Origin of the sequence: Winogradskyella undariae (assembly GCF_013285155.1) — a bacterium.
In the GTDB taxonomy this organism is placed as follows: domain Bacteria; phylum Bacteroidota; class Bacteroidia; order Flavobacteriales; family Flavobacteriaceae; genus Winogradskyella; species Winogradskyella undariae.
Genome location: NZ_JABTEL010000010.1, coordinates 1 through 115,343, shown reverse-complemented (window position 1 = coordinate 115,343; position 115,343 = coordinate 1). Strand labels below are relative to the sequence as shown.

Here is a 115,343-nt window from a genome sequence, read left to right as displayed (position 1 = left end):
CAAATAAGTGGAATAATAACTTATGACGATGATAGTGATGGCTGTGATGCTGGAGATGTAAACTTACAATCTATTCAGGTCAATGCAGAAAGTAGTGATAGTTTATTTGGAACCTTTACTGACCAAGACGGAGCGTATTTGCTATATGTTTCAGAAGGAGAGTTTACATTAAATGCTGAGGTGAATTCTGAAATGTTTTCAACTTCACCTTCGAATCAAATTTTTGAGTTTAATAATTTGGGAAATCAAATAGAACAAAACTTATGTATAGCACCTATAGAGCTATTAAATAACCTTTCTGTAGCTATATACCCATCATTTGACGACCCAAGACCAGGTTTTAACACCAAGTACCAATTAGTTTACAACAACATTGGCTCAACACAATTAAGTGGTTTGGTATCGTTTGAGTTTGATAATTCAAAATTAAATTTTCTTAGCGCAAGTGAAACTATAGCATCACAAACAACAAACACATTAACATTCGATTTTACAGACCTAAATCCTTTTGAAACAAGAACCATAGATTTAGAGTTCAACGTTTTTGCTCCACCAACCACAAACATAGATGATGTGCTTGAAGCGATAGCAGTCATAAACCCAGTTTCAGGAGACGAAACAGAAGAAGATAATGTGTTCACTTTAGAGCAAACCGTTATAGGATCTTACGATCCAAACGACATTACAGTTTTAGAAGGAGAAGAAATTACGATTGAAGAATCAGATAAATATTTACATTATTTAATTCGTTTTCAAAATACAGGTACAGCAAGCGCTATTAATGTAAGAGTAGATAATGTTTTAGATAATAAATTAGATTGGACAACTATGCAGTTAGAAAGTTTAAGTCATTCTGGTCGCGTAGATATATCTAACGAAACAGACGTGAGTTTTATATTTGATAATATTAACTTAGCAGATAGCACTAATGATGAACCTAATTCTCATGGCTATATTGCTTATAAAATAAAGCCAATAAATAGTGTTGAGATTGGAGACGTTATCAGTGGAACTGCAGATATATTTTTCGATTTTAATCCTGCAATAATAACAAATACAGTAAATACAGTAATTGTAGAATCTTTAAGTATTGAAAACTATGAAATGCAAACCATTCAATTGTATCCAAACCCTACAAACAGTAAATTAGAAATTACATCCAATCAAATTATTGATAGACTATCTATTGTTGATGTTAATGGTAGAGTGTTGAGTGATATTGATATTTCAAATCTAGATTATAGCTTAGATGTTATAACTTTAGTTAAAGGTGTTTATTTCTTGGAAATACAATCTGGCGAATCAAAATCAATCAAAAAATTTATTAAGAATTAAGATGTGATGTAGTGTGTGTAGTGATACTTATTAGAGTGTAAAAAACTCATTTATAAAAAATAAAAAACCTTTCAAGATTCAGTTTTGAAAGGTTTTTCTGTTTTCCTCAGTTTGTAAAATTAATTACATTCTACTCTATAGACTTCTCTTGCTTCAATACCTACAAGAGGTACTGAATAATTAGTCTCTTCTTGGCAATCAACTGACTCTCGTTCAGTTTCTGTGTAATTGAGCAACCAGGTTCCTGTGTTCTCCTGTTGGTACTTAGCTTCAATGTAAGTGACTCGTTCACATCCACAGACTTCTTCATCTAAATCAGACTCAGTTGAGCATCCTAAAAAGAGTGCAAAACCTGATGTAAGACAGATAGTTAACATTGTTTTTAATTTTTTTTTCATCGTTCAGTAAATTTGGGATTACAAAAGTATATGATATTTAATATTTTCCTATGAAACGTATTAAAAATTCGATGAAATGCATAAAATAGTTTATTTATGAGTGTTTTTTCTTACATTTAATGTTGATAACTCTGCTTTTTAAACAGTTTATTTTTATTTTTTAATTATTTCATCTGAAAATAACACCTAATTTTATGATTTCTAAGGGAGTTAGGAGAGAAATAATGATGATTTTGATGCTTAATTTGAAAAATTGAATAAAAAAAACTTCAATAGAATAAATTAGTGCTTTCCAATTTAAATTTTGAAAAGCTTTTTTATTTCATTGATTTTCTTAATTTTAATAAAATGAGTCGTTTATGCTTAAAAAAGTTTTTGCAAGTGCTGTTTTTGGAGTAGAGGCTTCTACAATAACAGTTGAGGTTAATATTGATAAAGGAGTTGGTTATCATTTAGTAGGACTTCCAGATAATGCGATTAAAGAAAGTAATTATCGTATTGCGGCTGCGCTTCAGAATAATGGTTACCGAATTCCGGGTAAAAAGATCACCATTAATATGGCACCTGCTGATTTGCGTAAAGAAGGTTCTGCTTACGATTTAACCTTAGCTATCGGAATTTTAGCAGCATCTAATCAAATTAAGGCGGAAAACTTAGAGGATTACATCATTATGGGAGAACTATCCTTAGATGGAAGCTTACAGCCTTTCAAAGGTGCGCTGCCAATCGCGGTTAAGGCACGAGAGGAAGGATTTAAAGGAATTATATTACCAATTCAAAATTGCAAAGAAGCTGCTATAGTAGACAATATTAAAGTTTACGGTGTTGAGAATATCACTCAGGTGATTAATTACTTTGATAAAGGTGAGCCGCTAGAGCAAACTATAATTAACACACGAGAAGAGTTTTATAAAAATCTCGATTTTCCAGAATTTGATTTTGCAGATGTAAAGGGACAAGAATCTATAAAACGTTGTATGGAAATTGCAGCAGCAGGAGGTCATAATATTATTTTAATTGGTCCGCCAGGTTCTGGTAAAACCATGCTAGCAAAACGATTGCCTAGTATTTTGCCACCAATGACTTTGCATGAAGCTTTAGAAACAACTAAAATACATTCGGTTGTTGGTCGTGTTAAGTCACATGCCGGATTAATGGCTCAGCGTCCTTTTAGAAGTCCCCATCACACGATATCTAATGTCGCACTTGTTGGTGGCGGAAGTTACCCACAACCTGGTGAAATATCATTATCTCATAACGGAGTTTTGTTTTTAGATGAATTGCCTGAATTTAAACGTGAAGTTTTAGAGGTGATGCGTCAACCTTTAGAAGATCGAGAAGTGACGATCTCTAGAGCAAAGTTCACGGTGACTTATCCTTCATCTTTTATGTTGGTAGCGAGTATGAATCCAAGCCCGAGTGGTTATTTTAATGATCCTGACGCACCGGTAACATCATCACCTGCAGAAATGCAACGTTATTTAGGAAAGGTTTCTGGTCCGCTTTTAGATCGGATTGATATTCATATTGAGGTGACTCCTGTACCATTTGAAAAATTAGCTGATGAAAGAAATGGAGAGTCTTCGGTAGATATCCGTAAGCGTGTCACCAAAGCTAGAGAAAACCAAACGGAGCGTTTTAAAGAATTAGAAAACATCCATTACAATGCGCAAATGAACACAAAGCAAATCCGAAAATATTGTAAATTGGACGAAGCTTCAATGTTACTTTTGAAATCTGCCATGGAACGCTTAAATTTATCCGCTAGAGCTTACGATAGAATCTTGAAGGTTTCTAGGACAATAGCAGATTTAGAAGGCTCTGAAAATGTTTTAGGAGCACACATTAGTGAAGCTATTCAATATCGTAGTTTAGATCGCGAAGGTTGGTTAGGTTGATTTTAAATAACAACACTTAATAGGTTGTTATTTAGAATTATAATTAATTTTACTTAATCAAATAGTTTACGATAATAATTAAAAAATATAAATGAAAAAACAATACATTTTAATAGCTATAGTGCTAGCGTTTAGTTGTGGAAATAATGAAAAAGAGCAGGTAGTAGTTAAGGAGAGTTTTGCAGAAGTTGAGGTTGTTGATACGCCAGTTTTAAACCTTGAGCAAGCTAACCGATTAGCGCAATTACCATTACATTGTATGGATATAGAATATCCAAATAAGCTGAATCAGACGATTGGTAATGCTTCCGATTTAAAAACACCTAAGGAATTACATCCTGCTTTTTACGGGTGTTTCGATTGGCATTCTGCGGTTCATGGGCATTGGAGTTTGGTTTCGCTTTTAAAACAGTTTCCAGATTTAGAAAACAGAGCAGGAATCGAACAAAAATTACTTCAAAATATATCTAAAGAAAACATAGCGCAAGAGTTACTTTACTTTGATGGTGAATTTAATTCATCTTTTGAAAGAACTTACGGTTGGGCTTGGTTATTAAAATTAGCAGAAGAGTTACACACTTGGGATAATCAGGTAGGGCAGGAGTTGGAAGAGAATCTTCAGCCGTTAACAAATTTAATCGTAGCTAAATATTTAGAGTTTTTACCAAAGTTAAATTACCCAATTAGAGTTGGTGAGCACTCTAATACGGCATTTGGGTTAAGTTTTGCTTATGATTACGCTTTGATAGTTGAAAATTCAGAATTACAAATCTTAATTGAGAATAGAGCAAAGGATTTTTATGATGATGATCAAGACTGTCCGATAGAATGGGAGCCAAGCGGTTTTGATTTTTTATCGCCTTGTTTAGAGGAAGCTGCATTGATGAAACGTGTGTTATCTAATGAGGATTTTAAGGTTTGGATAAGTGATTTTATTCCAGAACTAATTCAAACTGATTTTGATATTGCTGTTGGTGAAGTTTCTGATCGGTCGGATGGAAAATTAGTGCACCTCGATGGTGTAAACTTTTCTAGAGCTTGGAGTCTTAATTACATTGCACAAGATTTACCAGAATACAAACATCTTCAAAATTTAGCCAATAAACATATCAATTATTCGCTGCCAAGCATCGTTGATGATAGTTACGAAGGTGGTCATTGGTTGGGGAGTTTTGCTATCTATGCTTTAAATTCTATAGAGAAATAATACTTTTATTTCTCTATGTTTTTTTTGTGTATTATTGTAGATGTTAGAAGTCAATTTTAAGTTCTACTTAAATACAGTTAGTATTAATCTTATAGTTTACATTGTTGTTGTAATATTTTGATAATTAAAACTTTAGTTAACCTCAATTGATTTTATTAATAGTGTATTTTTCAACTGTGATTTGTGTATTTTGTTTTAATATTAGATCCTATTTTATAAACGAGTATAATCGTTTTAATTGTGAGATTTTCAATTTGTTTTTTTGTTTAAAGTTGAGGCGATTTATAGAGTTGACTTTTTAATGATTTGAATGTTTGATATTGATAATTTATATAAAAATGATATTAATTTTAAATTTAGAAATTGAAGTTACTTAACTTAAATAGGAATTAATAAATTAGTAAAGAGTGAATATAAAAGAGTGAATATAAAAGAGTGAATACATTTTTTTATAAAATTAAATTAATACTTTTCAGCGACTTTAAATTGAAACAAACATTCTTATGAAGAATATTGGATTACTTATTATAGGTTTTGTTGTTGGTGCTTTGGTTGTATTTCTATACAACAGCAACAATCATAAGACAGAAAAACACACTGCTAGTAAGCCACCATCAGGTGTTATTTCACCAGATGAAATTAAGATGCTTAGTCAAGAATATAATGAACGTTACAAAATTATTAACGATTCCTTGTTTAAAGATTCTAAAACAGGAGATAACAGATCATCTTGGTATAAATTAGAAGACATAGAGAATTATTTAGCCTATGCAAAACAGCAGGCCATAGATAATGGAAATACACTAGATGGATTACGTTTGTATTTAGGTGCGCATCCAGATACGAATGAAGAAGAAGGTTTAACAACATTGTTTTTTGTGCCTACAGGCTACAATAACACTTCTGAAGGAGGTTTTATAGCTGTGCAAGGTGTAGGAAATGACTTAAGTGACTCTGATGGCTTAAATGCAGGTAAGAATGGGATGCCTCCAAAAGCAAATTATCCTCAATAATAAGTTTTATGGATGATTTTCTCAAAGAAAATTATGGTCTAATTACGTCTTTGGTAGAATTATTTGCCGTAATTGTAGGTGTAATTACTTATAAAGCATATAAATTCACACCAGTTAAATATATCATTTACTTTTTAGCATATGCATTTTTTGTAGATTTAATTGGCGGTTATCCAAGTTACCTAAAGGAGATAAATTATTTCCATCTCATTGAAGGTACTTTGATTGAAAGTAATTATTGGTGGTACACTTTATTTTGGTGGATTGGCTTAGCATTCATTATGGTTTTTGTTAATTATAAAGTTGTCAAAACAATTCGGTTTAAACTAATTCTGAAATATGGATTTTATATCTATTTGTTACAAGTTATATTATATATCATATTTAAATTTGAAAATTTATTTATTTCCGATAAATTTATAAGTATTGCTAGCTTATGGGTCGTGATTTTATCCATAATCATTTACTTTTTTGAGACCTTAGCGTCAGACAGGATTGTTTTGTTCTATAAATCCGTGTATTTTTACTTTAATGCTACTTTTTTTATTTGGATTCTAATAATTATCCCATTATTATTTTTTGAATTATATTTTATAGAAGACGATTGGGATTATGTACTTTTAAAATGGAAAATTCACTTATCATTAAACATTTTTCTTTATATGACGTTATCAGCTGCGTTACTATTTTGCAAGCCGAAGGCCCGATAATTAGTACTCAGGCAGAACGGAATTTAATAATATATATGATTATTGTACTAATCATTATATGCGCGTTAGTTATTCTCTTTTTTGTCTTTTACCAAAAACGGAAAAATCAGCTTTTATTAAGAAATGTAGAACAACAACAGCGGTTTGATGATGAGTTGTTAAAAACGCAACAAGAAATACAAGAAGAAACCTTAAAACATGTTGGTAGAGAATTGCATGATAACATTGGGCAAATGCTCGTTATGTCTACAATGCAAATGAATGCAGCTTTAACAGCTGTGAATAACGAAGCTAAGATTAAAGTTAATAATGCAGCAGACACTCTAAAAAGCACATTAGATGAAGTGAGAGCTTTGTCTAAGTCGTTAAATAGTGACATCATCTTTAATTTAGGTTTTGAAGCTACTTTGAAAAATGAAGTGGCGCGCTTAAATAAATCAGGGCTTATCGATTCTACTTTATCAATAACAGGTGAGAAGGTAAATTTTGAGAATAAAAAAGATGAAATTATCTTATTTAGGATTCTTCAAGAATTTTTTTCAAATACATTGAAATATGCTGAAGCTGAGCATCTAAACATTACTTTGTCTTACCAAGAACAATTATTAAGAATAAAAATAGAGGATGATGGTAATGGCTATGATATTGAATCTGTAGCAAAAAGCTCTGGATTAATTAATATGAAAAAAAGAGCAGAACTATTAAGTGCTAAATATAACTTAGAATCTCAAAAGCATAAAGGCACGACACTTACGTTGGAATATCCATACAGAACAACCTAAGTATTGCAGGCATTCCAAAGAGGGTCATTTGGTAATGGTGCGGTAATAAATACCTCTTCTTTTTTTACAGGATGTACAAAACGTAAGGTTCTAGCATGTAAACTTATACTAGCATCTCTATTGCTACGATCAAAACCGTACTTTAAATCTCCCTTTATTGAGCAACCAATTGATGCTAATTGCACACGGATTTGGTGATGCCTGCCAGTTTCTAAATCAACTTCTAAAAGATAAAAATTATCTAGAGTTTTGATGATTTTGTAATGAAGAATTGCTTTCTTACTGCCATCAACTTCTTTTATATATGCCGTAGATTTGTTGTTTTTCGGATTCTTTTTCAGCCAATGAATTAAGGTGTCGCTTGTTTTTGGCGGTTGTTCTTTAACTAAAGCCCAATAGGTCTTTTTCGCTGTTTTCTCCGCAAATAATTTATTAAGTCTAGGTAATGCTTTACTCGTTTTAGCAAACATTACAATACCTGTTGTTGGTCGGTCTAAACGGTGTACAACACCTAAATATACATTACCATCCTTATTATATTTATCTTTTAAATAAGACTTCACAACGTCGCTTAAAGGCTTGTCACCTGTTTTATCTCCTTGCACAATATCACCAGCTCGTTTGTTTACAATGATGATGTGGTTGTCTTCATGAAGAACTTGAAGATTATTTTTATTAGAAAGGATTTTAGACATATTAGATTTTTAGATTTTTAGATTACTCGATTTTTAGATTTAATTCAGGGTAGATTTAAATTTTGAAGTCATTTTTATAATAGAATTTAGCTCAAGTAAAAGTTTATCTAGTTCTTCTTTTGAAATAAAATTTAAATCAGAAGCAATTAATAATTGTGTTTCAACTTCATACGCAGAACCTAAAGTAATTTGAAGAAATCTGGAAAAATCTTTATTTGAATTTCTCGATGATCCTTCTGCTATATTAGAAGGGATAGATACAGATGCTCTTCTTAATTGATTGGTAAGACCGAATTTTTCAGATTCAGGAAATTTAGATGTTATACCATAAATAGAAGAACAAAATACTCTACTCTTTTTCCAAATTTCTAAGTCTTTAAAACGGTGCATAAAACTTTTTTTTGTTTTGAGAACTAGATATTTCAAATCATTAAATTTTTCAAGTTGTGATTAATCCAAGAATCTAGCAATCGAGTAATCTAACAATCTATAATTAGTATTGTTCATTATCATTAGGGAAATCTTCAGTTTTTACATCATCTGCATATTGAGAAATAGCCGTAGTCATTTCTTCATATAAATTTAAATAACGACGTAAAAAACGTGGCTGAAACTCATAAGTCATTCCTAACATGTCATGTAATACTAAAACTTGTCCGTCTACACCATTGCCAGCTCCGATACCGATAACAGGAATAGAAACACTTTCAGCTACTTCTTTAGCTAATGCAGCAGGGATTTTTTCTAATACAATAGCAAAACATCCTATTTTTTCTAGCATTAAAGCATCATGCTTTAATTGTTCAGCCTCTTGTTCTTCTTTTGCTCTAACTGTGTAAGTACCAAATTTGTATATAGATTGCGGTGTTAAACCTAAATGTCCCATTACCGGTATTCCAGCATGTAAAATACGCTTAATAGAGTCTTTTATTTCTTTACCACCTTCCATTTTAACAGCATGTCCTCCAGACTCTTTCATAATTCTAATAGCAGAGCGTAAAGCTTCTTTTGGATCACTTTGGTAACTACCAAAAGGTAAATCTACTACTACTAAACAACGATCAATAGCTCTAACAACAGATGACGCATGGTAAATCATTTGATCTAAAGTAATTGGTAAAGTCGTTTCGTGACCAGCCATAACATTACTTGCTGAGTCTCCAACTAAAATAACATCAATACCTGCACCATCAACAATTTTTGCCATGGTGTAATCGTAAGCAGTAAGCATAGATATTTTTTCACCTCTAGATTTCATATCTACAAGGCTTTTTACTGTAATTCTTTTGTATTCTTTTTTTGCTGTTGACATTGTGTTTTTATTAGTTTTTTGTAAAAGTAATAAAATAGTTAACTCAAGTCTATTTGCAGTAAAATTCATTTTATAAATTATTTTTTGGATTGTTAAAACTTTGTTAAATGCATACGTTTATATTAGTTAGTTAGTTTTAAAGAACTATTTCGTCTTCTTTATTAACCATTTAAAATCTAAATTATGAAAAAACTATTTTTGCATTAATTTGCGCATTAGGAGTCTTGTCATTTTCTTCTTCCAAAAATATAAATAATGACATTTTTGAATACGATTGTGATCAAAGTTACACGATAGATGGAGGTTTAAACTGCCCATTTAATGGTACATACCATGGTTGGTGTAGTGAAGCTGAGTTTGAACAATATGCTGAATCTGTTTACGATTCTGAAGGATGTGGAGATAGTATACCCAAGGAAAAGGTGGTTGTTATATCTACAGAGCCTTAATATATTTAATTAAAATAGCATAAATTTAAAAGACGAAATAGTTTAATTTTTAATACATTAAATAATCGTAACTATAATGAAGGGATTAACATTTTATTTCATTTTATTTTATTCATTTTGCTTCTCTCAAGAAACTATCAATTTAACTGAAGTATCTTATACTTTTGATGTTAATTTATCTAACTATACAGAAGGTATTCCATATAAATCTAGATTATACTATAATGATAGTACAAGCCTATTTATTTATAATAGAATAAATTTTGAAGGAACGGATAAATTTTTTAAAAAAGTAGGAGATAGAAAAGGTAGAGTTAATGGCATACATTTATTAAGAAATTATGATGAAGAAGGTTACAAATTTCATTTAAATTTTAATACTAAAGAGTTAACCTCACGTGAGGTATTAATGGAAAAATATGAAGTAACCGTTAAGGAGAAGAATATTGAATTTAATTGGGTAATTACAGAAGAATCAAAAAAAATAGGAGAATATGTTTGTTACAAGGCAACTACACAAAATTTTAGAGGTCGTAATTATGAAGTTTGGTTTACTTATGATATACCAGTGCCCACGGGTCCATGGAAGTTTCACGGATTACCAGGATTAATTTTAGAAGTACATGATGATAAAAACATAATAAATATTACTTTCAATAACATAAAGCAAAATAATAAAACAAAGGCATATTATGCTATACCAACCTCTAAAGAAGTTTATAATTTAAAGGAATATCTTAAAGAACGTTTTAGATTATACTTAGCTTATGTAAATAATAAAAAAGCGATGACTGCAACTGGGCAAATGAGAAATAGTGATCCTATTGCATATGTAAACATAGAATATAATGAAGAACAGATAAAACTATTAGATAAATACCAACAAATTGAATATCATATTTATGAGGAGTCACTTAAAAAAGATTGATGAGTTTGATATTGCATCTACAAGTCTTAAATTCTTTTTTTTCATAATAATTTCATTCAATATTTCTTATTCCCAAGAGTCAATTAAAATTTTTGGAGTTGTAAAAGATTCTATTTCTGAACCTTTAGATTTAATAACGGTAGTTTTATTAGATGAAAATAATAGGTATATCACTAATTTTAGAACTCAGAATGATGGAAAATATAACTTCGAAATTCCGGCTAAAAAGAATAGATACATTTTAAAATATAAATCCTTAGTTTATAAGGCAGATGATGTCATCGTTAATATTATAAAAGGGTTAAATGAATACCAAATTGATGTTACTATGTATGCTGACATCACAGAGTTAGACGCTGTGGTCGTAAAATCTCAACAGCCTGTAAAAATAGAAAAGGATACTATTACATTTAAAGTTTCTAGCTTTTTAACAAAGCAGAATGAAGTGCTTGAAGATTTACTTAAAAACCTACCTGGTATTGAAGTAGATGCCAATGGAGTTATTAAAGTCAATAACCAAGAGATTTCTAAAGTGTTAATTGGTGGTGATGATGTGTTTGACAAGAATTATAAAATAGGAACAAAAAATATTGATGCTAGTGATATAGAGGAAGTAGAGATTATTTATAATTTTGATGAAAATTCTGTATTGCGGGCATTGACTGATTCTGAGCATATAGCACTTAACATATCAATTAAAAAAGAAAGACAAGGAGCTATTTATGGTAAAACTAATATTGGATATGGTAATGATAAAAATTATCTCGCCGATTTAACACTATTTAATCTAAATAATAATTTAAAAACATTTTTGATTAGCAAAACTAATACTACTGGTAGAAAAGCAATTGAGAATCTTAATGGCTCAATGTTCAATAGGTCTGGTAATAATTATTTTGAAGATTATCGAGATTTTTCTGAGAATGTAATTAATACTGATGTAATAGCCTCTTCTGGTGAGTTAAATGAATCTTATATTAACGATAATACCTCGTATTTTAATTCATTACATCTTCTCACAAAACCAAAAAAAAATATTCATGTTAGAAGTATATTTTATTTTCTAAGTGATAATGTTAAACGACAAAATGCTTTTACTACTTCCTACTCAGCGCCAACAAACTTTATTGTATTACAATCAAAATTTCATAGAGAGAAATCTCGTGAATTCAATGCTGAATTAAATATAAAGAACGCAAACGGAAGTAAATCGTATATAGAATACAATGGCATACTAAACAATTCTAAAAATAGAACAAATATAGATTTAACTATAGATAACAATAGTTATTATGAAAATTTAGATATTGAAGATTACTATTTATCTCAACAGCTCAACACCACTTTTAGAGTTAACGAAAAAAGAGCTTTAAGTTTAAATTTCTTTTATTTACAAAATAAAAACCCACAAAACTACTCTACTAGTAATCCTATTTTTGATGATCAGGGCATTATAAATCAATCTTATGAAAATCCAATTAGACATTATGGTTTTAACTCAAAATTAGTTGGTGAAACAAGTGAATGGAATTTAGGATTTTTAAATAAGGATGAAAAAATAATTAGTAAAACTTTAAATGATGGCTTTGAGTTACAATTTGAGGATTTTACTTTTTCTAATAACTTAACTAATACGAGTAAAGATCTTTTCGTTTATAGGCGGTATTTGTTTTCGTTAGGGAAGAAATATAATTTAGCTATAAATGCAAAAGGAGGTTATAATAGCGTAAAATATAAAAATAATATAGAAGGACTGAGTTTTGCAGAAACAAACAGTCAATTATATGTTGAGCCTGAGTTGAAATTATCTAAAGAAACAAAAAAATATGGGAAGTATAATATTTCTTATAAATTTTCTATAAAACAACCTGAAATAAGCGATATATATAATGGACTTTTATTAACTTCAAATAGAGGATTTACTAAGGGAATAAATAAATTATTTAACCTATATAAACATAGTTCAGGAATATCATACTCAATATCAGATTTCAGGAAAAACATATTTATTAATGCATCATTAAGTTATAATTACAACCAAAATACATTTGGTTATGAATATATAAACACTTCAGATTTTGATGTTTTAATTAAAACTAGAGCAAAAAATAATAACATGACAATTGCATCTTTTAAGGTAAATAGAAATATTAGTTCCATCAGATCAGGTTTTTTTTTAGAGTATGGAGGCCTCTATCGGCGAAGTTATGTAGAGATTACAGGTAATGAAGAAATAGCTTCAAATTATGTAAATAATATAAGTTTAAGATATGGTAGCTATTTCAAAAGTAAAATAAATTTAAAGTCAGGTTTTAAAGCACAGTTTACCAATATAAAGACATCATTTATAAATAATAAAAATATACAATACACTAGTTTCCTTCAATTGTTTTACGAGATTAATGAAAATCTAATATTTTCCTTAGATACAAGGCAAATCTATCCTAGTAAATTTAATGAAATTGATAGGGTTTATAATTTTATTGATTTTGAGTTCAAATATTTAGCGATAAAGAATAAGTTAGATTTTAAACTAAGTGGTAAAAATCTAAGTAATATTGAAAATTTTCAGAATAGTTATACTTCTATAGTTTCTAATACTGTCACTAATATTTTTTTAAATAAATCTTTTGTAATACTTTCAGCGTCTTATCGTTTTTAATAATTAAATATAAATTAAAAAGTATAGCTAAGAATCCTTTCATAAGAGGAAAAGCTTCTTTCCTTAGAGAAGGCTAGGATGGACTTATTAACAATCCGTCAAATGAACTCCAACTGCCAATCCTCCTTCAGAGGTTTCCTTGTATTTAGAACTCATATCCTTAGCTGTTTCCCACATTGTTGCAACTACTTTGTCTAATGGTACTTTTACGTTTTTAGGATCTGTGTCTAATGCTAATTCGGCAGCATTAATTGCTTTTATAGCTCCCATAGAATTTCTTTCGATGCAAGGAATTTGTACCAAACCACCAATAGGATCGCAGGTTAAACCTAAATGATGCTCCATAGCAATTTCAGCAGCTATTAAAACTTGTTCTGGTGTTCCTCCAAGTAATTCACATAAAGCACCTGCAGCCATAGCTGAAGAGACTCCGATTTCTGCCTGACAGCCTCCCATTGCTGCAGATATGGTAGCTCCTTTTTTAAAGATACTTCCAATTTCGCCTGCCACTAAAAGGAATTTTTTAATATCTTCAAAATCGGCATCATGGTTTTCAATGACTAAATAATACATAAGTACAGCAGGAACCACACCTGCGCTTCCATTGGTAGGTGCTGTAACAACACGACCAAGTGCAGCATTTACCTCATTGACTGATAACGCAAAACAACTTACCCACTTTAAAATCTGACGGAATTTAACTTCTGTTTTTCGGATCGTTTCTAACCATTCTTGTGGATTATTATAAGTATCCTCTCCAATTAATTTCTTATGCATATCAAAAGCACGACGTCTTACATTTAATCCGCCTGGTAAATTACCTTCGGTATGACAGCCTGTGTACATACATTCTAACATGGTATCCCAAATGCGTTTTAATTCAAAATCGATAGAACTTTCATCTCTAATGGATTTTTCATTTTCAAACACAACACCAGAAATTGGTAATTGTAATTGTTCGCAATATTTTAAAAGTTCATTTCCTGTTGAAGTAGGATAGGGAAACGTACAATAGAAAATTATTTTATTAGCTTTAGATAGTTTTCGTTCTTCTTGTACAACAAATCCACCACCGATAGAGTAATAGGTAGATTTGTAATTACGGCCATTGATTCGCGCTGTAAATACCATGCCGTTAGAATGAAAGGGTAGAAATTTTCTGTTAAAGACAATATTGGTTTTAAAATCGAATGGAATGGCTTTTTCATTATTAAACATTAAAACATTGGTTGTTTTAACATCATTAATAATAGTATCAATATTTTCAATCGGCATACGTTCTGGATCCGCACCTGTTAAGCCTAAAATAACAGCGAAATCTGTAGCGTGTCCTTTTCCTGTTAAGGATAGAGAACCATAGAGGTCAATGGTAATGTTTTCAACTTTTTCAAAACGTTTTTTATCTTTTAATTCTTGAATCCAACGTTCGGCAGCTCGCCAAGGTCCTAAGGTGTGAGAACTTGATGGCCCTACACCAATTTTAAGCATGTCGAAAATTGAAATACACTCCATGAATAGAAACGGTTTTTATTTAACGCAAATATACATTTTGTTTAAATGAAGGACATAAAAAAACAGCTTTGGTTTTAACTCCGAAACTGTTTCTTGATTAGGTTTGTTTTATTAAGAAATTTATCGCTTTTGAAATTCCGTAATATTATAATGTGATATTACGGCATCTAAGTCGCTATAATCAACAGTACTGCTATTAGTTCCTCTACCAACATTGTCTGCAGGTACCACAACCACTCTAAAAATTTGATTTTGGGTCCAAACATCGTCTAACAGGCTTAGATTAGAACCTTCAATGAAAAAATCAACGTAAGTTTGTGTAAACTCGTAATTGTAGACTAAATCGTTTCCATCATCAAAAATTACAGTTTGTGGTACTAAACGCCAAATATTTTCGCCATTTTCTGTTAGCCATAAAACGTAAACTAATGTAACATCCGTAGGCCAAACATCAAAACCGTAATACTCTCTAACTCGATAGTTATTTTCAAAATCAACACTAGGGTTAAAGTCAATATTTTCAATTTCAAAGGCAGAAGAAGCAATAATTGCTCCATCTAATCCATCTCTTCCGTCTTCTCCGCTGCAGGAGGTTAAAATAAAAGTAAGAATAAGTAATGAGGAGGTTATTTTTTTCATGATGTAGTATTTTTTTAGAAAAGTACTAAAATATAATTATTCTATATCAAAAGGTATCGTTTTTAACTAAAATAGGAATTTATAATAGAAGTAATTATACCAAAAAAAACACCTTCATTTTGAAGGTGTTTAATTCTAAATACTATGTTTTTGAAATTCTTACTTGATTAAAAGCTTAATGCTCTCACCAGAATTTGTTTTCAAAATATAAGTTCCAGCATTTAAGCTAGGTAATTGTAAACTTATAGTACCTTCTTTAGACGTTATTTCACGACCTTGAATATCAAATAAAGCTACAGAAACAGTTTGGTTAAAATGAACCGTTTGGTTAGATTTAGTTGGGTTAGGATACATTTTAAAAGCATTAGATGCTAAAGTAAATTCATCCGTGTTTAAAGTGTCGTTATTAAGTGCATAGAAACTTAAGGTAGAACTTACTTCATTAGCCATAATAACTAAACCAGTGCCATTAGGACTGTTTTCTGCTGAGACATAGATAATACCTTCAGGACCTAAATCTCCACCTTCGTCATCTCCTAAGTCTCTGTTGTTAATGTATTTTTCAAAAACAGCATTGTTAGGATCTGTAATGTTGTATGCCATAAGACCACCAACACGTTCTAAAGTTATAAAAGCGTAAAACTCACCATTAATTTCTGCTACAGTTACACCTTCTGGCTCAGGACCTTTATTGTCACTTCTGTTTTTAAAGTTGTTATTACTGTTACTAGCGTTAAATAATTCGCCATAAATAGGATCGTTTGCAGTGATACGTTCAAAATCATCAGCGCTATCAAAAACTAAAGCACCAGTTACTGTATTCCAAATACTGAAAGAACGAGAACCAAATACGTGAATTTCGTCAATATCACCATCATTATCTAAATCACCAGTAGCTGTTGTAGCCGTTAATCGACCTAAGTTGCTATCTAATTGTAAAAATTCAGCATTAGGAAAAATAGTAGAGTCTAAGTTTAAATCACTAACACGCTCTTCTTCTGCATAAGTGTCATATTCTCTGGCATCACCTTCGTTGGCAGTTACTAAATAAGTAACACCATTAACTTCATAAGAAGCCATTGCATCTGGCATATACATTCCTTTTATTGGCCAATTTGCTAAGAAAATGAAACCGGTATCATCTGAAGCATCTAAAGTATTTCCTGCTAAAGCATGATCTTTTAAACCTAAAGGTAAAATATCAGTAATCGTATTTGTTGTTAAATCAATAACACCAACAGCATTGTTTTCTTGAAGCGTTACATAAGCGGTTTGAGAATCGTTAGAAAACGTAATGTATTCTGGTTCCATATCTTGAGAAACCGTAGCATTAGGTCCAAATACTCTAATACCTTCTGCTTGAAATGATGCTAATTGACTATCAAAACTATTAAAGTTGATGTTTAAAACATTGGTTTGAGAAATATTTCCTAATCCTCCAGTAACATCAATAACGGAAATACTTCCTTCAGGATCTACAGAGTAATCATCATTAGGTTGTCCTTCATTTGCTACTAAAAGTTTTGTACCATCCGGTGTAAAACCTACCATATCTGGAAGATTTCCAGCAGTAATCGTAGAAGAGATTACACCATCAATATCAGAAAATACTACAACACCATCTTCTAAAGGTCCTTTAGAAATACCAAGAGCTACTATATTATTCCTATAAGCAACACTTGTTGGGTCACCGTAAGTAGATAAATCAATAGAGCTGATTGTAGTAATGTTAGTGATGTTAGAGAAATCTAAAATCTCTAATTTTTGAGCTACTGAATTTAAAACGAATAAACGTTGAGAAACAGGATCGTGTGCTACAATTTCAGCAGAACCAGCATCATCTACTAAATAGCTAGTTACATATTCCATACCTAAAACATCTGTAGGAACAGGAACTATATTGTCTTCATCTAAAATATAAACTCCTGCAGTTTCATGAACACCAAGTGTTGCGTTAGTTGGATTAGAAAGTTCTAAGATAAAAAGCTCATCCATTTCAGCTAAAGCGTCATTTACAACAGGAATAGTAATTATAATTGCTTCTGTTGTGTTTGCTGGGAAAGTTAAAGTTTGGTTAGCAAAAGTGAAATCATCACCTTCAGTTGCTGTTAATAATTCAGTAACTAAACTAACATCTATAGAAACTGCATCATTAGGTGTTGCAGATAATTCTACAGTAATATCTATAGACGTACCGTCTTCACTAATTACATACGTATTTTCTGTAAAGCTCACTTGAGGCGTAACGTTGGTTACTGGTGTGTAACTTCCAGGTGAAGCAAAAACATCTTCACCTAAAGATTGACCTACTAAGTTTGTTGCAGGTGTCCAGTTGGTACCTTCATTAAAATTAGTATTAGGATTTAATAATTCTAAAGAAGGACCATCACCATCTGCCGTAGTTGGCCAAGGAGCATCATCACTATATTCAACTTGAGAAATTATAGTACCATCAGAATTTTTAATCTCTAATAATTCACCACCATTACCCATAGCGTTAGAAATTGCTTGTGGCATATCTAAAAAAGAAACACCATAAAAAGCATCTGCTGAAGCTTTGTCTGTTGCTAATAATACAATCTCACCAGCAGCAAGCGTCATTTCAGGGAAAGTAAAGTTGAAATTACCTTCGTCGTTTACTGTAATTCCACCTAAAGCGATAGAAGACGTTCCGTTATTATAAATTTCTAAAAATTCAAGCGCATCAGAATCATCAGAAGGTGCATTGTACATAATCTCCGTGATGATTAATCCAGACGTTAATCCATTGTAAAATAAATCGTCACTTTCGTAAGCGGTTGTCTGCATGTTAGATGATAAATCCTCTAAATTATTAACAGTTACTTTGTAAGCTATACCTTCAGTAAAACCTGAATGTGTAATAGTTGCTTTTAAAGAGCTATTATCATAAACAATAGTATTTATGGTTAACGCAGGATTAAAAACATAATTATTTAGCATTTCAGCAGAAGCAGTTGTTACGGCTTCTGTGAATGTAATTTCAACGGTGTTTTGATCTGTTGCTTCAACATTAGCAACATTAGGTGCATTGGTGTCAGAAGTAGAAATAACAAAAGCAGTAGTATTAAAAGGAATATCTGGTGCAATACCATCAATTCCCTGATCACCACTGCCATCTTGTAAGTCATAATTAGTCATGTCATTTAAAGCCACCAAATATCCGTTAGCTGTAAAACCAGTTCTTGGTCCATTATATTGAGCAATATCAGTTCCGTTAGTATAAGTGATAGCCGTTGTTCCTTCAGTTAATCCAGTTCCTATTAAACCTGTTCCGGCGCCATCATCATAAGCAGAAGAGGAATTAGAAGCAGCAGCAATAAAGGTTGTTGGTGTATCTACATCTGTACCTAGGTAAACAAAGATAGCTTCAGCGGAAGCTGACATTCCACCTGGAGAACCAATAATAGTTCCGTGAGATACATTTGGAGTTGAACTAATGGTATAAAATGTAATTATAGTTCCTGCAGTAATTACGTCAGTACCAGTTTGCCATTCGTAATTAGCTTCGCCAGAATTAAATTCAGTTTCTTCCCATTCTTTATCAGAAAAATAAATTGTTGTGTTTGCAGCAATATCAACAAAAGTGACCATTGAAAAATCATCATCACCATCGGCATTAAAAGCTGTAAAGGCCATATTTCCAGTCTCTAACTGTGCACTTATGGCACATGTAAAAAAAATAAAGAATAATTGTAAAATGTGTTTCATGTTTTGATTGTTTTAATTTTGCGTGAAATTATTAATCAAAAGTTTCGTGAGTATTCACAGTATGTTATAAAAGGATGAAGAAATTTTCAATAATGTTAAGTGAAGGTATAGTTAACGTTAGTAAATGAGATTATTACATAACAATTTATTAAAGTGACATCATGTCATATTTTTTGTCATGGCATAATCATTGACTAATACTAACCGAGCATAAAAAATTAATAACATTATAATTTTCGTGAGAGCGGAAAACTATTAACAAATAAATATTATGAGTAAGATTATTGGAATTGATTTAGGTACAACCAACTCTTGTGTTTCTGTAATGGAAGGTAATGAGCCAGTTGTAATCCCAAACGCTGAAGGTAAAAGAACAACACCTTCAGTTATCGCTTTCGTTGAAGGTGGTGAAATTAAAGTTGGAGATCCAGCAAAAAGACAAGCAGTTACTAACCCAACAAAAACAGTTTATTCTATTAAACGTTTTATGGGTAACAAGTATTCTGAGTCTACAAAAGAAGCAGAACGTGTACCATATAAAGTGGTAAAAGGTGATAATGATACACCACGTGTAGATATTGATGGTCGTTTATATACACCTCAAGAATTATCTGCTATGATTCTTCAAAAAATGAAGAAAACTGCTGAAGATTATTTAGGACAGTCTGTGTCTGAAGCTGTAATTACAGTTCCTGCATATTTTAACGATGCACAACGTCAGGCAACTAAAGAAGCTGGTGAGATTGCAGGTTTAAAAGTTCGTAGAATTATTAACGAACCTACAGCTGCAGCTTTAGCTTACGGAATGGACAAAAAAGGTACTGACCAAAAAATCGTAGTATTTGATTTTGGTGGTGGAACACATGATGTTTCTATCTTAGAATTAGGTGACGGTGTATTTGAAGTATTATCTACAGATGGTGATACACACTTAGGTGGTGATGATGTTGATCAACGTATTATCGATTGGTTAGCTGAAGAATTTATCGCTGACGAAAACATGGACTTACGTAAAGACCCAATGGCTTTACAACGTTTAAAAGAAGCTGCTGAAAAAGCGAAGATTGAATTATCTTCTTCTGCACAAACAGAAATTAACTTACCATACGTTACAGCTACAGCTAGTGGACCAAAACACTTAGTGCGTTCATTAACACGTTCTAAATTTGAGCAGTTAATTGACGATTTAATCAAACGTACTATTGATCCTTGTGCTTCTGCATTAAAAGCAGCAGGTTTATCTAAGTCTGATATTGACGAAGTTATTTTAGTAGGTGGTTCTACACGTATTCCTGCAGTTGTATCAGCAGTAGAGAAATTCTTCGGAAAAACACCAAGTAAAGGTGTAAACCCTGATGAAGTTGTTTCTTTAGGAGCAGGTATCCAAGGTGGTGTATTAACAGGTGATGTAAAAGACGTTCTTTTATTAGACGTAACACCATTATCTCTTGGTATTGAAACTATGGGTAACGTTAAAACAAACTTAATTGAGGCTAACACAACGATTCCTACTAAGAAATCGCAAGTATTCTCAACAGCTGCAGATAATCAGCCATCAGTAGAAATTCACGTTTTACAAGGTGAGCGTCCAATGGCAGCAGATAACAAAACAATTGGTCGTTTCCATTTAGATGGTCTTCCACCAGCAAGAAGAGGAACACCTCAAATTGAAGTAACGTTTGATATTGATGCCAATGGTATCATTAAAGTATCTGCTACAGATAAAGCAACAAACAAAACGCAAGATATCCGTATTGAAGCATCTTCAGGATTAACAGAAGAGGAAATTCAAAAGATGAAAGCTGAAGCTGAAGCAAATGCTGAATCAGATGCTAAAGCAGCAGATAACGCTAAGAAATTAAACGAAGCGGATTCTATGATTTTCCAAACCGAAAGTCAATTGACAGAATTTGGTGATAAATTATCTGATGATAAAAAAGCACCAATAGAAGCAGCACTTGAAGAATTGAAAGCAGCATACGAATCAAAAGATATCGCAGTTATTGAACCAGCTTTAGAGAAAATCAACGAAGCATGGAAAGTAGCAAGTGAAGAAATGTACAAAGCGCAAGCTGAAGGACAAGGAGCACCAGCAGGTGGACCAGAAGCAGGTGCAGAGCAACCAGCTGATGATTCTAGCGATGTTGAAGATGTAGATTTCGAAGAAGTGAAATAAGCATTAAGCTTAAAGTTGGAAACTTTAAAAAGTTAAAGACTAAATAATAAATAAAAAACGCAATCATTAATTTGATTGCGTTTTTTTTTACATTTATTTTAACTTTTTTTTAATTCTCATCCAACCATTGTTTATTTAAAAGCGTTTTTATTAATAGAAGGCCAACTTGAAAGTGTACTTCAATAAAAATTAATAACAAATTTAAAATACTTATTATAAGAAAAGTAAACTACATTTTAATTTTAGTCCTAACATTTAGTATCAATTTAGCTGCAGCTCAAGATAAAGATTCAGATACATCAAAATTTTCAATGGGTTTTGCATTAAATGAACAATTCGTAGGTAAAGATATTGGAGAAAATATTGAAGGATTTTTAGGTTACTCTATTAATTCTAATATGAGTATTTATTTGTCAGCTGCAAATGCAACGATGAGAAGTAAAGCTTTAGATACAAACTATGAATTAGATAAATATGCAATTCAAGTAACTTATGATTTTTTAAAATCTGAAAACACTAAACTTGAATCCTTATTTGGATTTTCATACGTTAATTTTGATGAAAAAATTCTTGAAGATGATAATAATGGACTTGGCATAGATTTAGGAATTCAAACAGTTTTTAATTTAAACAATAGACTTAACTATGGCTTAAGAGTCGTTTCAACTTATAGTAATTTTTCACCAGGTGGTATATTAAATGCAGGAATAATATTTAGATACAACATTTAAAATCAATAAAGATTATTGATATGCACACTAATTTTTAAAATTAAAAATTAAAGAAAATATATAAAAGACTAGCATATAAAAATGTCAAAATTAAGAACTATAAACCAAAGTGTCGATTTGCTTGTTGAACTCGCTAAGGCGTTCAATCAAAAAGCACAGTTGGCACTATATGATAAGTATTCAGAAAAGATGCTTGGGGTTTGTAGGCAATACATTAGGGATTTACAGTATGCAGAAGATGTTATGATTACAGCATTTCATAAAGCATTTCAAAATATAGAAAAATATGAACCCTATGGAAGTTTTGAAGGTTGGTTAAGGCGGATTATGGTTCGTGAATGTATTTCATATTTACGAATTCATAAAAATAAATTCAACGTTGTAGAAATAGGAGATTACCATTTTATACAGCCAGCTTCAAAAACTGAAGATTCAACTTCAGATGTTATTCAGAAAGCTGTAGACCAACTTCCTATAGGTTGTAAAACCATATTTAACCTTTATGTCATTGAAGGCTATAAACATCGAGAAATTGCAGTACTACTAAAAATTAGTATAGGAACTTCAAAATCGCAATTAGCACACGCTAAAAAGCTTTTAAAAAATAGTCTTATACAGTTAAATTTGAAAGAGAATGGAACTAAATAATATAGAAAACTTAATTAAAGAGAATTTTAAGGATCGAAGTATTGAACCGTCTTCTGAGGCTAGAAATCGTTTAATTGTAGCATTAAATACAAAACCTAAAAAGAAGAAAAGACTATGGTTAAACTATGCTGTAGCGGCATCCTTTATAATAGGATTGTTTTTAGGTGGTAGTCAATTCTTTTTGAAAAATCAAGATATAGAACAGCCAGTAAAAATAGGTTTCGAAAAAAACAAACCACAACTTAAACAAAACGATGCGCTAGATTTAAAGGATCAAAATAACGCTATTGTGTTAGAAGAGCAACAAGAATTGAAGTCCATAAAAACAAGAATTGAAAAAGAGAAATTAATTTCTAATTCAAAAGTTAAAACCTTAAAACAAGAGCTTGTTCAAGAAGAGTTTCCCTTTCAAAAAAAACAAGATTTTCTTGTTGAAAATAGAGTGAAACTATTTAAAGAAAAAGATTCAATAAAAGAGGAAGGGGTTGAGAGATTAGCAAACGATAGTAAAATAAAACCGTTTCAATATATTACGGCTGAAAAACTTTTGCAAGTTACAATGGCAGATAGTAGTTTAGAATTGCATAAAAATCACAATAAGCAAATAAAGACTTACCTAGAATCTGAAGAACTATTGGTTAAGATGGAAACAGAGTTATTTGATGAAAAAAATAAAAGTATTTTTAAAAAAGCAGGTAAGCAGCTTAAAGAACTAAAAGAAGCAGTTGCAAATAGAAATTACGAACACAACCATTAATCAATTAAAACTATTTTATTATGAAGCAGACAATTTTATGTATTGCCGTGTTATGTTGTACCTCATATTTAATGGCACAAACCAATACTTTTGAAGCGAAAGCAGCAATTATAGCCTCTAGAATTGATTCTATTACAAGTTCTGAAAAGCGTACTTTAAAAAAGGAAATCAAGAAGCTTGATAAAAAAGTAGAAAATAAAGAGATAACTTTAGAAAGTGCTGTGTTAGAAAAAAAGAAACTAGCAGCATATCATGCAGACCGAATTAATAGTGGTGTTTTTAGTCAGGAACAAAAATTACAAGCTTTAATTCAAGATAAAGTTGGTGGTAAACTAGAATTGAATGAGGATGATAATCAATGGGATACACCACTAATATCTGTTTTTGAAGAAGAAAACTTTTATAAGGATTCTATTAGTGGTTTAAAAGTAGAAAAACGCCTTACAACGCAATTTGTTTTAGCTTTTGGGATTAATAAAATATTAAACGATAATAGTGGTTATTACGGTAATGGATTCAAGTCAAATCTATTAGGAAATAGTGAGTTAGGTTTTACGTTTAAATATAGACTTAAGGAAGAAACAAACTTTTGGAACTTAAAATTTGGATTATCTATGATGGTTGATGATATAAGGCCAAAAAATGATAATGATATATTGGTAACCAATGGAGATGAAACAACGTATCAAGATATTGGCTATGACCTAAAAAGATCTAGATTAGATAACCTATCTATAGGTCTACCAGTACATTTAGAAATAGATTTCTCTAAGCCACAATATCATAAAAAAACAGGAAAAACTTATTTGCGTTCTCAACGTGGTTTTAGAGCAGGATTAGGTGGGTATTTCTCTGTAAGGTTACATACTTCACAATTTATTAGATATAAACAAGATGGAAGTAATTTTAGGTTAACCGAAACGGATGACTTTAATATGTATACCTTTAATTTTGGACCAAGTATTTATATGGGATATCGAGATGTAAGCCTTTATGTTAAATATAATGTGAACCCAATCTTTAAAAATAACCCTGAAGATATTAATATGCTTTCTATAGGTCTACGATTCGATATCAATTAAAAGGTTTTTATTAATGCAGTCTAGCTCTTGGTTTTTCTCTTTCCTTTGAATTCAAGAATTTACACGTAAAATGATAATATTCCTACCAACATAAGAATGCCAATATATTTAAGTTTCGTACTTTCGAAGCCTAAAATATAAGCATGTCTTTTTCAGATCATATTCACTCTAATTACACACCAAAACGACTAGCCGTAAAGCTTAATGCAAAAGGCGAACAATTCGTTGTTAAAGGACATCCATGGGTGTTTTCTAATAGTATTACTAAAATAAATGATGATGCCGCAACAGGTGATTTGGCTATTATCTTTAGTAAGAATAAAAACAAGGTGGTTGGTTTAGGATTTTACGATGCAGAATCACCAATCCGAATTAAAATGATTCATAATGCGGAAACAAAAGTTGAGATTAATGCTGATTTTTTTCAACATAAAATTGAATTAGCTTTTGAGAAACGTTCAGATTTACTTAAAACGAATACCAATAGTTACCGACTTTTATTTGGTGAGAATGATGGTTTTCCGGGCTTAATAGCAGATGTTTATGATTCTGTATTGGTTGTAAAAGTATATTCAGAAATATGGTTGCCGTATTTAAAACCCATTTTAGAAAGTTTACAACAAATATCTTCAGCCAAAACAGTTGTAATGCGTTTGAGTAGAGGTCTTCAAAATAGTGATAAACACAATTTAAAAGATGGAGAAGTTATATATGGTGTGTTAGAAAATGAAGTTGTGGAGTTTGTTGAGCATGATGTAAAATTTAGTGCAAACGTTATTAAAGGTCATAAAACAGGTTATTTCTTAGATCATAGAGCCAATAGAAAACGTGTTGGAGAAATGAGTAAAGGAAAAACAGTTTTAGATGTGTTTTCTTATGCAGGTGGATTTTCTGTACATGCTTTAGCAAATGGAGCAACGGAAGTAACAAGCTTAGATATTAGTAAGCAAGCCTTAGATATGGCACGCGAAAATGGAAAATTAAATACTTATTCTGGCAAGCATAAAACCATTTCTGGTGATGCCTTTGAAGAAATGAAGGCTTTAATCGCAAAAGGAAAAACTTTTGATGTAGTTGTTATTGATCCGCCAAGTTTTGCCAAACAACAATCTGAAATTGATTTAGCGAAGAAGAAATATGGGCAATTAGCAGAGTTAGGGGAGAAGCTTACCTCTAAAAATGGCCTTTTAGTTTTAGCATCTTGTTCTTCTCGAGTATTGGCACAAGCATTTTTCGATTTAAACGCTCAAGTTTTAAATTCTAAACACAGGCTTTTTGAGGTAGAACTTAAAACAAAACACGATAGTGATCACCCAATAGCATTTACAGAAGGCGCTTATTTAAAATGTGGTTATTATCGATTTTTAGAATAATACAGGCTCTTAGGTCTTATTCGTGTTAAATTTTAAATCATATCATTTTATGTGTATTTATTATTTATAAGGTGTAATATTGGTGTTATCTTATTTTTTTATGCGCTTAAGTTCTTAATTCGTAATATGATATTATGCGCGCATAATAAAATACAGTATATTTGTGACTATAAGCGATCTTAATATGCAAACTAAACTCACCCAGATTCTCAACTTAAAATTTCCAATTATACAAGCACCAATGTTTTTGGTGTCTAACGTAGCTATGGTTTCAGAAGCTATGAAATCTGGTATTGCAGGTTGTATTCCTGCATTAAATTACAGGACGTTAGACCAATTAAGGTCTGCTATTAAAGCGTTAAAAGCATCTAAAGTTGAAGGTGGTGCTTTTGGATTTAATTTAATTGTGAATAAATCTAATGTGAAGTATAAAGGACAATTAGAAGTGCTCTGTGAAGAAGGTTGTGATTTTATTATTACCTCATTAGGAAGTCCTGAAGCAACAATTAAACAAGCACATGCAGCAGGTATTAAAGTGTTTTGTGATGTTACCGATTTAAAATTTGCTAAAAAAGTAGAACAATTGGGTGCAGATGCAGCTATTGCTGTAAATAATGAAGCTGGTGGACACCGAGGAAACTTATCACCACAAGAATTAACCAATTTATTAAGTAAAGAATTAAGTATCCCTGTGATTTCTGCGGGAGGTGTTGGTTGCAAAGCTGATATAGATAGAATGTTGAGTTATGGTGCAGAAGGTGTTTCTGTTGGTAGTCCTTTTATAGCATCGGTTGAAGCAGGTGTTACAGACGATTATAAGAAAGCTTGCGTAGCATACGGAGCTAAAGATATTATAATGACTGAACGTATTTCTGGTACGCCTTGTACCGTTATTAATACGCCTTATGTTCAGAAAATTGGTACTAAAACCACTTGGATAGAAAGTTTATTAAACAAAAATAAAAGTTTAAAAAAATGGGTTAAAATGATTCGTTTTTCAATTGGTATGAAAGCTACAGAAAATGCGGCTAAAAAAGCAACCTACAAAACGGTTTGGGTAGCGGGACCAAGTATAGAACACACTACAGAAATTCTTCCTGTTAAAATGATTGTTTCAAAATTAACGACTTAAAATAATTATCATTTTTTAATATATAAAAAGTATCTCATTGATATTCAATGAAACGTATATTCATCTATCATTACACTATTAATTACAGTTTATTCTTCAAATTATATAGGTCTTTTTTATTTATTTAGAATTGGTCTTTATATAAATTAAGTACTTTTATTTTAATAAGGTATTGATGGATAAAATATTTTATTTGTCGTTCTTAATCTATTTGTAATAAATACTTTATAACTAATTTCAACTATTCGACCAAATGCATTTGTAATAAGATTTTTTTTGTATTTTAACATTTTATTACAATAAATAAAGTAAGCCCCCATGTCATATTTACATTTCTATATTTTAGATAATAGGCTTGAAAAAAATGTTTTATTATTAAATTATAGATAATCTTTTAATGAAGATATTACATCAATCAATCAAAAATAGATACATATTATTTGTATCCACTTTCATCATTATAATTCTAGCTCTGTTATTTCTTTTTCAACATAGCATTAATTCTCAAATTTCTGATGCACACTTAATTAATGTGTCAGGTAGGCAGAGAATGTTAAGTCAGAATATTACAAAGTTAACTTACGATATTGGTTACAATAATCTTTCAGGTTCAAATACTGAAAAAATTAAAATATTAGATTCACTTTTAGAGGAATGGGATAAACAACATAAATACCTTCATTTAAATAATACTCAAAATTGGAAAAATCACAAAATAGATTCATTATTAAATATTAATGAATCTTATCAAAATAAAATATTTACTGCAGGGAAAAACATTGTCAATAGCTATACCTTAAATAGTATAAAACCTAATATTTCTATTATTTCTTCATTAGAAAGGCTTTATCTAAATAACACTGATATTTTAGTATATGAATATCAGAAAGTGACAGAAGAACATCTAAAATTTTTAAGAAAAATAGTATATGTGTTCGCAATTATTGCCTTCATTATTATTTTAATAGAGCTTCTATATATTGTAATTCCAGGTTTAAAACAATTATTTCTAAGAAACCAGAAATTATTAGACTCAAATAAAAATTTAGCAATATCTGAGAATAAGTTAAAATCCAACTTGCTAGAACTAACAAAATTAAAATCAGAGTTAGAAAAAAGAGAAGTTTTTAACAAAGCTTTTATTGATCAAGCACCAACTGCTATTGCTATGTTTGATAATGATATGTGTTATATATCTGTATCAAAACGTTGGATAAAGGATTTTAAATTAGAAGGGAAAAGTATTATTGGGCGTTCTCATTATGAAGTTTTTCCGGAAATTGGAGAGGGATGGAAAAACAAGCATAAAGCATGTTTAAAAGGAGCTATTGATATTTGTAATGAAGCGCCTTTTATACGTGAAGATGGTTCAACACAATGGGTATATTGGGATACAAGACCATGGTATAATTCTGAAGGAAATATAGGGGGGATAATTATTCACACAGGAGATATTACTGAAGCTAAAGAAAAAGAAGACGCAAGAATTCGTGTTGAAAAAATATTAGATAAAACAAATGAGATTGCTAGAATAGGTGCTTGGGAAGTAGATTTAATAGAAAATAAAACTTTTTGGAGTGAGGTTGTATGTGAAATACATGGTGTAGCAGAAAACGATTTAGTAAATGTAGAAGAAGGTCTTAATTTTTATAAAGAAGGAGAAAGTCGAGATACGATTAAAAAAGTTTTTAATGAAGCAGTAACACATGGAACTCCTTATGATGTAGAATTAGAGCTTATTAATGCTAAAGGAGAGTCGGTTTGGGTACGTTCTATAGGACAAGCAGATTTTGTTGATGGTGTATGTGTACGTGTTTTTGGAGTGTTTCAGGATATAAATAAAATGAAGCTCTCTCAATTGGCTTTAAATAAGGCTCATACAGAGTTAGAAGCTTTATTTAATTCAGAATCTATAGCTATTGTAGCAACAAATACAGATGGTATTATTAATCAATTTAATAAAGGAGCAGAAATTTTAACGGGTTATTCTGCTTCTGAAGTAGTAGGATTAGAAAGACCTACACTTTACCATTTACAAGAAGAATTAGACAGGTTTAATGCAGATATTGCAAAATTACATAATAAAGACCCTAAAGGGTTTAGTGCACAATTTGGGTTATCAAAGACAAACGGCTATGATACTCGAGAATGGACTTACCGTAGAAAAGACGGTTCCCTTTTACCTGTGCAATTAACCTTAACTTCTATTAAAGACGAAAAAGGTGAGCTCATAGGTTTTTTAGGTATTTCTACGGATATTTCTGAAAAGAAGATTGCTCAAGATGAACTTTTAAGAAAAAATCACCTATTAAATTTTGCAGAAGAGATTACTTCAATGGGGAATTGGGAGTGGGACATTACTTCTGGTCAAATAGAAATCTCAAATAACCTTTATAATATTTATGGAATTGAGAAGGGGACAAATGTTGATGTCAATACTTATCTAAGTTATATTCATCCAGATGATAAAGAATATTTAATTAAATTTTATAATGATATAAAAAATAATGCAAGAGAAGGAAAGCGTATCAATAAGTTTACGCATAGAATTGTATTAAAAGACGGTACGGAAAAAACGATTAGAGTCTCTTGTGAAGCTATAACCAACGATCAAGGAGACATCATTGAATTAAGTGGTGCTAGCCAAGATGTTACTGCGGCTGTTGCAGCAGAAAAAGATTTGAATAATGCACATATACAATTAAAAGCTATTTTTAATTCTGGACCTATAGCTATCGTCTCCACAGATAATAACGGAATATTGAATCATTTTAATCACGGAGCGGAACTTTTATTAGGGTATTCAGCATCAGAGATGATAGGATTTAAAGAGCCAGAAATCTATCATTTAGAAGAAGAATTAGATAACTTTAGAATTGATATAGCTACAAAATATGGTATAGATCCTGAAGGATTTGATCCTTATTTAGAATTAGCAAAACGAAATGAGTATGATACTCGTGAGTGGACTTACAAAAGAAAAGACGGTTCTACTTTTCCTGTAGAATTAACCTTAACAGCTATTAGAAATGAAGAAGGTAATAAAATAGGATTTTTAGGTGTAGCATTTGATATTACAGAAAGAGTATCCTCAAGAAATGAAATTTTAAGAAAAAATCAAATTTTAAATTTTGCAGAAGAAATTACATTAATGGGGAATTGGCAAGTTGATGTCATTACAAATACCACAAAATGGTCAGCTAATCTTTACAGAATTTTTCAGCTTGAAGAAACTACAGCAACAACTCTTAAAACATATCTTCATTATACACACCCTGAAGATAAAGATAGGGTTTCAGATCATATGAACTTAACCCTTACAAAAGGTGTTTTTACAGATATTATACACAGAATTCAATTAACTGATGGCACCATTAAAAATGTACATCTCTTAGGGCAAGTAATAAAGGATAGTATAGGTAATGTTATAGAAGTCATTGGTACTTGCCAAGATGTTACAGCTCAAAAATTGACAGAAACAGAACTTTTAAGAAAAAATTATTTATTAAATTTTGCAGAAAGAATTACTCAGATTGGAAATTGGCAATGGGTTGTTGCCTCAGATACTTTAAAATGGTCATCTAATTTATATAGAATTTTTGAGTACGATGAAAACATAAAAGATTTAACTTATGATACTTTCTTTACCCATGTTCACCCAGAGGACAAAGAATATATTTCAGAGTTCATAAAAAAATCATTTGTAGAAAAAAAGTTTTCTAATAATTTTATACACCGTATAATTACAGGTAAAGGAACTATAAAAACTGTTCAATTTTTAGGTGAAGTAATCCTTAATGAGCAAGGAGAAATTATTGAAATGATGGGATCTTGCCAAGATATTACTGAACAGAAAATGGAAGAGAATAAGTTTAGAGGCTTATTAGAATCTGCGCCAGATGCTATGGTAATTGTAAATGAAGAAGGTAAAATACAGCTCATTAACAAACAATCTGAAAAATTATTTGGTTATACATCAGAAGAATTATTAGATCAATCTGTTGAAATACTTATTCCTTCAAGATTTATAGGTGATCATTCAACTTATCGTAATGAGTTTTTCTCTAGCCCTAGTATAAAAGAAATGGGGGTTGAAAACGCAAAAGAATTATTTGCTAAACATAAAGATGGTAAAGAAATCCCTATTCAAATAAGCTTAAGTCCACTTCAAACAGAAGAAGGGATTTTAGTCTCTGCTGCTATACGAGATATCACTGTACAGAGATTAGCACAAAAAAGGATTTTAGATGCTAAACAAGATTTAGAAGTTATAACAAAAAAGTTGATTATTCAAAATAGTCAGCTTGCAGATTTTGCTCAGATTACGTCTCATAATTTACGTGCGCCGGTAAGTAATCTAAATTCACTTTTAGGCTTATATGTTGCATCTGAAGATGAATATGACAAAAAGATTTTATTTCAAAAATTTGAAACAGTTATTAATCATCTAACATTTACCTTAAATACATTAGTTAAAGCTATTAAAATTAAAAGTGATAAGTCAAGGCATACAGAAGAAATTTTGTTTAATGATGTATTAAAAAAGACAACAGAGATACTAAGTGGAGAAATATTAAAAACGAATGCCGTAATTAAAGCTGACTTTTCAAAAGTTTCAAAAATTAATTACGATAAAATTTATTTAGAAAGTATTTTTCTTAACTTAGTCGGCAATGCTATTAAATACAAGTCAAAAGACAGAATACCTAATATTATTATAGAATCTGAAAATCTAGAAGGGAAAATAAGATTGAAGATTAGTGATAACGGACTAGGTATAAACTTAGATAGACATGGTGAAAAAATATTTGGTTTAAACAAAGTATTTCATCGCCACCCAGATGCTAGAGGTATCGGTTTGTTTATGACCAAAACTCAAGTAGAAGCTATGGGAGGTACTATTTTGGTGTCAAGTAAAGTTAATGAGGGAACAACGTTTACAATAATTTTTTAATAGATATGAATAACCACTACAATATCTGTGTAATTGATGATGATGACATCTACCAATTCACGATTACTAAAATATTAGAGTCTATAAAATTAAGTAAGAAAATACTTCTTTTTTCTGATGGTGAAGAGGCTCTAGATTTTATGGTAAATAATCTATATAATGACGACGTGCTACCTGATGTTATTTTTTTAGATATCAACATGCCCATAATGGATGGTTTTCAATTTATGGAAGAGTATGTAGAGATTAAACATAAATTGAATAAGAAGATTGTTATTTATATGGTATCATCTTCTGTAGATCCTGTGGATATTGCAAAAGCAAAAGAGATAAGTGATGTGTCAGATTACATTATAAAACCTATAAAAGCAGGACAGTTAAGGACTATTATGGCTGGACTTGAAAATAATGGTAGCTTACACTAAGCTATTAATGTAAGCAACATTAACAACGTGTTTGCCTTCAAAAGGAAGAAACTCAACTTGTTTTCCAAATAATTCAATAGCACGTTTAGATTCTATCTCTATACGAGCTTCGTTTAAGTATTCATCTTCGGTACCATAAATTAATTTTACTTTGGTTGCTTTAGATAAGTAAGTAAAATCATTAGCGGTTAATTCTACTGGTATGCCACCAGAATGTAGCACTAATTGATCACATTTTAATTGCCTTCTAACTAAATAACGCATAGCGACACTAACACCTTGTGAATATCCAAAAACGACAAGATTAATAGCTTTCGGGATTTGTTCTGCATCCAAAACAGCATCCATATAATTAAGAATATTATCAATACCTGTTTCGGTTTGGTCTCTTGTTAGCCAGTTGGCACCAACATGCATTCTTGGTTGAATATAAAATTTACTCGGTGCTTGTGGAGCAATGATGTAATTCTCTTTAGCGTCTAAGTTTTTAAAATACCTTAAAAAATAACGACTTAAGTAACCCATACCGTGACAAACAAGCCAAACGGTTTTAGTTTGTTCAGTAAGTGTATTTAAAGTAGAGTAGGAGTTACGTGTTGTATATGTGATTTCTTTCTCTTGCGAATTCATTATTCTAGGTGGTTTCTGTATCTTTGTAATAGATTCAAAAATACTGTTTTTATATGCAAATGACTAGAGAGGATATCTTAGCTAAAGCAAATGCAGCAAGCAAAAATACTTTAATGGAAACCTTAGAGATTGTTATGGTGGATTTTGGTGATGATTTCTTAGTTGCTAGAATGCCTGTAACCTCAAGAGTGCATCAACCCGATGGCGTTTTACATGGTGGAGCAACAGCAGCTTTAGCAGAAAGTGTAGGAAGTTTTGCCTCGCATATATTTATAGATACAGAAAAAATGTTTGTCCGTGGTTTAGAGATAACGGCAAACCACCTTAAAAGTGTAAAAGAGGGGTTTATCTATGCAAAAGCAACATTTTTGCACAAAGGTAGAACTACACAACTTTTAGATATTAGAGTTACAGACGAAGAAGATAATCTTATTTCTATTTGTCGTTTATCAACAATCTCACTTCCAAAAAAAAGTAAATAAATGATGAATGAAGATTCATTTTTTGAAGCATTAGAAACTCAGTATTCTAAACAATTACCTTTTGTCGTTTACAGTAGGCCAATCAATTCAGTTATAAAAAGTTGGTTACAAAACGATGCTACATTACATAAAACAGAAAACTTTACGGAAAGTGGATTTGTGTTTGCGCCTTTCGATTTTAAAGAACAAAGTATTTTACTACCAGAAGCAGATTGTAAATATTCTACTTTAGAAATAGAATATTTATATATTGAAGATAATTCTAAAAATGTTTCCATAGAAGCTTCCGAAAAAGAAGCTCATATAAATTTAGTTTCAAAAGGAATAGCTACAATAAATAGCGGAAGTCTTAAAAAAGTAGTTTTATCAAGATGTGAATCTAAGGATTTAGGTAATGAAAATCCTTTTTCAATTTTCAAAAAGCTTTTTAATACCTACAAAAATGCCATGGTGTATTGTTGGTATCACCCCAAGGTAGGTTTATGGTTGGGAGCAACGCCAGAGTTGTTACTAAAAGTAGAAGGCAAGCAATTAACAACTATTTCTTTAGCAGGTACACAGCCTTATAATTCAACTTCTAATGTAAATTGGACCACAAAAGAGTTTGAAGAACAACAAATTGTAACCGATTATATAGCGAACCAAATTCAGCCATATTCTAAACAAGTCAATATCTCTGAAGTAGAAACAGCAAGAGCGGGGAATTTACTTCATCTTAAATCTAAAATTACAGGTTTTATAGATGCTGCAGTTAATTTAAAATCTATAATTGAAGCTTTGCACCCAACACCTGCAGTTTGTGGTTTTCCAAAACAAGAAGCTAAAGATTTTATTCTTCAAAATGAAAATTATACCAGAGGATATTATACTGGTTTTTTAGGAGAATTAAATTTAAAGCAATCAAGGACACGAAATACAAACAGACGTAATGTTGAAAACAATGTGTATGCTGTAGTGAGAAAACATTCTAATTTTTACGTGAATTTGCGCTGTATGCAACTTAAAGATTCTAAAGCGTTAATTTATGTTGGCGGTGGAATTACAAAAGATTCTAATCCAGAAAACGAATGGGAAGAAACCGTTAATAAATCAAGAACTATCGGTGCTGTTTTAGATTAATTAAAACATTAAATGACTAAAAAAAAGTTTCTATTTGTTAAAAATAGGAAGATTGATTTTATGATATATTCAAAAATACCTTTATCACAATCCGTAGTTACTTTATGTAAAACGCATAATGTAAAACATATTGTTATTTCTCCAGGAAGTAGAAATGCTCCATTAACTATTGGCTTTACACACGATGATTTTTTTAATTGTTATAGTATTGTTGATGAGCGTTGTGCAGCTTTTTTTGCATTAGGAATAGCTCAGCAATTGCAAGAGCCAGTTGCAGTTGTTTGTACATCGGGTAGTGCATTATTAAATTATTATCCAGCAGTTGCAGAGGCTTATTATAGTAACATTCCGTTGGTTGTTATCTCTGCAGATCGTCCAAAACACTTATTAGATATTGGAGATGGACAAACCATAAAACAAAAAAATGTTTATGGTGAGCATGTTTTACATAACGCTAATTTAAAGCTAGATATTAAAGAAGGTGAACGTGAAAATATAGAAGAAGAACGTGCTATTTTAAAAAGTATAGAAAATAAATTAGAGCGTTTTTTAGGATTTCAAAAAGATATTCAATCTCATAATGAATCAGAAATTCATGATGCGCTAACAGTAGCCAAATTAAACTCAGGACCGGTTCATATTAATTGTCCTTTTGATGAACCTTTATACGAAAGAGTAGAAGAATTATCAATAAATCCGAAGCCTTTCAAAATTCAAAATAAAGATGAAAAAGTTGACGGTTTTGAAGTGAAAAGTTTATTAGATGTTTGGCACAATGCTAAACGAAAAATGATTTTAATAGGTGTTTTACAACCTAATTCTATAGAAGCGCAGTGGATACAAGAAATTGCTGATGATGATAGTGTTATTGTATTAACAGAAACGACTTCTAACGTACATCATCCAGATTTTTTTCCTGGTATAGATAAAATGATTGCTCCTCTAGAAGATGAGGATTTTAAAGCGCTTCAACCCGATGTTTTACTGACTTTTGGAGGTTTAATTGTTTCAAAAAAAATAAAAGCTTTTTTAAGAACTTATAAGCCAGAGTTTCATTGTCATGTTGATTTGTATAGTGCAAATGATACCTTTTTCTGTTTAGATAAGCATATAAAACTAAGTCCTAATACCTTTTTAAGTTCATTTTTACCACTGGTAACACATCATACAAAGAGTATTTATAAAAGTAGTTGGCTTGCAATACGCCAGAAACGAAGAAAATTGCAAGAAGAATATTTGCAGTCGCTTCCATTTTCTGATTTTACAGTATTTAATTCCATATTAAAAAACATACCAAAACAGAGTCAGCTTCAAGTAGGCAATAGTTCTGCAATTAGATATACACAATTGTTTCAATTTTCAAAAAGTATTGAGGTATTTTGCAATAGAGGAACTAGCGGAATAGATGGTTGTACAAGCACAGCAATAGGAGCTTCTATTGTATCAGAAAAACGGATTACCTTCATTACGGGTGATCTTAGTTTCTTCTACGATAGTAATGCATTATGGAATAATTATATACCTAATAATTTTAGAATTATAGTCGTTAATAATGAAGGTGGTGGGATATTTAGAATATTACCAGGACATAAGGATACCGAAAATTTTGACCGGTATTTTGAAACTAAACATCATTTAAGTGCAAAACAATTATGCAACATGTATGACTTTGAGTATGGTTTAGCTAAAGATCAAAAGGAGCTAGATGATCAATTAGATTCATTTTATAACGAAAGTAAACAACCTAAATTATTAGAAATATTTACGCCGTCTCAAACTAACGATAAGGCACTTATAGATTTTTTTAAATATATTAAATAATCAATCATAAAATATTAAGTTGTGACTCTTTCGTTTTTATTGTGTCTAAAAATTAGTACCTTTAAAGGGATAATTAATTAAAAACGACTTAAAATGAGCAAAAGAGATGATTTAATTGTGAAGTATGCCGCAGATTTAAAAGATAAATGTGGTGTAACTCCAGATATGGACTTACTAACTAAAGTAACCGTAGGTTTAGGCCCTTCAATATATAATGCAGATTCATCAACTGTTTCTGGTTCTGACCCTAAAGAAATAGCTACAGTTAAAAATAATTTTTTAATTAAGAAATTAGGATTAGCAGATAGTGAAGAATTAGATAAAGCGATTGATGCTGTGATTGAAAAATATGGTCGTTCTAACAGATCTAAATATAGAGTTGTTATTTATTATTTATTGACAACACACTTCAAAAAAGAATCAGTTTATTCTTAATTAGAATTAACTTTTTACATACACGCGTTATAAATTTATATTTATGACGCTTTTTTTTACTAAATTTATTCATTATCATATAAACTTCTTATTAAATCTCATAAAAATATATTTACCTTTGCTGCATGATATATTTAGGTGAATACAATACGTTAGAGATTTTAAGAGATACAGAACCAGGATTATTTTTGGGAGATGGAAATGAAGGGGAAGTTCTTTTACCAAATAGATATGTACCTAAAGTATTTGAAATTGGTGAAAAAATAGAAGTCTTTGTCTATTTAGATAATGAAGAACGTCCGGTTGCAACTACAGACCAACCTTATATTAAGAATGGAGACTTCGCTTTATTACGTTGTAATCAAGTTACTGAATATGGTGCTTTCTTAGATTGGGGACTAGTAAAAGAATTATTTTGCCCATTTAGAGAGCAAGCATTTAAAATGAAATCTGGTGGTTGGTATTTAGTACATTGTTACTTAGATGATGAAACACAACGTTTAGTAGCATCTAGTAAAACCAATCGTTTTTTAGATAATAAAGAATTAACAGTTGCTCAGTTTGACGAAGTTGATCTTATTGTTTCTCATCCTTCAGAATTAGGAATGAATGTTATTGTAAACAAAACACATTTAGGTTTAATTTTTAACGATGATATTTTTAAAGATATCAGTGTAGGTGACCGATTAAAAGGTTTAGTAAAGAAAGTAAGACCAGATAATAAATTAGATATTTCTTTAAATCAAATTGGTTATAGAAATATAGAACCAAATGCAGAGCACATCTTAAATGAATTGCATGATAATGGTGGTTTTTTACCTGTACATGATAAATCTAATCCCGAAACGATAAAAGATTTACTTCAAATGAGTAAAAAGAATTTTAAAAAAGCAGTTGGGTCATTATATAAAGAACGTCAAATAGAGATTAAAGAAGACGGTATTTATTTATTGTAAATAGCATTTTATTTTGATAGCGTATCTTCAATCCAAAGTATTGCACTTTCAAAATCATTAAATATTTTTCTGTTAAATTTAAAAAAGTGACTTTCTATTTCAATTATACGTTCCGTAAGTTCGCTATAAGTGATAATAGCATAACCTTTTAGTTGTGTGAATTTTTCATTAAATTTTTTTGCATCGTTTACATTAATTGAATACGAATTAAGTCTGTTTGCTATAAAACCAAAAGGCTCATCCTTATAGTTGTTTTTTATGATTAGAGAGAGTTCATCAAAATTTTTAAAATTAATATCAGCTCCTTCTTTAAACTCAGTTACCATAAAATTATTATAAACATACACTTTTCCTAATTTTATATTATAAATAGTATATGTTTTGTTAATTATATTAGGATTATAATTCATTGAAAATTAATAATTTGGCTGGCAAATATATTTCGTATAATTAATAAAATCAAATAAAAAAATGCACTAAAAGTATTATTATTAATTTCTTACTTTTGTTGCTTAAACATTGATAAATATGAGCCATATAGATTGGAAAGTTGCAAAGTCTTATGAAGATATAACTTACCACAAATGTGATGGAGTTGCTAGAATAGCGTTTAATAGACCAGATATTAGAAATGCATTCCGACCTAAAACCACATCAGAGCTTTATGATGCATTTTATGATGCTGGTGAAGATGTAAATATAGGGGTTGTACTTTTAAGTGCAGAGGGGCCTTCTTCTAAAGATGGTATATGGAGTTTTTGCTCTGGTGGAGATCAGAAAGTAAGAGGTCATCAAGGTTATGTTGGAGAAGATGGTTATCACCGTCTAAATATTTTAGAAGTACAACGTCTTATTCGTTTTATGCCAAAAGCTGTTATTGCTGTGGTACCAGGATGGGCTGTTGGTGGTGGTCATAGTCTACATGTGGTTTGCGATTTAACTTTAGCCAGTAAAGAACATGCAATTTTTAAGCAAACAGATGCTGATGTTACAAGTTTTGATGGTGGTTATGGATCAGCTTATTTAGCTAAAATGGTTGGACAGAAAAGAGCAAGAGAAATCTTTTTCTTGGGAAGAAACTATTCTGCACAAGAGGCTTTTGATATGGGGATGGTTAATGCCGTTATTCCTCATGAAGAATTAGAAGATACGGCCTATGAATGGGCTCAAGAAATATTAGCAAAATCACCGACTTCAATTAAAATGTTGAAATTTGCCATGAATCTTACTGATGACGGTATGGTTGGGCAACAAGTTTTTGCAGGTGAAGCTACACGATTGGCTTATATGACAGATGAAGCTAAAGAAGGTAGAGATGCATTCTTAGAAAAAAGAAAACCAAATTTTCCAAAAAAATGGATTCCTTAATTTAATCTAAATGAACAAAATTAAACCATGGCTTTCTGCCATGCGATTAAGAACCTTGCCACTTTCTGTGTCAGGGATAATTTTAGGAAGTTGTTTTGCTTATTATAATGGTCGTTTTAACATGCTAATTTTTATCTTGGCATTATTAACAACAATCAGCCTTCAGGTACTATCTAATTTAGCAAATGATTATGGCGATGGTGTTAAAGGGACAGACAATGACGAACGCTTAGGCCCACAAAGAGCTATTCAAAGTGGTGCTATTACTCCAGAACAAATGTTAGAGGGTATTAAGTTTAATATTCTCGTAGTTATTATAGCTGCAATGCTACTTATTTGGCTTGCTTTTGGTACCGATAGTTTACTTTATGCCATATTATTTATAGCATTAGGTGGTCTTTCTGTTTATGCAGCCTTAAATTACACCATGGGGGATTCACCTTACGGTTATCGTGCACTTGGTGATGTTTTTGTTTTTATATTTTTTGGTTTAGTAAGTACAATAGGAAGTTACTTTCTTTATATGCATACTTTAGATCATGTTGTGATATTACCAGCAATTGCTTTAGGTTTATTAAGTGTTGGTGTTTTAAACTTAAATAACATGAGAGATATTAAGTCAGACACTAATGCAGGGAAAATTACATTAGCAATTAAATTAGGAAAAGAAGGCGCTAAAAAATATCATTTTGCACTTATCATTGGGGCTATGTTATTGATTGTTATATTTTCAATTTTGTATTACGTAGAACCTTATAACTTTATATATATAATTGGTTTTATACCTCTGATTTTTCATCTTAAAAAGGTAAAAGCAGCACAAAATGCAGATGATTTTGATAGCCAACTTAAAGTAGTGGCATTGTCTACATTTCTTATCGCTATACTTTTAGGAGTTGGGTATATTTTATATTAATTTTAAGCTTAGTATCGCTTTTTAAATCATTATAACATGAAAATTACATTCTACGGACATGCTTCATTAGGTATTCAAATTAAAGATATTAACATTTTAGTTGATCCTTTTATTACAGGAAATGAAAATGCTTCTAGTATTGATATAGAAACACTAAAAGCAGATTATATATTAGTTACACATGCGCATCAAGATCATATTTTAGATGTTGAAGCTATTGCGAAACGTACAGGTGCAATCATCGTTTCTAATTTTGAAATCATTACCTATTATCAAAATAAAGGTTTAGAAGGTCACCCAATGAATCACGGAGGGTCTTGGGATTTTGAATTTGGAAACCTTAAATACGTAAATGCAATTCATACTTCTTCTTTTCCTGATGGTTCTTATGGAGGTCAACCAGGTGGATTTATCATTGAAGGAGAGCGTAAAACCATTTATATAGCTGGTGATACAGCTTTAACAATGGATATGAAATTGATTCCGATGCAGACCAAGCTCGACTTAGCTATTTTGCCTATTGGAGATAATTTTACAATGGGAATTAATGATGCTATTATTGCGAGCGATTTTATAGAATGTGATAAAATTTTAGGTTATCATTACGATACTTTTGGGTATATTGAAATTGATCATGAAGAAGCCAAACGCAAATTCTTTGATAAAGAAAAAGATTTAATGTTGCTAGAAATTGGCGAGTCTATGGAGTTGTAATTTAATTTATTACCTTTAGTTTTTAATGTTTTACTTTAACTCACAAACTAAAATAATGAATAAATTTATAGTTTTTATAATCTTGTCTATCGTATTACTTAGTTGTTCTAACGCACCTCAATATAACGATCCTATTCCTGCTCATGATAGTTTTGAGATAGTATCTAAATTATTAAAAGAAACAAGAACTATTAATGTTTGGACACCTCCAAATTATAATACTAGTAATGATTCTTTACCTGTCTTATATATGCCAGATGGGGGTATTGTTCAGGAGGATTTTCCACATATAGCAAATACAATTTCAAAATTGGTGGAAAATAAAAGTATACCTCCAATTATACTTGTCGGAATTGCTAATATCGATAGAAGAAAAGATTTATCTGGATTTTCAGAGGTTAAAGAAGATGAACAATATTGTCCATTAACTGATGGTGCTAAATATTTTAGGGCATTTATTTCAGACGAATTAATACCCGAAATAGATAAAAAATATAGAACAACGCGTAAAAAAGGTATTATTGGAGAATCTTTAGCAGGACTCTTTGTTGTTGAAACCTTATTATTACAACCAGAAACTTTCGATTTTTATATTGCCATGGATCCTTCTTTATGGTGGAATGATCATTATTTAGTCAAAAACACAGAGAATTATTTAGAACACCTCCCTAATAACACTAAAAGACTTTGGTTTGCAGGTTCTGATGTAGAAGATATTTCTATTCATACTAATAATCTCATTAAAATATTAGAGAAATTAAATCCAAAGCACTTAATTTGGAAGTATTCAGACGAACCAAATGAAAAACATAATACAATCTTTAGAGCAACAAAAGAAAAAGCTTTAATTTGGATTTTGAACACTAAATTATAATATAATTCTAAAATTTATTACCAAAACAATAAGGTATTATATTAAGAAAATTTAGTGTTATCAATTGCTTTTTGAGGTGAATTATACATAAATAATTGATATTTTTGATATCAATTATGAAAGCAACATATCAGAAGTATATTTTAGATTTTAAAAGACCTAGTGGAACATCGAGAGGTGTGATGACTACAAAAGAGACTTGGTTTATTCTCTTAGAAAATGAGAGTAAAAAAGGCGTAGGCGAGTGTGGTATATTAAGAGGTTTATCTATTGATGATAGACCCGATTATGAAGCCAAATTAAAGTGGACATGCAAAAATATTAGCTTAGGTTTAGAGCAACTTTTAATTGAACTTAAAGAGTTCCCTAGTATTCAATTCGGATTAGAAACAGCTTTTAAATCTTTAGAAAGTGTAGATCAATTTCAGTTATTTACATCAGATTTTAGTATAGGTCAAGCTAATATTCCGATTAATGGTTTGGTTTGGATGGGAAGTGAAGATTTTATGCGAACTCAGATTAAAGAAAAAATTAAGTTTGGTTTTAATTGTATTAAATTAAAAATTGGAGCTATAGATTTTCAAACTGAATTGAACATTTTAAAATCTATTCGTAAAGAGTTTTCTGTTTCAGATATAGAATTACGTGTAGATGCTAATGGCGCTTTTTCTCCTGAAGATGCTTTAGAGAAATTAAAACAATTATCAGAATATCAATTACATTCCATAGAACAACCCATAAAAGCGAAGCAATTTGAAATAATGGCACAGCTTTGTGAAACAACTCCTTTACCAATTGCGTTAGATGAAGAGTTAATTGGTGTATTTGAGCAAGAAGAGAAACTAAAACTACTTCAAACTATAAAGCCACAGTATATTATTTTAAAACCGAGTTTGGTTGGTGGTTTTTCAGGCAGTCAGCAATGGATTGAAATAGCAGAAAACTTAAATATTAAATGGTGGATTACAAGTGCTTTAGAAAGTAACATTGGGCTTAATGCCATTGCGCAATGGACGTTTAAACTAAATAGTAACATGCCACAAGGTTTAGGAACTGGAAGTTTATTTACTAATAACTTTTCTTCGCCATTAGTGGTAAAAAATGGTACTTTGCAATACGATTTAAAACAAAATTGGAAATTTAATTTATAGTATGAATTATATACAACAAGCCTTCTCTGTATTACATGATTGGTGGAGATATTTAATAGGTTTAATGATCATATTTATCTTTTGGCAAGTTATAGGAATGATTCCTTTGCTGATCTTTTTAGGAATAGAAATCATAAATGGAGCAGATGCATCAGCTGTAAGTGATATGACGCAAATGTCATCTTTATTAGGGAATAATCTATTTTTATTTTTAATGCTATTTTCATTTGCCGTCGGTTTAGCTGGTATTATTTTTACTTCAAAATTTCTTCATAAACAATCGTTTTTAAACTTAACAACGGCAAGACCTAAAATAGATTGGAAGCGTTTTTGGTTTGTATTTATCATCTGGGGAGTATTCTCAATAGGGACTACTTTTATATCTTATTATTTAGCACCCGAAGATTATATATTTAGTTTAAACCTAAAGCCGTTTATTATTCTTTGCGTTATTGTTATTCTCTTTATTCCATTACAAACTAGTTTTGAAGAGTATTTATTAAGAGGATATCTTATGCAAGGTTTTGGGGTTATATTAAAAAACAGATGGGCACCATTATTAATAACATCAGTTATTTTTGGTTTATTACACGGATTAAATCCTGAGGTAGATAAATTAGGACCAATTATGATGGTATTTTATATTGGTACAGGATTACTGTTAGGAATAATGACATTAATGGATGACGGATTAGAACTTGCATTAGGTTTCCATGCCGCAAACAATATTTTTACAGCATTGTTAGTGACTTCAGACTGGTCAGCATTACAAACAGACGCTTTGTTAACGTCTATTGCTGATCCAACAGAAATGGCTGTTTCAGAGATTGTAGCACCAGTATTAATTGTTTATCCAATATTGTTATTAATTCTTTCTAAGAAATATGGCTGGACCAATTGGAAAGAAAAATTAACAGGTAAAGTAATTGAGCCACCAAAAGAAGATTATAAAATAATAGAGTAGATATGACACCAACTTACGACAAAGTACATAATCGTTTTAAATTTAACGGACTCCATTTTAGTTATGATGAGTTAAAAGAAGTCGCTTATAGTCTTATAAAAGAAGGGGAACCTTATGAGAGGATTACTGGTGATTTTCTAATGGATTGGTTAGATCATAGAGATTATATGTATGTAAAAACTTCTGGGTCTACAGGGAAACCAAAAGAAGTTAAACTAATGAAACAAGCGATGGTAAACTCTTCCATTGCTACAGGTAATTTTTTCAAATTAGAACCAGGAGATAAAGCTTTGCATTGCTTACCTAGCCATTTTATAGCGGGTAAAATGATGTTTGTTCGTGCTTTAGTGTTAGGATTAGAAATTGACTTTGTAGAGCCGTTAGCACATCCTGTTTTTGATTATGATAAATGTTACGATTTTTGTGCCGTGATACCATTACAATTAAAGTATATTATTGGTCATGTTCATAATATGAAAAATATTATAGTGGGAGGCTCAAAAGTTACAAAGCCATTAATAGAAAAAATTAAAAATTGCGAGCCTAAGTTTTATGAAACTTATGGTATGACAGAGACTGTAACTCATATTGCTATTAGACAATTAAAATCTAAATCTGCAGAAAAAGAAGTGTATTTTAAAGCTTTAGAAAATGTAAGTTTTAATACAGATGAAAGAAATTGTTTAGTAATCCATGCTCCAAAATTGGTGGATGAAGATTTAATAACAAATGATATTGTTGAGTTAAAATCAGATACTAGCTTTCAATTATTAGGTCGTTTTGATAATGTTGTTAATTCTGGAGGTGTAAAATTATTTCCAGAACAGATTGAAGATAAACTTCAACCATTCATATCTCAGCGTTTTATTTTAGCAGGTGAAGATGATGCAGCTTTAGGTGAAAAACTAATTCTTATTATTGAAAATCCTATTGATCCTTTAAACGAAATTTTAGAAACTCTTAAAGGCTTAAAATCTTTAGATAAATTTGAAGTTCCTAAGAAAATCTATAGCATCGAAAAATTCGCTGAAACTGTAAATGGAAAAATTCAGCGTAAAAAAACTATAAAAACTGTTTTAGAGAGTTAACTCACTGAAATACGTACTTCACTCATTGTAGATTTTTCATAATAGTGTTTGTTTATAGGTTTACATAAACTTATAAATCAGCTATTATGAAAAATCTTACAATTATTTTATGCTTGTTACTGTCTTCTTCATGGCAGTTAATAGCACAAGGAAAAACAATTACCGGTACTGTTACAACAGTTTCTGATGGTTTACCACTACCAGGAGCAAATGTTATAATTAAAGGAAGTACTAATGGTACTCAAACAAACTTTGATGGTCAATATACTATTAAAGCACAAGTTGGAGATATATTAGTATTTAGTTATATAGGTCAAAAAAGTAAAAGCGTAATTGTAGCCGAAACTTCAATCATAGATGTTTCCTTAGAAGATGATATAACTTTAGATGAAGTTGTTGTTGTCGCATATAGTACTCAAAAAAAAGTATCTATTCTTGGTGCAGTTACTAGTGCTAGAGTAAGTAAAGCGCAGTTAAAAAAGAGAGAAAAACAAAGATTTCACAATCAAATTTCTAATCAATTAGCAGGAAAAGTTAACGGAATTATTACTATTAAGGGGACTAATACTTTAGGTGCAACTAATGTATTATATATCGTTGATGGTGTTCCTATTCAGAAAAACTACAATGGTTTAATAGATAAATTAGAACCAGATGTAATTGAGCATATCAATGTTTATAAATCAACTAAAGCAATTGATATGTTTGGAGAATCTGCAAAAGATGGTTGTATAGTTATAACAACTAAAAAGGGAAATTACCGCATTCAAAATGATGAAGATTACGCAAATATTACAGAAAACAATTTTGAAACTACAGAATTAGATCCTTTATCAACGTTTTCAATTGATGTAGATAAAGCAGGTTATAGTAATATAAGACGCATGATTAATAATGGAGAAAACATTCCTACAGATGCAGTAAAGATTGAAGAAATGGTTAATTACTTCAATTATAATTATCAACAACCAACAGATAAACATCCTTTTTCTATAAATACAGAAGTTGTACAAACTCCATGGCATAAAGAAACTCAGTTAGTAAGAATAGGTTTACAGGGTAAAAGTTATAAAAATGATTTGCTACCTGCTTCTAACTTAACATTTTTAATTGATGTTTCGGGTTCAATGGGCTCACAGAATAAATTACCATTGCTAAAAAGTGCTTTTAAATTATTAGTGAATCAACTTCGTAAAAAAGACAAAGTATCAATTGTTGTTTATGCTGGTGCTGCTGGTGTTATTTTAGAACCAACATCAGGTGATCAAAAAGAAACTATTTTAAAAGCTTTAGATTATTTAAACTCAGGCGGATCTACAGCAGGAGGAGCAGGTATAGAATTAGCTTATAAACTTGCTGAGAAGAATTTTAAAACGAATGGAAACAATCGTGTAATCTTGGCAACTGATGGTGATTTTAATGTAGGGGCTTCAAGTGATAGCGATATGCAAACACTTATAGAAGAGAAACGAAAATCGGGTGTATTTTTATCTGTTTTAGGTTTTGGATATGGTAATTATAAAGATTCGAAACTAGAGACTTTAGCAGATAAAGGAAACGGAAACCATGCCTATATAGATAATATGCAAGAAGCACAAAAGGTCTTTGGAAAAGAATTTGGTGGAACATTATATACTATTGCTAAAGATGTAAAAATTCAAGTAGAATTCAACCCTAAAAAAGTACAAGCTTACCGTTTAATAGGATATGAAAATAGATTACTTGCAGACGAAGATTTTATAGATGATGTTGTAGATGCTGGCGAATTAGGTAGCGGACATACTGTAACTGCTTTGTATGAAATTATTCCAACAGGTATCACAAGTGAATATATTAAAAAAGTACCTGATTTAAAATATACAAAACAAGAAGTAGCTTATAATTGTGAAGATGAGTTATTTACAGTAAAATTTAGATACAAAAAACCAAATGAAGATAAGAGTATTGAGATGGTTCATGTTCAAGATACCAAAATAGCATTAGCTTCAAACGATATGAAATTTGCTTCAGCAGTGGCTTTATTTGGAATGCAATTAAGAAACTCTAAGTATTTTAATGGTGCTTCTACAGATAAAGTCATTGAATTAGCACAAAACGGAAGAGGAGATGATGTTGACGGTTTTAGAGCAGAGTTTATTAGATTGGTTAAATCGTATAATAATTTACAGTAAAATATGTGTAAAAACAAAAAGCCCAATGCAAATGCATTGGGCTTTATTTATAATCTAATCTGTCAGAATTATTTTTCTTCAGATAAATTTTTCATTTCATTTTCAACCATTTCATAGAATTGGTCAATTTTAGGCATTACAACAATACGAGTACGTCTGTTTTTTGCTTTATTTTCAGCTGTATCATTTTCAACTAAAGGAACGTAAGAACTACGACCTGCAGCAATTAATTGTTGAGGGTTTACTTCTAAGCTCTCTAAAACTCTAACAACAGCAGTTGCACGTTTTACACTTAAATCCCAGTTATCTACTAATGGAGGCTTGTTGTATGGTACATTATCTGTATGAGATTCTACCATAGCTTCAAAATCAGGCTTGCTATTAATAACTTTAGCAACTTTAGCTAAAATTTCATTAGCTCTAGTTGTTACAGTATAACTTCCACTTTTAAATAATAATTTATCAGCAATAGAAATAAATACAACTCCTTTTTCTACATTAATTTCGATATCCGGATCGTTAATACCAACCGCTTTTTTAAGACTCGTTACAACAGCAAGTGTTACACTATCCTTTTTAGTTAAAGCGTCTTGTAAGCGTGTAATTTTTAAATCACGTTCTTTTAAGCTTTCTAAAGATTTTTCAAGATTTTCAGATCCTTTCTTAGTAAGGATAGTTAAATCACCTTTAGTGTCAATTAAATCTTGATTTGATTTACGTAAATCAGATAATTGATCTTTCATCGTTTCTACTCTTGCATTTGCTGCAGCGGCATCAGATAAGCAACTATTTAATTTTACAGTTGCTGTATTTAATAAATCTTGGGTTTCTTGTTGTTTTTCTTGAAGTGCTGTAAATTCCTTTTTAGACACACAAGATGCTAAAAATAATAGGGAACAAACACTTAATAACATTACTTTTCTCATAATTGAAATCTTGTTTAAATAGTTTATTTTAACTTAACAAAATTATGCAAAAGAATAGAGGTTACTATATGGATTAACAAAAACTTTAACAGTTTTAAATGCTTTTAAAATTGAACTTGCTTTTTTATAAAATAAGACCAAACAATAGATTTTTTTTGATAATATCCTGAACGTTTTGGTAGGTGTTTTCGTTGTTTTATAAGTCGAGGTAAATTGACATAAAAAGAGAAGTGTGCTTTTAAAATAGCGAAGAAAAATGCAAGTTTAAGTTGAAATAAAAATCTTATAGCAGCAATACCATCCAGTAACATTCTAACTAATATAATAGAGAGCACATTAGAATCTACATTTTTTAATAAAGTAAACAGATTATTTCTAAAGTTAAGGTATGTTTTTTGGGGATTTGTACTATTTAATGTTGCTCCACCAACGTGAAAAACAGTTGAAGTTCCAACATATTTTGTTTTATAATTTTTATTGAAGGCACGCCAGCACAAATCAATTTCTTCCATGTGAGCAAAATAAGAGTCATCAAAACCTTTTAAGTCTTTAAAGACCTCATTTTTTATAAAAAAACAAGCCCCAGAAGCCCAAAATACAGTTATCTCATCATTGTATTGTGCATGGTCTTCTTCAACGGTATCAAATATGCGACCACGACAATATGGAAATCCATACTTATCTATAAAACCACCTGCAGCACCTGCGTATTCAAACTTAGATTTGTTTTTATAATCTAAAATTTTAGGTTGAATTATAGCTGTAGTTTTATCAGAATTATATTCAGATATAATAGGTTGAAGCCAACGCTCAGTTACTTCAATATCACTATTTAATAAACAAAGTAGTGGAGCTTCAACATGTTTTAATGCATCGTTATAACCTTTTGCATAACCACCATTTGTGTCATTTTTAATAATTTTAATAGAAGGGTAGTTGGTTGCTATAAAATCAATAGAATGATCTGTTGATGCATTGTCTGCAATATAAATTAAAGCATCTTCAGAAAATTCTATTACAGAAGGCAAAAACTGTTCTAGCAAGGCTTTTCCGTTCCAGTTTAAAATAACAACGGCAATATCTTTAGTTTGAAACATTTATTTCTGGGTATAATCTGGTATATCTTTTAAAAACGAATATTGTTCTGCTTGCATATCCATTTCGCAATAATAATGATTTAAACCATTAGTAACCATTAAATAAGTGGCATTTAAAACAAGATTATAGCGTGCAATTTGATCAAAAGTAGTTTGGTCTATTTTTATGCTGTGCGATTTGCATTCTACAATCAAATAAATACTTCCATCAGGATTAAAGATAACAATATCATAGCGTTTTTTTAAGCCGTTAAGATTCAATTCTTTTTCAACATTAATCAACGATTTCGGATAGTTTTTTACGTTAATTAAATAATGAACACAATGCTGTCTTACCCATTCTTCAGGTTGAAGAATGATAAATTTTTTACGAATCACATCAAAAATAGAAACTTTATTTTCTGTACTTTTGAAGCGGTATTCAAACTTTGGAAAGTTGAGTTCTTGCAACACTTAGAATGGCTAATTTTCGTCAAAGTTAAAGCAGAATACTACAAATCACAATTTTCAATTCCCAAAATCTAATTTTTTAGGATTCATCTAAACGATTATAGTAAGAATTTGGAATTTTTAACTTGGAATTTTTTACAATTTGGACGAGATAAAACAATTAGTTGCTGCAATAAAAAAGGGAGACCTTAAACCTATTTATTTTTTAATGGGTGAGGAGTCTTACTATATTGATAAGATTTCAGATTATATAGAAGACAATGTTTTGGAGGAAACTGAAAAAGGTTTCAATCAAATGGTGCTTTATGGTCGCGATGTCACTATAGATGATATTGTGAGTAATGCTAAGCGCTACCCAATGATGGCAGAGCGTCAAGTTGTTATTGTAAAAGAGGCTCAAGATTTAAGTAGAACAATTGAGCAATTGGCTAAATATGCTGCAAATCCGCAACCTACAACAGTTTTAGTCTTTAACTATAAGTATAAAAAGCTAGACAAACGAAAAGCTTTATACAAAGCCATTAAGAAAATTGGTGTCGTTTACGAAAGTAAAAAGTTGTACGAAAACCAAGTGTCAGATTGGATTAGAAGGACTTTAGCAGGAAAAAATTATGAAATTTCTCCTAAAGCTGCTCAAATGCTAGTTGAATTTTTAGGAACTGATTTAAGTAAAATTGATAATGAGCTTAATAAACTTAAAATTGTTTTACCAGAAGGGACTCAAATTACACCAGAGCATATTGAAGAAAATATAGGAATAAGTAAGGATTATAATAATTTTGAATTACGAAAAGCTGTAGGACAGCGCAATATTATAAAAGCACATCAAATAGCGAAGTATTTTGCAGAGAACCCAAAAGATAATCCTATGGTGGTTACTGTAGCACTTTTGTTTGGATTCTTTTCTCAATTATTACAACTTCATGGTATGTCTGATAAAAATCCAAGAAGCTTAGCTACGGCATTAAAAGTCAACCCTTATTTTGTTAATGAATATATTGAGGCTGCCAGGAATTATCCTATGAAAAAAGTAAGTTTCATCATAGGTGTATTACGCGAGTTTGATGTAAAAAGCAAAGGAGTAGGATCTAATTCAGTTCCTCAAGGAGATTTACTTAAAGAATTATTAGTTAAAGTTTTAGGTTAATTTTCCGTATTTAATTTTAAAAATGTGACAAATGTTACATTCTGTTTAATTTACCTATCGTACATTTGCGATAAGAACTTAATAAGTTAATGTCAACTTATTAAATATTATAATTTTGAAAAGAAGTTTAGAAACCATAGTGTATAAGAAAGATACTGAAGCCTTAGCTAAATTTGCTAAAGTTTTAGGTCACCCGACACGTATTGCTATTTTAAAACATCTTGAGTCTGCAACTTGTTGTCATACTGGAGATTTAGTAGATGTTTTTCCTTTAGCACAATCTACAGTTTCTCAGCATCTTAAAGAATTAAAAAACGCAGGTCTTATTCAAGGAGAATTAAATCCTCCCAAAATAAAATATTGTATTAATCAGGAGAATTGGAATGTTGCAAAAAAATTGTTTCAAGATTTTTTTGATTAGCTTTTTTTTAAACAAATCAATCGTCTATTTGCGATTAACTAAATATTAATATTATGAGTAAAGTAATTAAAATTTTAGGGACAGGTTGTCCAAAATGTAAATCTATGACAGGGGTTGTTTCAGAAGTTGTTTCTGAAAACAATATTGAAGCTTCAATAGAAAAAGTTGAAGATATCGTGGAGATTATGAAGTTTAATGTAATGACTACACCGGCTTTAGTTATTGACGATGTTATTACGATTAAAGGACGTGTACCTTCTAAAGCCGAAGTTTTAGCATTGTTAAATTAAAAAGTAATGTTATGAATTACACTATAAAAGCGTCTTCTATCTTAAATGAAGACGCTGTTATTCATATTAAAAAATCTCATATAGATTTTGGTACAACTTCAATGTCTGCTGAAATTTTACCAAATCCGGCAGAAATATTCCTAGGTGCATTTTCGGCTTGTATGCTAAAAAATGTAGAACGTTTTTCGACTATGATGAAGTTTAGTTATACAAAAGCAACGGTTGATGTTAATGCAACACGTTTAGAAAATCCACCACGGATGGATCATCTAGAGTATAACTTAACGATTTACAGTAGCGATGATAAATTAAACCTAGACTTACTTAAAAAGAATATTGAAAAGTTTGGTACTATTTACAATACCGTAAAATTATCATGTACCATTTCGGGAACTATAAATAAGATTTAAAATGTTTGATTGGTTACAACATTTTGCCGATTGGCTCATATACAATGTCTTTAATGTTGGGGCAGAAACGCACTTAGGTATTGCTTTAAATTTCTTTATTTACGATACACTTAAAATTCTCATTTTATTATTTGTTATCGTATTTATAATGGGAATTGTAAATGCATATTTTCCTATAGAAAAATTAAAAGATTATTTAAATAAGAAAAAACTCTATGGTTTAGAATACTTTTTTTCTTCAATTTTTGGAGCCATTACACCTTTTTGTTCCTGCTCATCAGTTCCTTTATTTATTGGGTTTGTACAAGGCGGAATTCCATTAGGAGTCACTTTTTCATTTTTAATTACATCGCCTTTAGTTAATGAAGTTGCAGTAGCGATGTTTTTGGGGATGTTTGGAGTAGAAGCAACATTAATTTATGCCGCTTCAGGTATTTTATTAGGAACTATTGGTGGTTGGGTACTTGGTAAATTTAACCTTGAACCTTTACTTTCCGATTGGGTAAAAAAGATCCTTGAGAATAAAATTGAACAAGCCAAATTTGAAGAAAAAAAGAAAACATTTTACGACCGTTTACCCGAAATTACACAAGCTGCTTGGGATATTGTAAAAGGTGTTATCGTATATGTAATTATTGGGATTGCAATAGGGGCAGCCATGCATGGTTTTGTACCAGAAAACTTTTTTAATCAATATTTAGGAGGTGGCGAATGGTGGACAGTTCCACTTGCTGTAATTGTAGCCGTACCAATGTATGCAAATGCTGCTGGTATTGTCCCCGTAATTCAAGTTTTTGTAGCAAAAGGCGTTCCGCTTGGTACCGCTATTGCTTTTATGATGGGAACCGTAGGCTTATCTATACCCGAAGCAACTTTACTTAAAAAAGTAATGTCTTTAAAACTTATTGCTATCTTTTTTAGTGTCGTAACACTTTGCATCATCTTATCTGGATATCTGTTTAATATGCTTCTGTGAATCGAATAAATAATACAATTAAATATTCACGAAATCAATTTAAAATTAAAAACTATGCGTAAAACAATTAAATTTTTAGCCCTATTAACAATTAGCTTAATGCTAACGTCTTGTAACGGACAAAACAAAAGTGAAAAAGTATCTTTAGATCAATCAGTCTCTAAAATTGAGGTTTACGATTTTCATTCTACACACAGATGTATGACTTGTAATGCTATTGAAGCCAATACAAAATTTACACTAGATACTTATTTTTCAAATGAATTGAAAGACAATAAAATTACATTTCAAGTGATTAATGTAGATAAAAAAGAAAACAAATCTATTGCCGAAAAATTTGAAGCTGCTGGGACTGCTTTAATTTTAAATGTAATTAAAGATGGTAAAGAAACTAAAATAGATTTAACTGACTTTGCTTTTATGAATGGTACTGATCAAGACACTTTTTCTAAAGAATTAAAATCGAAACTAGATACTGAATTAAAAATGCTTTAGATGGATTTTTTACAATCTCTTATAGAGAACTATAATATTCCTATTTTATCAGCATTTATACTCGGATTAATGACAGCCATTAGTCCGTGTCCTTTAGCGACCAATATTACTGCAACAGCTTTTATCTCAAAAAACATATCGAGCAAACGAAAAGTGTTTTTAAGTGGTTTATTGTATTCTTTAGGACGCGGGTTTAGTTATACTGTAATCGGACTAATTTTATATTTTGGAGCAAGTAAGTTTCATATAGCCCGATTTTTTAATCAAAATGGAGAAAAATATTTAGGTCCTTTATTAATTATTATCGGATTAATAATGTTGAATGTTATTAAGCTAAATTTTTTAGAGAAATCTAATTTTCAAGAAAAATTATCTGATAAATTTAAAGATAAAGGCTTGTTAGGTTCTTTTTTAATTGGTGTTGTTTTTGCTTTAGCATTTTGTCCTTATAGTGGAGCTTTGTTTTTTGGAATGTTAGTTCCTATGACAATTGCATCTGCAGACGGACTTTATTTGCCTATAGTATTTGCTTTCGGAACAGGACTTCCAGTTATTCTTTTTACTTATTTACTGGCTTTTACTGCTGGTAAAGTAGGTGTCTTTTATAATAAAATAACAAAAATTGAAAAGGTAATGAGAACTGTTGCAGGTGTTGTTTTTATAGTAACAGGCTTGTATTATGTTTTAATTTTTACAGGACTTTTATAAAAAAAAGAAATAATAAGAATATAATTAACTTAAAGCTAGTGTAACCATATATTCTTTGCTTAGGTTTTTTACCTTTGTGGTCTATGAAGACTATAAATTTTTCATTTATTATTCCTGTTTATAATAGACCTGATGAAATCAAAGAACTCTTAAACAGTTTTTTGAATTTTGAAGGTGAGCATAATTATGAAATAGTAATTGTTGAAGATGGTTCTAAAGACACTTCAGAATTCGTTGTTAATCAATTTGCCAATCAACTTGTTATTTCATATTATTTTAAGCCAAATTCTGGTCCTGGAGATTCTAGGAATTACGGCATGGAAAAAGCGAAAGGTAATTATTATATCATTTTAGATTCTGATGTAATTTTACCTTCAAACTATTTAAATGAAGTAAAACAGTTTTTATCAGCATCTTATTATGATTGTTTTGGAGGTCCAGATGCAGCACATAGCTCATTTTCTAATCTTCAAAAAGCAATTAATTTTGCAATGACCTCTTTTATAACTACCGGTGGTATAAGAGGAGGAAAGCAGAAGGTTGATGATTTTCAACCCCGAAGTTTTAATATGGGCTTGTCTAAAAAAGCATTCTTGGCTTCTGGCGGATTTGGTAAAATTCATCCCGGTGAAGATCCTGATTTATCGTTGCGTTTACACGAGTTAGGGTTTAAAACTACTTTAATAAAAAGTGCTTTTGTGTATCATAAAAGACGTATTTCTTGGTCTAAATTTTATACCCAAGTTAATAAATTTGGTATGGTTAGACCGATACTTAACCAATGGCATCCAAATTCTAAAAGCATCGTTTATTGGTTTCCTACTTTATTTAGTTTAGGTTTTATAATTGCTGTAATAATGGCATTGTTTAAAATTAATTTACCACTATATTTATATGGATTTTATTTTGCTGTAGCTTTTGTATTGGCTTTAATTTCAAATAGAAGTTTAAGCGTTGCTACTCAAGCATTATTAGCAATTTGTATTCAATTTTTCGGATATGGTTTTGGGTTTTTAAAATCTACTTTTAATATGGTGATTTTAAAAAAGAATCCAGAAAAAGCATTTCCTCATCTATTTTTTCAAACGAACAAATGAACTCTAAAAACACGAATAACATAATTAATTATTTAAAAAAGAAAAACTTTCAAAGGTTCTGTCTCTTTTTTTTATTTGCGTTTGTGTTTCTAATTTTTTCAAAATTATCTAACGATTATAAGCAAACCATAAAGTTAAATGTGCATTTAACACATGTTGATGATGAAGTTTTAATTAAAAATGATACTTCAAATTATATTCAGGTTTATGTAGAAGCTAAAGGATTTTCATTGATGCCTTTCGCTTTTGATAATTCTAAAGAATTAACGGTTAATGCTAAAACTGATGTTGCACTAAACTCACGTTATTTTGTTTTTGATGTTATAAAACACCAATATCTTATAGAAAGTCAATTGGGGAGTTCTTATGATTTAATTTCTGTAATACCAGACACCTTATTAATTCCGTATGCAAAAAGAGCTTCAAAAAAAGTACCTATAAAATTTAAAAAGGATATTGCTTATGCTGTGGGTTATGATTTAAAAGGAGAATTTAGCTTAGATATAGACAGCGTAAAAATTGTTGGGTCTTTAGATGAAGTCAATAAAATTAATGCAATAAGTACAGAAACATTAATATTAACAGATACAAAAAGTGATATTAAGAGCACTGTAAATCTAGATATTTCAGACTATAGTAATATTGAAATATTTCCCAAATCTATAGAGGTTACAGGTAAAATAGGTCGATTTACAGAAGGTATTATTGAAGTCCCTATTACAGTTACAAACCAACCCGAAAATGTAACCATTAATTACTTTCCTAAAACGGTTACACTTTCATATTATGTAGATTTAGATAATTACAATGCTATAAAAGCATTAGATTTTAAGGTTGAATGTAATTATTCAGAATTAGAAGACAATCAAACATTCTTAATTCCTAAAGTAGTTAAATCATCAGAATTTGTTAAACATGTTAATATTAGACAAAAACAAATAGATTTTATTCAATTGTAATATGATTGTAGGATTAACCGGTGGAATAGGAAGTGGGAAAACAACGATTTTAAAATACTTTAAATCATTAGGTGTTCCTGTTTATATTGCAGATGATGAAGCCAAGGCTTTAATGCATCGTTCTAAGATTATAAAACGAAAATTAATAGAACTATTTGGAGAAGAAGCATATATTGATAATACAATAAATAGACCTTATTTAGCTTCAAAAATATTTAATGATAAGGCTTTATTAGCCAAAATGAATGCGATTGTACATCCTAAAGTTGCTGAGCATTTTAAAAAATGGCATAAAAAACAAAACTCACCATATGTTATTAAGGAAGCTGCTATAATTTTCGAAAACAATCAGCAGCAATACTACGACTTAATAATAACTGTCATTGCAGATGAGTCTTTACGAATAGAAAGAGTAATACAACGTGATGGATCTTCAGAAGAAAAAATAAAATCAATTATTAAAAATCAATGGTCTGATATAGATAAGATTAAAGCATCTGACTTCATTATTTATAATAATAATTTATCAGAAGCAAAAAAACAAGCCCTTAAAATTCATAATTCCATATTAGAAAAGTTAAATCACTAATTGTGGGATAACTTTTGTTAACATTAGGTTAAACCTAATTTACACTAAATGTTAAAATGTTAAATTTGGGAAATGAACAAAAAACTATTTGTGATATTGATAATTTTAATGAGCTTATCTCTCATTGGAATCATTTTTGTGCAAGCATTTTTTATAAACAATAGTTTAGAAAATGAAAACAAAAATTTTACGTTTAGCGTTAGGCGTTCATTAAGTTTAGTTAATCAAGCTATTGAAGATTATGAGTATCGTGATTATTTCATGAAACTTCAACCTTATCTAAGTCCAGATAACAAAGCAGATTCATCTATAATAAAACAATTATTTATTGCTACAGAAGATGACGTTAATGATAAAACTATTATTCACAGAAATACGGTTTTAGAAGAACGTTTTAGAGTGCCTTCTCTATTTTTTGAAATAGATGCAGATAGTTTTAATGTTAGTAAATTATCTAGTGAACGTGTTACTGAAGTTTACAATAACACAACCATTGATGGTAATAGAAGGATAGATCCAGAAACAAAATTACGAGAGTATTCTTCTTTAAGTAACTTAGATAAACAATTTTATGAAGATAGTTTTCAAACTTTATTAAAAGATAAGCCTGTTTATAAACGAATTACAGCGACACAAGTAGAAACTTTTTTAAGAAGAGAACTTAAATCTGAAGGAATAGATCTTGATTTTGAATTTGGTATTTATGATGATGATTTAGCGACTAAAGTGAGGTCTGAAAATTTTGAATTAATTAAAGGTAAAGCATTTGGTGTTCCTGTGTTTTTAGATAGTAATAATCAAAGTAGTTATAATCTTTGGGTAGATTTTACAGGTAGAAAAAAGTATTTAATATCAACTATATTATGGATGATAGTACTTTCTATTGTATTTACAGGTATTATCATTATAGCCTATACAAGTGCCATTTATCAGTTAATTAGACAACGTCAAATTTCACAGATTAAAACAGATTTTATAAATAATATGACGCATGAGTTTAAAACACCAATTGCGACTATTAATTTGGCTCTAGATTCTATTAAAAACCCTAAAATAATAAATGACCAAGAAAAGGTTTTACGTTATTTAGGAATGATAAAAGAAGAGAATAAACGTATGCATGCACAAGTAGAAAATGTATTACGTATTTCTAAGTTAGATAAAAATGAACTTAATATTAGTAAGGAACGTCTAGACTTACACGACTTAGTTGAAGACGCAATTACACATGTAGAATTAATTGTAGAAGATAGACAAGGATATGTTAAGAGCCATTTAGAAGCAGAACATACTTCAATTTTAGCAAACGACACACACTTTACAAATGTGGTTGTTAACATATTAGATAATGCTATAAAATATTCAGACGATGCGCCTAAGATAGATGTATACTCAGAAAATGTAGGAAACAGTATTATTCTAAAAGTAGTAGATCAAGGTAACGGAATGAATAAAGCTGTTGCAAAACGAGTGTTTGAGAAGTTTTATAGAGAACACACCGGAAATGTACATAATGTAAAAGGGCATGGGCTAGGTTTAGCTTATGTTAAGAAAATAATAGAGGACCATCAAGGTCATATATCAGTAGAAAGTGAAAAAGGAAAAGGCAGCACTTTTATTATAAAAATGCCGTTAATATCATAAAAAACGAATTATGGAAGAGCAAAATAAAAAAATTCTTTTGGTAGAAGACGATCCAAATTTTGGAACTGTTTTAAAAGATTATTTAATGATGAACGATTACGAAGTTGTACATGCTAAAAATGGTATGGAAGGTTTTGAAAAGTTCAAAAAAGATGATTATGATCTTTGTATCCTAGATGTAATGATGCCTTATAAAGATGGTTTTACATTAGCAAAAGAAATAAGAGAGAAAAATGAAGATGTGCCAATTATTTTCTTAACAGCGAAAGCCATGAAAGAAGATGTACTTAAAGGTTACAAAGTAGGTGCTGATGATTATCTTAATAAACCATTTGATAGCGAAGTTTTATTAATGAAAATTAAAGCTATTATGCAACGTAAGGCTAAAGATACGGTTGCAGAAAGCAAACAATTTGAATTTAAAATAGGTCGTTTTGATTTAAACTCTAAATTGCGTTTCCTTAAATTTGATGAAGGAGAACCTTCTAAGTTATCTCCTAAAGAGAATGAATTATTACGTTTATTGGCTTTACATGAAAACGATTTAATGCCAAGAGAGTTAGCTTTAACTAAAATATGGAGAGATGATAACTATTTTACATCTCGTAGTATGGACGTTTACATTGCTAAGTTGCGTAAATATTTAAAACCAGATCCAAATGTTGAAATTTTAAACATACATGGTGAAGGATTTAGATTGGTAATTAATAATAAATAAGTAAAAGAATTATCCATATAAGTAAAAAATCCAGCTCATTTTGAGCTGGATTTCTTATATCTGTTGGTTAATATACGAAACAATAGTATCTAAATCAGTTTCGTAATCAAACCATTTTATCGATTCGTCTTTTCTAAACCAGGTTAATTGTCGTTTTGCAAAACGTCTCGTATTTTTTTTAATTTCTGAAATTGCAAACTCTAAAGTTATATTCCCTTCTAAGTATTGAAACAATTCTTTATACCCTACAGTATTTAAAGCATTAAGATCTTTAAAAGGCAAAAGGCTTTTAGCTTCATCTAATAAACCATTTGCGATCATTATATCTACACGTTGATTAATTCTATCATAAATAATAGAACGTTCAGCATTTAAGCCAATTTGTATGGTTTTAAAATTGCGTTGTTTTTCTGGTCTTGTTAAAAATGAAGAATATGTTTTACCTGTACCAATACAAATTTCTAAAGCTCTAATAACACGCTTAGGGTTATCAATGGCTATTGTATTATAAGTTTCAATATCTAACGTTTCTAATTGTTTCTGTAAAGGAAGTAAACCCTCTGTTTCAAATCTCTTATTAAGTTCTATTCTAATCTTTGGATCTACTTCAGGAAAATAATCTAATCCATTGGTAACAGCTTTCACATATAATCCAGAACCACCAACCATAACAGCAAAAGTATGGTCTTTATGAAGTTTTTTAATTTTAGAAATAGCTTCACGCTCAAAATCTCCAACGTTAAAAGCATCGTTTATGGATTTATTTTGAATAAAATGATGTGTTGCTCCACTTAATTCTTCAGATGAAGGTACAGCGGTTCCGATAGTCATTTCTTTAAAAAACTGACGTGAATCTGCTGAAATAATTTCGGCATTATAATGTTGAGCAAGTTTAATACTTAGCGCTGTTTTACCAATTGCTGTTGGTCCAACAATAGAAATTATAAAGTTTGAAGGTGTTATCACCATATATAAGTTTGCAGTTTAAGGATGGAGTTCGTTTCCACAATTATAACAATATTCAGCATTATCTCGATGATTAGAAACATGACAATTTGAGCAATGTTGAGAATTTAAATGTACAATGATATCTTCTTTAGTTACATTTTGCTGTTGATTATTATGATGAGCGATTAAAGCTTCATTTTCTTCATCAGATTTTTTACCCGCTCTAACATACTCTGCAGAAACAATTCCTGTAGGTACAGCAATAATACCATAACCTAATATCATTATAAAAGAAGTGATTAACTGTCCGAGAGCCGTTTGAGGTGCAATATCACCAAAACCAACTGTAGTTAATGTTACAATACACCAATAAACACTTTTAGGTATATTATCAAAACCATTAGCTTCACCTTCTACTAAATACATAATAGTTCCGAAAATAACGGAAGTGATAATCACGGCAAATAAGAAAACTAAAATTTTAACACGACTGGCAACTAAAGATGCTTTTAGATGGTTTGAAGCACCTAAATAACGTGCTAATTTTAAAATTCTAAAAACTCTTAGTAATCGCAATGCTCTTAATGTTACCAAAGCCTGTGAGCCAACAAGCACAAATGATAAATACATTGGTATTGTAGATAATAAATCTATAATTCCGAAGAAACTAGTAACGTATTTAAGTGGTTTTTTTACAGAAATTATTCTTAAAATATATTCAATTGAGAATAAAACTGTAACAACCCATTCACATATGTATAAAAGTTGATGATATTCTCTATCAACACTAGCAATACTTTCTAGCATCACTAAAACAATGCTAAAAATGATAAATATTAAAAGTAGAATATCAAAAAGTTTACCAGAAGGCGTATCTGCTTCGTAGATAACTTCGTGAATTTTATGTTTCCATTTCTGTTTTTGTTGAGAATCCATAGGCATTAAAAGTACAAAAAAGTATCACTATTGATTTTCTAAAACAATTACTGTATTGTTTTGAAGTTCTACAACCTTATTCATAAATATTTTTAGATAAGGATAAGATTCTGGTAAATAAATTGGTTTATTAAATTTTATATTAAAATAAAGCGTTAATACATTATCGCTCAGATTTGTATTAAATAATATTCGTCCTCCATTATTAGGTAATGCATAATTTACAGAAGTAGGCATTTCTACAACTTTTAAATTATCATTCAGATCTATTTTTAATCTATAGTTAAAAGTGCTTTTGTAGCCAAAATCTATAGGGTATGTTCTTTCTTGTAATTGAAAAGGGTTCTTTTCAAAAAATTTTAAAATAAAGGGATTTAAATAAATTTTGTTCCCTATAATCTCAGGCTCCATAGAAAAATCTAAAGTTTCATTAAATTCCGACTTTGTTTTATCGTAATCAATAACTTTATGATCATTAATTTTAATATTAGTGTAATCGTCAATGGTATTCTCTTTATAGTTTAAAGAATCTTCATCAAACTGTTTTTTTTCTTTGTACGAATAATAACCTTTAGATTTACTTTTTATTCTTCCTATAAAATGGTCATCTTCATATGAAGATAACTCTATACTATGTGATTTAGCAGAGACATCATTAACAATGATAGGTTCCCAATAACTTCCATTATCAAAATCTATAAGTCTTCCATATTGATTTAAAGTTCTAAAAGGTAATTCTCCAAAAGAGATATAAGGATCAGTAGCATCTAAATAATAGTTTTCTTCATTTATTATAACTTTTAGTATTACATAGTTAAAGTCGCTAAGTACAGGATAAATTTTAGTAATTAAACCATTTTGTCTAGTCGATATTAAGATAGGGGATGCTTTGATACCTTCAATATTTAATAAATTTTCTAAGAGTAAATTAATTTCAAATGAACTTCCTACTTTCTCTTTATTTAACGTTTTTATTGAAACATCATACCTTTCAGATTTACCGTTCCATTTATAATTATCAAGAACAAATTGATAAATAGCTTTCGCTTTGGTAAGCTTATCTGAAATTAGAGAAATTGACTCTGGCAATATATTTTTTACAAGACTCTTTTTACTAATCTGTCTTCCAAAATCTCCATCTGTCTCTAATTCTTTATCAGCATCTTTCCATGTTTTGGCTATTTTGTTAACCACACCATCAAAGCCACGAAAAACACTTAGTTCATATTCTATTCTAGAAATATAATTTAATTCTGTAGTGGCATAATCTTCCAACTTATAGGCGGGTATATCCTTCATCACATATTTAGAAATCCCACAGTCAGAATACCCGTTAAGTCCCACTTCTAAACATCTTTTTTCTAAACTAACATCATTGGTTTCTAAAGGAACACCACCAACTAGTTTTACATGATATTCATAATTACCAGGAATACTAGTATTGTATTCGCTGTACATCACAGGATCTGGTCCTTGGAAATACCACGGCTGATATTTAGACATAAACCTAGATTGTGTTTCATATCTAACAGTTAAAACACTCCCTACTTTTACTTGTGGCAAAACAAACTTTACTAGAGTATACTTTTCGTTTTCTTCTTTAAAAATTGCGTCTTTAGATAAATGACTTTTAACAATTTTACCGTTAACTAAATTGTAGGTCGTAGCACTAATGTTTTCAATTTTTTCTTCAGAGGATTTTCCTTTATAGAGTTTAATTTCAAATTGGCCTCGTTCTATTCCTTCTGGTCTTAAAATTTTTATTTTTTTTTGATTTTGTACTCTAAGCCAAAATGTATTTTTATCCACAAAACTTTTACCATAATCGTATATAACTAGAGCATTTGCAGTCGAGTCTTTACTGTAAGAGGTTAGTTCTAAATCACTTTTAAAAACAGACATAGCAGTATTATATTCTTGAGAAAAACCAATAATACATATAAAAAATACAACTATACACAATCTTAATTTCATAAAATCTAATTTAAATCTACTATTTTTAACCTTTTATTACGTCTCATATAATTTTGAATAATATGCTGTGCATCTCTATTATTTTCCATAGGAGTGATAATTGAAGATAAAATGGCTCTATTATTTATTTGATGATTTAAATCAAAGAACCCCATACCTTTAAAAATACCATTTTCAATTAAAAACACAGTTTTTTCTTCAATAGTTCGTCCTTTATCAATGATAAGCATGTCTTTATTCTGGTAACTGAATTTTTCAATTAACTCTTGTACACGCTTATTGTAAGAATCTGCAGATTCTTCATTAACACAAGCACCTTGGCATTCTTTTACATCATATTTAAAACAGTTTGTTTTTGTAGTGTATAAGCCTGTTAATTTCTGACAAAGGTTATAAGTATCAACAGCTTTAAATAAAAAGTTTTTAGCACTTAATCTTGTGGTGAATGTTGTAATAGGCATTTCTTCACTATCAGATGTGTCAATCTTTAGATTGATATAACCATTTTGGTCGGTAAACTGATATAAAGCATGTGTAAAAATACTTTTGCGTAATGCTCTATTAAAAATAGGTTTATTAGCTTTAATTTCAGCACTTTCTTTTAGAAGAGCAGCTAATTCACTTCCTGTTTTTTCGTAAGTAACGGTGCTTACAAATTTTTGAAGTTTCTTAGATTTTGAATTTGTACCCGTAAAATGTTGAATAATTCTTTTTCTAATATTATTACTTTTTCCAATATAAATAATTTCACCATCGGCATTGTGAATGTAGTAAACACCAGTATCTGCAGGGAGTTTATCAATGATATCTTTTAAATTAGTTGAAATTTTAGATTTCTGTTCAACTTTAATAGCATTCTTTACAATTACCTTATCTAAATCTTTATCGAGTAGCATTTTAAACAACTTTACGGTTGCCATTGCATCTCCATTAGCGCGGTGTCTATCACTAATAGGTATACCTAAAGAGCGTGTTAGTTTACCTAAACTATAAGAAGGCATATCTGGAATTAGTTGTTGAGAAAGCTCTACAGTACAAAGCGTTTTTCGTTTAAAAGGAAACCCTAAGCGTTTAAATTCAGTCTTTAAAATTCTATAATCAAATGAAGAATTATGAGCGACTATGATGCAATCTTCAGTGATTTCTACAATGCGTTTTGCAACCTCATAAAATTTGGGTGCATTCTTAAGCATACTTGAGTTTATGCCTGTTAAATTGACTACAAAGGGCTGAATTTCGCGCTCTGGATTAACTAAAGATATAAATTGATCGGTAACCTCATGACCGTCATAGCGGTAAATTGCAATTTCTGTAATTCCCTCTTCATTAAATTTTCCGCCGGTGGTTTCTATGTCTACTATTGCGTAAATAACGTTGTATTATTAAGTAAGTTAATTATTATAATTTCTAGTTCCAAAAATACTGCTTCCAACACGGACCATAGTACTACCATTTTTTATTGCCAACTGGTAATCTCCACTCATACCCATACTTATTGTTTTAAGTTCGGAATGAAAAGCTCTTAGTTCTGTAAAAGTATTTTTTAAGAATTGAAATTCTTTTTCAACCTGTTTAAGGTCATCTGTAAATGTAGCCATTCCCATGAGACCAACAATGTGAATATTCTTTAAATTTAAAAATTCTTCAGATTGTAGTAGAGTAGAAGCATCACTTGCAGACATTCCAAATTTGCTATCCTCTTCAGCAATTTTAATTTGAAATAAACAGTTTATAGTTCTGCCGTATTTTTCGGCTTGTTTATTAATTTCATTGAGTAGCTTAAAACTATCTACACCGTGAATTAAATCTACAAATTCAGCCATATATTTTACCTTATTTCGCTGAACATGACCAATCATATGCCATTCTATATCTTTTGGCATTTCTTCGTGTTTCTCAGCCATTTCTTGGATTTTATTTTCTCCAAAAATGCGTTGCCCTGCATTATAAGCTTCCATTAAATCACTTACAGGTTTTGTTTTCGAAACGGCCACTAAAGTAACGTGTTCTGGTAAAGTAGATTTTATATGATTTAAGTTGTCTATGATACTCATTTCAATAATTTATTAAATTGTTCAATATTCATATATGGTTATTCCACTTCGTAATTTTGGTAAAATATAGGTGCTTTTTGGAGGCATGGTTAAACCTTCGTCTGCTATTTGCTTCATCTGGTTTACATTTGAAGGAGGCATGCCAAAACCAACTTTAAATTCGCCACTATCTACACTGCTTTTAATGGTTATCATTTCGTGTTGACCATTAACGTACGAAATTCTATTATCGTTACGTAAATCTTCAATACCTAAAATAGGCTGAAGAATGGTTTTAAATAATATTTGAGCATCTAATTCATCTAAAGCGGTATGAAACTGATAAGCTGATTTTCTTAAAAATAAAGAATAAAACTCACCGTCTAAATACATACTAAATTGATGTGCATCTTTTGGGTGATATGGAATATTGCCTCTGTTTTCAATACGAAATGTTTCATCTAGCTGAATTAAAAAAGCTTCTTTGGTTAAGCCGTTCAAGTCTTTAATTAATCGATTAAATTCTTGGATAACCAATTCAGATTCCGGAATTAAATACGACATAAAGAAGTTGTAAGACTCACTACCATTATGATTAGGATTCTTTGCCTTTTCATCTTTATATAACAGGTAAGAGGATGCAGATCTATGATGACCATCGGCGATATAAATGGTTTTCATTTTATTGAATTCCTCTTCAATAATAGCAATAGTGTTTTCATTATCTACTTTCCATAAATAATGAGTATCTCTGTAGGTCATTGTAAATTCAAACTCAGCATAACCCTTTTGTGTTTCCTTTATAATTTCAGAAATAACAGCATTATCAGGATAGGTAAGTAAAACTGGTTCTGCATTAAATCCAACAGTTTGGATATAAGTTTTAAAGGTTTCTTCGCGTTTAGCAATGGTATCTTCATGCTTTTTTATGACATCCTTTTCGTAATCTTCAGCACTTGTCGCGGCAATGATTCCGTTAAATTCATGACCATGTCTGTTAACTATTTTATAAATATAAAATGAAGGCTTTTCATCTTGAATAAAAATTCCATCTTCCTTAAATTCAGAATAACGATTCTTCACTAAACGATAACGCTCTTTCCCTGTAACTTCCTGATCATATTTATAACCAGGATTTACAATATGAAGAAAACTAAAAGGGTTATACGCCATCCTCGTTTTTCGTTCATTTAAAGTATAACTCTGATAAGGGCGTGCGGCAACAAGGCCAACAATAGCTCTTGTTGGTTTTACAGCTTTAAATGGAATTATTTTTGCCATTTTTTACTTAGAAAACTGTTTAGAAACTACTTCAGCTTTTCTGCTTTCAGCATAATCATAAAAACCTTCACCAGATTTTACACCTAGTTTTCCAGCCATAACCATATTAACTAATAAAGGACATGGTGCATATTTAGGGTTTTTAAAACCATCGTACATCACATTTAAAATAGACAAACAAACATCTAAACCAATAAAATCTGCAAGTTGTAAAGGTCCCATTGGGTGTGCCATTCCTAATTTCATAACCGTGTCAATTTCTTCAACACCAGCAACACCATTGTAAAGTGTTTCAATAGATTCGTTAATCATTGGCATTAAAATACGATTGGCAACAAAACCAGGATAATCATTAACTTCCGTTGGCACTTTACCTAGAGTTTTAGATAACTCCATAATCGTTGTTGTAACGGCATCGTTTGTACTGTAGCCTCTTATTATTTCTACCAACTTCATAATTGGCACAGGATTCATAAAATGCATTCCAATAACCTTTTCGGGTCTAGAAGTGACTGCTCCAATTTGTGTGATAGAAATTGAAGACGTGTTAGTCGCTAAAATAGTATGCTCACTACATACAGCATCGAGTTGTTTAAATATTTTTAGTTTTAAATCTAAATTTTCTGTTGCGGCTTCAACGACTAAATCAGCATTTTTAACACCTTCCTCAGTATTTATAAATGTTGAAATATTCCCTAAAGTTTCAGTCTTATCAGCTTCAGTTATTTTTTCTTTAGCAACCATACGATCCAAATTACGGGCAATGGTATCCATACCTCGTTTTAATGAAGCATCGCTAATATCAATAAGGTTGACTTTAAATCCAGATTGTGCAAATGTATGAGCAATTCCATTACCCATAGTTCCTGCACCTATTACAGCTATATTTTTCATAAATAAAAAAGCCCAAATTAGCCTTCCTAGAGCGAAGGAATTCTTACGTGGGCAAAATAAGAATTTTGTTAATGCTCAGTTTATATTAAAGATGAGCGTTTATTTAGTTGAAATTATATTTGAAACGAGATTCCTTTTTATAATTTAAAAAAGAATCTCGTTTAGTATAAGTAAGTTGAATTAAAACTGATTAATAATCATGTTTGCAACACGTAAAGCTTCAGTTCCATCGTGAAGTGTAACAACTGGTTTTGTGTTGTTTTTAACGGCTTCAGCAAAAGTTTCTAATTCATCTAAAATGGCGTTATTATTTGCTATTTCAGGATTATCAAAATAGATTTGTTTCTTAATACCTTCAGCATTTTGAAGAATCATATCGAAATCACCAGGACTTTCTGGAGCATCTTTCATTTTTACAACCTCACATTTCTTTTCTAAAAAGTCTACAGAGATATAAGCGTCCTTTTGAAAGAAACGAGTTTTACGCATGTTCTTTAATGAAATTCTACTTGCTGTTAAATTTGCAACACAGCCATTTTTAAATTCAATACGTGCATTAGCAATATCTGGTGTTTCGCTTACCACAGAAACACCACTCGCAGAAATATGTTTCACTGTAGATTGTACCACGCTTAGTATAATATCTATATCATGTATCATTAAATCTAAAACAACTGGGACATCTGTACCACGAGGATTAAATTCAGCAAGTCTATGACATTCAATAAACATCGGATCTTTAATCTGATCTTTAACACCTGTAAAAGCAGGATTAAAACGTTCTACATGTCCTACTTGACCTTTAACGCCATGTTCTGCAACTAAGGCTCTAAGGGTTTCAGCTTCTTCAACCGTATTTGTAATCGGTTTTTCTATAAATACATGCTTGCCTTTTTTAATAGCTTGTTTTGCACAATCGTAATGTGATAGAGTAGGCGTTACAATATCTACAACATCTACAGCATTTATTAAGTCGTCAATAGAATCGAAATATTTGTAACCAAATTCCTCAACCACACGTTTTGCATTTTCAGCATCTGCGTCGTAAAAACCAACAAGATCATATTTGTTAGATTGATTGAGCAATCTCAAATGAATTTTACCAAGGTGACCAGCACCAAGAACACCAGCTTTGAGCATATTTTCTGTTTTTAACAAAAATAGGCGTTTTCGCTCAGAAATTGAAATAAGAAAATATAAATTCCTGTGAAATTGATAATCATCAATAGGAGAGCATCTGTCTAAGTTGTTATACCTAATATTGATAGGAATTATGAAGCAATTTTAGGAGTTTAGTTTTTGTAATTTGAACTTTTAGAGGTTGTATTTTGCCTTTCTTTACTTTATTTTAGCGGAAACTAAACTACGCTTTGAAAGATACATTTAAGCATCATGGGATGCGCCAGCAACTTGTTGAAATCCTCATCAATAAAGACATTAAAGATAAAAACGTTTTAAAAGCCATTGGTAAAATTCCGAGACATTTGTTTATGGATTCTGGGTTTATTGACCATGCGTATCAAGATAAAGCGTTTCCTATTGCTGCAGATCAAACCATTTCTCAACCTTATACTGTAGCTTTTCAATCTGAATTATTACAAATAACTCCTGAAGATAAAGTTTTAGAAATAGGAACAGGTAGTGGTTACCAAACTGCAGTACTTTTAGAACTTGGCGCTAAAGTTTATAGTATTGAACGCCAAAAAGAGCTTTACAAAAAAACCTCTACATTTCTACCTAAAATTGGTTACAGAGCTAAGCAACTTATATTTGGTGATGGTTATAAAGGATTGCCAGAAGAGGCACCATTTCAAAGTATTATTGTTACAGCAGGTGCGCCGTATGTACCAAATCCATTATTGAGCCAATTGGCAATTGGTGGCCGTTTAGTGATTCCTGTTGGAGATAAAGTGCAAGTTATGACCTTGTTTATTAGAAAAGGGCCTAAAGAATTTGAAAAGCACGAATTTGGTGATTTTAGATTTGTACCTATGCTAGAAGACAAAAATTAAGAGATAGAGACTAACTTTATTTTTATATTAAACTCCTAAAAATGTAACTTATAATTACAGTTTTAGGAGTTCTTTTTTTTAACTAGTTTTTAGTAATTTTATGCTCCCAACTTACGCCACTAATATCTGTCATTTTTAAAGTGTATTGACCACTAGGTAAATTCTGAATTTCAGAATCATTAAAATTCATCTTTGCTTTTGTACCTAACGGAACAATTAAACTGTGTTTTCCTGGTTTAATTTTCGCGATGTAATAATTAGCAATGTTCTGTTTGGTTAAGGCAGCTAATTTATCTTGAGTATAGTTTAAAATAACTTTTTCTTCTGAATCTTTAAGCTCTAGACCAATAATCCATGCGCCATAAACATCTACACCTTCAACCCTAAAGACATCAAAAGAAAGGTTTGTATTCGTTATTTCTCCTGCTGTAATTTCAAGTTTAGGTTTTACAGATTTATTATGTAAAGTTCCCCAAAGACCACCGTGAAACACTTGATTGGTAAATAACGTTAACCCTAAGATGAAAAATGAACCAATAATAACAACTTTTGAAAAAATACCATCTCTAATAGGAAGTAATCCTGAACCTAACCAAGCAAATCTTTTCTTTTTAGTGATAGATGCATTTTTAGTCATTAAATAATTATCTAATGAAAATCGTCCACTTCCTGTTAGGAATAAGACAAATCCTGTGGCAATACCAAGCACACCAATCTGCCATTCGTCTAAGCAAGTTGTACCAATCCATCCTGAACCAAGAAGAATGCCCATTGCCAATCCAAAGACGCCAATACTCATTAATCTTGTAAATAACCCGAAGATTATAAAAAGTCCAACAATTCCTTCAATAATAGTAAATGCAACCATATTGTACCAAAGGATATCTGGGTTTTCAACTAGATATTGAATAATTGGTTTTATGCCTAAGGCATTTGGAAGGAAGTGATTAAATTTTACGCCAATATAACCAGCAATTTCAGGATCTAATTTATCAGCTAAAATGGTACGTCTAAAGAATGCTGAAAAGTATGTCCAACCAACAACCATACGAAGTGCAAGGGCAAGAAAACCCGAGTCGTTTTTAATATTTAAATTCATTATGTATATCTATAAAAAGTAATTAATAATTTTCTACTAGCAGAGATTGCTAGGTTTTAAGTCTGAAGAAAATTAATTATAGATATGCTTTGTTATTTTGATAGAGAATATAGTAAGGTGCTAAAGGCGGAATTTCTCCTCTAGCACTATAATTTTGAGATATTTGTTTTTTTGAAGATGCAATTACAGAAGTATTAAAAATTGATTTTTTAGATAATACTGCCTGAGAAATCTGAAGGTTATTATAAGATTTAGAAATAACAATTTCTGCATCTATAGAAACATCACAAACTCTATTTTTTAAAGATGAAATGCTTTTGTTAGAAACCTCCGTTGTAGGGAGTTCAAAAATATTTTGAAATGAATTTCTAACCTTACAAGGTGAAAATACCAACAACAGAACTAACCCTATAATAGATAGGGCAGAAGTTGCTTGTTTTATGTGGTTAGGTATTTTCATTTCACAAATATGAAGATTCGTTTTTTTAAATTTTCAAAAAAAGTGTTAATTGATGTTTATTCCTTCTTTCGTAAATGTGGTTTAGGCATCGGTTTATTCTTTGATTCTTGTGCCCAATACAAATTGATTATCCACCAACGAGTTCCGTCATTAAACAGTTGTATGCTGTTAACACCTTTTAAAAAAGGTGTTTCATCACCTTTAGTTTTATAAGACTCATAACTACTAAACACGTGTGTAATACTCCCAAAAGTTTCTACAGTTCTTTGAGTCTCTTTTTGGTAAAATCCATTTCTATCAAACCAATTACCAGACGTTGTAATATATTCATCTGATGACATATAACGAACCGCTTTTTTACCTTCACTTGAAGTGCCTGCCGGAATTAATTTAGCATTATTATGAAATAAATGTTTAAATAAAACCCAATCACGTTTAACCCCTTTTTCACCAGAAACTACAGTATATAACGTTGCAATAGTGCTATCTAAAGTTGCTACGTTTGCAGAATAATCTTTTTTCTCTTGGGCAAATAAACCTATAGAAAATAGGCTTATTATAAATACAATTTTTTTCATAATGTAAAATTAAAAGAATTTCAAACCAAATACAATGGCATCACTCTGAAATCCGTTTTGATAAGAACGAAGATAATCAACTCTTAAGAATTTCCATTTACCCCAACCAATATTATCTATACCAATAGAATATTCTTGATAAGGTTTAAAATCTGGCTTAGCTAAAAGGTGTGCTCCAACAACTAAATTAAAATTCAGCTTGTTAAGTAATGGTAGTTTTCCGAGTAAAAAACCATTAAAATCGTGTTCTATATGCCCTTCAAAATAAGTATCGTTTGTACTTGCAGAATAATAATCTAAATTATTAAAAACATTGGTATAATTACCTTCTGTACTTACATGAGTAAGATTACCATTAAAGTGTTGGTAGTCCATAAATGCAATATTTTCAGCATTAAAAAACGTTCCTGATTTTAAATTATAGATTAAACGCCCTTTATCTTTTACATTGAAAGCTTGTGTAAGACTTGCTTTAATTTGGCTAAAATTATAATCGCTATTTGTTGCACCAAAACCTGTTTCGTAACCTAAGTAAAGTGTTGGGTAATCATCATTACTCACGTTATATTTAGCGTCAGGATAACTTAAATACTCTTGTCCAAAATTAATACGGGCATCAACGTTTCCTTTAATAATATTATGAGTTTGAAATGTAGCAACACCAAAGGCAGTTTCATTTAAAGGATTATTGCTTGTGTAAGCATCATTTTCATCATTAAAAAAGGTTTGATCTGTAGTATTAAAAAGTGTTTTTCGTCTTTCGTAACTTAGTCCGGCATATAACCTAAATCCATTAAAAAGCTCTTCAGAATAATTTAATGCTACAAAACTTTTATCATATAACTTTATGTAATTATCTTCAAAAAACAGGGTGCTAACGGAGTTAATGATTGGTTTAATGGGATTAAAAGGGCTAAATTGTTCAGCTGAAACACCACCAGATAACATTAAAAACGAATTACTAATGCTATTAAATTTATAAACTAATGAACCTTTTGCACGTAAGCGATCGTCTGAAACCCCATATTGAATATCTCCATTAACTCTAAAGTAACGGTTATAGTCATCATAATTTTTTGAATAGAATACATTAGCATTTGCAGTATAACCTTGAACCGTATTAAATTGAACTGCACTAAGAATTGGGATGTTGAATCCTAAGCGATAATCTTTATGAGAGTTTTGATAAGTATAACCAAGTATGTTTCCTACTTTAAATTTATTTCTTACTGCATCTATAGAATCTAAGTATGGTTTAGACTCACGTAAAGTCTGTATACTGTCTTTTTTTGTATAATCTGTACGCTCTTCATAAGTAAGAGGAACAGGTCTTATAGCATTCCAAAATAACGAATCTTTTTTATTGGCTTCTTTTTCATAAGAAACGATTTCTCTGGTAAAATCTTTTCTAGTAAGTCCGGTATTAAATTCATAATTACTATAAACAGCTGTAAAACGACCTTCGCCTATAATACCTAAAAGCGCATATTTAAGATCCATACTTTGTGATATAACAGCCCAAATATCATTGGCTTCAGAATAAGAAAAACTTTGCTGTAAAGAAATAATATCTACCATTGGGATTTTGGCTTGAGACCCTGATATATCTAATTCAACAGCATAAATATCCCATTGATCTTCTATAATATAAATAAAACCAGAAAAAACAGGATCGTTTTTACGTTTCGGAATCACTTTTATTTTATTAATAAGGTTTCCTCTATCGTCATAAAACATACCTTCAAGCTTATATTTATAATAACCAAAAGCGTTATTTGCAATAGGTGAAATAATTTCGTTACCCAAGCTAATTGTGCTTTTGTAGAAATTATAATCAACATCTAAAGCGCTATTAAAACTAAAGCCATTACTATCTCCACTAACTTTTGAAGCCGTAATTTTTTCTTTTAACTTATCAGGATTCAAAAATTGAATTTTAGAAATTGTTTCTGATAAATAAATAATCCCACTACGTGTAGAATCTAATGCACCACCTAAATCACCGATGTCTTGACCCATTATTTTTTTGGGAGCATCAACAATTTTAAGCAATCCTCTTGAGTAGAAATCGGCTTTAAAGGATTCTATTTTTGCCAGATTAGCTTCTCTATTAGCTATGGCTTGACGCATAATGTCGTTTGCCGGATCGTTTTCTGAATTAACAACAACTTCATTTAAAGAAACAGATTCTTCAACTAGAGACATATCTAATTGATATGGAAACTTAGTAATGTTTACTTCCTGTTTTACCGTTTTATAACCTAAATAGCTAAAAACAATAGTGTATGTTTTTGGTGTCGAAATATTTAACTCATAATAACCATCGTCATTACTTGTTGTCCCTTTATAGGTGTTTTCTATCAAAATATTTACAAACGGAAGTGGCTCATTGTTTTGATCTGTAATATTTCCTTTTATTTGAGCGGAAACAAGTGTGGTAAAAACAAGAAAAAGAATACTGAGTAGTTGTTTTTGCATAGTGTTATGTTGATTGATGAATTTTATAGAAACGTTAAGGCACGAATCATTCTGATGAGAGCATCAAAAGTTATGCCTTAAAAATATCTAATTTAAATTAATCCTTAATATCATGAATAAGGACTTTATAAATATAGACGAAAGTTTAAAGCAAATGGTTGCCTGAGTTAAATAAAACTTAGGCTAATATAAAATGTGGAGTTGTGAAAGAATTGTAAATTCTTAGAAATTTTTCTTAACGCGGTCTAAATCTCTTTTGTTATCACGATCTTTAATCGTTTCGCGTTTATCGTAGAGTTTCTTACCTTTTCCTAGTGCAATAACAAGTTTAGCTAAGCCTCTGTCGTTAAGAAATAAACGCATTGGTATAATGGCGTTTCCTTTGATATTAACTTCTTTTTCGAGCTTTTTTAATTCTTTTTTATTCAATAATAATTTACGCTCAGCCTTTGCTTTATGATTGTAATAACTACCAAATTTGTACTCTTCAACCGTCATATTAATAACAAAGAGTTCGCCTCGCTCATTAAACTCGCAAAAACCTTCAGCAATGGAAGCCTGACCAGATCTAATAGATTTGATCTCTGTACCAGAGAGTACAATACCTGCTGTGTATTTGTCCAAAATTTCATATTGAAACTTGGCTTTTCTATTGAGTATGTTAATGTTCTTTTGCATGGACGGCAAAGATAAGAAAGTAAGTTTGAAGTTTGAAGCTAGAAGTAAACAAAAATTTAAGATCTAAATCGTTTGCTTATCTCACAGATTATATTCCTTTAAGTCGATTTTGTGATATTTCTGTAATCAAATCTTTAATTTTGCGACATAACTATTCATAAAAAGAATATTTAAGATGAAGAATTACCTTTTACTTATCAGTTTTGTAGCCATTTTTGCTTGTAAGAATGAAAATTCAAAATTAGAAAACACTAAAGTTATTGAAACAACTAAAAAGACCTTAACGGCTAACGATATTATTGATGAATCTATTGCTGTTTCTGGTGGTGAGCGTTTTACAAGTTCTAGTCTTAAGTTTGAATTTAGAGATGTCTATTACCAAGCATTACGTAAAAATCACGAATATTTACTCGTTAGATTAACAGTAAAAGATAATGATTCTATATTCGATATGTTAAGTAATGTCGGGTACGAACGCTATAATAACTCAGAATTTGTTCAACTTGAAGATTCTATAGCACAAGCATATGAGGCTTCAGTTAATTCTGTGCATTACTTTTCTGTATTACCATATGGGTTAAATGACAAAGCTGTTAATAAATCTTTATTAGGAAGCGAAAAAATAAAGAATAAAGATTATTATAAAATAAAAGTCACTTTTGATCAAGATGGTGGAGGAGAAGATTTTGATGATCAATATATATACTGGATAAATAAAGAAACATTTAAGTTAGAATATTTAGCGTATTCTTACGCTGAAGAAAAGGGTATAGGAATGCGTTTTAGAGAAGCTTACAATGAACGTTACCGTGGTGGATTAAGGTTTGTAGATTATAATAATTATAAAACAGGAGACAACCAGACTATTGCATTAGAAAATTTAGGAAAAGCTTTTGAAGCCGATAAGCTAGAATTACTTTCTAAAATTGAACTTAAAAATGTAAAAGTAGAATTAGTTAACAACTGATACTTTAGATCTTTTGGTGTCTTTTGTTAATGTAACCAGGTATAGATTCGCATTATTATCGTCAGCAATATCATCATATTTTTCTTCGCCTAATAATTCATTTACAAACTTAGGCGTTGTATTACTATGACCAACAATAAGAACTGTTTTACCTTTTGTTTTTTCTAAAAATGCCTCAATCTTTAAATCAGATGGATCATAAATTTGAAGCTCTATATTTTTAGACTTTACAGTTGGCATTACAGTTTGCTTAGTTCTGTTATAATCTGTAGAATAGATAGCATCAAAGTCTATATCTTTAAAATGCTTAGCCCAATTATCAGCACGTTTTAAACCTTCATTTGTTAAATTAGGGTTTCTGTTAGTGTTATCTGAACGGTCTTTTTCAGCATGTCTAATTAAATAGTATGTAGATATTTCATCGCTTTGTTTTTCTGATTTTTCTTTACAAGATGCAAATATGAAGAAAGAGAAAAAAGTAATTAGAATGAGATGTTTCATGTTGAAATTTTAAATGATGTATATTAAGCTAATTCTAAAGCCACTTCAATCATACCTTTAAAAGTCGTTTCGCGTTCTTTACTTGTAGTCGTTTCGTTTGAAACTAAAGAATCAGAAATAGTTAATATTGCTAATGCATTTACTTTATGTTTAGCAGCAACAGTATATAAACCTGCAGCTTCCATTTCTACACATAGCACACCAAATTTAGACCATTTTTTAAAGGATTCTTTATCGTCTTCGTAAAATTCATCTGATGATAAAACATTACCAGCTTTAACCGGAATATTTTTAGCTTTAGCAGCGTTAATAGCTTTCATAAATAAACCAAAATCAGCAGTAGGAGCGTAGCCTGCACCACCAAAACGTAATTCATTTATACCAGAAGTAGAAGAGGCAGACATCGCCAGAACAATATCTCTAATTTTTACATCTTTCTGATACGAACCAGCGCTACCAACTCTAATAAGGTTTTTTACACCATATTCTGTAATAAGTTCGTTAGCGTAAATAGATATGCTAGGCACTCCCATACCAGTTCCCATTGTAGAAATACGTTTTCCTTTATAAGTTCCGGTATAACCATACATGCCTCTAATTTCATTGAAGCAAACTGGGTTTTTAAAAAAAGTTTCAGCAATCCATTTAGCTCTCAAAGGATCTCCTGGTAATAAAATTGTTTCTGCGATTTCGCCTTTTTTGGCTCCTATATGTACACTCATGTAACAAAGTTAAGCAAAGTGTTTTAATTAATATACAGCCTTTGAAGGTATATTATTCATCATAGCAACTCCTGCAGAAACACCAAGTCTATCGACTCCAATAGCAATATATTTTTGAGCTGTTTCAGCATCTCTAATTCCACCTGAAGCTTTTATTTTTAACTGATCTCTTACGGTTTTACGCATAATTTTCACAGCTGTAAGTGTTGCTCCACTTTTAGAGAATCCGGTTGATGTTTTAACAAAATCAGCTTTTGCATCAATACAGATTTCACAAGCTTTTACGATTTCATTTTTAGAAAGTTCACTTATTTCAAGAATAACTTTAAGTGTAATGTTACCAATAGCTTTTTTAACATTGCTAATGTCTTTTAATACTGCAAGGTGATTTTTACTCTTAAGTCTTCCTATATTTATCACCATATCGATTTCTGTAGCACCTTGATCTATAGCGTGTTTGGCTTCAAATATTTTTGCTTCTGTAGACATTGCTCCGAGTGGAAAACCAATAACAGAACAGATTTTTACATCAGATTTACCCAAAGCTTGTTTAGCAAGTAAAACATTACTGCTGTTTACACATACAGAATAAAAATTGTATTTTAAAGCTTCATCACAAAGTTGTAAAATTTCTGCTTCAGTAGCAGAGGCACTTAATAAAGTGTGGTCTATGTATCTATTTAAATTCATTGATCAAATAAGTAGGGTTATTATATAAATTTTTTAATGCAATTTTATCTACAAGTAGATGGGGGATTGCAAAATAGTTATAAAACGTTTGAGGGGTTTGGGTTAAATAGTTCGACAAAGTTAAGTGTTTTACCGATAAAAAGCGTGTTTTATTTTAGTTTTTAACATCAATTTATTCAATAAAGTTGTTAATAAAAATATAACCTGTTTATTTTAAGTAGAATAAATTGATGTTTTCTTAAGAAATATTTCTTAATATAATAATATTAGAAATGTTATTTTTATTACCGATAATAATGATTTACCTTACTAAGTATTTCACGTTTATTTGAGTAACGTTTTAAAATTGAATTAAGTATTTATCATAGTCGAAATTTCAATATGCACTTTTTGATATATAATTTATCTAAAAAAATAAATGTTAACATCTGTTTATTTCAGCTTGCTTAATTAAAAATATATCATCTGACCAGAACATAGCTTCATCAATTGTATTAAAAATCTTATAAGCTTTATTAAAAAAATGTTTTTCTTTAGTATTCTTGTTTACAATTTTGTCGGTAGTAACAACAGCAAAAGCGATAAGGTTATTTATTCCTTTAATTTCAGTATAATCTGAGGGATTTATTGAATCCGAAAAAACTCTATTTGTGATATAAACAAACGGTTTATTGTAATAATACTTATGAATTATATTTTGCATTAAATCGTTAAAATAAGGTTCTACATGGACACCTTCTTTAATTTGGTCGATAATATAATTATCAAATAAAAAAATCTCTGAAATGTCTAAATTATAATATCTAACTGCTTTCATAACTATTTGTTTTTAAATTATTTATGTTAATAAAAATACAAAAAAAAGCAATACATTTAAAAATATTTGAATGTATTGCTTTAAACGATCTTATAACCTTAGTTTATTAGAGCTCTTCAGCAACCAAATTACCTTGATTTCTAAAGACTAATTGTCCATCAAACGCATCTAGCAGAATAATACTATCTGTTGTTACTTTTCCAGATAATATTTCTTTACTTAATTCATTTAAAACGTCTTTTTGTATCACACGTTTTACTGGTCTTGCACCATATTCTGGGTTATAACCTTTATCAGCTAAATAACTTACGGCTTCTGGTGTAGCATCAAACGTAATTCCTTGCTTAGCGATCATTTTAGTGATCCCTTTTAATTGTAGACCTACAATGTCTATGATATTACCTTTAGACAAAGGCGTAAACATTATAGTATCATCTATACGATTTAAGAACTCTGGTCTCACGGTTTGTTTTAACAAGGCTAAAACATCCACTTTGGCAGCTTCAATGGCTGAAGGAATATCTTTAGTCGCTTCAAAACGCTCTTGTATAATCTGACTTCCCATGTTTGAAGTCATGATAATAATAGTGTTTTTAAAGTCTGCTACACGACCTTTATTGTCTGTTAAACGTCCTTCATCTAATACTTGTAATAAGATATTGAAGGTATCTGGATGCGCTTTTTCAATTTCATCTAATAAGACTACAGAATAAGGTTTTCTACGTACGGCTTCGGTTAATTGTCCACCTTCGTCATAACCAACGTATCCCGGAGGCGCTCCTACCAATCTACTTACAGCATGACGTTCTTGATATTCGCTCATATCAATACGCGTCATAGCATTTTCGTCATTAAATAGATATTCTGCCAAGGCTTTCGCTAACTCTGTTTTACCAACACCTGTGGTTCCTAAGAAAAGGAAGGTTCCTACGGGTTTATTTGGGTTTTGAAGTCCTGCTCTAGAACGACGTACAGCATCACTAACAGCTTCAATAGCTTCTTCTTGTCCTACTACACGTTTGTGCAATTCATCTTCTAATTTTAGTAATTTTTCACGATCACTTTGAAGCATTTTAGTTACCGGAATTCCTGTCCATTTAGCAATTACATCTGCAATATCTTCATAAGTCACTTCTTCTTTAATTAAAGAGGTGTCTTGTTGTGCGTCTAATTCTTTTTGGAATTTTTCCAATTGCTCATTGGCTTCTTTTATTTTTCCATAGCGTATTTCTGCAACTTTTCCATAATCTCCATCACGTTCTGCACGTTCTGCTTCCGCTTTAAAGTTTTCAATTTCTTGTTTTATATTCTGAACGTTTTCTACAACTTCCTTGTCAGATTTCCATTTGGCACTAAGCTCATTACGTTCTTCTTTAAGATTTGCTAAATCAGCTTTTAAACTTTTTAGTTTAGTTTCATCTTTTTCACGTTTAATAGCCTCGTGTTCAATTTCTAATTGCATTATTTTACGATCAAGAACATCTAACTCTTCGGGTTTAGAATTAATTTCCATTCGTAATTTAGCTGCAGCTTCATCCATTAAATCAATAGCTTTATCTGGAAGAAAACGGTTAGTAATATAACGTTCCGATAATTCTACAGCGCCTATAATTGCTTCATCTTTGATTCGTACTTTATGGTGTGCTTCGTACTTTTCTTTAATCCCTCTAAGGATCGATATCGCACTTTCTGTATCAGGCTCGTTAACAATTACTTTCTGAAAACGTCGCTCTAAAGCTTTGTCTTGCTCAAAATATTTTTGATATTCATCTAAAGTGGTTGCTCCAATGGCTCTTAATTCGCCACGCGCTAAAGCGGGTTTTAAAATGTTTGCGGCATCCATAGCTCCTTGACCACCACCTGCGCCAACAAGCGTGTGAATCTCATCAATAAATAATACAATGTCTCCATTACTTTCGGTTACTTCTTTGATGACGGCTTTTAATCGTTCTTCAAATTCACCTTTGTATTTAGCCCCAGCAATTAACGATCCCATATCTAAGGCAAAAATTTGTTTGTCTTTAAGATTTTCAGGAATATCACCATCTATAATTCTATGTGCTAAACCTTCTGCAATTGCTGTTTTACCTGTTCCTGGTTCTCCAACTAAAATCGGATTGTTTTTTGTTCTACGGGATAAAATTTGAAGGATTCTTCTAATTTCTTCATCACGACCAATAACCGGATCTAATTTGCCATCTCGAGCTAACTGGTTTAAGTTTTTTGCATACTTATTTAAAGAGTTATAAGTTTCTTCTTGACTTTGAGAAGTCACTCGATCTCCTTTTCTTAATTCGTCAATAGAAGCTTGTAAGCCTTTTTCAGTTACACCTTGATCTTTTAATATTTGAGCAATTTTACTTTTAGATTTAAAAATAGCTAATATTAAATGTTCAATAGATACAAAGTCATCATTCATCTTTTTAGCGATAACAGATGCTTCGTTTAAAGTTTTACTTGCTTCACGAGAAAGCATAATATCTCCGCCTGAAACTTTAGGAAAACTTTCGAGTTCTTTGTCCAATACTTGTTCTAGCATGGATACATTAACATTCAACTTTTTTAAGAGGAATGGTAATACGTTTTCATCAACATTGAAAAGTGCTTTAAAAACATGTTCATTTTCTATTTGCTGATGACCAAAACCTTGAGCTAGCTGCTGCGCTTGCTGTATGGCTTCTTGCGATTTAATAGTGTAATTATTAAAATTCATCTTTATAGTGCCTACAAAAAGTAGGTATCTTATTTATGTTCAACTTAATTTATTCACTAATACTGCTGTTTAAATATTTTTAAATTGAAACTATTTATACTTTAGTATTGTGCAACACCTTTATGATTTATAACTGTGTTTGACTATCTTTAGACAAATATCTTACCAATATAAATTTGTAAGAAATAAGTGACAAATAGTCTGTTTTGATTATTTTTTAAATGACTTTTTGACACTGTAAGATTAATACTTTATTACGACTTATGTAATGATGTAGATCAGTTTAGAGGATAAATAAAAATTAAAATTATGTTTAAGAAATTATTCGGTTCGTCAGAACCTAAAGAAGAAAAAATATTGCCTTGGCAAGCGTTAACAGATATTTCTCAGTTAGATACCATTGCAGAGAAATCTAAATCAAAAACACAAGTTATTTTTAAACATTCTACGCGTTGTGGCATTAGTAGCATGGTGATGAAGCAATTTGTATCTGATTACAATTTAGATATAAATATTGATTTACATTATTTAGATTTGTTAAGTTACAGAAATGTTTCTGATGAGATTGGTTATAAATTTCAAGTAATGCATCAGTCTCCTCAGCTTATTATAATAAAGAATGGAGTCGTGGTATCACACACCTCTCATGGAGCTATAAATGAAGTAGATTTAGAACGTTATGCTTAACTAAATTTATAAAACACAAAATCCTCAAGAATAAATTATTCTTGAGGATTTTGTGTTTTACTGAGAAGATTTTTTACTCAAATAGAGTAGGAACCAATTATAGATTTTAATTTCAGCTTTAAATCTTCTCCTGTATCATAAACCATATCTTCATCAGAAGGAAAAGGCACCTGTCTTTGATTTAAAATAGTTCTATCATCTGCATTTAATGCGCGTCTATCACCTTGGTATCTTCCAAAGACATTTTCAAATATAAAACCACTATCAATGGGGAATGTATCAATAATTTTATTTTGCTTTAAATCCGTGTAAACAACATCTGCTAATACTTGTGTAGATTTTGTTTGTAAGACTTCTGTAAAACGTGCTTTTATATTTTTAATTTTATCAATTTTAATATCATTTCCTAGACTGTCTTTTTTAACATTTCCAGAATGATCTAATTGATATTCCCAACCATCAACAATTTCTCTTTGTCTTAATATTTGTCGCTCACTAATACGCTCTGGTGAAACATTGATTTGCTTCAACTGTAACTGCATACCATAATCGTAATCTAAATTTTTATCTAACGAAGCATGATAAGTGGTCCAAAATTGATCTAAACCATAAGTATCAAAATCCAACAATTCAGCCTCTAAACGTTGTGGAATTATTTGCTGTGTTTGGTTTTCTATAGATACATAAATAAAATCCATTCCCTTTTGGTGGGCTTCCGCAATTAGGCTTCTATTTTCTTCAAAATTAGGGTTTATAGTTTCTATATAATTAAAAATATTATGAGCTTCTCTAGCCTTATATTTATCATTAGAATCTAAAAGTGCTATCCCTTGGTCTATTAGATAATCTGAAGTTTTATAACGGTATTCAACAAGGAATTTGCTATAATCATTAAACTTAAAGTTTATAATTTCCCCATCAATCTCTAAAGGCATTACTCGTTTTATAGCTGTTTGCCTTGCTTCTAAATCTACATAAGTATTATAAATGGTTTTATATTGCTCAGGATTACCATCTCTTTTAAGAGACTTTATGGCGCGTAAATCTTCATCTAAAACCTTATAATAAGCCTCTTCAAGTAAGGCAATGTATTCTTGCTTTCTTTTTTTTTCCTTGTTGTTCTCTAATTTTTCGAGAGCATCATTTATAGCTACGTCATAATTACCAGTGCTAATAGCACTTTGAATTTGTTTTTTTGCACTACAAGATCCGAGTGCTAAAAAAAGTACTGATAAGAGTAAAAATTGTTTCATAATCTCGAGTTTTAAAAGGTTACTATTTTAGCAATTCCAATTATAATGCCAAAGTAAATAAAAATATATGAGTTCAATTGATTTTGAATGACGAAGAAATTATATTAAAAGGTATTCAATACAAACAGACGATTACTGGACATTTATATTTTCGTTTCTTTGCAAGTCAATAAAAGTAAGATATGTTTAAAACGGAAAATAGATATTTTCATCCATTAGAACTAAGTGATTCGGTTAAGCTACCAAAACAGTTTACGTTTCCGTTTTTATATGTACCACATTCAATTTGTATTGCTGCTGCAAATGAAGTTAAAGCTTATTTAAATACTCAAAAAGATTTTGAACATAACTTTGGTTTAGATACCACAAAAAAGGGTTTAGAAATAGGTAAAATGTTTGGTGTTATGATTGTTAAAAGCATTGAAGGACAAATTGGTTACATTGCTTCTTTTTCAGGTAAATTAGCTGAAAGCAATCATTTAAAAGGGTTTGTACCGCCAATATTTGATACTTTAAATCAACAGGGGTTTTATAAGGAAGGTGAAGCTTATTTGAATAAATTGACAGTTGAAATTGAAATATTAGAAGAAAATCCAGAATTAGAGCTAACCAAATTAAAGCTAGAACATAAGAAGCTTGATAATAGTCAGAAACTTGAAGATTTTAAGAAGAATGCTAAAGTTGAAAAAAAGCAAAGACAACAAAAAAGGGCAGAGGCAGAACAGCAATTAACGGATGCTGATAAACTTTTGTTTTTTGAAGACTTAAAACAACAAAGTATACAAAGTAATATTGATCTTAAATATTTAAAGTTAAAATGTGAAGCTGAGCTAGAATTGGCAGAACGTAAATTATCTGAATTAGTAGAACCGATTGAAACTTTAAAATTAGAACGTAAAACGTTATCAGCAAAACTTCAAAAACAAATTCATGAGCAGTATCAATTCTTGAATGCAAATAATGAGACTAGAGATTTAATTTCAATTTTTAATAGTACAGATTTAGGATATCCTCCAGTTGCAGCAGGAGAATGTGCAGCACCAAAATTATTTCAATTTGCATTTCAAAATAAATTAAAACCATTAGCAATGGCTGAATTTTGGTGGGGAACTTCTCCAAACATGGAAGTGCGTCGTCATGAGCAGTTTTATCCATCTTGCCGCAGTAGATGCGAACCTATTTTAGGGCATATGATGCAAGGTTTAGATGTTGAGCCTAATCCTATTGAAACGGCAGGTGTATTTAATGGTGAATTAGAAATTATTTATGAAGATAATTTTCTACTCGTTCTTAATAAACCACATGAGTTTTTGTCCGTGCCAGGAAAAACAATAATAGATTCTGTTTTAACACGAATGAAAAAATATCTACCAGATGCCACAGGTCCTTTATTATTGCATCGTTTAGATATGTCAACATCAGGATTATTATTAGTCGCTAAAAATGAAAGGACACATAAAAACCTTCAAAAGCAATTTATAAATCGCACCATAAAAAAACGATATGTTGCTTTATTAGATGGTGTTATTGAATCTAAAACAGGAATTATTGATTTGCCCCTTAGAGTAGATTTAAACAACAGACCAAGACAATTGGTTTGCTACGAACATGGTAAAAAAGCAATGACTAAATATGAAGTTATAGAGGTTAAAAACAATAAAACAAGAATCCATTTTTACCCTATATCAGGTAGAACTCATCAACTCCGTGTACACGCAGCACATTATAAAGGCTTAAATACACCAATTATTGGTGATGATTTATATGGAATGCCTTCAAATAGATTACATCTTCATGCAGAAACCTTAAGTTTTGAGCATCCAATAAAGAAGGAGTGGGTAAGTTTTACTTGTAAAGCGCCTTTTTAGTTTTCTTTTGTTTATAGTAGCAAAGTCTCTAAGTTTCACAGTAGCTAAGCAAGAAAATAAAGTGTATTCATCACAAAGAATTCAAAATCTAATTATAAAATAAAACCGCTCTGTGTATCTCTATGTAAACTCTAAGAAACTTCGTGAAATAATAATGGAGTATCGTTGAGTGTGTTTTAGCTTCAAAGTCTCAAAGAAATAAAACCGCTCTGAGTATCTCCGTGCCAACTCTAATAAACTCCGTGAAATAATTGAGAGTCAAAGTAGAAGGGCTTGATTTCTAATTAAACAAAAAAAAGACTAAAGTAATTAAACTTCAGCCTTCTTTATATTTTTAAAATTTATAGCTTAGCGCTTTAAGCTTTGTATTATTTCTTTTTCTTCGGATTAAAAATAGGTAACAACTGAGTTTTTACCATTCCAAAACCAATACGAGTACCATCATTTTCACAATGACCTCTCATAATTACAGTATCGTAATCGTTAATAAAATTACGTTCTGTACCATCTTTCATAGTAACAGGTTTAGTACCGTTCCAGCTAATTTCTAACATAGATCCGTAAGAATCTGGTGTAGAACCAGAAATTGTTCCGCTTCCCATAACATCACCAGAATTAACAGGGCAACCATTAACTGTATGATGTGCTAATTGCTGAGCCATGTTCCAATACATATACTTAAAATTAGAGTTACTTACAACAGTTTCTTTTGCTCCTTTTGGCTGAATAGCAACTTCTAAATTAATATCAAAACTCTTTTTTCCTTTTATTTTTAAATAATCCAAAGGTTTAGGATCTTGTTTTGGACTTTCAATTCTAAAAGGCTCTAACGCATCTAATGTTACAATCCAAGGTGACATTGAAGACGCAAAGCTTTTCCCTAAAAAGGGACCTAGTGGTGCAGATTCCCATTTCTGAAGATCTCTAGCAGACCAATCATTAAATAAAACCAATCCAAAGATGTATTCTTCTGTCTCTTCAATAGGAATTGGTTCTCCTAAATCATTAGCAGCAGTCGTAATAAAAGCCATTTCTAATTCAAAATCTACTAATTTTGAAGGTCCAAAAACAGGTTTATCAGCTCCTTCTGGTAAAGTTTGACCTTGAGGTCTATTTACAGGAATTCCTGAAGGAATAATAGAAGAACTACGGCCGTGATAACCAACAGGCATGTGTACCCAGTTTGTCATCAATGCATTTTCTGGATCTCTAAACATAGTACCAACATTTGTAGCATGATCCTTACTAGCGTAGAAATCTGTAAAATCACCAACTTGTATAGGTAGTTGCATTTCTATTTCATCTAAACGAAATAAAATAATCTCCTTATGAGGAATGTTATTTTTTAAGGTATCATTTTCGACATCAAAAATCTCTGCAATTCTATTTCTAACCAATCTCCATGTTTTTCTACCGTCTGCAATAAAATCATTTAGCGTATCTTGAAGAAAAATATCATCAGTAAGTGGTATGTCTTTAAAATAACCTAATTGATGTAAAGCACCGAGATCAATGGCAGTATCACCGATTCTAGACCCTATAGTAATAATATCATCTCTGGTTAAAAAGACACCAAAAGGAATGTTTTGAATTGGGAAATCTGAGTCTTTACCTACATGTAACCATGAGGCACGATCTGGATTGTTAGCAGATATTGGCATATATTATTGTTGATTAAATGTTCATTAAATTCATTCAAACCTACATAATTTTTGATATTTAAACTAATGTATTCACTATTTTTGTATCGATTTAACAAACACTTTATTTATGCAACGAGACGAACAAATATTTGAACTTATTCAAGCTGAAAAAGAACGCCAGATTGATGGTATAGAATTAATAGCTTCAGAGAACTTTGTGAGCAACCAAGTGATGGAAGCTGCAGGTTCTGTATTAACCAACAAATATGCTGAGGGTTATCCTGGTAAACGCTACTATGGTGGCTGTGAGGTTGTTGATGAAGTAGAAAATATTGCTATTGAGCGTGCTAAAACTTTATTTGGTGCTGCCTATGTTAACGTACAACCACACTCTGGTAGTCAAGCAAATACTGCGGTTTATCATGCATGTTTAAACCCTGGTGATACTATTTTAGGTTTTGATTTGTCTCATGGTGGACATTTAACACATGGTTCTTCTGTAAACTTTTCAGGTAAATTATACCGCCCTACATTTTATGGGGTAAAGAAAGATACAGGGTATATTGATTACGATATGTTAGCTGACCAAGCTAAAAAAGAAAAGCCAAAATTAATTATCGCTGGTGCTTCTGCTTATTCTCGTGATATTGATTTTGAGAAATTTAGAGAAGTTGCAGATAGTGTTGGTGCTGTTTTATTAGCAGATATTTCACATCCTGCAGGATTAATAGCTAAAGGTATTTTAAATGACCCAATGCCGCATTGTCATATTGTAACAACAACAACACATAAAACATTACGTGGACCAAGAGGTGGAATGATTATGATGGGGGAAAATATTGATAACCCTTTCGGAATTACTTTAAAGAATGGTAAACTTCGTAAAATGTCTAGTTTATTAGATTCTGGTGTTTTTCCAGGAAATCAAGGTGGACCATTAGAGCATATTATCGCTGCTAAAGCAATTGCTTTTGGTGAAGCGTTAACGGATGATTTTATGCATTATATGTTACAAGTAAAACATAATGCAAATGCAATGGCTAATGCTTTTGTAGCAAAAGATTACAATTTAATTTCAGGCGGAACTGATAACCACATGATGCTAATTGATCTTAGAAATAAAAATATTACAGGTAAAGATGCTGAGAATGCTTTAGTAAAAGCAGATATTACAGTAAACAAAAATATGGTTCCTTTTGATACAGAATCTCCTTTTGTAACTTCTGGTATTAGAATTGGTACTGCTGCTGTTACTACTAGAGGATTAAAAGAAAGTGACATGCCTTACGTTGTAGATTTAATAGACGAAGTAATTACTAACTATGACAACGATACTGTTTTAGAGGGTGTTGCTAAAAAAGTAAATGAATTAATGAGCGGACGCGAATTATTTAATGCTTAAATATCATTTTTATATATTTTAACTTGACTAATATAGTCTGGTTTAAAACTAAAAGCCTTTCAATTTATTTTGAAAGGCTTTTTATTTTCTAGCTGCATCATATTGAAATTTAGCATACTGACATATATCATATAAGCTAATGCAACTTTATTTGTAAATTTATGACACAAAATAGAATACAATGGAAAACGAATATGATAAATGGTATCATCCTTATAAACCAGCAATAGAATACAATAAGAAAGTCGCTTATTTTAGTATGGAATTTGGTATCGATCAATCTTTCAATATTTACTCTGGCGGACTTGGTTTTTTAGCAGGCTCACATATGCGTTCTGGCTTAGAACTTAAACAAAATATGATTGGTATTGGGATACTTTGGAAATATGGCTACTACGATCAAGCAAGAAATGATGATCAAACTTTGAAAACTGAATTTAACGAAAAGCATTTTGATTTTCTTGAAGATACAGGTATTGAAGTCGAGGTAAAGCTTCATGATAATCCACATGTAAAAGTTAGAGCTTATGTTTTAAAACCTGAAGTTTTTGGAACCGTACCAATGTACTTTTTAACTACTGATGTTGAAGAAAACGACTATTTATCAAAAACGATCACCAATTATTTATATGATAATAATGAAGTTACTCGTGTTTCTCAAAGTATTATTTTAGGTATAGGAGGTGCAAAAGTGGTAGAAGCTTTAGGTGGCGCAAATACATACCATCTAAATGAAGGGCATGCTTTACCTGCTTTTTATTATTTAAGAGATCAGGGGGTGAAAAAAAATCAGATGGTTTTTACAACGCATACACCAGAACGCGCTGGTAATGAAGAACGAGAAGCGAGACATTTGAATAGATGTGGATTTTTTGGTAGATCACTTTCTGAAGAAGAATTACAAAAAGAAACAGTTAATGGTGGTATGTTAAATTATACCATTTCTGCATTACGAATGGCAAAAAAAGCAAATGGAGTATCTAAACTACATGCAATCGTGGCAAATGACATGTGGAAAGAGTATGAAGGCGTTAGTGAAATTATACCGATAACAAATGCACAAAATCAGAAGTTTTGGCAAGATGAAGAAATCAAGAAATCATGGTTAGCCAAAGACGATAAAACATATAAGACTAGAAAAATAGAATTAAAAAAAGAGTTATTTGAAGAAGTTTATAAACAAACAGGAAAAAGATTTGATCCTAATGTATTAACCTTTGTTTGGGCAAGACGTTTTGCAGGCTATAAAAGAGCAGACTTATTATTACACGATTTAGAACGTTTTGAAAAATTAATTTCTAACGAAAAATATCCAGTTCAAATTATTTGGGCAGGTAAGCCTTATCCTTATGATTTTTATGCAATTGATACATTTAATCACCTTGTAAATCACTCAAAAGGCAATAGTAATTTAGCTGTATTAATAGGTTATGAAATAGACTTATCTAAAAAATTAAAATGTGGATCTGATGTTTGGTTAAATACACCAAGAATTACTCGTGAAGCTTCTGGTACTAGTGGAATGACTGCAGCTATGAATGGTTCTGTAAACATGTCTACTAATGATGGTTGGATTCCTGAATTTGAAATAGATGGAGAAAATAGTTTTGTCTTACCAGAATTAGATCAGTATTTACCAGCTTGGGATCAAGATAATGTTGATGCCGGTAATTTGTACGAAATATTAGAAAATAAGGTAATTCCAATTTATTATAATAAGCCTAAAAAATGGCAAGATATTGTTTTCAAAGCTATGGATGGCGTTATTCCTGAATTTACAACGACTAGAATGGCAGATGATTATTATAAAAAATTGTTTTAAATAAACCTAAACTTATCAGGTATTTGACTGAGAATAGTCGAAGTCAAAACCTGTTATATATTAATATAGAAAGCCTTTCAATTTAGTTTGAAAGGCTTTTTAGTATAGATTTTATTTGGGTCGAGATAATTTTCTAAAAGTTTGCAAAGAAAAAATAAGACGTTGAAATTTGAATAGTTGTTTAATTGAAATTTTTAAACAAGTCTTTGATATAATCCCAAAGTGATTCAACGTTTATAAAAAGTGTTTGCGACTTTTATGAGTTCGACTCCTCTATAGTCGTAATTATTAGCGGTAAATTTTGTTACAAACGTTCGATACCTATGGCATCTTAAAGCTTTTTAGTATGGTTTTAAAATTTTAGATATAATACTAAATGTGACTATAGTTTAACAAATAAGTCATTTAAAGACTTAAAATCTCGTATTTTATAATTTGTTCCTTCTCTATCATTCAAATAATTTATAAGATCTTTTTTTGGACCTGAAGTCCAGAAGTTCCAGGTATCCGTTATAATGTTATTTTCTTTAACAAAAACTTTCCCAACTAAGGAATTATTTTGCGGACTATCAGAAGAGTCATAAATACTGATTTTAGAATTTTTTTGATAAACTAATCGGTATAGTTTCTCATCCTTATTTAAATTTATAAATTTGGTTTCTACTGTTATTTCATTTTCATGATTGATAATTTCAACTTCTTTTATCATTTCATTATCTATGAGTTTATACGCATAGTTTTCATTAAGAACAGTAATCATTTTATTATCGAAATGGTGATTTACACTTATTCTCCCTGTCAAAATAGTAGAATCTTTTAGGATAATTTTACCATCATAAAGAGGTCTGTCAATATTTAGAGTTTGTGAACATTCACAATTAGAACTATTGTTTATACTATTTAATAATTGCAGACTTGCATTAATAAGTTCTAAATTTTGAGCTTTTATATTATGGGAGTAAACTATTAAAAGAAATATTAATAAAAAGGAGTGTATTTTTTTTGAGATCATGACTTTTAAGATTTAAGTGTTTACTCATTAAAATTCATCAATAATTATTCCAAAGCTAATTTTTTAATCTAAAAATTAATAGCTTTTAGAGCTTCAGTTATAGGTTATATAAAACAATGGGAATATAAGTCTGAATAAAATTATATTTAGATGGAAGAGCTTTTGTTTTCATTCATAAAAGCTAGTACACGTTTAAAATACGCATCTCCACCCACTTTCCAAACATTAGAATGATTGGCAGAATCTACCTCAATAAACTGTTTTTTATCACTTGGAATTCTTGAAAAATTAGCTCTCCCGTATTTTATATTTATACGTTCATCTTTATTTCCATGAACGATTAAGATCGGCTGATTTACATGTTCACAATATGCAATGGGCTTGGCATCATTGGAATCAAACTCTGCAATTTGTCCAGTTCTGTTAACTAGATAATTAGAAAATGGAACATAACTAAAACCTGCATGAAGGTCAAAATAATCGTTAACTATAGTTCTAAAATCTGAAAATGCACTTTCAATAATACCAAACTTAATTCTTTCGTCGTAACCCATGGCTTGCAAACCAATTGCTCCACCTAGGGATTGTCCCCAAACTCCAAAATGATTCAGATTTTCATGTTTGGATAAATAATTAATAAGAGTTTTAACATCTTTTTTCTCATTGACACCAAAGGAACAAAAACTACCTTCACTTTTACCATGAGCTCTAGAATCTAATGCTACCGAATTGAACCCCTTTTCTGCTAAAAACTTGCTTAATTCTTTAAAGTGATCTTTATTAGAGCGAATGCCATGTAATAGAATTATGGTTGCTTTTGCTGAATCTAAACTAGAGTAGGTTAATCGTGCTGATAATTTGAGACTATCAAACGAATTAAAATAAAATTCTTTTTGGTTTAATTTTGACGCATTAGTTGAAGATACATCAAAGCCAACATTTTTGTTCCGTTTTATTAAGCTAACAACAGGATTTCTCATTTCAGAGATAAGTCGAGGTACAAAAAAATGTATAATTAAGAATCCAAGAATTATTAAAACTATAGAACTCCATTTTATGATTTTTATATTTTTCTCATTTAACATTACTTAATCTTCAAAAGAAGTATTATTATAAGCCCCTGCATCAATAGAACCTGTTCTAGGATCTCCAAGAATATCATTTGTTACTAAGAAACTAGAACTACCAATTCCTATAGCTCCAGATTCAGCACCGATTCTCATCTTATTTTCAAAAGCATCTTCAAAATCTGGATTTTCATTAAATACATTATCGACATAAAATGTAGTGTCTTCAAAATCATAATTTCCAATGCCTTCTAGATTATTGTTGTCAAACCTTAATAAGCAATTTGAAAATTTATAATTAAAAACATCACCTTCATTTTCTAATAAAAATTCAGGATTATCATTTCCGTAAATAATACAGTTGTTAAAGTTAGCTTCCGTTAAATCATTAACGAAAACAATATTATTTTCATCTACAATATAATCGTTTAAGAGTAGGGCAGGGTACTCTCTAAAACTACTATTCCAGTAATTCGCAATTGTACAATGTGTAAAATTATATTTTCCTCCGTAGGTACCAGCAAAAGAAGACTGTCCTGAATTATTTATAACAAGATTTTCTGCTTTAATAGACGTTGCTCTACCTAAAATACCAAAACTACTTGTATTGTAAATTTGAGAATTTGTGATCGTTAATTTATCATTTGTTGCATTTGGATCTCCTTCAGATAGAACTCCAATAGTTGCATTTTTTATAGTCGCATAATTAATGATGTTATTTTCACTTCCACTATATAACCAAATGGTTCCCCATTGCCCAGGGACATCTTCGTATAAAGGTTCTAAACGGTCACCTTCTAAAATAACTTGGTTTTCTAAAGCTTCTTGATCAGAACTCAATGCTCCATTAATATTAAGTGTAGCATTATCGGTTACTATAATACCTGAATCTGCATGAAAGTGAACTCGTGCACCAGCTTCCATTGTTAAGGTTTTACCTGAACCAACACCTGCATAACCATAAATAACATAAGGTTTTTGGTTGGTAAATGTAAGTTCTTCATCTGTAAGAAAACGGCCTTGAAGCGTAGTTTCATCTTGTGTACCATCTCCATCAACATCAAAAGTTAGAGTTTCAGTAATGTAATTGTCTTCAATATCATCATCAATCTCATTTCTACTCGGATATATAAAAACGGCATCTTTAACTAAAGTAATAACGTCTATATCTTGTTGGTTACTCCCAGAATCAAATAAAATTCTATCGGTATATAAAAATTGATTTTCTAAGATTCCTAAATCTGGAGAGGCAATATCTATTGTTGTTTCAATAAAAATGAACAAACTATCATTGGCTAATAATTCTACATTTTCGAAGAATTTACCAACTTGATCATCATTTTCCACTCCTGTAGAACCGTCAATATTCATTCGGTAAAGAGAACTTTCACCGTTTTCTAATTGTATTGTTGGGATTACAATATCATCATCACTACGATTATACACTTTTAGATTATAAGTGCTAGAACCAATGGTTGAGAAAACCGTATCTAAATAAATGGTGTCTTTAGCAAATTCTAATTGTCCTATGCTTGGTGAAAATTCAAAATCGTTACGACAAGAACTCCAAAATAATAAGATTCCAAAACAAAGTAAAAAGGATAGCAATCGCTTCATAAATGATAAATATAATTAAGCCTTAAAAATATAACTTTTGAAGTTAGGATTTATTATAGTTAACGATAAATTACGTTATACTTTTCATTACTAAGAAAGAGCAATTAATCTTTCTGTAAGGTTTCTTCTCCGTATTCTTCTAATAAAATTAAGAATAACTGGCTACTTACTACTAGCTCTTCTAACAATTGCATTTTATTTTCGTCTTTAAGTAATGCTAGACTGAGTTGTTTTGCTGCACAAAACTCTAAAAAAAGATTTTTATGTGTTTCAGGAATTTTTAGGTCTTTGGTTAATAATTGACTGTTAAAAAAAGGACTAGTTTCAATAAGTTTAGTGAAGTTTTTATAAGTTATTGTTTTCTCTTCTTCTTCAACCTTTTTAGGCTTTTTAGATTTTAATAAATCATAAAGCTTTCGAGATAAATAAACAAAGTCCACACCTTGATTGTTTCCTAATGGTGCATATTTTTGTGGATTATTTTTTATATCATTTTGTATAATATTTTGAAGTTCTAAATTATAGGTTTCTTCAACAAATATAGGCTGCTCAACTTCTGCTTTTACTTCAACTTCATCAAGCTCCGTTAGTATTTCTTTAAGTTCAAATACCGAAGTACTTTTAAGATGAAAATCTTTTAATACTACTGTTTTTTTATGATAGAATAAAGATTCAAAAGAGATGCTATCATTTACTTTCGCTTCAATAGTAAAGTCACCTTCATTATTAGTTAAAGTGACTCTCTTCTGAGTTTTATTAAAGACTTTTATGTTTTTTAGGACACTTTTGGTATCGTACACTTTTCCGTTTAAAGTTTGAGAGAAATGTAAAAAGGGAATAAAGAAAAGAAAGCTAGCAATAGTAATTTTACGCATAGTCAAGGTTGATTGATGCGTTAAAGAAAAGGTTTTAATATTTAAAGTATAAAGGTGTTAAAAAAACTTTAACCTAAATAAATGTTAATTAAAAAGCGCAGCTATTTCGGGTGTTATACGAGCAGGTCTAGATGTTTTAGAATCTATTAAGCACCATTTAGCTTTAGACTTTACTATTATTTTTTTGGTTGTAGCATTTATAATGTCTACATGTCTTACAGAAGCGACACCTTCTGCAGAAGGTACATAAGTTTTTAAAATTAACTTGTCGCCAAGTAAAGCTTGGTTTTTATATTCTATAAAATGGTTAACTAAAAACCAAGCATATTTTTTTGTGATTTCTGAAGTATCAAAAGAAGCCCAATGATCTTTTGCGATATCTTGAACCCATTGCACATAACGTACATTATTAACATGGTTAAGATCGTCTATATCATCTTCGCAAACAGTAATTGTTTTTTCAAATACTTGCATGATGTTGTTATTGCTTTTTAATTTTAACTTCAAAAATCTTATCCCAATTTTTTCCTGTTACAAATATAGTTTCACGTTCTGGGTGGTAAGCTATTCCATTTAAAACATCTAACTGAGGGTGTTGTGTTACTAATTTTCTTAAAGGAGTAAAGTCTATCACGCCTTCAACACCTCCTGTTTTTGGATTTATAATGGCAACTCCATTTTTTTGATAAATATTAGCAAAAATTTTACCGTTAATCCATTCCATTTCATTCAAATTAGGAATTTTACCCTTTTCAGTATAAACTTCAATATGACTTTTTTCATTTAAATTTTCAGGGTTTAAAAGATATATTTTTTCTGTTCCATCAGATTTATAAAGTGTTTCTCCATCATTACAAATTCCCCAACCTTCTTTACTTGTTCCGTAATTAAAAGTAGTAAGCTTTTCAAAAGTATTCACATCATATACAAAGCCTCTTTTAGCTTGCCATGTTAATTGATAAATCTTATCATTCAATATTGTTAGCCCTTCACCAAAATAAGCATCATCTAAATTGATATTTTTTAAAACCTCACCAGTTTCAAAATTCACTTTTCTAAGTTTAGATTCTGTTCTTTGCCCTGTGCTTTCGTATAATTCACCATTATAAAACTCTAATCCTTGAGTATAAGATGTAATATCGTGAGGGTAGGTGTTAATGACTTCATACTTATAATAAGAAGGTTTTTCGTTATTATAAATTTGAATGGTTTTAGAAAGTGTTTCCGTTTTATCACCAACCGTTACTTTAGCGGTAATTGTTTTTTGACCTAAAGTTATATGATCTAAAACACTTTGCTTTTCAATAGCCTTACCATTTAACTCATAACTAACATTTGTGATCTCTTGTTGCTGCGGATTATTGATAGAAAGGGTTAATTTGTCTCCCAACATTAAAGATTTAGCCTCTATATTTATAGATAAACTAGATTTTTTTGAACCATTTGTATCTCCACAATTTGTAAGAAGTAAACTTAAGGCTGTAAGAATGAAATATTTATAAATTTTCATGAGGTCTATTAGAATTTTTAGCAAGTTATTAAATTAAATTCAGTTTAAAAATCTTTAAATAAATGATTGTAAAACTAATTAAAGTTTATATCTTTGCACCCGGCAAGTCCTACACAACTAGCTCCTGTTGAATCCTCCAGGGCGGGAACGCAGCAAAGGTAAATGGTTGTAGCAGTGTGATGTAGGTAGCTTGCCTTTTTTTGTACCCAAAACTCAAATCTTGAAAGCCTCGGCGAATCGAGATTTTTTTAGTTTATAGACCTTCTAATTAAAGGTTTAGGGTTTTATAAAATATTCTACCAATTTCAGAATTTGTATTTTCGAAATTATAATTAATAATATAGTATGTCTAAAGTTGTATTAATAACAGGTGGTTCTTCTGGAATAGGGAAATCTGTTGGCGAATTTCTTCAAGAAAAAGGATTTAAAGTTTACGGTACCAGTAGAAGTCCTAATAATTATCCAAATAGTAAATTTCCTATTGTAGCTTTAGATGTTACAAAACTTGAAACCATCTCTGCATGTGTTGCTGAAGTTTTAAAGGTCGAATCTAAAATAGATATCCTTATCAATAACGCTGGTGCAGGAATTACGGGACCGATTGAAGAAATCCCTGATGCAGAAATAAAGCGAAATTTTGAAACTAACCTTTTTGGACCTATCAACGTAACAAAGGCCGTTTTGCCTAGTATGCGAAAACAAAACTCAGGTCTTGTAATTAATGTTACTTCTATTGCTGGTTATATGGGTTTACCTTATAGAGGTGTTTATAGTGCGAGTAAAGGAGCTTTAGAGTTAATAACCGAAGCTTTTAGAATGGAGCTAAAAGCATTTAATATTAATATGGCTAATGTTGCACCTGGAGACTTTGCAACTAATATTGCTGCGGGTCGTTATCATGCACCAGCGTTAGAAGATTCTCCTTATAAAGATACGTACGGAAAAACATTAAGTCTAATGGATGAACACGTAGATAGTGGTGGAGATCCTAAAGAAATGGCAGAAGCTATCTATAAAATTATTGAAGCTAAAAACCCAAAGATTCATTACAAAGTAGGTGCTTTTCTTCAGAAATTCTCTATTGTTTTAAAACGAATTCTTCCAGATTCAGTATACGAAAAGATGTTAATGAATCATTATAAATTATAATTGGTACATTGTATTGCTAAGCTTAAAGTTGTAAATTCGTCGCGACTTATACACAACAACTAAAAATAAATTTTATGAAATTTTTTATTGATACTGCAAATTTAGAGCAGATTAAAGATGCTCAAGATATGGGTATATTAGATGGTGTTACAACTAACCCATCATTAATGGCTAAAGAAGGTATTACAGGAACAGATAATATAATGAAACATTATGTTGAAATCTGTAACATTGTAGAAGGTGATGTTTCTGCAGAAGTTATCTCTACAGATTTTGAAGGTATGGTAAGAGAAGGTGAGGCCTTAGCTGAATTACACGATCAGATTGTAGTTAAATTACCAATGATTAAAGATGGTATTAAAGCTTGTAAATATTTTTCAGACAGAGGAATTAAAACGAATGTAACTTTAGTATTTTCTGCAGGTCAAGCATTATTAGCAGCTAAAGCAGGTGCAACTTATGTTTCTCCTTTTATTGGTCGTTTAGATGATATTTCTACAGATGGTTTAAATCTTATTGCTGAAATAAGACATATCTACGATAATTATTCTTTTGAAACTCAAATATTAGCAGCATCTGTACGTCATACAATGCATGTTATAGATTGTGCTAAATTGGGTGCTGATGTAATGACAGGTCCTTTAAGTTCTATTACAGGTTTATTAAGACACCCATTAACAGATAGTGGTTTAGAAAAATTCTTAGCAGATTATAAGAAAGGAAATTAAATCAATTTCAACAAAATATATTAAAGAGCATCTTGTGTAACAATAAGATGCTTTTTTTGTAATAAATCATCAAGTGTTGATTGAAAGTTTGAATTAAAAATACTAGCGTTAGAGTGTAAAATCATACCGTTTTCATCAACAATAATACATTTATTCAAATAGTTAACAGCTAATGTTTTCCTTGCTTGATTAGAATTCTTAAACTTGAACTCATTAATGGTAGGGAAGTCATAATTTTCAATAATATTCTTCCAAAACTTATCATTATTGTCATTCACGTTAATTGAGATAAAATCCATTTGTGGAAAATTCGATTTTAACTTATCTACCATATAATGACTATTTCTATACTGAGATTTAGAGTTAGAGGACCAAAAATAGATAATCGTTGGTTTGGTAATAATTGAATTTATAAAGTGTTCCGTATCGTTATAATTAACAATAGAAATATTTGGTAGTGGATTACCTTGGCGTAATAATTTTAAAGAAGACACCAAGTCATTCATATATAATTTATCTTCCTCGTTGGTGCTTTTAGTTAAATAATGCTCAAGCAATTCATTGGCTTCAGCTTCAGTATGATTATAACTTATATATTCTCTTGCTTTATATTTTAATAGATTATTTTTAATAATAGGATCTGAAACAATGCTATCAATTAAATCTAATTTATATTTATTATAGTCCATAGCATGCCTATCAAATTTACTGTGGTAGGGATGATTTTCATAAAATTTATGAATTGCTAAATTATCTATATTAGAAAATAAGAAACGATTGTAGGCAAAGAAACGACTTAAGTAAGTCGCATTATAATCGATATTTTTTCTGTGGCTAAAAAAATCTTCTGGAAGATCTTTAATATGAATAAGCTTGTTATTTCCAAAATATGCAAAAGGATAAATCTCTTTATCAGCATAAGAATTATAATTAATGTTTGCTTCAACAATAGATTTAAAGAATTCTGATTCTTCGTTTTTTACTAAAAATTTATTAAAGTCATCAAGCTGTTTTTGTCTTCGCTTTTCAACAAAAGCTTTAAAAGCTTCAGGTTCCATTTTAGAATAGCGAACTAATTTTTTAGCTTCTTTTTCACCTAATAAATAAGTTTTAAGTAAATAATTATTTTTTTTAGCGCCATGCCCTGTAAATACTAAAGACTCATCAAAGTCAAACGTATTTAAACGAAACATAATACTATCGTTAGGTTCTAATAAAAACATCTGGTATTCTCCACCATGTGTAATGGAATGTAAGCCAGAATGAAGATTATCTACCTTAAATATAAATCTGTTGTTTTTATCTAAACTAATAGAATCTATAATTTTACCACTCGTATTAAAAAGAACTACACTGTTATTTTTTGGATTAATAATTTCACCACCTATGTAAGCATAGTCACCGGTCTTTTCGCCTTTAAATTGACAACTAAAAGCAGAAGACATAATGATTATAGCAAAGACTATACGTAGGTTTAGCATAAGATATTAATATATAATGATATGACACAAAAATAGAAGAAGCTTATCTTAACTGTTGTTAATACCTCGTTAAAACTTAGCATTACACCTTTTAATTAGAATAAAAATAGATAGAAGATTATCTTGATAAAATCTATTTATTTGTAAATTAACACATTAAAAATATTGTTCAAAGCTATTTTATGGTTTAAATTAATCTCAGTTAAACAAAAAAGTACTAAAACATAAGGTTTTTAGTGTTTTTAATATTCATAATGAAGTAATCTAATAGATTCTGCTTTTAATTTTCTACTTTTGCAATCTCAAAAAATTCGCCTTCAATATATAAGGTTAACAGATTAAAATTTTAAAACATGTTATCAGTTTCTAATCTTTCGGTTCAATTCGGAAAACGTATACTTTTTGATGAAGTAAGCACCACATTCAATAATGGTAATTGCTACGGAATTATTGGTGCCAATGGTGCCGGAAAATCTACATTTTTAAAGATTATAGCAGGTAAAATGGACCCAACTTCAGGAAGTGTTCATTTAGAACCCGGTAAACGTATGTCTGTTTTAGAGCAGAATCACAATTTACATGATGAAGACACGGTTTTAGAAACCATTTTAAAAGGAAATAAACCTTTATATAAATTAAAGTCTCAAATTGATGCACTTTATGCTGATTATACAGATGCAAATGCTGAAAAAATCGGAGAACTTCAAGTGCAATTTGAAGAAATGAATGGTTGGAATGCTGATAGTGATGCTGCAGCCATGTTATCTAACTTAGGAATTAAGGAAGATTACCATTATACTTTAATGAAAGATTTAGATGGTAAGCAAAAAGTACGTGTATTACTAGCACAAGCTTTATTTGGAAATCCTGATTTGTTAATCATGGATGAGCCTACCAATGATTTGGATTACGAAACTATTACTTGGTTAGAGAATTTCTTAGCAAACTATGAAAACTGTGTGATTGTGGTTTCTCACGATAGACACTTTTTAGATTCAGTTTGTACACATATTTCTGATATTGATTTCGGAAAAATTAATCACTTTTCTGGTAACTATACGTTCTGGTACGAGTCTTCTCAGTTAGCAGCAAGACAGCATGCACAACAGAATAAAAAAGCAGAAGAGAAAAAGAAAGAATTAGAAGACTTTATTCGTCGTTTCTCAGCTAACGTTGCAAAATCTAAACAAGCAACGAGTAGAAAGAAGATGATTGATAAATTAAATATTTCAGAGATAAGACGTTCTAGTCGTCGCTATCCTGCTATTATTTTTGAACGTGATCGTGAAGCTGGAGATCAGATTTTAAATGTCCAAGGCTTAACGGCAAGTTTAGAAAATGATGTTTTATTTAGCAACATTGATATAAACTTAAATAAAGGAGATAAAGTTGTTGTTTATTCTAAAGATTCTAGAGCAACTACAGCTTTCTATCAAATATTAAATGGAAAAGAACAAGCTGATAGCGGTAAGTTTGATTGGGGAGTTACAACGACACAATCTTATTTGCCTTTAGATAACAGTGAGTTCTTTGATAATAAATTATCTCTTGTAGATTGGTTGCGTCAGTGGGCACAAACAGAAGAGGAGCGTGAGGAAGTGAATATTAGAGGTTTCCTTGGAAAAATGATTTTTAGTGGAGAAGAGGCGTTAAAAACATCAGATGTTCTTTCTGGAGGAGAAAAAGTACGTTGTATGTTAAGTCGAATGATGATGACAAGAGCTAACGTTTTACAATTAGATGAGCCTACAAACCACTTAGACTTAGAAAGTATTACAGCATTCAACAATTCTTTAACTAATTTTAAAGGAACTATTATGTTAACGACTCATGATCATGAATTTGCTCAAACTGTTGGTAATAGAATCATAGAATTAACACCAAATGGCGTTATTGATCGTTACATGGCGTTTGATGATTATATGGGAGACAAAAAGATTAAAGAACAACGTGAAAAAATGTATGGTGTTGCATTATAAGAAATTATATTTCTGACATTAACTATTATAAAATTATAAAGTGCTAGTATTAAAAATACTAGCACTTTTTTTTTATGTAAAAAGAGGTTATAATAAATAGAAATAATTACGCTATAAAAACTAAGCCTCCATTTCTACCTTTACACGGTTAACAATAACCATAGCTTTTTCTAATTCCTCATTATTTACAAACACTTCTTGATAACCTTGGTTCATAGAAGCATAACCCGCTAATCTTTGAGATTCGCCTTCGTCTTTAATAATAGGAACAATTCCTGCATGTTCTAATTCATCTTTAACACGTGTAACCAATATAAAATTACCGTAGTAAACTTTTGTATATTCTGAAGTGCTCATAATTGTATGTTTTAAATTTTAAATTAAGGTACGAAATTTTTATAGATATATTCTTTAAAAATCCATATTTTAATACATTTAGTCAATGGTGTTTTATTTAGTTATAGCTTTTAGCTATTGAAATATATAATAATAAAATAAGATAAATTAAATTAAAACGTCAATATTTTATATTTTTATAAAAAATTAAAACAAAAAATACAATATATGGAAAACTCAGCTAATAATTCTGCAGATTCAATACATGCAGAAAATCAAGAATTAAATCCACATGGAGGTTCTGGTACAGGTAAATGTCCTTTTATGCAAGGCGCAATAACAACTACCGAAAAAACAGTTACAGACTGGTGGCCCAATACTCTTAATTTAGATATTTTACATCAACAAGATTCTAAAACTAATCCTTTAGGTGCAGATTTCGATTATCAAGAAGAATTAAAAAAATTAGATGTAGAAGCTTTAAAAAAAGACGTAAATGCATTTATGACAGATAGTCAAGATTGGTGGCCTGCAGATTGGGGACATTATGGTGGATTAATGATTAGAATGGCATGGCATGCAGCAGGTTCATACAGATTAGCTGACGGACGTGGTGGTGGTGGTACAGGAAATCAACGTTTTGCACCGTTAAATTCTTGGCCCGATAATGTGAGTTTAGATAAGGCAAGACGTTTACTTTGGCCTATCAAGAAAAAATATGGTAATAAAGTAAGTTGGGCAGATTTAATAATTCTTGCCGGAACCATTGCTTATGAAAGTATGGGTTTAAAAACTTATGGTTTTGCATTTGGACGTACAGATATTTGGCATCCAGAAAAGGATGTGTATTGGGGAGCTGAAAAAGAATGGTTAGCACCAAGTGATGAGCGCTATGATAATGTAGATAATCCTGAAACCATGGAAAATCCATTAGCTTCTGTACAAATGGGATTAATTTATGTAAACCCAGAAGGTGTAAATGGGAAATCTGATCCTTTAAAAACAGCATTACAAGTTAGAGAAACATTCAAGCGTATGGCTATGAATGATGAAGAAACTGTGGCATTAACTGCTGGTGGACATACTGTTGGTAAAGCACACGGAAATGGAGATGCTAGTATTTTAGGTCCAGATCCAGAAAGTGCAGATGTAGATGCGCAAGGTTTAGGTTGGGCAAATCCAACAAAATCGGGTAAAGGAAGATATACCGTTACAAGTGGTATAGAAGGAGCTTGGACTACAAACCCAACAAAATGGGATAATGGTTTTTTCGAAATGTTATATAACCATGAGTGGGAATTACGTAAAAGTCCTGCAGGCGCTACACAATGGGAACCAGTAAGTATTAAAGATGAAGATAAACCTGTAGATGTAGAGGATTTAACAACAAAATTAAATCCAATGATGACCGATGCAGATATGGCTATGAGAATGGATCCTATTTACAACGAGATTTCATTAAAATTTAAAGACGATTTTGATGCGTTTTCAGATGCATTTGCGCGTGCTTGGTTTAAATTAACGCATCGTGATATGGGACCAAAAGACCGTTGGTTTGGACCAGATGTACCACAAGAAAACTTAATCTGGCAAGATCCAATTCCTAAAGGAAACTACAATTATGATGTTGCTGCAGTTAAAGCCAAAATTGCAAGTACAGATTTAAGTCTTTCAGAATTAGTGTCTACGGCTTGGGATAGTGCAAGAACGTATAGAGGATCAGATTTTAGAGGAGGAGCAAATGGAGCTCGTATTAGCTTAGCACCTCAAAATAAATGGGAAGGTAACGAACCTGCTCAATTAGAAAAAGTATTAGCTGTTTTAGAGCCTATTGCAACTGAATTTGGAATTAGCCTTGCAGATACTATTGTATTAGCTGGTAATGTTGGTGTAGAAAAAGCAATTGAAAATGCAGGTATTAACGTTAGTGTTCCTTTTACTTCAGGTAGAGGTGATGCTACGCAAGACATGACAGATGTAGAATCTTTTGAATCTTTAGAGCCACTTGCTGATGGTTATAGAAACTATCAGAAAAAAGAATATGTTGTAAGTCCGGAAGAAATGTTACTTGATCGTACACAATTATTGGGATTAACAGCAGGGGAAATGACAGTTTTAGTAGGTGGTATGCGTGTTATGGGCACCAACTATGGAGGTACAAAACATGGTGTGTTTACTGAAAACGAAGGTGCTCTTACCAATGATTTCTTTGTGAATCTTACTGATATGATTTACGAATGGAAATCTCAAGATGACGGCACTTACGAAATTAAAAACCGTCATACAGGTGAAGTGAAGTACACAGCAACACGTGTAGATTTAGTATTTGGATCTAATTCTATTTTACGTGCGTATTCAGAATTATATGCTCAAGACGATAGCAAAGAGAAATTTGTTACCGATTTTGTTGCAGCTTGGACAAAAGTGATGAATGCTAACCGTTTTGATATTTAAAACGTATAAACACTGATATTTTGAAAAGGAATGGACTTTATAGGTGCATTCCTTTTTAAATAAAACTTTATAAATTATGAAAAGAGATACAGATGTTTTATTTGAAGCTATAAAAGCAGGAGATAAAGATCGATTAAAAGCATTGATGTGTATAAATCCCAACTTAGTAAATGAAAAAGATGCACGTGGATTTACTCCTCTTATTTTAGCTACCTATTTTGATAATGAAGAAGCTACTAGTATTCTTATTGAAAATAACGCAGATATTAATGCCAAAGATGGCTCAGGTAATACAGCGTTGATTGGAGTAAGCTTCAAAGGAAATACGTCCTTGGCAACGACATTATTAGCAAATGGTGCAGATATTAATGCAGTTAACAAAGATGGAACTACGGCTCTAAGTTTTGCTACCCAGTACAACAAAATAGACATTGTAAAATTATTGTTAGAACATCATGCAGATAAAACTATAGAAGATAATTCAGGGAAAACGGCTTTAGCGCATGCCGAAGCAAAAGGTTTTACTGAGATGGTCTCACTTTTAAAATAATAGAACTTTATTCAAATATTAAATACTTGTAGCTTTTGTTAGAAATTAATAAGAAAACACCTCAGATAATTCTGAGGTGTTTTTAATTTAAGATAAGTTATGAAGAGTAAAAATCATTAAAATTCTTCCTACGATAATGTCATATTTAACATAGCACCGGTCACATTACTAGAACGCATAGTCTGTTTTCATATTGATTAAATTTTTCACCACTCGTTCATGAAGAGTAATATTTGAAAGTTGTTACTATTTAAAATCAACAAAGCCTCAAACAAATAGATGTATGAGGCTTTTAATGTTATTAAAAATAGCTGTTACTTCAAGAAATTCAATAACGGTTTAATAAAACTATCAAATTTTTCAATGTGAGGTAAATGTCCCACATTTTCAATTTCTACAAGCTTGGCATTTGGAATTGCTTTTTGTGTTGTCTTACCTAATTCACTGTATAACCCCATTGTTTTTCTCACCTCCTCACTTACTAACGGTTTTCCTAAAGCCGTACGATCTCTAGTGCCAATAATTAAAAGGGTAGGTGCCGTGATATTTTTAAACTCGTACACCACAGGTTGTGTAAAAATCATATCGTAGGTTAAGGCATTATTCCAAGCAATAGTTTTGTAGCTTGAATTTAGTGTCCAACCCGCTAATAAGTTCACCCATTGGTCGTATTCAGGTTTCCATTTGTTATCGTAATAATTGACTAATTGGTATTTTTTAATGCCTTCATAGCTTTTTTTAAGCTCGTTGGCGTACCACCACGTCACCGGTTTGTAGGGTACTTTTAATTTCCAATCTTCTAAACCAATAGGGTTTTCTAAAATAAATTTATCTATTGCTTCAGGATACATTAAGGCAAATCTTGTGGCTAACATGCCACCCATAGAATGTCCTAAAACCGAAGTTTTACTCACATTTAAATTATCTAATAAGGCTTTTGTGTTTTGTGCTAACTGCTGAAACGTATAATGAAAATGTTCGGGTTTAGACGATTTTCCAAAACCAATTTGGTCGGGTACAATAACACGATAACCTACTTTTGTTAAAGCTTCAATAGTCGTTTTCCAGTAGGCTCCATTAAAATTTTTACCGTGAAATAACAGGATGTTTTTACCGTTGTAATTGTCTGGTTGTACATCCATATATGCCATGTCTAGCGCTTGGTTTTGTATATCTAATTCTAAAGTGGAAACAGGAAAAGGATAGTCATAATTAGCTAACTGAATATCTAACCATTGTAAGTTGTCTGTTTGAGCAAATGTCAGTTGCGTAGCAATCACAACTATAGCTAGGGAGAGGATCTTTTTCATTTTTAAAATCGTTTTTGTCTAACGAAAATACCCAATTTAATAAAGTCGTTGCCTTAAAAGTATGCTAAAGTTTAATCCATTTCATAAATGGGAATACTAGCTATTGAGTTTGAAATTAAAATCGCATAATCTAAAAAATCTGTGGTAGACATGCCTTTCATTTGCATATCATTAAATTCTTAGTCTTCAATTAAAATGAGTTCTATATTTATTTCTGTACGCCTACAGAACCATTTGGAGAAGGTTGAAGTTCATAGGTAAATTCAGGGTGAATATTAGCCTCATCACGATGCGCTACAAATAAGATACTGGTCTCACTTTCTTTGGCGATTTTGTTTATTAACGCTGAAACAAGTGCTCTACCTTCATCATCAACATTAATTAAGGGTTCATCTAAAATCAATAACGGTGGATGTTTAATCATCGCTCTTGCAATTAATATCAAGCGTTGAACAGCTGGCGATAATTTGAGAAACGAGGTGTTTTTTTGGTCGCTTAAATTTAAGACGTTCATCCACTGAGCAGCGGCACGTATTTGTGCAGTTGACGGTGTTTGATATAAGCCAATACTATCATAAAAGCCCGAAATAATCATTTGCTCTACAGTATAGCTACGTTTAAATAGCTCTAACATCGCAGGACTAATATAGCCGATTTTCTGTTTGATATCCCAAACACTTTCACCAGAGCCTTTTTTTTGACCAAAGAGATATACCTCTTGACCATAGCCCTTGGTATTGTTCCCATAAATCATGGATAGTAATGTGGTTTTACCAGAGCCATTAGGGCCTATTAAATGCCAGAATTCCTTTTTTTTGATGATCCAGTTGATATCTTTTAGAATAGTACGATCGTCATAACTCACCTGTATATTCTTAAGCTCTACGAGCACTTCTGGAATATTGGTGTAGGTTGTTATTGCGGTTGGAATGTCTTTATCAAAAACAAACTCTTTTTTTCTAAAAGCATAGTCTTCGATAGGCACCACTGCTTTAAGCTCCGCTTTTTCGAATGTAATGGCATGCGTCATTACAGGTAATACATCATCCTGTCTGTTGAAAATAAAAACGATTGGTAAGTCTTTAGACAAGGCTATTAATTGTTGTTTTAATGCAGACACAGACGCTTTGTCTAAGGTTTCATAAGGATTATTTAATACTATAAAATCTGGGTTTTGTAGGAGTAGATGAGACAACAATGCTTTCTTTTGTTCACCAGAAGATAATGTTCTAAGGCTTCTATTTATTCCTGATGTTAACTCAAAATTATCGTGTTTATCTTCTTCTTCAATGTGTTTTTCTAAAACGGAATTTGAAAACAAAACACCTCTTTTCCCTTCTAAACCAGGTAATTTATAGGCGCCATTAAGTAAGTGAGATAGCCAATGTTCTTGCGGTGAACGCGTGGTATCTTCAATGGCATAATGTTGATGTGATGTTTTCATTATTCTAGTTAGAAGTGTTTTAATATTTGAGCTGTTCCTAATCCTAATTGATGTGAATAGCCATTGTTTTTCAACGCTGATTCAATGGCTCCAACCGTTGCTAGTAAATCATTCTTGTTTACCGATCCCATGTGTCCAATTCTAAAGTAATTATTTTTTAATTGCGGTAAAAGACCTCCAGCTAGTATGACGCCTTCTTGGTTTACTGACTTTAAAAAAGCGGCAGTGTCCATTTGGCTTGGATATAAGGGAGCTGATAAGGTGTTTGCAGAAACGTGTTCGTTTTTTGATAATAAGTCCAGGCCTAAAGCTTTGATTGCAGCTCGCATAGCTTTTCCCGCTCTTTTATGTCGGTCGAAACGATGGTCTAGCCCCTCTTTTGAAATGAGTTGTAAACTTTTTTCTAAAGCAATTACAAGATTCACGGCTGGTGTTCCAAAATAAGAAGCTTGTTTATTTTCATAAGCTTTCATTATTGGTAACCAATTGGCCCAATCGCCATAGTAATTAGCAACAGGACTTGTGCGTTGTTCAAATGCTTGCATTGCGTTTTTAGAAGCCACTAAAAGCGCGAGTCCTGGAGGAACGCCTATTGCTTTTTGGGATGCTGTAAGTACAACATCAATTCCCCAATCTTCTTGTTTAATTTCTTCGCCAGCAACAGAACAAACACCGTCTAGAATGGTTAATACGTTGTACTTTTTACCTAAGGCACCAATACGTTTAGCATCATTTAAAACAGCTGTTGATGTGTCAACATGTGTAAACGTTAACAGTTTATAGCTTTTAGCTTTTAGTTGTTCTTCTATAAGTTCTAAGGGTACAATGTTACCGACTTCAGCTTCAAGGATATCTACTTGAGCGCCATATCTTTTTAATATTTCGGCATAACGTAACCCAAAGTAGCCTGTCGCTATTACAAGTGCTTTATCACCGGTTTCTATTAGGTTTGCTGCTGCCATGTCCATAGCAAGTGTACCTGTTCCTGATATTATGAATGGTTGACCAGAAGGGCATTGCCAAACGTCTTTCATTAGTTTTAAACTATTGGCAAAGCAGTCTATAAAATCTGGGGACAGATGGCTAGGCGTTGGTACTGCCATACATTGCATCACTTCACTTTCAAATTCTATTGGGCCAGGTATCATTAATAATTTTCTCGATTTCATCTCTTGCGTGTTATCGTATTGCTAACTGTTTTATTCTATTTTTTTGACTGTTTATGGTCACTAAAATTCTAGTATTCTACCTTTGACTTATTCTTTAATTTATTTTCTAGGATAGGGTATAGGTTGTACGTTGGATAAATTTCTGTTGTAAAAGCTTTCCATGCCGTTCTCTCAATTGCTAAATTTACAGCAGATAATTTAGAGGCAGGAAGTTCTAACACCACCACTTGGCCAAGTCCCATAACCACAAACCAATTCACTACAGAAGTACCTTCTGGAGGGAGATTTTTATAAAAGCCTTTATCTGTTCTTATTTTTTCAATCTCATTTAAAGTCATACTTTGATCATGTTTAAGAAAGATGGTTAATAGCAACTTGTCATCTTCTTTTTTAGAACTGGGTTTTGCATCTAGCGTCACTTTTGACTTATTTTTCAATTTGTGTTTTATGATAGGATACAAATTGTAAGTTGCATACATTTCTGTTGTAAAAGCCTTCCATGCGGTTCTTTCAATGGCTAAATTTACAGCAGATAATTTTGAAGCAGGAAGTTCTAACACCACCACTTGACCAAGTCCCATAACCACAAACCAATTCACTACAGAAACACCTTCTGGAGGGAGGTTTTCGTAAAAGCCTTGATCCGTTCTTATCTTTTCAATCTCATTCAAAGTCATACTTTGATCATGTTTAAGGAAGATGGTTAGTAACAACTTGTCATCCACTTTTTCAGAGCTGTTAAGGGTATTAGTCGGTTGTGCATGAACAATCATTTGTAGTAAGAATAATGGGAGTAATACTGCGTATTTCATGTTTTTAATTTTTAGATGTTTGTTTAAAATAAGACAGAATAATCTTTAAGTCATTATTTTATAGTGTAATGCCATTAACAAGTTCTGGATTGTTTATCATTTAATTGATATCAAATTGTGTTCTTTTGAAAATTCCATAATAGTATTGCTATTCGTCATTGTTCCGTGGTCATTCATTCCTGCATTTAGATGACACTTTAATAAGGCTATGAAGGTCGCAATTTGGCTATGTTTATTAGTTGTCTACTCTTCTATACGTCTAAAAATCGTACAAGTTTAGACCCGTGTCCTCATCATGATAACGATTAACGGTTCCATCAAAACTTTCTATAACAAATTCTGCAGCACCATTAATTTTGGCTGTAAGCAAGTGTCCCGCTAATGCCGTGTAATCGTTACGTCCAAGAGTTACATGCATGTGTATGTAGTGCTTATCATTTTGTTGAGATATATTGCCTGTTAAGTTGGTAATTTCCATTTGTTCGGAAAACGTTTTATCTACAAATTCTTTAGTAGCTGGATCAAAAAATCTTAAAGTAGCTTCATTAACAGCCCCAAGACCTACAATTGTTCCTGCTTTTATATCATGCTCTTTCACAAACTCAGTGATTGCTTTTGTAATCTCAGCATGGTTTTGAATACTTATAACATACTTGTTACCAATCTGTTTGTAAGTGTACAATTCAGAATTTAATTGAGCATTTGCTAAAAAAGATACTGCGATACACAGTATTACAAAAATTGACTTTTTCATTTTGTATACTTTTAAGTTATAAAATTAATAAGAGGCTCTTATTATATCTATCGATAAACTATCGGCCTTTTTTCCGAGTTCGTTCTTTAATATTAAAAAATGATCTGTTTGATTATGAAAGTCAATCGCTTCCTGAGATTTCCATTCTTCTAGAATGATAACCTTTGCGCTATTATTAATATCTTCATGTAATATATACGAGATATTACCTTCCTCTTTCCGTGTGGCATCCGTTACAGTTTTCAATATATTAAAAACATCTTCCTTAAATTCGGGTTTTACAATAATTGTAGCTATAATTTTTAATTTGCTCATAATAAATACTTTTAAATTATTTTTTTGGTATATTTTTCTTTTTTGAGTCCAGATCATTCATCTGAACTTTTAATTGAGGTTGAACAATTTCCGTTGCATTTTTTTTATCTATTTCATATTGTATAGGATGTTTATTTTTCAAAAATAGCAGTTGGTGTTCGGTGTTTTTATTCTTTATTTTTTACTAATAATTAATTAGATTTTATTCTACTTAAGGTTTCTTGTGATATATTGATATAAGACGCTACAATTTTATTAGGTAACCGCTTAACTATATTAGGATTTATTTTAAATAACTGATTATAGCGTTCTGAAGCATTTAAAGTCGTAAAAGATGTTAATCTTTTTAAATTATTTACATATGCTTTTTCTAAATATATATTATAAAAATCCTTCCATTTAGGTATGATTTTCATAAGATGCCTAAAATCATTGTGCGTGATGTATAAGAGCTCACTATCTTCAATAACTTGAATTGTTTCTTGGGCAGGTTCCTTGGTTATAAAACTAACAAGTTCTGTTGCTAATTGATTTTCAAATGCAATATAACGGGTAACATCTTTTCCATTATCATCAATAAAAAATAACCTTAGGCACCCTTTTTTTACAAAATAACTAACTTGACTAAATTTTCCTGTGGAAAGTAAAATCTCATTTTTCTTTTTTTTTATAATTTTAAAATAAGACAGAATGATTTTTAAATCTTCATCTCCAATTTCAATGTTTTTTTTAATAAAATCAGTGAGTTCTATGTAATTTGTCATTTATATAAAGTCTCTAACAAATTTACGATAATGAATAATATCTTCTATTGATAAGACCATTAAATCGTGTTCCATAGCAAATTTTGTAATGGTGTCCATTCTTGCCATAGTTCCATCTTCGTTCATTAATTCACAAAGAACCGCTTCTGGCTTTAAGCCTGCTAATTTCATTAAATCAATACTTCCTTCTGTATGCCCCTTTCTGTCTAAAACGCCATTATTTCTACCTCTTAAAGGAAAAATGTGTCCAGGTTTTGCTAAATGATGGCTTTTAGCATTTTTATGGGAAGCTACTTGGATGGTTGTTAATCTATCCTTGGCAGAAACGCCGGTAGTTACACCATCTTTTGCTTCTATAGAAATGGTAAAAGGGGTTTGAAAACTACTGGTGTTTTCCTTTACCATATAAGGTAAATCTAATGCATCTGCTTTTTCATTAGTTAAGCATAGGCAAACAATACCACTACAATTTCTAACCATAAGTGCCATATCCTTATTAGTCATGTTATGGGCAGAGAATACTAAGTCTCCTTCGTTTTCTCTGTTTTTATCATCTATTAAAATAACTCCTTTACCATTTCTAAGGTGTACTAATGCTTTTTCTAAGCGTTCTTGACTTTTAGTACTAATTGTTTGTATGGTGTCTAATTCTGCTAATTCCATTTTAAATTATGTTTAATTTTTCGATAAGCAAAATTAATATTGTTTGAAGTCAGATTATTTGACGTAAGTCAATAAATTAATTTTTTATTACTATAAGTTGTATGCTTTGGTCTCATTTGACTTATGAGATGCTATAAGCTTGTTTTAAGTATTTTATAAGCATGCTATAACCACGCTATAACCTGTATTATATTTTTTTTTGTATATTGCTGTATTGTAGGTGTTTAACTTAAAATGTGATGTTATGGCAAAACAGACCGGAATTATCCATTTAGTAGGGACGTTAAATGGTATTAATTTTTATTATTTGAATGGTAAACCGATTGCACGAAAAGCGGGTGGTGGGTTTACTAGAAAAACAATAAAGAGCAAGGCTAGTATGCAGCGTGTGCGCGAAAATGCCAATGAGTTTGGGCATTGTTCTGCGGTGAATAGAGCGTTTAGATCTGCTTTGAATCCATTTTATAAGGGACATAAGTTTACGCATTTTCATAGTCGTTTGATGGGCTTGTTTACGCGTATAAAGGTTTTGGATACGACACATAAACGTGGGGAACGCTGTGTTGCTAATGGGATAGGGCAGGCGCATGGGCTTCAGTTATTACAACAGTTTAACTATACACCAGGGTGTGTTGTACGGCAAGTTTTACCCTTTGCGTTAGATGTTTCTAGCAGTGATTTTGTGTTAACACTTACTGATTTTGATATTGCTCAGGTGGGTTTTGTGGAAGGTGCTACTCATATGGCGTTAACGTATGGTGTTTTGGATTTTGATTTTGACCATTTGAATTATGCCCTGCATTTAGCTCCTCCTTTGGTTTTAGATCGTTCTTATGCTGGTTCTACTTTGACTTTAGAGCCTGATACTTTGCCAAGTGGGCTTGGTACTGCGCTATGTGTGCTTGGTGTTCGGTTTTACCAAGAGGTGGCTGGTGCTTTATATGTCTTAAATGCTAAAGATAGTGTGGGTATTGCGGTTTTGAAATGTTTGTAGGGTTTAAGCGATTGCGACTTTGTTTTACTTTATTTTGAGCCACATTACTTTGTTGGCATTTTGTTGTTTTTGCTATTCGTTATTTTATTTTCTTCCGTTTGTTTTTTAATGTTGTATATATTCATTATTGCCATAAATATTCCAAATATTATTGCATTTAATAAAAATCTCCAAATTCTAAAATCTAGTCCGTCAGAATAATCAAATCCAGCCATAATACTGGCATACGCTATTCCTCCAATTAAGCCTCCGATTATTATTGTTTTAGTTTTTTTGTTCATTTTGCTATTAAATTTGGTTGATGATTTATTCCGCAAACTTTATTAATTCTGATTGAGTGAATAATTGTGCAACGGGCTAAATTCCGCAATCCATTTGGGTTTTGCTTTTCAGTTCAGTTTCCGATTCCGGAAACGAGCTAAAAATCAAACGTTTTGTTTTAAATCCTTCTTTTTTATATTTCTTATGTTCAATATTTTTCTTTTCCAAAATTCTGTAAAATTTTCGTGGCGAGATTTTTAGGTCTTTTGTTATTTCACTCACTTTTCTCTTTATACAATTTTAAATTTTCATTTACTTTTTTGTTAAAGTAGTGTTTTTCGAGTTTCGCAACAATTTGTAATTCAGTCAGATTTGAGTGTTTCGCATATTATTCAATTTTTGATTTAATGTCTTTTAAATTACTCATGAATTTTATTTTTGACGGTTCTGCTCAATGGATGCCAATGTGATTGTGTATGGTTTACTTTGTCTGTTCGCTGCGCTCGGGTGTTGCGTGGTTTAGCACGTAATTTAGCAAATAAAAACCGAATAGAAAATCCGTTAGGATTTTTGTTAGTAGGCTAGAACTAGCAATAAATAATATACTTTTTTAGCTAACGTTTTTTTAATTCATTCAGTTTTTCTGATAATTGTGCTTTAAATTCCGCTTTATTTTTTTCTTCGTTTTCAGTGTCTTTTGGAATCATTTTCTCAATTTCAACGATTACTAAATCTTTATCTAAAATTAGCGTCTTTGGATAACCAAACGTTCCAAAAGTTTTTATGTAATCTTTTGAATCTACAATATGAGTAAAGTCAAAATCATGTGTTCTTAAAAATTCATTAACTTCATTCTGATTCTGGAAGGTCATTGATATAAAATTTACTTCATTTCCAAATTCAGACTTAATTTCGTTTAAAAGTGGCATTTCTTCAATGCAAGGTGCGCAATTACTAAACCAAAAGTTTATTATGGTTGGTTTGCCTTTTAGAGATTCCGAATTGATTTTTTTTCCACTCAAGAGAGGCAATTCAAATTTCGGCAATTCCTTTCCTTTAAATTCATAAATAGTTTCTTTAAAAACTTCACTAGATTTTATTTTTTCTAACATAGCGTTTTTCAGGGAATCAGTGGCTTGCCCCAAAATTATGTTAGAAGTAAATACAATAATTACTAACAGAATTATTCTTTGTGTTCTCATTTTTTTAAATGTTAGCTAACGGTTGGTGTGTATGGTTTACTTCGTCTGTTCGCTGCGCTCGGGTGTTGCGTGTTTCAAGCAACTAATTTAGTAAATAATTACCGAGCAAGAAAGTCCGCGAGGACTTTCGAAAGTAGGCAAGAAGCTAGCAATAAAATATATACGGTGTTAGCAAACGTATTTTTTATTTTGTTACGCCAATATAATTCATTATCAATGAGCTCACTTTGTCTTTTGGAATTTCAACCATTTCCAATGTTCCATCTTCTTTTAATCTTTGATGCTTTATTTTTTTGGAAAGATGATTTTCTTTAAGAAAATAAATTATTATATAACCATTTATGATTATTATATAATAAGTCGAATTATCAAGTTTATATCGAATAGGTTGTGCAATAAAATTTGAAAATCCTGCTGTTGGGTCTAATTTACTTATTGTAATTATAGTATCATCATCTGATCCAGGATTTTCATTTAATATTGATTGTCCAATTTTGTTAGCATAAGGTCCTAAATCAACATTTTGATATTCATCTCTACTCGATATATGAGCTCTCCAAAGAAGGGAAAGTAAGAATAATTTAAGAGAGCTATAATTTAAATCTGATAATTCTATTATTGTTCCTTTATCTTTTGAGTGCTTTATATTGCATTTAATTTTTTCGTTCTTATTTAGTTTCTTGTTCAAAAGTTTGGATACGTAAGATTCGTATTTTCCAATAATTTCATTGTCACATTTTTTACAGAGCAAATTACCTTCATATGCTCCAGAAGAAGGTCTTGAAATTCTCGGATTAGTTTTTCGTAATTCTTTTGGGTCAAAAGCAATTAACTTATGATTTTCGTCGAATATTTCTTTATGAAGAAATTCCGATATAATATGAGACTTTTTTATTAATGACTTTTTTTCTTTGCAAAGTTTACAAGTTGATTTCGTCATAATATGTTTGCTAACGTGTTTGTATATGGTTTGTTGCGTGGTTTAGCACCTAATTTAGCAAATAAAAACCGAATAGAAAATCCGCGAGGATTTTCGTAAGTAGGCTAGAACTAAGCAATAAATTATATACGGCTTAAGTTAGCATTTTAATAAAACACTAAATTTAAGCTATATAATTAGAAAGAACAAAAGAGAGGAATAAGGTTAATATATACGCGGAGACTACAGATCTCGTCAACATTGAAAATCCCCTCTCTTTTTCTACACAGATTTCGTACAGTTCTATGAGGCGTTTAGACCTCGATTTTAAGTCGTTGAAACTCGCGTAGCTTGTCCTT

The 115,343-nt window shown here is 30.8% G+C and carries 106 protein-coding genes and 1 other RNA gene (1 of these 107 running past the window's edge); 56 read left to right on the top strand and 51 right to left on the bottom strand.

Features of this window, described 5'->3' with window-relative positions; genetic code table 11:
- Nucleotides 1–1,335, top strand: partial view of a T9SS type A sorting domain-containing protein gene (locus HSX10_RS13930; protein ID WP_173588842.1) — the 3' portion only. It extends 2,454 nt beyond the left edge of the window; only the last 1,335 of its 3,789 coding nucleotides appear in the window; the start codon falls outside the window, past its left edge; it ends in the stop codon at nt 1,333–1,335.
- A gap of 119 nt (nt 1,336–1,454) precedes the next feature.
- Here the strand turns inward: HSX10_RS13930 and HSX10_RS13925 are convergent, their stop codons facing one another.
- Entirely contained in the window at nt 1,455–1,712 is a 258-nt protein-coding gene (locus tag HSX10_RS13925; protein WP_173588841.1) for a hypothetical protein, read from the bottom strand.
- 380 nt (nt 1,713–2,092) lie between these two features.
- Here HSX10_RS13925 and HSX10_RS13920 point away from each other — a divergent pair, with 380 nt between their 5' ends.
- From HSX10_RS13920 to HSX10_RS13900, 5 genes are all read left to right on the top strand, one after another.
- Nucleotides 2,093–3,631, top strand: a complete 1,539-nt coding sequence (locus tag HSX10_RS13920) for a YifB family Mg chelatase-like AAA ATPase (protein WP_173588840.1) — start codon at nt 2,093–2,095, stop codon at nt 3,629–3,631.
- A gap of 91 nt (nt 3,632–3,722) precedes the next feature.
- Entirely contained in the window at nt 3,723–4,838 is a 1,116-nt protein-coding gene (locus HSX10_RS13915; protein ID WP_173588839.1) for a DUF2891 domain-containing protein, read from the top strand.
- A 503-nt stretch (nt 4,839–5,341) separates the two neighbouring features.
- Nucleotides 5,342–5,851 (top strand): hypothetical protein, encoded by a 510-nt coding sequence (locus HSX10_RS13910; RefSeq protein WP_173588838.1) that lies wholly within the window; start codon nt 5,342–5,344, stop codon nt 5,849–5,851.
- 8 nt (nt 5,852–5,859) lie between these two features.
- Nucleotides 5,860–6,561: a hypothetical protein gene (locus tag HSX10_RS13905; RefSeq protein ID WP_173588837.1), complete on the top strand. Its 702-nt coding sequence runs from the start codon at nt 5,860–5,862 to the stop codon at nt 6,559–6,561.
- A gap of 35 nt (nt 6,562–6,596) precedes the next feature.
- Nucleotides 6,597–7,343 carry a sensor histidine kinase gene (locus HSX10_RS13900; RefSeq protein ID WP_173588836.1) on the top strand — a complete coding sequence of 249 codons (747 nt, stop codon included), beginning with the start codon at nt 6,597–6,599 and terminating at the stop codon, nt 7,341–7,343.
- Here HSX10_RS13900 and HSX10_RS13895 read toward each other — a convergent pair.
- The 3 genes from HSX10_RS13895 to panB all read right to left on the bottom strand — a co-directional run bounded on the left by HSX10_RS13895 (nt 7,340) and on the right by panB (nt 9,350).
- Nucleotides 7,340–8,038, bottom strand: coding sequence for an RluA family pseudouridine synthase (locus HSX10_RS13895; protein ID WP_173588835.1), 699 nt, complete (start codon nt 8,036–8,038; stop codon nt 7,340–7,342). The two genes, HSX10_RS13900 and HSX10_RS13895, sit on opposite strands and share 4 nt — an antisense overlap.
- A gap of 39 nt (nt 8,039–8,077) precedes the next feature.
- A complete protein-coding gene (locus HSX10_RS13890) occupies nt 8,078–8,428 on the bottom strand; it encodes a four helix bundle protein (protein WP_173588834.1) in 351 nt (116 codons plus the stop codon).
- A gap of 103 nt (nt 8,429–8,531) precedes the next feature.
- The gene (gene panB / locus HSX10_RS13885; RefSeq protein WP_173588833.1) at nt 8,532–9,350 is read right to left on the bottom strand and encodes a 3-methyl-2-oxobutanoate hydroxymethyltransferase; all 819 of its coding nucleotides are present in this window, start codon (nt 9,348–9,350) and stop codon (nt 8,532–8,534) included.
- Between the two features lie 224 nt (nt 9,351–9,574).
- Between panB and HSX10_RS13880 the strand changes: the two genes are divergently transcribed.
- The 3 genes from HSX10_RS13880 (at nt 9,575) to HSX10_RS13870 (ending at nt 13,389) form a co-directional block, all read left to right on the top strand.
- Nucleotides 9,575–9,799, top strand: a complete 225-nt coding sequence (locus HSX10_RS13880) for a hypothetical protein (RefSeq protein ID WP_173588832.1) — start codon at nt 9,575–9,577, stop codon at nt 9,797–9,799.
- Between the two features lie 76 nt (nt 9,800–9,875).
- The gene (locus HSX10_RS13875) at nt 9,876–10,727 is read left to right on the top strand and encodes a GLPGLI family protein (protein WP_173588831.1); all 852 of its coding nucleotides are present in this window, start codon (nt 9,876–9,878) and stop codon (nt 10,725–10,727) included.
- A complete protein-coding gene (locus tag HSX10_RS13870; protein ID WP_173588830.1) occupies nt 10,702–13,389 on the top strand; it encodes a hypothetical protein in 2,688 nt (895 codons plus the stop codon). Before HSX10_RS13875 ends, HSX10_RS13870 begins: the two co-directional genes overlap by 26 nt.
- 87 nt (nt 13,390–13,476) lie before the next feature.
- Here HSX10_RS13870 and HSX10_RS13865 read toward each other — a convergent pair whose 3' ends face one another.
- From HSX10_RS13865 to HSX10_RS13855, 3 genes are all read right to left on the bottom strand, one after another.
- A complete protein-coding gene (locus HSX10_RS13865; protein WP_173588829.1) occupies nt 13,477–14,901 on the bottom strand; it encodes an L-serine ammonia-lyase in 1,425 nt (474 codons plus the stop codon).
- A gap of 120 nt (nt 14,902–15,021) precedes the next feature.
- On the bottom strand, nt 15,022–15,540 hold the full coding sequence (locus tag HSX10_RS13860; protein WP_173588828.1) for a hypothetical protein: 519 nt from the start codon (nt 15,538–15,540) through the stop codon (nt 15,022–15,024).
- 159 nt (nt 15,541–15,699) lie between these two features.
- Nucleotides 15,700–19,269 (bottom strand): choice-of-anchor I family protein, encoded by a 3,570-nt coding sequence (locus HSX10_RS13855; RefSeq protein WP_173588827.1) that lies wholly within the window; start codon nt 19,267–19,269, stop codon nt 15,700–15,702.
- A 271-nt stretch (nt 19,270–19,540) separates the two neighbouring features.
- On the opposite strand from HSX10_RS13855, the gene dnaK reads away from it, so the two are divergent.
- The 9 genes from dnaK (at nt 19,541) to HSX10_RS13810 (ending at nt 32,547) form a co-directional block, all read left to right on the top strand.
- Nucleotides 19,541–21,445 (top strand): molecular chaperone DnaK, encoded by a 1,905-nt coding sequence (dnaK, locus tag HSX10_RS13850; protein ID WP_173588826.1) that lies wholly within the window; start codon nt 19,541–19,543, stop codon nt 21,443–21,445.
- A 182-nt stretch (nt 21,446–21,627) separates the two neighbouring features.
- The gene (locus HSX10_RS13845; RefSeq protein WP_173588901.1) at nt 21,628–22,176 is read left to right on the top strand and encodes an outer membrane beta-barrel protein; all 549 of its coding nucleotides are present in this window, start codon (nt 21,628–21,630) and stop codon (nt 22,174–22,176) included.
- A gap of 81 nt (nt 22,177–22,257) precedes the next feature.
- Nucleotides 22,258–22,824, top strand: a complete 567-nt coding sequence (locus HSX10_RS13840) for an RNA polymerase sigma factor (protein WP_173588825.1) — start codon at nt 22,258–22,260, stop codon at nt 22,822–22,824.
- Nucleotides 22,811–23,581: a hypothetical protein gene (locus tag HSX10_RS13835; RefSeq protein ID WP_173588824.1), complete on the top strand. Its 771-nt coding sequence runs from the start codon at nt 22,811–22,813 to the stop codon at nt 23,579–23,581. Before HSX10_RS13840 ends, HSX10_RS13835 begins: the two co-directional genes overlap by 14 nt.
- A 20-nt stretch (nt 23,582–23,601) precedes the next feature.
- Complete coding sequence (locus tag HSX10_RS13830) at nt 23,602–24,663, top strand: hypothetical protein (protein WP_173588823.1); 1,062 nt, start codon at nt 23,602–23,604, stop codon at nt 24,661–24,663.
- Between the two features lie 143 nt (nt 24,664–24,806).
- Nucleotides 24,807–26,036: a class I SAM-dependent rRNA methyltransferase gene (locus tag HSX10_RS13825; protein ID WP_173588822.1), complete on the top strand. Its 1,230-nt coding sequence runs from the start codon at nt 24,807–24,809 to the stop codon at nt 26,034–26,036.
- Between the two features lie 184 nt (nt 26,037–26,220).
- Nucleotides 26,221–27,168 carry a nitronate monooxygenase gene (locus tag HSX10_RS13820; RefSeq protein WP_173588821.1) on the top strand — a complete coding sequence of 316 codons (948 nt, stop codon included), beginning with the start codon at nt 26,221–26,223 and terminating at the stop codon, nt 27,166–27,168.
- Nucleotides 27,169–27,565: 397 nt separating this feature from the next.
- A complete protein-coding gene (locus tag HSX10_RS13815; RefSeq protein WP_173588820.1) occupies nt 27,566–32,122 on the top strand; it encodes a PAS domain S-box protein in 4,557 nt (1,518 codons plus the stop codon).
- A 5-nt stretch (nt 32,123–32,127) separates the two neighbouring features.
- The gene (locus HSX10_RS13810) at nt 32,128–32,547 is read left to right on the top strand and encodes a response regulator (protein ID WP_173588819.1); all 420 of its coding nucleotides are present in this window, start codon (nt 32,128–32,130) and stop codon (nt 32,545–32,547) included.
- Here the strand turns inward: HSX10_RS13810 and HSX10_RS13805 are convergent.
- Entirely contained in the window at nt 32,539–33,177 is a 639-nt protein-coding gene (locus tag HSX10_RS13805; protein ID WP_173588818.1) for an alpha/beta hydrolase, read from the bottom strand. The two genes, HSX10_RS13810 and HSX10_RS13805, sit on opposite strands and share 9 nt — an antisense overlap.
- Nucleotides 33,178–33,230: 53 nt before the next feature.
- Between HSX10_RS13805 and HSX10_RS13800 the strand changes: the two genes are divergently transcribed.
- The 5 genes from HSX10_RS13800 (at nt 33,231) to HSX10_RS13780 (ending at nt 37,990) form a co-directional block, all read left to right on the top strand.
- Nucleotides 33,231–33,659, top strand: coding sequence for a PaaI family thioesterase (locus HSX10_RS13800; RefSeq protein ID WP_173588817.1), 429 nt, complete (start codon nt 33,231–33,233; stop codon nt 33,657–33,659).
- Nucleotides 33,660–34,778: a chorismate-binding protein gene (locus HSX10_RS13795; protein WP_367651274.1), complete on the top strand. Its 1,119-nt coding sequence runs from the start codon at nt 33,660–33,662 to the stop codon at nt 34,776–34,778.
- Between the two features lie 60 nt (nt 34,779–34,838).
- Complete coding sequence (gene menD / locus HSX10_RS13790; protein ID WP_173588816.1) at nt 34,839–36,599, top strand: 2-succinyl-5-enolpyruvyl-6-hydroxy-3-cyclohexene-1-carboxylic-acid synthase; 1,761 nt, start codon at nt 34,839–34,841, stop codon at nt 36,597–36,599.
- A gap of 93 nt (nt 36,600–36,692) precedes the next feature.
- A complete protein-coding gene (locus tag HSX10_RS13785) occupies nt 36,693–37,034 on the top strand; it encodes a DUF2853 family protein (RefSeq protein ID WP_173588815.1) in 342 nt (113 codons plus the stop codon).
- 125 nt (nt 37,035–37,159) lie between these two features.
- Nucleotides 37,160–37,990, top strand: coding sequence for a CvfB family protein (locus HSX10_RS13780; protein ID WP_173588814.1), 831 nt, complete (start codon nt 37,160–37,162; stop codon nt 37,988–37,990).
- 8 nt (nt 37,991–37,998) lie between these two features.
- Here HSX10_RS13780 and HSX10_RS13775 read toward each other — a convergent pair whose 3' ends face one another.
- A complete protein-coding gene (locus HSX10_RS13775; protein ID WP_173588813.1) occupies nt 37,999–38,400 on the bottom strand; it encodes a hypothetical protein in 402 nt (133 codons plus the stop codon).
- Nucleotides 38,401–38,518: 118 nt separating this feature from the next.
- Here HSX10_RS13775 and HSX10_RS13770 point away from each other — a divergent pair, with 118 nt between their 5' ends.
- The 8 genes from HSX10_RS13770 to HSX10_RS13735 all read left to right on the top strand — a co-directional run bounded on the left by HSX10_RS13770 (nt 38,519) and on the right by HSX10_RS13735 (nt 47,236).
- A complete protein-coding gene (locus tag HSX10_RS13770) occupies nt 38,519–39,358 on the top strand; it encodes a 1,4-dihydroxy-2-naphthoyl-CoA synthase (RefSeq protein ID WP_173588812.1) in 840 nt (279 codons plus the stop codon).
- A 10-nt stretch (nt 39,359–39,368) separates the two neighbouring features.
- Complete coding sequence (menA, locus tag HSX10_RS13765) at nt 39,369–40,274, top strand: 1,4-dihydroxy-2-naphthoate octaprenyltransferase (protein ID WP_173588811.1); 906 nt, start codon at nt 39,369–39,371, stop codon at nt 40,272–40,274.
- Between the two features lie 36 nt (nt 40,275–40,310).
- Nucleotides 40,311–40,988, top strand: coding sequence for a metal-dependent hydrolase (locus tag HSX10_RS13760; RefSeq protein ID WP_173588810.1), 678 nt, complete (start codon nt 40,311–40,313; stop codon nt 40,986–40,988).
- A gap of 55 nt (nt 40,989–41,043) precedes the next feature.
- Nucleotides 41,044–41,862 (top strand): alpha/beta hydrolase, encoded by an 819-nt coding sequence (locus tag HSX10_RS13755; protein ID WP_173588809.1) that lies wholly within the window; start codon nt 41,044–41,046, stop codon nt 41,860–41,862.
- A gap of 116 nt (nt 41,863–41,978) precedes the next feature.
- A complete protein-coding gene (locus HSX10_RS13750; RefSeq protein ID WP_173588808.1) occupies nt 41,979–43,013 on the top strand; it encodes an o-succinylbenzoate synthase in 1,035 nt (344 codons plus the stop codon).
- A 1-nt stretch (nt 43,014) separates the two neighbouring features.
- Entirely contained in the window at nt 43,015–43,977 is a 963-nt protein-coding gene (locus HSX10_RS13745; protein WP_173588807.1) for a CPBP family intramembrane glutamic endopeptidase, read from the top strand.
- A 2-nt stretch (nt 43,978–43,979) separates the two neighbouring features.
- The gene (locus tag HSX10_RS13740; RefSeq protein ID WP_173588806.1) at nt 43,980–45,065 is read left to right on the top strand and encodes an AMP-binding protein; all 1,086 of its coding nucleotides are present in this window, start codon (nt 43,980–43,982) and stop codon (nt 45,063–45,065) included.
- Between the two features lie 86 nt (nt 45,066–45,151).
- Nucleotides 45,152–47,236, top strand: a complete 2,085-nt coding sequence (locus HSX10_RS13735) for a vWA domain-containing protein (protein ID WP_173588805.1) — start codon at nt 45,152–45,154, stop codon at nt 47,234–47,236.
- Between the two features lie 68 nt (nt 47,237–47,304).
- Here HSX10_RS13735 and HSX10_RS13730 read toward each other — a convergent pair whose 3' ends face one another.
- The 3 genes from HSX10_RS13730 to HSX10_RS13720 all read right to left on the bottom strand — a co-directional run bounded on the left by HSX10_RS13730 (nt 47,305) and on the right by HSX10_RS13720 (nt 49,709).
- Nucleotides 47,305–48,162 carry an OmpA/MotB family protein gene (locus HSX10_RS13730; protein ID WP_173588804.1) on the bottom strand — a complete coding sequence of 286 codons (858 nt, stop codon included), beginning with the start codon at nt 48,160–48,162 and terminating at the stop codon, nt 47,305–47,307.
- Between the two features lie 104 nt (nt 48,163–48,266).
- Nucleotides 48,267–49,259, bottom strand: coding sequence for a glycosyltransferase family 2 protein (locus HSX10_RS13725; RefSeq protein WP_173588803.1), 993 nt, complete (start codon nt 49,257–49,259; stop codon nt 48,267–48,269).
- Nucleotides 49,260–49,709, bottom strand: coding sequence for a type I restriction enzyme HsdR N-terminal domain-containing protein (locus HSX10_RS13720; RefSeq protein WP_173588802.1), 450 nt, complete (start codon nt 49,707–49,709; stop codon nt 49,260–49,262). It abuts the gene before it with no gap.
- A gap of 142 nt (nt 49,710–49,851) precedes the next feature.
- Between HSX10_RS13720 and holA the strand changes: the two genes are divergently transcribed.
- The 12 genes from holA to HSX10_RS13660 all read left to right on the top strand — a co-directional run bounded on the left by holA (nt 49,852) and on the right by HSX10_RS13660 (nt 59,163).
- Nucleotides 49,852–50,856, top strand: coding sequence for a DNA polymerase III subunit delta (gene holA, locus HSX10_RS13715; protein ID WP_173588801.1), 1,005 nt, complete (start codon nt 49,852–49,854; stop codon nt 50,854–50,856).
- Between the two features lie 115 nt (nt 50,857–50,971).
- Nucleotides 50,972–51,277 (top strand): ArsR/SmtB family transcription factor, encoded by a 306-nt coding sequence (locus HSX10_RS13710; RefSeq protein WP_173588800.1) that lies wholly within the window; start codon nt 50,972–50,974, stop codon nt 51,275–51,277.
- Nucleotides 51,278–51,330: 53 nt separating this feature from the next.
- Nucleotides 51,331–51,567 carry a thioredoxin family protein gene (locus tag HSX10_RS13705; RefSeq protein ID WP_173588799.1) on the top strand — a complete coding sequence of 79 codons (237 nt, stop codon included), beginning with the start codon at nt 51,331–51,333 and terminating at the stop codon, nt 51,565–51,567.
- Between the two features lie 11 nt (nt 51,568–51,578).
- The gene (locus tag HSX10_RS13700) at nt 51,579–51,977 is read left to right on the top strand and encodes an OsmC family protein (RefSeq protein WP_173588798.1); all 399 of its coding nucleotides are present in this window, start codon (nt 51,579–51,581) and stop codon (nt 51,975–51,977) included.
- Nucleotide 51,978: 1 nt separating this feature from the next.
- Nucleotides 51,979–52,953: a permease gene (locus HSX10_RS13695; RefSeq protein WP_173588797.1), complete on the top strand. Its 975-nt coding sequence runs from the start codon at nt 51,979–51,981 to the stop codon at nt 52,951–52,953.
- A 54-nt stretch (nt 52,954–53,007) separates the two neighbouring features.
- Nucleotides 53,008–53,448 carry a nitrophenyl compound nitroreductase subunit ArsF family protein gene (locus tag HSX10_RS13690; protein WP_217363278.1) on the top strand — a complete coding sequence of 147 codons (441 nt, stop codon included), beginning with the start codon at nt 53,008–53,010 and terminating at the stop codon, nt 53,446–53,448.
- Nucleotides 53,449–54,156 (top strand): aromatic aminobenezylarsenical efflux permease ArsG family transporter, encoded by a 708-nt coding sequence (locus HSX10_RS13685; RefSeq protein ID WP_173588796.1) that lies wholly within the window; start codon nt 53,449–53,451, stop codon nt 54,154–54,156.
- A gap of 83 nt (nt 54,157–54,239) precedes the next feature.
- Nucleotides 54,240–55,253, top strand: coding sequence for a glycosyltransferase family 2 protein (locus HSX10_RS13680; protein ID WP_173588795.1), 1,014 nt, complete (start codon nt 54,240–54,242; stop codon nt 55,251–55,253).
- Between the two features lie 83 nt (nt 55,254–55,336).
- A complete protein-coding gene (locus HSX10_RS13675; protein ID WP_173588794.1) occupies nt 55,337–56,212 on the top strand; it encodes a CdaR family protein in 876 nt (291 codons plus the stop codon).
- A 1-nt stretch (nt 56,213) separates the two neighbouring features.
- The gene (coaE, locus tag HSX10_RS13670; protein ID WP_173588793.1) at nt 56,214–56,801 is read left to right on the top strand and encodes a dephospho-CoA kinase; all 588 of its coding nucleotides are present in this window, start codon (nt 56,214–56,216) and stop codon (nt 56,799–56,801) included.
- 72 nt (nt 56,802–56,873) lie between these two features.
- Nucleotides 56,874–58,445, top strand: a complete 1,572-nt coding sequence (locus HSX10_RS13665) for a sensor histidine kinase (RefSeq protein ID WP_246293585.1) — start codon at nt 56,874–56,876, stop codon at nt 58,443–58,445.
- 10 nt (nt 58,446–58,455) lie between these two features.
- Nucleotides 58,456–59,163, top strand: coding sequence for a response regulator transcription factor (locus tag HSX10_RS13660; protein ID WP_173588792.1), 708 nt, complete (start codon nt 58,456–58,458; stop codon nt 59,161–59,163).
- Between the two features lie 54 nt (nt 59,164–59,217).
- On the opposite strand, the gene miaA is transcribed toward HSX10_RS13660, so the two are convergent.
- The 8 genes from miaA to HSX10_RS13620 form a co-directional block, all read right to left on the bottom strand.
- On the bottom strand, nt 59,218–60,132 hold the full coding sequence (miaA, locus tag HSX10_RS13655; RefSeq protein WP_173588791.1) for a tRNA (adenosine(37)-N6)-dimethylallyltransferase MiaA: 915 nt from the start codon (nt 60,130–60,132) through the stop codon (nt 59,218–59,220).
- Nucleotides 60,133–60,147: 15 nt separating this feature from the next.
- A complete protein-coding gene (locus tag HSX10_RS13650) occupies nt 60,148–61,047 on the bottom strand; it encodes an ion transporter (protein WP_173588790.1) in 900 nt (299 codons plus the stop codon).
- A gap of 27 nt (nt 61,048–61,074) precedes the next feature.
- The gene (locus HSX10_RS13645) at nt 61,075–63,021 is read right to left on the bottom strand and encodes a DUF3858 domain-containing protein (protein WP_173588789.1); all 1,947 of its coding nucleotides are present in this window, start codon (nt 63,019–63,021) and stop codon (nt 61,075–61,077) included.
- 5 nt (nt 63,022–63,026) lie between these two features.
- Entirely contained in the window at nt 63,027–64,391 is a 1,365-nt protein-coding gene (locus HSX10_RS13640; protein WP_173588897.1) for an exonuclease domain-containing protein, read from the bottom strand.
- A 21-nt stretch (nt 64,392–64,412) separates the two neighbouring features.
- Nucleotides 64,413–65,075, bottom strand: coding sequence for a YggS family pyridoxal phosphate-dependent enzyme (locus HSX10_RS13635; protein WP_173588788.1), 663 nt, complete (start codon nt 65,073–65,075; stop codon nt 64,413–64,415).
- Between the two features lie 21 nt (nt 65,076–65,096).
- Nucleotides 65,097–66,335, bottom strand: coding sequence for a DUF1015 domain-containing protein (locus HSX10_RS13630; protein WP_173588787.1), 1,239 nt, complete (start codon nt 66,333–66,335; stop codon nt 65,097–65,099).
- A 3-nt stretch (nt 66,336–66,338) separates the two neighbouring features.
- Nucleotides 66,339–67,229 (bottom strand): 3-hydroxybutyryl-CoA dehydrogenase, encoded by an 891-nt coding sequence (locus tag HSX10_RS13625; protein WP_173588786.1) that lies wholly within the window; start codon nt 67,227–67,229, stop codon nt 66,339–66,341.
- 180 nt (nt 67,230–67,409) lie between these two features.
- Nucleotides 67,410–68,369: a Gfo/Idh/MocA family protein gene (locus HSX10_RS13620; RefSeq protein WP_173588896.1), complete on the bottom strand. Its 960-nt coding sequence runs from the start codon at nt 68,367–68,369 to the stop codon at nt 67,410–67,412.
- A 230-nt stretch (nt 68,370–68,599) separates the two neighbouring features.
- Between HSX10_RS13620 and HSX10_RS13615 the strand changes: the two genes are divergently transcribed.
- Complete coding sequence (locus HSX10_RS13615) at nt 68,600–69,241, top strand: protein-L-isoaspartate(D-aspartate) O-methyltransferase (protein ID WP_173588785.1); 642 nt, start codon at nt 68,600–68,602, stop codon at nt 69,239–69,241.
- Between the two features lie 82 nt (nt 69,242–69,323).
- Here HSX10_RS13615 and HSX10_RS13610 read toward each other — a convergent pair whose 3' ends face one another.
- The 5 genes from HSX10_RS13610 to smpB form a co-directional block, all read right to left on the bottom strand.
- Entirely contained in the window at nt 69,324–70,340 is a 1,017-nt protein-coding gene (locus HSX10_RS13610) for a TQO small subunit DoxD (protein ID WP_217363277.1), read from the bottom strand.
- 76 nt (nt 70,341–70,416) lie between these two features.
- Nucleotides 70,417–70,800 (bottom strand): hypothetical protein, encoded by a 384-nt coding sequence (locus HSX10_RS13605; RefSeq protein ID WP_173588784.1) that lies wholly within the window; start codon nt 70,798–70,800, stop codon nt 70,417–70,419.
- Between the two features lie 56 nt (nt 70,801–70,856).
- The gene (locus tag HSX10_RS13600; protein WP_173588783.1) at nt 70,857–71,378 is read right to left on the bottom strand and encodes a hypothetical protein; all 522 of its coding nucleotides are present in this window, start codon (nt 71,376–71,378) and stop codon (nt 70,857–70,859) included.
- A 9-nt stretch (nt 71,379–71,387) separates the two neighbouring features.
- A complete protein-coding gene (locus tag HSX10_RS13595) occupies nt 71,388–73,856 on the bottom strand; it encodes a DUF5686 and carboxypeptidase regulatory-like domain-containing protein (protein ID WP_173588782.1) in 2,469 nt (822 codons plus the stop codon).
- 222 nt (nt 73,857–74,078) lie between these two features.
- Nucleotides 74,079–74,534 (bottom strand): SsrA-binding protein SmpB, encoded by a 456-nt coding sequence (smpB, locus tag HSX10_RS13590; RefSeq protein ID WP_173588781.1) that lies wholly within the window; start codon nt 74,532–74,534, stop codon nt 74,079–74,081.
- A 175-nt stretch (nt 74,535–74,709) separates the two neighbouring features.
- On the opposite strand from smpB, the gene HSX10_RS13585 reads away from it, so the two are divergent.
- Complete coding sequence (locus tag HSX10_RS13585; protein ID WP_173588780.1) at nt 74,710–75,501, top strand: DUF6503 family protein; 792 nt, start codon at nt 74,710–74,712, stop codon at nt 75,499–75,501.
- Here the strand turns inward: HSX10_RS13585 and HSX10_RS13580 are convergent.
- The 5 genes from HSX10_RS13580 to clpB all read right to left on the bottom strand — a co-directional run bounded on the left by HSX10_RS13580 (nt 75,487) and on the right by clpB (nt 80,944).
- Entirely contained in the window at nt 75,487–76,002 is a 516-nt protein-coding gene (locus HSX10_RS13580; RefSeq protein ID WP_173588779.1) for a SixA phosphatase family protein, read from the bottom strand. The genes HSX10_RS13585 and HSX10_RS13580 overlap by 15 nt on opposite strands.
- Before the next feature lie 23 nt (nt 76,003–76,025).
- Nucleotides 76,026–76,724, bottom strand: a complete 699-nt coding sequence (gene deoD / locus HSX10_RS13575; RefSeq protein ID WP_173588778.1) for a purine-nucleoside phosphorylase — start codon at nt 76,722–76,724, stop codon at nt 76,026–76,028.
- Between the two features lie 27 nt (nt 76,725–76,751).
- Nucleotides 76,752–77,414: a deoxyribose-phosphate aldolase gene (gene deoC, locus HSX10_RS13570; RefSeq protein ID WP_173588777.1), complete on the bottom strand. Its 663-nt coding sequence runs from the start codon at nt 77,412–77,414 to the stop codon at nt 76,752–76,754.
- A 421-nt stretch (nt 77,415–77,835) separates the two neighbouring features.
- Nucleotides 77,836–78,231, bottom strand: coding sequence for a hypothetical protein (locus HSX10_RS13565; protein ID WP_173588776.1), 396 nt, complete (start codon nt 78,229–78,231; stop codon nt 77,836–77,838).
- Between the two features lie 106 nt (nt 78,232–78,337).
- Nucleotides 78,338–80,944: an ATP-dependent chaperone ClpB gene (gene clpB / locus HSX10_RS13560; protein WP_173588775.1), complete on the bottom strand. Its 2,607-nt coding sequence runs from the start codon at nt 80,942–80,944 to the stop codon at nt 78,338–78,340.
- Between the two features lie 309 nt (nt 80,945–81,253).
- On the opposite strand from clpB, the gene ytxJ reads away from it, so the two are divergent.
- The gene (gene ytxJ / locus HSX10_RS13555; RefSeq protein WP_173588774.1) at nt 81,254–81,631 is read left to right on the top strand and encodes a bacillithiol system redox-active protein YtxJ; all 378 of its coding nucleotides are present in this window, start codon (nt 81,254–81,256) and stop codon (nt 81,629–81,631) included.
- A 77-nt stretch (nt 81,632–81,708) separates the two neighbouring features.
- Here the strand turns inward: ytxJ and HSX10_RS13550 are convergent, their stop codons facing one another.
- Entirely contained in the window at nt 81,709–82,884 is a 1,176-nt protein-coding gene (locus HSX10_RS13550; RefSeq protein WP_217363276.1) for a hypothetical protein, read from the bottom strand.
- 182 nt (nt 82,885–83,066) lie between these two features.
- Between HSX10_RS13550 and HSX10_RS13545 the strand changes: the two genes are divergently transcribed.
- Nucleotides 83,067–84,752, top strand: coding sequence for an RluA family pseudouridine synthase (locus HSX10_RS13545; RefSeq protein ID WP_173588773.1), 1,686 nt, complete (start codon nt 83,067–83,069; stop codon nt 84,750–84,752).
- A gap of 368 nt (nt 84,753–85,120) precedes the next feature.
- Here the strand turns inward: HSX10_RS13545 and fahA are convergent, their stop codons facing one another.
- The gene (gene fahA, locus HSX10_RS13540; RefSeq protein WP_173588772.1) at nt 85,121–86,413 is read right to left on the bottom strand and encodes a fumarylacetoacetase; all 1,293 of its coding nucleotides are present in this window, start codon (nt 86,411–86,413) and stop codon (nt 85,121–85,123) included.
- A 109-nt stretch (nt 86,414–86,522) separates the two neighbouring features.
- Here fahA and glyA point away from each other — a divergent pair, with 109 nt between their 5' ends.
- Together glyA and glgP are read left to right on the top strand one after the other, a co-directional pair.
- Complete coding sequence (glyA, locus tag HSX10_RS13535) at nt 86,523–87,797, top strand: serine hydroxymethyltransferase (RefSeq protein WP_173588771.1); 1,275 nt, start codon at nt 86,523–86,525, stop codon at nt 87,795–87,797.
- 181 nt (nt 87,798–87,978) lie between these two features.
- Nucleotides 87,979–89,619 (top strand): alpha-glucan family phosphorylase, encoded by a 1,641-nt coding sequence (glgP, locus tag HSX10_RS13530; RefSeq protein ID WP_173588770.1) that lies wholly within the window; start codon nt 87,979–87,981, stop codon nt 89,617–89,619.
- 382 nt (nt 89,620–90,001) lie between these two features.
- Here the strand turns inward: glgP and HSX10_RS13525 are convergent, their stop codons facing one another.
- From HSX10_RS13525 to HSX10_RS13500, 6 genes are all read right to left on the bottom strand, one after another.
- Entirely contained in the window at nt 90,002–90,631 is a 630-nt protein-coding gene (locus HSX10_RS13525; RefSeq protein WP_173588769.1) for a hypothetical protein, read from the bottom strand.
- 146 nt (nt 90,632–90,777) lie between these two features.
- On the bottom strand, nt 90,778–91,716 hold the full coding sequence (locus HSX10_RS13520; RefSeq protein ID WP_173588768.1) for an alpha/beta hydrolase: 939 nt from the start codon (nt 91,714–91,716) through the stop codon (nt 90,778–90,780).
- Between the two features lie 3 nt (nt 91,717–91,719).
- Nucleotides 91,720–93,315, bottom strand: coding sequence for a right-handed parallel beta-helix repeat-containing protein (locus HSX10_RS13515; RefSeq protein WP_173588767.1), 1,596 nt, complete (start codon nt 93,313–93,315; stop codon nt 91,720–91,722).
- Nucleotides 93,316–93,419: 104 nt separating this feature from the next.
- Nucleotides 93,420–94,190, bottom strand: a complete 771-nt coding sequence (locus tag HSX10_RS13510) for a BamP family beta-assembly machinery protein (protein ID WP_173588766.1) — start codon at nt 94,188–94,190, stop codon at nt 93,420–93,422.
- Nucleotides 94,191–94,274: 84 nt separating this feature from the next.
- Nucleotides 94,275–94,664 carry an acyl-CoA thioesterase gene (locus HSX10_RS13505; RefSeq protein ID WP_173588765.1) on the bottom strand — a complete coding sequence of 130 codons (390 nt, stop codon included), beginning with the start codon at nt 94,662–94,664 and terminating at the stop codon, nt 94,275–94,277.
- Nucleotides 94,665–94,671: 7 nt separating this feature from the next.
- Nucleotides 94,672–95,700, bottom strand: coding sequence for a glutaminyl-peptide cyclotransferase (locus HSX10_RS13500; RefSeq protein ID WP_173588764.1), 1,029 nt, complete (start codon nt 95,698–95,700; stop codon nt 94,672–94,674).
- A gap of 100 nt (nt 95,701–95,800) precedes the next feature.
- On the opposite strand from HSX10_RS13500, the gene ffs reads away from it, so the two are divergent.
- From ffs to fsa, 3 genes are all read left to right on the top strand, one after another.
- Nucleotides 95,801–95,899, top strand: an RNA gene (gene ffs / locus HSX10_RS13495) — signal recognition particle sRNA small type.
- A 146-nt stretch (nt 95,900–96,045) separates the two neighbouring features.
- Nucleotides 96,046–96,849 (top strand): SDR family oxidoreductase, encoded by an 804-nt coding sequence (locus tag HSX10_RS13490; RefSeq protein ID WP_173588763.1) that lies wholly within the window; start codon nt 96,046–96,048, stop codon nt 96,847–96,849.
- A 74-nt stretch (nt 96,850–96,923) separates the two neighbouring features.
- Nucleotides 96,924–97,577 (top strand): fructose-6-phosphate aldolase, encoded by a 654-nt coding sequence (gene fsa / locus HSX10_RS13485; RefSeq protein ID WP_173588762.1) that lies wholly within the window; start codon nt 96,924–96,926, stop codon nt 97,575–97,577.
- 20 nt (nt 97,578–97,597) lie between these two features.
- Here fsa and HSX10_RS13480 read toward each other — a convergent pair whose 3' ends face one another.
- Nucleotides 97,598–99,058: a TlpA family protein disulfide reductase gene (locus tag HSX10_RS13480; protein WP_173588761.1), complete on the bottom strand. Its 1,461-nt coding sequence runs from the start codon at nt 99,056–99,058 to the stop codon at nt 97,598–97,600.
- Nucleotides 99,059–99,411: 353 nt separating this feature from the next.
- Here HSX10_RS13480 and HSX10_RS13475 point away from each other — a divergent pair, with 353 nt between their 5' ends.
- Nucleotides 99,412–101,037, top strand: a complete 1,626-nt coding sequence (locus tag HSX10_RS13475; RefSeq protein ID WP_173588760.1) for an ABC-F family ATP-binding cassette domain-containing protein — start codon at nt 99,412–99,414, stop codon at nt 101,035–101,037.
- Nucleotides 101,038–101,157: 120 nt separating this feature from the next.
- Here the strand turns inward: HSX10_RS13475 and HSX10_RS13470 are convergent, their stop codons facing one another.
- The gene (locus HSX10_RS13470; RefSeq protein WP_173588759.1) at nt 101,158–101,394 is read right to left on the bottom strand and encodes a putative signal transducing protein; all 237 of its coding nucleotides are present in this window, start codon (nt 101,392–101,394) and stop codon (nt 101,158–101,160) included.
- 207 nt (nt 101,395–101,601) lie between these two features.
- On the opposite strand from HSX10_RS13470, the gene katG reads away from it, so the two are divergent.
- Both katG and HSX10_RS13460 read left to right on the top strand, forming a co-directional pair.
- The gene (gene katG, locus HSX10_RS13465; RefSeq protein ID WP_173588758.1) at nt 101,602–103,827 is read left to right on the top strand and encodes a catalase/peroxidase HPI; all 2,226 of its coding nucleotides are present in this window, start codon (nt 101,602–101,604) and stop codon (nt 103,825–103,827) included.
- A 76-nt stretch (nt 103,828–103,903) separates the two neighbouring features.
- Nucleotides 103,904–104,377, top strand: coding sequence for an ankyrin repeat domain-containing protein (locus HSX10_RS13460; RefSeq protein ID WP_173588757.1), 474 nt, complete (start codon nt 103,904–103,906; stop codon nt 104,375–104,377).
- A gap of 314 nt (nt 104,378–104,691) precedes the next feature.
- Here the strand turns inward: HSX10_RS13460 and HSX10_RS13455 are convergent, their stop codons facing one another.
- From HSX10_RS13455 to ribB, 8 genes are all read right to left on the bottom strand, one after another.
- A complete protein-coding gene (locus HSX10_RS13455; protein WP_173588756.1) occupies nt 104,692–105,687 on the bottom strand; it encodes an alpha/beta fold hydrolase in 996 nt (331 codons plus the stop codon).
- Between the two features lie 208 nt (nt 105,688–105,895).
- Nucleotides 105,896–107,131, bottom strand: coding sequence for an ATP-binding cassette domain-containing protein (locus HSX10_RS13450; protein WP_173588755.1), 1,236 nt, complete (start codon nt 107,129–107,131; stop codon nt 105,896–105,898).
- An 8-nt stretch (nt 107,132–107,139) separates the two neighbouring features.
- Entirely contained in the window at nt 107,140–108,300 is a 1,161-nt protein-coding gene (locus HSX10_RS13445) for a pyridoxal-phosphate-dependent aminotransferase family protein (RefSeq protein ID WP_173588754.1), read from the bottom strand.
- A 68-nt stretch (nt 108,301–108,368) separates the two neighbouring features.
- Nucleotides 108,369–109,112 carry a hypothetical protein gene (locus tag HSX10_RS18665; protein WP_217363275.1) on the bottom strand — a complete coding sequence of 248 codons (744 nt, stop codon included), beginning with the start codon at nt 109,110–109,112 and terminating at the stop codon, nt 108,369–108,371.
- 259 nt (nt 109,113–109,371) lie between these two features.
- Entirely contained in the window at nt 109,372–109,866 is a 495-nt protein-coding gene (locus tag HSX10_RS13435) for a PPC domain-containing DNA-binding protein (RefSeq protein WP_173588753.1), read from the bottom strand.
- A gap of 24 nt (nt 109,867–109,890) precedes the next feature.
- Entirely contained in the window at nt 109,891–110,181 is a 291-nt protein-coding gene (locus HSX10_RS13430) for a putative quinol monooxygenase (protein ID WP_173588752.1), read from the bottom strand.
- Between the two features lie 191 nt (nt 110,182–110,372).
- The gene (locus HSX10_RS13425; protein ID WP_173588751.1) at nt 110,373–110,945 is read right to left on the bottom strand and encodes a Crp/Fnr family transcriptional regulator; all 573 of its coding nucleotides are present in this window, start codon (nt 110,943–110,945) and stop codon (nt 110,373–110,375) included.
- Nucleotides 110,946–111,608, bottom strand: a complete 663-nt coding sequence (gene ribB / locus HSX10_RS13420) for a 3,4-dihydroxy-2-butanone-4-phosphate synthase (protein WP_173588750.1) — start codon at nt 111,606–111,608, stop codon at nt 110,946–110,948. It lies immediately after the preceding gene.
- 244 nt (nt 111,609–111,852) lie between these two features.
- Between ribB and HSX10_RS13415 the strand changes: the two genes are divergently transcribed.
- On the top strand, nt 111,853–112,602 hold the full coding sequence (locus HSX10_RS13415; RefSeq protein WP_173588749.1) for a hypothetical protein: 750 nt from the start codon (nt 111,853–111,855) through the stop codon (nt 112,600–112,602).
- Nucleotides 112,603–112,646: 44 nt separating this feature from the next.
- Here HSX10_RS13415 and HSX10_RS13410 read toward each other — a convergent pair whose 3' ends face one another.
- From HSX10_RS13410 to HSX10_RS13400, 3 genes are all read right to left on the bottom strand, one after another.
- On the bottom strand, nt 112,647–112,883 hold the full coding sequence (locus HSX10_RS13410) for a hypothetical protein (protein ID WP_173588748.1): 237 nt from the start codon (nt 112,881–112,883) through the stop codon (nt 112,647–112,649).
- A gap of 594 nt (nt 112,884–113,477) precedes the next feature.
- Complete coding sequence (locus HSX10_RS13405) at nt 113,478–114,065, bottom strand: TlpA family protein disulfide reductase (protein WP_173588747.1); 588 nt, start codon at nt 114,063–114,065, stop codon at nt 113,478–113,480.
- 184 nt (nt 114,066–114,249) lie between these two features.
- Nucleotides 114,250–115,005 (bottom strand): hypothetical protein, encoded by a 756-nt coding sequence (locus tag HSX10_RS13400; RefSeq protein ID WP_173588746.1) that lies wholly within the window; start codon nt 115,003–115,005, stop codon nt 114,250–114,252.
- Nucleotides 115,006–115,343: the final 338 nt, after the last annotated feature.

Coding starts and splice junctions, on each gene's coding strand:
- HSX10_RS13770 (WP_173588812.1), top strand. CDS start 38,519: ATGAGCCATATAGATTGGAAAGTTGCAAAGTCTTATGAAGATATAACT.
- glyA (WP_173588771.1), top strand. CDS start 86,523: ATGCAACGAGACGAACAAATATTTGAACTTATTCAAGCTGAAAAAGAA.
- deoC (WP_173588777.1), bottom strand. CDS start 77,414: ATGAATTTAAATAGATACATAGACCACACTTTATTAAGTGCCTCTGCT.
- HSX10_RS13625 (WP_173588786.1), bottom strand. CDS start 67,229: ATGAAAAATATAGCTGTAATAGGTGCAGGAACTATGGGTAATGGAATT.
- HSX10_RS13750 (WP_173588808.1), top strand. CDS start 41,979: ATGAAAGCAACATATCAGAAGTATATTTTAGATTTTAAAAGACCTAGT.
- HSX10_RS13785 (WP_173588815.1), top strand. CDS start 36,693: ATGAGCAAAAGAGATGATTTAATTGTGAAGTATGCCGCAGATTTAAAA.
- HSX10_RS13430 (WP_173588752.1), bottom strand. CDS start 110,181: ATGAGCAAATTAAAAATTATAGCTACAATTATTGTAAAACCCGAATTT.
- miaA (WP_173588791.1), bottom strand. CDS start 60,132: ATGGTGATAACACCTTCAAACTTTATAATTTCTATTGTTGGACCAACA.
- HSX10_RS13775 (WP_173588813.1), bottom strand. CDS start 38,400: ATGAATTATAATCCTAATATAATTAACAAAACATATACTATTTATAAT.
- HSX10_RS13600 (WP_173588783.1), bottom strand. CDS start 71,378: ATGAAAAAAATTGTATTTATAATAAGCCTATTTTCTATAGGTTTATTT.
- HSX10_RS13865 (WP_173588829.1), bottom strand. CDS start 14,901: ATGGAGTGTATTTCAATTTTCGACATGCTTAAAATTGGTGTAGGGCCA.
- HSX10_RS13695 (WP_173588797.1), top strand. CDS start 51,979: ATGTTTGATTGGTTACAACATTTTGCCGATTGGCTCATATACAATGTC.
- HSX10_RS13490 (WP_173588763.1), top strand. CDS start 96,046: ATGTCTAAAGTTGTATTAATAACAGGTGGTTCTTCTGGAATAGGGAAA.
- HSX10_RS13800 (WP_173588817.1), top strand. CDS start 33,231: ATGCAAATGACTAGAGAGGATATCTTAGCTAAAGCAAATGCAGCAAGC.
- glgP (WP_173588770.1), top strand. CDS start 87,979: ATGGAAAACGAATATGATAAATGGTATCATCCTTATAAACCAGCAATA.
- HSX10_RS13460 (WP_173588757.1), top strand. CDS start 103,904: ATGAAAAGAGATACAGATGTTTTATTTGAAGCTATAAAAGCAGGAGAT.
- HSX10_RS13755 (WP_173588809.1), top strand. CDS start 41,044: ATGAATAAATTTATAGTTTTTATAATCTTGTCTATCGTATTACTTAGT.
- HSX10_RS13650 (WP_173588790.1), bottom strand. CDS start 61,047: ATGGATTCTCAACAAAAACAGAAATGGAAACATAAAATTCACGAAGTT.
- HSX10_RS13515 (WP_173588767.1), bottom strand. CDS start 93,315: ATGAAGCGATTGCTATCCTTTTTACTTTGTTTTGGAATCTTATTATTT.
- HSX10_RS13525 (WP_173588769.1), bottom strand. CDS start 90,631: ATGATCTCAAAAAAAATACACTCCTTTTTATTAATATTTCTTTTAATA.
- HSX10_RS13400 (WP_173588746.1), bottom strand. CDS start 115,005: ATGACGAAATCAACTTGTAAACTTTGCAAAGAAAAAAAGTCATTAATA.
- HSX10_RS13705 (WP_173588799.1), top strand. CDS start 51,331: ATGAGTAAAGTAATTAAAATTTTAGGGACAGGTTGTCCAAAATGTAAA.
- ytxJ (WP_173588774.1), top strand. CDS start 81,254: ATGTTTAAGAAATTATTCGGTTCGTCAGAACCTAAAGAAGAAAAAATA.
- HSX10_RS13840 (WP_173588825.1), top strand. CDS start 22,258: ATGTCAAAATTAAGAACTATAAACCAAAGTGTCGATTTGCTTGTTGAA.
- ribB (WP_173588750.1), bottom strand. CDS start 111,608: ATGGAATTAGCAGAATTAGACACCATACAAACAATTAGTACTAAAAGT.
- HSX10_RS13445 (WP_173588754.1), bottom strand. CDS start 108,300: ATGAAATCGAGAAAATTATTAATGATACCTGGCCCAATAGAATTTGAA.
- HSX10_RS13480 (WP_173588761.1), bottom strand. CDS start 99,058: ATGCTAAACCTACGTATAGTCTTTGCTATAATCATTATGTCTTCTGCT.
- HSX10_RS13700 (WP_173588798.1), top strand. CDS start 51,579: ATGAATTACACTATAAAAGCGTCTTCTATCTTAAATGAAGACGCTGTT.
- HSX10_RS13875 (WP_173588831.1), top strand. CDS start 9,876: ATGAAGGGATTAACATTTTATTTCATTTTATTTTATTCATTTTGCTTC.
- HSX10_RS13550 (WP_217363276.1), bottom strand. CDS start 82,884: ATGAAACAATTTTTACTCTTATCAGTACTTTTTTTAGCACTCGGATCT.
- HSX10_RS13425 (WP_173588751.1), bottom strand. CDS start 110,945: ATGACAAATTACATAGAACTCACTGATTTTATTAAAAAAAACATTGAA.
- panB (WP_173588833.1), bottom strand. CDS start 9,350: ATGTCAACAGCAAAAAAAGAATACAAAAGAATTACAGTAAAAAGCCTT.
- HSX10_RS13860 (WP_173588828.1), bottom strand. CDS start 15,540: ATGAAAAAAATAACCTCCTCATTACTTATTCTTACTTTTATTTTAACC.
- fsa (WP_173588762.1), top strand. CDS start 96,924: ATGAAATTTTTTATTGATACTGCAAATTTAGAGCAGATTAAAGATGCT.
- HSX10_RS13920 (WP_173588840.1), top strand. CDS start 2,093: ATGCTTAAAAAAGTTTTTGCAAGTGCTGTTTTTGGAGTAGAGGCTTCT.
- HSX10_RS13830 (WP_173588823.1), top strand. CDS start 23,602: ATGAAGCAGACAATTTTATGTATTGCCGTGTTATGTTGTACCTCATAT.
- HSX10_RS13665 (WP_246293585.1), top strand. CDS start 56,874: ATGAACAAAAAACTATTTGTGATATTGATAATTTTAATGAGCTTATCT.
- HSX10_RS13660 (WP_173588792.1), top strand. CDS start 58,456: ATGGAAGAGCAAAATAAAAAAATTCTTTTGGTAGAAGACGATCCAAAT.
- HSX10_RS13890 (WP_173588834.1), bottom strand. CDS start 8,428: ATGCACCGTTTTAAAGACTTAGAAATTTGGAAAAAGAGTAGAGTATTT.
- HSX10_RS13795 (WP_367651274.1), top strand. CDS start 33,660: ATGATGAATGAAGATTCATTTTTTGAAGCATTAGAAACTCAGTATTCT.
- HSX10_RS13835 (WP_173588824.1), top strand. CDS start 22,811: ATGGAACTAAATAATATAGAAAACTTAATTAAAGAGAATTTTAAGGAT.
- HSX10_RS13520 (WP_173588768.1), bottom strand. CDS start 91,716: ATGTTAAATGAGAAAAATATAAAAATCATAAAATGGAGTTCTATAGTT.
- HSX10_RS13915 (WP_173588839.1), top strand. CDS start 3,723: ATGAAAAAACAATACATTTTAATAGCTATAGTGCTAGCGTTTAGTTGT.
- HSX10_RS13405 (WP_173588747.1), bottom strand. CDS start 114,065: ATGAGAACACAAAGAATAATTCTGTTAGTAATTATTGTATTTACTTCT.
- katG (WP_173588758.1), top strand. CDS start 101,602: ATGGAAAACTCAGCTAATAATTCTGCAGATTCAATACATGCAGAAAAT.
- dnaK (WP_173588826.1), top strand. CDS start 19,541: ATGAGTAAGATTATTGGAATTGATTTAGGTACAACCAACTCTTGTGTT.
- HSX10_RS13455 (WP_173588756.1), bottom strand. CDS start 105,687: ATGAAAAAGATCCTCTCCCTAGCTATAGTTGTGATTGCTACGCAACTG.
- HSX10_RS13690 (WP_217363278.1), top strand. CDS start 53,008: ATGCGTAAAACAATTAAATTTTTAGCCCTATTAACAATTAGCTTAATG.
- HSX10_RS13475 (WP_173588760.1), top strand. CDS start 99,412: ATGTTATCAGTTTCTAATCTTTCGGTTCAATTCGGAAAACGTATACTT.
- clpB (WP_173588775.1), bottom strand. CDS start 80,944: ATGAATTTTAATAATTACACTATTAAATCGCAAGAAGCCATACAGCAA.
- HSX10_RS13735 (WP_173588805.1), top strand. CDS start 45,152: ATGAAAAATCTTACAATTATTTTATGCTTGTTACTGTCTTCTTCATGG.
- HSX10_RS13505 (WP_173588765.1), bottom strand. CDS start 94,664: ATGCAAGTATTTGAAAAAACAATTACTGTTTGCGAAGATGATATAGAC.
- HSX10_RS13630 (WP_173588787.1), bottom strand. CDS start 66,335: ATGGCAAAAATAATTCCATTTAAAGCTGTAAAACCAACAAGAGCTATT.
- HSX10_RS13760 (WP_173588810.1), top strand. CDS start 40,311: ATGAAAATTACATTCTACGGACATGCTTCATTAGGTATTCAAATTAAA.
- HSX10_RS13645 (WP_173588789.1), bottom strand. CDS start 63,021: ATGAAATTAAGATTGTGTATAGTTGTATTTTTTATATGTATTATTGGT.
- menD (WP_173588816.1), top strand. CDS start 34,839: ATGATATATTCAAAAATACCTTTATCACAATCCGTAGTTACTTTATGT.
- HSX10_RS13415 (WP_173588749.1), top strand. CDS start 111,853: ATGGCAAAACAGACCGGAATTATCCATTTAGTAGGGACGTTAAATGGT.
- HSX10_RS13610 (WP_217363277.1), bottom strand. CDS start 70,340: ATGAATTTAAATATTAAAAACGACTCGGGTTTTCTTGCCCTTGCACTT.
- HSX10_RS13905 (WP_173588837.1), top strand. CDS start 5,860: ATGGATGATTTTCTCAAAGAAAATTATGGTCTAATTACGTCTTTGGTA.
- HSX10_RS13510 (WP_173588766.1), bottom strand. CDS start 94,190: ATGCGTAAAATTACTATTGCTAGCTTTCTTTTCTTTATTCCCTTTTTA.
- HSX10_RS13410 (WP_173588748.1), bottom strand. CDS start 112,883: ATGAACAAAAAAACTAAAACAATAATAATCGGAGGCTTAATTGGAGGA.
- HSX10_RS13895 (WP_173588835.1), bottom strand. CDS start 8,038: ATGTCTAAAATCCTTTCTAATAAAAATAATCTTCAAGTTCTTCATGAA.
- HSX10_RS13470 (WP_173588759.1), bottom strand. CDS start 101,394: ATGAGCACTTCAGAATATACAAAAGTTTACTACGGTAATTTTATATTG.
- HSX10_RS13565 (WP_173588776.1), bottom strand. CDS start 78,231: ATGAAAGCAGTTAGATATTATAATTTAGACATTTCAGAGATTTTTTTA.
- HSX10_RS13855 (WP_173588827.1), bottom strand. CDS start 19,269: ATGAAACACATTTTACAATTATTCTTTATTTTTTTTACATGTGCCATA.
- HSX10_RS13815 (WP_173588820.1), top strand. CDS start 27,566: ATGAAGATATTACATCAATCAATCAAAAATAGATACATATTATTTGTA.
- HSX10_RS13620 (WP_173588896.1), bottom strand. CDS start 68,369: ATGCTCAAAGCTGGTGTTCTTGGTGCTGGTCACCTTGGTAAAATTCAT.
- HSX10_RS13580 (WP_173588779.1), bottom strand. CDS start 76,002: ATGAAACATCTCATTCTAATTACTTTTTTCTCTTTCTTCATATTTGCA.
- HSX10_RS13730 (WP_173588804.1), bottom strand. CDS start 48,162: ATGAGAAAAGTAATGTTATTAAGTGTTTGTTCCCTATTATTTTTAGCA.
- HSX10_RS13545 (WP_173588773.1), top strand. CDS start 83,067: ATGTTTAAAACGGAAAATAGATATTTTCATCCATTAGAACTAAGTGAT.
- HSX10_RS13685 (WP_173588796.1), top strand. CDS start 53,449: ATGGATTTTTTACAATCTCTTATAGAGAACTATAATATTCCTATTTTA.
- HSX10_RS13810 (WP_173588819.1), top strand. CDS start 32,128: ATGAATAACCACTACAATATCTGTGTAATTGATGATGATGACATCTAC.
- HSX10_RS13725 (WP_173588803.1), bottom strand. CDS start 49,259: ATGTTTCAAACTAAAGATATTGCCGTTGTTATTTTAAACTGGAACGGA.
- HSX10_RS13635 (WP_173588788.1), bottom strand. CDS start 65,075: ATGAGTATCATAGACAACTTAAATCATATAAAATCTACTTTACCAGAA.
- HSX10_RS13605 (WP_173588784.1), bottom strand. CDS start 70,800: ATGAAAATACCTAACCACATAAAACAAGCAACTTCTGCCCTATCTATT.
- HSX10_RS13805 (WP_173588818.1), bottom strand. CDS start 33,177: ATGAATTCGCAAGAGAAAGAAATCACATATACAACACGTAACTCCTAC.
- coaE (WP_173588793.1), top strand. CDS start 56,214: ATGATTGTAGGATTAACCGGTGGAATAGGAAGTGGGAAAACAACGATT.
- HSX10_RS13680 (WP_173588795.1), top strand. CDS start 54,240: ATGAAGACTATAAATTTTTCATTTATTATTCCTGTTTATAATAGACCT.
- HSX10_RS13435 (WP_173588753.1), bottom strand. CDS start 109,866: ATGAAAAAGTCAATTTTTGTAATACTGTGTATCGCAGTATCTTTTTTA.
- HSX10_RS13595 (WP_173588782.1), bottom strand. CDS start 73,856: ATGCAAAAACAACTACTCAGTATTCTTTTTCTTGTTTTTACCACACTT.
- menA (WP_173588811.1), top strand. CDS start 39,369: ATGAACAAAATTAAACCATGGCTTTCTGCCATGCGATTAAGAACCTTG.
- HSX10_RS13745 (WP_173588807.1), top strand. CDS start 43,015: ATGAATTATATACAACAAGCCTTCTCTGTATTACATGATTGGTGGAGA.
- HSX10_RS13780 (WP_173588814.1), top strand. CDS start 37,160: ATGATATATTTAGGTGAATACAATACGTTAGAGATTTTAAGAGATACA.
- HSX10_RS13500 (WP_173588764.1), bottom strand. CDS start 95,700: ATGAAAATTTATAAATATTTCATTCTTACAGCCTTAAGTTTACTTCTT.
- smpB (WP_173588781.1), bottom strand. CDS start 74,534: ATGCAAAAGAACATTAACATACTCAATAGAAAAGCCAAGTTTCAATAT.
- fahA (WP_173588772.1), bottom strand. CDS start 86,413: ATGCCAATATCTGCTAACAATCCAGATCGTGCCTCATGGTTACATGTA.
- HSX10_RS13450 (WP_173588755.1), bottom strand. CDS start 107,131: ATGAAAACATCACATCAACATTATGCCATTGAAGATACCACGCGTTCA.
- deoD (WP_173588778.1), bottom strand. CDS start 76,724: ATGAGTGTACATATAGGAGCCAAAAAAGGCGAAATCGCAGAAACAATT.
- HSX10_RS13825 (WP_173588822.1), top strand. CDS start 24,807: ATGTCTTTTTCAGATCATATTCACTCTAATTACACACCAAAACGACTA.
- HSX10_RS13925 (WP_173588841.1), bottom strand. CDS start 1,712: ATGTTAACTATCTGTCTTACATCAGGTTTTGCACTCTTTTTAGGATGC.
- HSX10_RS13585 (WP_173588780.1), top strand. CDS start 74,710: ATGAAGAATTACCTTTTACTTATCAGTTTTGTAGCCATTTTTGCTTGT.
- HSX10_RS13900 (WP_173588836.1), top strand. CDS start 6,597: ATGATTATTGTACTAATCATTATATGCGCGTTAGTTATTCTCTTTTTT.
- HSX10_RS13910 (WP_173588838.1), top strand. CDS start 5,342: ATGAAGAATATTGGATTACTTATTATAGGTTTTGTTGTTGGTGCTTTG.
- HSX10_RS13740 (WP_173588806.1), top strand. CDS start 43,980: ATGACACCAACTTACGACAAAGTACATAATCGTTTTAAATTTAACGGA.
- HSX10_RS13870 (WP_173588830.1), top strand. CDS start 10,702: ATGAGGAGTCACTTAAAAAAGATTGATGAGTTTGATATTGCATCTACA.
- HSX10_RS18665 (WP_217363275.1), bottom strand. CDS start 109,112: ATGAAATACGCAGTATTACTCCCATTATTCTTACTACAAATGATTGTT.
- HSX10_RS13820 (WP_173588821.1), top strand. CDS start 26,221: ATGCAAACTAAACTCACCCAGATTCTCAACTTAAAATTTCCAATTATA.